General features: G+C 51.0%; 84 protein-coding genes and 1 pseudogene (1 of these 85 running past the window's edge). 40 read left to right on the top strand and 45 right to left on the bottom strand.

The features are described from left to right. The 5 genes from SE18_RS02120 to SE18_RS02100 form a co-directional block, all read right to left on the bottom strand. On the bottom strand, nt 1-775 hold the 5' portion of the coding sequence (locus SE18_RS02120) for an MFS transporter (protein ID WP_201783463.1). It extends 455 nt beyond the left edge of the window; 775 of the gene's 1230 nt are visible here — the first part of the coding sequence; its start codon is at nt 773-775; its stop codon lies beyond the left edge, outside the window. 2 nt (nt 776-777) lie between these two features. Continuing rightward, a complete protein-coding gene (locus SE18_RS02115) occupies nt 778-1602 on the bottom strand; it encodes a class I SAM-dependent methyltransferase (RefSeq protein ID WP_054532767.1) in 825 nt (274 codons plus the stop codon). A gap of 27 nt (nt 1603-1629) precedes the next feature. Beyond that, the gene (locus SE18_RS02110; protein ID WP_054532766.1) at nt 1630-2448 is read right to left on the bottom strand and encodes a Rossmann-like domain-containing protein; all 819 of its coding nucleotides are present in this window, start codon (nt 2446-2448) and stop codon (nt 1630-1632) included. Continuing rightward, the gene (locus tag SE18_RS02105) at nt 2441-3721 is read right to left on the bottom strand and encodes an ATP-grasp domain-containing protein (RefSeq protein WP_054532765.1); all 1281 of its coding nucleotides are present in this window, start codon (nt 3719-3721) and stop codon (nt 2441-2443) included. Before SE18_RS02105 ends, SE18_RS02110 begins: the two co-directional genes overlap by 8 nt. Before the next feature lie 191 nt (nt 3722-3912). Further along, nucleotides 3913-4302 (bottom strand): hypothetical protein, encoded by a 390-nt coding sequence (locus tag SE18_RS02100; protein WP_054532764.1) that lies wholly within the window; start codon nt 4300-4302, stop codon nt 3913-3915. A 207-nt stretch (nt 4303-4509) separates the two neighbouring features. On the opposite strand from SE18_RS02100, the gene SE18_RS02095 reads away from it, so the two are divergent. Then, nucleotides 4510-5064, top strand: coding sequence for a hypothetical protein (locus SE18_RS02095; protein ID WP_054532763.1), 555 nt, complete (start codon nt 4510-4512; stop codon nt 5062-5064). Between the two features lie 77 nt (nt 5065-5141). Here SE18_RS02095 and SE18_RS02090 read toward each other — a convergent pair whose 3' ends face one another. Beyond that, the gene (locus tag SE18_RS02090; protein WP_054532762.1) at nt 5142-5900 is read right to left on the bottom strand and encodes an SDR family oxidoreductase; all 759 of its coding nucleotides are present in this window, start codon (nt 5898-5900) and stop codon (nt 5142-5144) included. Nucleotides 5901-5997: 97 nt separating this feature from the next. Between SE18_RS02090 and SE18_RS02085 the strand changes: the two genes are divergently transcribed. Next, nucleotides 5998-6906 carry an AraC family transcriptional regulator gene (locus tag SE18_RS02085; RefSeq protein ID WP_054532761.1) on the top strand — a complete coding sequence of 303 codons (909 nt, stop codon included), beginning with the start codon at nt 5998-6000 and terminating at the stop codon, nt 6904-6906. Nucleotides 6907-7017: 111 nt separating this feature from the next. On the opposite strand, the gene SE18_RS02080 is transcribed toward SE18_RS02085, so the two are convergent. After that, the gene (locus tag SE18_RS02080; protein WP_054532760.1) at nt 7018-7674 is read right to left on the bottom strand and encodes an SDR family NAD(P)-dependent oxidoreductase; all 657 of its coding nucleotides are present in this window, start codon (nt 7672-7674) and stop codon (nt 7018-7020) included. Nucleotides 7675-8159: 485 nt separating this feature from the next. On the opposite strand from SE18_RS02080, the gene SE18_RS02075 reads away from it, so the two are divergent. Continuing rightward, nucleotides 8160-8732, top strand: coding sequence for a hypothetical protein (locus tag SE18_RS02075; RefSeq protein WP_054532759.1), 573 nt, complete (start codon nt 8160-8162; stop codon nt 8730-8732). Between the two features lie 63 nt (nt 8733-8795). Here SE18_RS02075 and SE18_RS02070 read toward each other — a convergent pair whose 3' ends face one another. Next, nucleotides 8796-9125, bottom strand: coding sequence for a hypothetical protein (locus SE18_RS02070; RefSeq protein ID WP_054532758.1), 330 nt, complete (start codon nt 9123-9125; stop codon nt 8796-8798). A 237-nt stretch (nt 9126-9362) separates the two neighbouring features. Between SE18_RS02070 and SE18_RS02065 the strand changes: the two genes are divergently transcribed. Both SE18_RS02065 and SE18_RS02060 read left to right on the top strand, forming a co-directional pair. Further along, nucleotides 9363-10697 carry an alpha/beta hydrolase family protein gene (locus SE18_RS02065; RefSeq protein WP_054532757.1) on the top strand — a complete coding sequence of 445 codons (1335 nt, stop codon included), beginning with the start codon at nt 9363-9365 and terminating at the stop codon, nt 10695-10697. Nucleotides 10698-10973: 276 nt separating this feature from the next. Then, the gene (locus SE18_RS02060; protein ID WP_054532756.1) at nt 10974-13271 is read left to right on the top strand and encodes a carbohydrate binding domain-containing protein; all 2298 of its coding nucleotides are present in this window, start codon (nt 10974-10976) and stop codon (nt 13269-13271) included. A gap of 258 nt (nt 13272-13529) precedes the next feature. Here the strand turns inward: SE18_RS02060 and SE18_RS02055 are convergent, their stop codons facing one another. The 4 genes and pseudogenes from SE18_RS02055 to SE18_RS02040 form a co-directional block, all read right to left on the bottom strand. Beyond that, entirely contained in the window at nt 13530-14654 is a 1125-nt protein-coding gene (locus SE18_RS02055) for a sensor histidine kinase (protein WP_083469670.1), read from the bottom strand. Beyond that, entirely contained in the window at nt 14647-15327 is a 681-nt protein-coding gene (locus SE18_RS02050) for a response regulator transcription factor (protein ID WP_054532755.1), read from the bottom strand. The genes SE18_RS02055 and SE18_RS02050 overlap by 8 nt, the downstream gene beginning before the upstream one ends. A gap of 287 nt (nt 15328-15614) precedes the next feature. After that, entirely contained in the window at nt 15615-16343 is a 729-nt protein-coding gene (locus SE18_RS02045) for a DUF6602 domain-containing protein (protein ID WP_054532754.1), read from the bottom strand. Between the two features lie 352 nt (nt 16344-16695). Continuing rightward, nucleotides 16696-16947: pseudogene (locus SE18_RS02040) on the bottom strand (response regulator); the annotation flags it as partial. Nucleotides 16948-17058: 111 nt separating this feature from the next. On the opposite strand from SE18_RS02040, the gene SE18_RS02035 reads away from it, so the two are divergent. Then, nucleotides 17059-17829: a M15 family metallopeptidase gene (locus tag SE18_RS02035; protein WP_201783462.1), complete on the top strand. Its 771-nt coding sequence runs from the start codon at nt 17059-17061 to the stop codon at nt 17827-17829. Between the two features lie 337 nt (nt 17830-18166). Here SE18_RS02035 and SE18_RS02030 read toward each other — a convergent pair whose 3' ends face one another. The 4 genes from SE18_RS02030 to SE18_RS02015 all read right to left on the bottom strand — a co-directional run bounded on the left by SE18_RS02030 (nt 18167) and on the right by SE18_RS02015 (nt 23761). Further along, nucleotides 18167-20122, bottom strand: a complete 1956-nt coding sequence (locus tag SE18_RS02030; protein ID WP_083469669.1) for a potassium transporter Kup — start codon at nt 20120-20122, stop codon at nt 18167-18169. Between the two features lie 108 nt (nt 20123-20230). After that, nucleotides 20231-21253 carry a hypothetical protein gene (locus SE18_RS02025; RefSeq protein WP_054532753.1) on the bottom strand — a complete coding sequence of 341 codons (1023 nt, stop codon included), beginning with the start codon at nt 21251-21253 and terminating at the stop codon, nt 20231-20233. Between the two features lie 111 nt (nt 21254-21364). Continuing rightward, complete coding sequence (locus SE18_RS02020) at nt 21365-22738, bottom strand: SH3 domain-containing protein (RefSeq protein WP_054532752.1); 1374 nt, start codon at nt 22736-22738, stop codon at nt 21365-21367. Between the two features lie 165 nt (nt 22739-22903). Then, a complete protein-coding gene (locus SE18_RS02015; protein ID WP_152976526.1) occupies nt 22904-23761 on the bottom strand; it encodes a hypothetical protein in 858 nt (285 codons plus the stop codon). A 380-nt stretch (nt 23762-24141) separates the two neighbouring features. Between SE18_RS02015 and SE18_RS02010 the strand changes: the two genes are divergently transcribed. Together SE18_RS02010 and SE18_RS02005 are read left to right on the top strand one after the other, a co-directional pair. Further along, nucleotides 24142-25092: a helix-turn-helix transcriptional regulator gene (locus SE18_RS02010; RefSeq protein WP_054532750.1), complete on the top strand. Its 951-nt coding sequence runs from the start codon at nt 24142-24144 to the stop codon at nt 25090-25092. Nucleotides 25093-25145: 53 nt separating this feature from the next. Next, the gene (locus tag SE18_RS02005) at nt 25146-25517 is read left to right on the top strand and encodes a VOC family protein (protein WP_054532749.1); all 372 of its coding nucleotides are present in this window, start codon (nt 25146-25148) and stop codon (nt 25515-25517) included. Nucleotides 25518-25630: 113 nt separating this feature from the next. Here SE18_RS02005 and SE18_RS02000 read toward each other — a convergent pair whose 3' ends face one another. From SE18_RS02000 to SE18_RS01975, 6 genes are all read right to left on the bottom strand, one after another. Further along, the gene (locus SE18_RS02000; protein ID WP_054532748.1) at nt 25631-27289 is read right to left on the bottom strand and encodes an HAL/PAL/TAL family ammonia-lyase; all 1659 of its coding nucleotides are present in this window, start codon (nt 27287-27289) and stop codon (nt 25631-25633) included. Between the two features lie 61 nt (nt 27290-27350). After that, entirely contained in the window at nt 27351-28847 is a 1497-nt protein-coding gene (locus SE18_RS01995; RefSeq protein WP_054532747.1) for a class I adenylate-forming enzyme family protein, read from the bottom strand. A 194-nt stretch (nt 28848-29041) separates the two neighbouring features. After that, nucleotides 29042-30385, bottom strand: a complete 1344-nt coding sequence (locus tag SE18_RS01990) for a glycosyltransferase (RefSeq protein ID WP_054532746.1) — start codon at nt 30383-30385, stop codon at nt 29042-29044. Nucleotides 30386-30473: 88 nt separating this feature from the next. Further along, nucleotides 30474-31235 carry an ABC transporter permease gene (locus SE18_RS01985; RefSeq protein ID WP_054532745.1) on the bottom strand — a complete coding sequence of 254 codons (762 nt, stop codon included), beginning with the start codon at nt 31233-31235 and terminating at the stop codon, nt 30474-30476. Between the two features lie 11 nt (nt 31236-31246). Further along, nucleotides 31247-32209, bottom strand: coding sequence for an ATP-binding cassette domain-containing protein (locus tag SE18_RS01980; RefSeq protein WP_201783461.1), 963 nt, complete (start codon nt 32207-32209; stop codon nt 31247-31249). Between the two features lie 267 nt (nt 32210-32476). Then, a complete protein-coding gene (locus tag SE18_RS01975; protein WP_054532744.1) occupies nt 32477-33241 on the bottom strand; it encodes a rhomboid family intramembrane serine protease in 765 nt (254 codons plus the stop codon). 1226 nt (nt 33242-34467) lie between these two features. On the opposite strand from SE18_RS01975, the gene SE18_RS01970 reads away from it, so the two are divergent. The 11 genes from SE18_RS01970 (at nt 34468) to SE18_RS01920 (ending at nt 63863) form a co-directional block, all read left to right on the top strand. Then, nucleotides 34468-40302: a type I polyketide synthase gene (locus SE18_RS01970; RefSeq protein WP_054532743.1), complete on the top strand. Its 5835-nt coding sequence runs from the start codon at nt 34468-34470 to the stop codon at nt 40300-40302. A gap of 16 nt (nt 40303-40318) precedes the next feature. Next, nucleotides 40319-45028: a non-ribosomal peptide synthetase gene (locus SE18_RS01965; protein ID WP_054532742.1), complete on the top strand. Its 4710-nt coding sequence runs from the start codon at nt 40319-40321 to the stop codon at nt 45026-45028. A gap of 67 nt (nt 45029-45095) precedes the next feature. Further along, nucleotides 45096-50543, top strand: a complete 5448-nt coding sequence (locus SE18_RS01960) for an SDR family NAD(P)-dependent oxidoreductase (RefSeq protein ID WP_054532741.1) — start codon at nt 45096-45098, stop codon at nt 50541-50543. Nucleotides 50544-50743: 200 nt separating this feature from the next. Beyond that, nucleotides 50744-54127: a non-ribosomal peptide synthetase gene (locus SE18_RS01955; RefSeq protein ID WP_054532740.1), complete on the top strand. Its 3384-nt coding sequence runs from the start codon at nt 50744-50746 to the stop codon at nt 54125-54127. Nucleotides 54128-54146: 19 nt separating this feature from the next. Further along, nucleotides 54147-58064, top strand: coding sequence for a type I polyketide synthase (locus SE18_RS01950; protein ID WP_083469666.1), 3918 nt, complete (start codon nt 54147-54149; stop codon nt 58062-58064). Next, entirely contained in the window at nt 58042-58812 is a 771-nt protein-coding gene (locus SE18_RS01945) for a thioesterase II family protein (RefSeq protein ID WP_054532739.1), read from the top strand. Before SE18_RS01950 ends, SE18_RS01945 begins: the two co-directional genes overlap by 23 nt. Nucleotides 58813-58880: 68 nt before the next feature. Further along, nucleotides 58881-60074, top strand: coding sequence for a glycosyltransferase (locus SE18_RS01940; protein ID WP_054532738.1), 1194 nt, complete (start codon nt 58881-58883; stop codon nt 60072-60074). Nucleotides 60075-60300: 226 nt separating this feature from the next. Continuing rightward, a complete protein-coding gene (locus SE18_RS01935) occupies nt 60301-61140 on the top strand; it encodes a TylF/MycF family methyltransferase (RefSeq protein ID WP_054532737.1) in 840 nt (279 codons plus the stop codon). Between the two features lie 321 nt (nt 61141-61461). Beyond that, nucleotides 61462-61740, top strand: a complete 279-nt coding sequence (locus SE18_RS01930) for a hypothetical protein (RefSeq protein WP_054532736.1) — start codon at nt 61462-61464, stop codon at nt 61738-61740. A gap of 193 nt (nt 61741-61933) precedes the next feature. After that, complete coding sequence (locus tag SE18_RS01925; RefSeq protein WP_054532735.1) at nt 61934-62641, top strand: RraA family protein; 708 nt, start codon at nt 61934-61936, stop codon at nt 62639-62641. A 106-nt stretch (nt 62642-62747) separates the two neighbouring features. Beyond that, nucleotides 62748-63863 carry a lamin tail domain-containing protein gene (locus tag SE18_RS01920; protein ID WP_054532734.1) on the top strand — a complete coding sequence of 372 codons (1116 nt, stop codon included), beginning with the start codon at nt 62748-62750 and terminating at the stop codon, nt 63861-63863. A gap of 101 nt (nt 63864-63964) precedes the next feature. Here the strand turns inward: SE18_RS01920 and SE18_RS01915 are convergent, their stop codons facing one another. After that, complete coding sequence (locus SE18_RS01915; RefSeq protein WP_054532733.1) at nt 63965-64474, bottom strand: DNA-deoxyinosine glycosylase; 510 nt, start codon at nt 64472-64474, stop codon at nt 63965-63967. A 230-nt stretch (nt 64475-64704) separates the two neighbouring features. On the opposite strand from SE18_RS01915, the gene rph reads away from it, so the two are divergent. Both rph and SE18_RS01905 read left to right on the top strand, forming a co-directional pair. After that, on the top strand, nt 64705-67323 hold the full coding sequence (rph, locus tag SE18_RS01910; RefSeq protein WP_054532732.1) for a rifamycin-inactivating phosphotransferase: 2619 nt from the start codon (nt 64705-64707) through the stop codon (nt 67321-67323). Nucleotides 67324-67547: 224 nt separating this feature from the next. Further along, on the top strand, nt 67548-68030 hold the full coding sequence (locus SE18_RS01905) for a GNAT family N-acetyltransferase (RefSeq protein ID WP_054532731.1): 483 nt from the start codon (nt 67548-67550) through the stop codon (nt 68028-68030). A gap of 68 nt (nt 68031-68098) precedes the next feature. Here SE18_RS01905 and SE18_RS01900 read toward each other — a convergent pair whose 3' ends face one another. Then, on the bottom strand, nt 68099-68485 hold the full coding sequence (locus SE18_RS01900) for a nuclear transport factor 2 family protein (protein ID WP_054532730.1): 387 nt from the start codon (nt 68483-68485) through the stop codon (nt 68099-68101). A gap of 132 nt (nt 68486-68617) precedes the next feature. On the opposite strand from SE18_RS01900, the gene SE18_RS01895 reads away from it, so the two are divergent. Further along, a complete protein-coding gene (locus tag SE18_RS01895) occupies nt 68618-70072 on the top strand; it encodes an MDR family MFS transporter (RefSeq protein ID WP_054532729.1) in 1455 nt (484 codons plus the stop codon). Nucleotides 70073-70152: 80 nt separating this feature from the next. Here SE18_RS01895 and SE18_RS01890 read toward each other — a convergent pair whose 3' ends face one another. Further along, nucleotides 70153-71409, bottom strand: coding sequence for a GAF domain-containing sensor histidine kinase (locus tag SE18_RS01890; RefSeq protein ID WP_054532728.1), 1257 nt, complete (start codon nt 71407-71409; stop codon nt 70153-70155). A 501-nt stretch (nt 71410-71910) separates the two neighbouring features. Here SE18_RS01890 and SE18_RS01885 point away from each other — a divergent pair. Together SE18_RS01885 and SE18_RS01880 are read left to right on the top strand one after the other, a co-directional pair. After that, the gene (locus SE18_RS01885; RefSeq protein WP_054532727.1) at nt 71911-73308 is read left to right on the top strand and encodes an MFS transporter; all 1398 of its coding nucleotides are present in this window, start codon (nt 71911-71913) and stop codon (nt 73306-73308) included. A gap of 70 nt (nt 73309-73378) precedes the next feature. After that, nucleotides 73379-74758: a cobyrinate a,c-diamide synthase gene (locus SE18_RS01880; RefSeq protein WP_054532726.1), complete on the top strand. Its 1380-nt coding sequence runs from the start codon at nt 73379-73381 to the stop codon at nt 74756-74758. A gap of 19 nt (nt 74759-74777) precedes the next feature. Here the strand turns inward: SE18_RS01880 and SE18_RS01875 are convergent, their stop codons facing one another. Further along, complete coding sequence (locus tag SE18_RS01875; RefSeq protein WP_054532725.1) at nt 74778-75893, bottom strand: hypothetical protein; 1116 nt, start codon at nt 75891-75893, stop codon at nt 74778-74780. 110 nt (nt 75894-76003) lie between these two features. Here SE18_RS01875 and SE18_RS01870 point away from each other — a divergent pair, with 110 nt between their 5' ends. Together SE18_RS01870 and SE18_RS01865 are read left to right on the top strand one after the other, a co-directional pair. Continuing rightward, nucleotides 76004-78691, top strand: a complete 2688-nt coding sequence (locus tag SE18_RS01870; RefSeq protein ID WP_054532724.1) for a sensor histidine kinase — start codon at nt 76004-76006, stop codon at nt 78689-78691. Nucleotides 78692-78696: 5 nt separating this feature from the next. Then, nucleotides 78697-79392: a response regulator gene (locus tag SE18_RS01865; protein ID WP_054532723.1), complete on the top strand. Its 696-nt coding sequence runs from the start codon at nt 78697-78699 to the stop codon at nt 79390-79392. A gap of 1 nt (nt 79393) precedes the next feature. On the opposite strand, the gene SE18_RS01860 is transcribed toward SE18_RS01865, so the two are convergent. The 13 genes from SE18_RS01860 to SE18_RS01795 all read right to left on the bottom strand — a co-directional run bounded on the left by SE18_RS01860 (nt 79394) and on the right by SE18_RS01795 (nt 92100). Then, entirely contained in the window at nt 79394-82672 is a 3279-nt protein-coding gene (locus SE18_RS01860; RefSeq protein WP_054532722.1) for a tetratricopeptide repeat protein, read from the bottom strand. After that, entirely contained in the window at nt 82659-83555 is an 897-nt protein-coding gene (locus SE18_RS01855) for a hypothetical protein (RefSeq protein WP_054532721.1), read from the bottom strand. The genes SE18_RS01860 and SE18_RS01855 overlap by 14 nt, the downstream gene beginning before the upstream one ends. Before the next feature lie 67 nt (nt 83556-83622). Beyond that, nucleotides 83623-84807 carry an NAD(P)/FAD-dependent oxidoreductase gene (locus SE18_RS01850; protein ID WP_330218460.1) on the bottom strand — a complete coding sequence of 395 codons (1185 nt, stop codon included), beginning with the start codon at nt 84805-84807 and terminating at the stop codon, nt 83623-83625. A 67-nt stretch (nt 84808-84874) separates the two neighbouring features. Further along, a complete protein-coding gene (locus SE18_RS01845; protein WP_054532719.1) occupies nt 84875-85582 on the bottom strand; it encodes a DUF881 domain-containing protein in 708 nt (235 codons plus the stop codon). Further along, nucleotides 85579-86328, bottom strand: coding sequence for a DUF881 domain-containing protein (locus SE18_RS01840; protein WP_054532718.1), 750 nt, complete (start codon nt 86326-86328; stop codon nt 85579-85581). The genes SE18_RS01845 and SE18_RS01840 overlap by 4 nt, the downstream gene beginning before the upstream one ends. Before the next feature lie 16 nt (nt 86329-86344). Continuing rightward, nucleotides 86345-86809, bottom strand: coding sequence for a YajG family lipoprotein (locus SE18_RS01835; protein ID WP_054532717.1), 465 nt, complete (start codon nt 86807-86809; stop codon nt 86345-86347). Between the two features lie 48 nt (nt 86810-86857). Beyond that, nucleotides 86858-87661 (bottom strand): isopentenyl phosphate kinase, encoded by an 804-nt coding sequence (locus SE18_RS01830; protein ID WP_054532716.1) that lies wholly within the window; start codon nt 87659-87661, stop codon nt 86858-86860. Further along, the gene (locus SE18_RS01825) at nt 87654-88046 is read right to left on the bottom strand and encodes a hypothetical protein (RefSeq protein WP_054532715.1); all 393 of its coding nucleotides are present in this window, start codon (nt 88044-88046) and stop codon (nt 87654-87656) included. The genes SE18_RS01830 and SE18_RS01825 overlap by 8 nt, the downstream gene beginning before the upstream one ends. A gap of 454 nt (nt 88047-88500) precedes the next feature. Next, on the bottom strand, nt 88501-88731 hold the full coding sequence (locus SE18_RS01815) for a DUF951 domain-containing protein (protein ID WP_054532713.1): 231 nt from the start codon (nt 88729-88731) through the stop codon (nt 88501-88503). Nucleotides 88732-88735: 4 nt separating this feature from the next. Beyond that, nucleotides 88736-89683 carry an NAD(+)/NADH kinase gene (locus tag SE18_RS01810; RefSeq protein ID WP_054532712.1) on the bottom strand — a complete coding sequence of 316 codons (948 nt, stop codon included), beginning with the start codon at nt 89681-89683 and terminating at the stop codon, nt 88736-88738. A 354-nt stretch (nt 89684-90037) separates the two neighbouring features. Further along, a complete protein-coding gene (locus SE18_RS01805; RefSeq protein WP_054532711.1) occupies nt 90038-90301 on the bottom strand; it encodes a hypothetical protein in 264 nt (87 codons plus the stop codon). A gap of 18 nt (nt 90302-90319) precedes the next feature. Beyond that, nucleotides 90320-91015: a TIGR03943 family putative permease subunit gene (locus SE18_RS01800; protein ID WP_054532710.1), complete on the bottom strand. Its 696-nt coding sequence runs from the start codon at nt 91013-91015 to the stop codon at nt 90320-90322. 8 nt (nt 91016-91023) lie between these two features. Next, nucleotides 91024-92100, bottom strand: coding sequence for a permease (locus tag SE18_RS01795; RefSeq protein WP_054532709.1), 1077 nt, complete (start codon nt 92098-92100; stop codon nt 91024-91026). A 565-nt stretch (nt 92101-92665) separates the two neighbouring features. Here SE18_RS01795 and kdpF point away from each other — a divergent pair. Genes kdpF through kdpC form a run of 5 tightly spaced genes read left to right on the top strand, consistent with a single transcriptional unit; the run spans nt 92666 to nt 97453 of the window. Then, nucleotides 92666-92755, top strand: coding sequence for a K(+)-transporting ATPase subunit F (kdpF, locus tag SE18_RS27085; protein ID WP_110518082.1), 90 nt, complete (start codon nt 92666-92668; stop codon nt 92753-92755). Continuing rightward, the gene (kdpA, locus tag SE18_RS01790) at nt 92755-94494 is read left to right on the top strand and encodes a potassium-transporting ATPase subunit KdpA (RefSeq protein WP_054532708.1); all 1740 of its coding nucleotides are present in this window, start codon (nt 92755-92757) and stop codon (nt 94492-94494) included. The genes kdpF and kdpA overlap by 1 nt, the downstream gene beginning before the upstream one ends. A 10-nt stretch (nt 94495-94504) precedes the next feature. Further along, a complete protein-coding gene (kdpB, locus tag SE18_RS01785) occupies nt 94505-96598 on the top strand; it encodes a potassium-transporting ATPase subunit KdpB (RefSeq protein ID WP_054532707.1) in 2094 nt (697 codons plus the stop codon). Between the two features lie 10 nt (nt 96599-96608). Then, complete coding sequence (locus tag SE18_RS01780) at nt 96609-96872, top strand: hypothetical protein (RefSeq protein ID WP_054532706.1); 264 nt, start codon at nt 96609-96611, stop codon at nt 96870-96872. Next, nucleotides 96872-97453 (top strand): potassium-transporting ATPase subunit KdpC, encoded by a 582-nt coding sequence (gene kdpC, locus SE18_RS01775; protein ID WP_054532705.1) that lies wholly within the window; start codon nt 96872-96874, stop codon nt 97451-97453. The genes SE18_RS01780 and kdpC overlap by 1 nt, the downstream gene beginning before the upstream one ends. Before the next feature lie 136 nt (nt 97454-97589). Here the strand turns inward: kdpC and SE18_RS01770 are convergent, their stop codons facing one another. Continuing rightward, the gene (locus SE18_RS01770; protein WP_083469660.1) at nt 97590-99827 is read right to left on the bottom strand and encodes an ATP-binding cassette domain-containing protein; all 2238 of its coding nucleotides are present in this window, start codon (nt 99825-99827) and stop codon (nt 97590-97592) included. 186 nt (nt 99828-100013) lie between these two features. Between SE18_RS01770 and SE18_RS01765 the strand changes: the two genes are divergently transcribed. The 4 genes from SE18_RS01765 to SE18_RS01750 all read left to right on the top strand — a co-directional run bounded on the left by SE18_RS01765 (nt 100014) and on the right by SE18_RS01750 (nt 102385). After that, nucleotides 100014-100745, top strand: a complete 732-nt coding sequence (locus SE18_RS01765; RefSeq protein ID WP_054532703.1) for a MerR family transcriptional regulator — start codon at nt 100014-100016, stop codon at nt 100743-100745. A gap of 74 nt (nt 100746-100819) precedes the next feature. Then, nucleotides 100820-101752: a TIGR01777 family oxidoreductase gene (locus SE18_RS01760; RefSeq protein WP_054532702.1), complete on the top strand. Its 933-nt coding sequence runs from the start codon at nt 100820-100822 to the stop codon at nt 101750-101752. Between the two features lie 99 nt (nt 101753-101851). Further along, complete coding sequence (locus SE18_RS01755; protein ID WP_054532701.1) at nt 101852-102127, top strand: hypothetical protein; 276 nt, start codon at nt 101852-101854, stop codon at nt 102125-102127. A 27-nt stretch (nt 102128-102154) separates the two neighbouring features. Beyond that, nucleotides 102155-102385, top strand: a complete 231-nt coding sequence (locus SE18_RS01750) for a hypothetical protein (protein ID WP_054532700.1) — start codon at nt 102155-102157, stop codon at nt 102383-102385. 66 nt (nt 102386-102451) lie between these two features. Here SE18_RS01750 and SE18_RS01745 read toward each other — a convergent pair whose 3' ends face one another. Next, nucleotides 102452-103879 carry a nitronate monooxygenase gene (locus SE18_RS01745; RefSeq protein WP_054532699.1) on the bottom strand — a complete coding sequence of 476 codons (1428 nt, stop codon included), beginning with the start codon at nt 103877-103879 and terminating at the stop codon, nt 102452-102454. A 183-nt stretch (nt 103880-104062) separates the two neighbouring features. Between SE18_RS01745 and SE18_RS01740 the strand changes: the two genes are divergently transcribed. Next, nucleotides 104063-104599, top strand: a complete 537-nt coding sequence (locus SE18_RS01740; RefSeq protein ID WP_152976525.1) for an inorganic diphosphatase — start codon at nt 104063-104065, stop codon at nt 104597-104599. A 251-nt stretch (nt 104600-104850) separates the two neighbouring features. Here SE18_RS01740 and SE18_RS01735 read toward each other — a convergent pair whose 3' ends face one another. After that, entirely contained in the window at nt 104851-106356 is a 1506-nt protein-coding gene (locus tag SE18_RS01735; RefSeq protein ID WP_054532697.1) for an FAD-dependent oxidoreductase, read from the bottom strand. Between the two features lie 57 nt (nt 106357-106413). Next, on the bottom strand, nt 106414-106881 hold the full coding sequence (locus SE18_RS01730; protein WP_054532696.1) for a response regulator: 468 nt from the start codon (nt 106879-106881) through the stop codon (nt 106414-106416). A gap of 322 nt (nt 106882-107203) precedes the next feature. Here SE18_RS01730 and SE18_RS01725 point away from each other — a divergent pair, with 322 nt between their 5' ends. Then, nucleotides 107204-107809 (top strand): RNA polymerase sigma factor, encoded by a 606-nt coding sequence (locus tag SE18_RS01725; RefSeq protein WP_054532695.1) that lies wholly within the window; start codon nt 107204-107206, stop codon nt 107807-107809. Between the two features lie 61 nt (nt 107810-107870). Next, nucleotides 107871-108569, top strand: a complete 699-nt coding sequence (locus SE18_RS01720; RefSeq protein WP_054532694.1) for a hypothetical protein — start codon at nt 107871-107873, stop codon at nt 108567-108569. Here SE18_RS01720 and SE18_RS01715 read toward each other — a convergent pair. Further along, nucleotides 108509-111043, bottom strand: coding sequence for a CHAT domain-containing protein (locus SE18_RS01715; protein ID WP_054532693.1), 2535 nt, complete (start codon nt 111041-111043; stop codon nt 108509-108511). The two genes, SE18_RS01720 and SE18_RS01715, sit on opposite strands and share 61 nt — an antisense overlap. A 97-nt stretch (nt 111044-111140) precedes the next feature. Between SE18_RS01715 and SE18_RS01710 the strand changes: the two genes are divergently transcribed. Continuing rightward, nucleotides 111141-113024, top strand: a complete 1884-nt coding sequence (locus SE18_RS01710; RefSeq protein WP_054532692.1) for a hypothetical protein — start codon at nt 111141-111143, stop codon at nt 113022-113024. Nucleotides 113025-113076: 52 nt separating this feature from the next. On the opposite strand, the gene SE18_RS01705 is transcribed toward SE18_RS01710, so the two are convergent. Further along, nucleotides 113077-114039 (bottom strand): TerC family protein, encoded by a 963-nt coding sequence (locus tag SE18_RS01705; RefSeq protein ID WP_054532799.1) that lies wholly within the window; start codon nt 114037-114039, stop codon nt 113077-113079. Nucleotides 114040-114330: 291 nt separating this feature from the next. On the opposite strand from SE18_RS01705, the gene SE18_RS01700 reads away from it, so the two are divergent. After that, a complete protein-coding gene (locus tag SE18_RS01700) occupies nt 114331-114933 on the top strand; it encodes a hypothetical protein (protein ID WP_054532691.1) in 603 nt (200 codons plus the stop codon). The last annotated feature ends 410 nt before the right edge of the window (nt 114934-115343 follow it).

Raw genomic sequence — 115343 nt, 5'->3', positions numbered from 1 at the left:
TTGGGTATTGCAAGCAGACCGTCATGCCAGCATTGAGCGCAAACATTACACCAACGCCATCGCTGCTGCCTGTTAGCCGTTCGACCATAATTGGCAGGCTGATATTAATTTGTACTGCCACAAACCAATAGCCCATAAGCAATGCTGTCAAGGCCAAAAAGCGTCGATCGCGAAACACGAGCGCATAGCCAGCCCCCAGCTTCTTGCTCGAATTAGCAGTGCGCACCGCTGGCAACACCAGCACCGCAATCACAAACGTCACCAAAAAGCAGGCTGCCGCACTCAAACAAACCCATTGAAAATCAAAGCGCAACAGCCATACGCCGATCAGCGGGCCAAGTGTTGTCGCCACACCACTCACAAGGTTGCTCAGCGCATAATAACGAGGCCGCGATTCATCAGTGGTCAGCATGGCAATCGAGGCCTGATAGGGCACCTCGAATAATGCCCCACCCAAGGCTGAAACCACCAAGGCAGTAAACAAACTAGGAATGGTATTGGCCCACGCTAGACTGGCAAAACCCACTGCCCGCAGCAAAACGCCGCCACACAACAGTTGGCGCGCTCCGATGCGGTCGGTCAGACTTCCCGCCACCAGTGCCAAGCCTTGTTGGGTCAATTGACGCACGGCGAGGGCCAAGCCAACGGTCACCGCCGCCCAGCCAAGCGTATTGACGAAATGCACCGCGACCAACGGCATAACCAACGTAAAGCCGCTGACCATAAAAAAGGTGAAGCCCAACAAGGCACGTAGGCCGCGTTGCCGCTCCGCCATACTTAGCTCCATGCGGTTGCTCCCTGCTCACTTGGCGCCAAAGCACGGGCCACAACTTGCAGGCGTCGTCCAAACAGGCTTTGGCCAAACGTCCAATCGCTAGTAAACGCACCAATATGCGGAGCTGGTTCGTCAAACATCACTTCGACGCCAAAGCCTGCTAGTTGCAGCAATAAACCCAGCTCTTGAGGAAAAAGCAACCGATGTTGTAGGTGCTCGTGCAGCGCTGGCTGATCAGGAAATAGCCATGTATAGTAGCGTTCGAGAAGTTGTGTACTTGGCGTTATGTCAAATCGCGTCAAGCCAACGAGTGTGCCATTTGCCAGCTTGGTTTCCTCGCGATGTTCTTGGCGCAGCCAGCGTTGGCCTGCTTCGGTCAAGAAAAAGGCAGCATTGCGCATATCCAGCACCAACACGCCACCCTCAACGAGGTGTTGGCGAAACCGCCGCAACGTGCCGAGCAATTCAGCGTTGGTCAAATTGTAAAGCAGGGTGCTGCCAACACAAATAATTGCATCAAAGGCACAATCAAGCGCAAAGGTTTGTTGGCTGGCCTGAACAAAACGCAGGCTTGGGTTACGTTGGCTGGCCCATGCGATCATCGCCGCCGACGAATCGATGCCAATTGGCTGATAGCCTTGGGTTTGCAGATAGGCGATTTCGCGCCCAAGCCCACAGCCCACATCAAGCAGCCGTGGCCCTGGCGCAAACTGCTCAAGCAGGCCATGCAAAAAGCGTCCCATCGCCTGCTCAGGGTCGGGAATTACATGATCGTAGAGCTGGGGATAATCGTGTAACAGGTTGGAAAAATTGCTTGGAAGCTCCATCCGTCCTCCAGAACGAATCACACAGGGTTATTGATAGCGATAGAGCACGCTTGGCTCGGCGCTAAATTGCGAAAAAGGAAATGGCTCAGCTGATACCGCTGTCACGCCATGATCAAGAAACTGCGGCACAATGCTGCTGCCAGTTTGGGCATAGACCACCAGCGGCACCGAGCGCGCCCGCACCCGCTCCAAAATGTGATCAAATGAGCCATTGCTCAAGGTCATGCCAGTTGCAATCACCACATCAGCGGCGTCAAGTGCTGGCTCCATCGTGTTGCTTACTGGGTCGCCCCATTGGGTTTGGCGCAGGTTGAAGTCGCAGGGCAAACACACGCCACGCTGTTCGCGAATCGCTTGCACCAACGGATTAACCACTCCAATCAGCGCAACCTGTTGGCCTGGCTCAATCTTCAGCAAGCTTACAATCGCCCGATCACGGGCTAAAGCACGATCGTGCGGGGTGCCAAGGGGCAGCTGCCATGGCGTAGCACGGGCTGCATCACGATGTGGCTCGACGCTGCCGAAGTAGGCATCAAGCGCGGCAATGCGCACAGGCAAACGCGGATCAGCCAGCAAGCTTGCCAGCGAAGCGCCCGCCAGATCTTCAGCAACCAGCGCTGGCAGATCGTCGCGTTCAACGCAGCAAGCGCCAAACGCTGACCCCGAGCGCAGCAGCAAATAGTAGTTGCGATACAGCTGGGTTGTGCCCGGAAACTTGGTACTTTGGGCAATCCACATTGCGCCGGTGGCAAATAGCTCAGTGGGATCAAGCGTATAAGCCCCACCCAGAACTGCTTTAATCAATTCGCCAACGCTTGCAGCAGCGATGGAATTTGGCTTAGCCATTGCGAGCAACCTCCAAACTTGGCTGCTCGGCAAATTCAAATTCCAGCAAAGCCGCCGCTTGGCTAGCAAATGAACGGGCTTGCAAGCCATCAGCATCAACCGCAACCACATGGCCCAAATAACAAGCATTATCGATCGGCTGATCAATTGTGCTGCCAGCAGTCGCGCTAAGCGTCCAGCGGGCAACATGCGGCGCGTTGGCAAGCGCAGTTTGGCCATGAATCGCCTGCACTGTGCCAGCCTGGTTGGGCACCAAAAATTGAATTGCCGCACTCGAAATGCTGGTTTCGCGTGGCTGCACGTTTGGTCGTTGCCCAAGCGCTAGCTCAATTGTCGCATTCAGCAGATTAATCCCACTGACCCGATCAACCAATTCGGCGATGTAATTGCCGCCAACACGCGGATTGATCTCGACAATGCGTGGGCCAGTGGGAGTCAGCTTAACTTCGGTATGACTGATGCCATGATCAAAGCCCACCGCCGTGAGCGCAGCCCGCACAAGCTCAATAGTTACGCTTTGATCCTGCTCGCTCAGCGCAGCCGGAAACATATGGCTATCTTCGATAAAATATGGCTCGCCAGTGAGGCCCTTATCAGTAATCCCAAGGATGGTGGTTTCGCCAGCAAATGTACATGCTTCAACGCTAACTTCTGGGCCATGCATATAGGCTTCGAGCAAAACCGCTCGCTCGCGGGGCTGGTCGCGGAAGTTGCGCTCAAAACCAGCAAGCGTTGTATAGCTTTCGCGTAGCTCAGCGTCGTTGTGTACCAAGCGCACATAGGCACTCGAAGCCAAATCGGTCGGCTTAATCACCAACGGATAGCCAATCGTCAGCGCCGCAGTTTGGGCTTCGCTCCACGAGTTCACCAGTTGATACGCTGGATTTGCCAATCCTGCCCGATCTAGCGCTTGGCGCAACAGGCCTTTATTGCGAATGCTACGAACGTGGCTCGGAAACGAACATGGCAAATCAAGCACAGCAGCCACTTGGCGCGCAGTGTCGATGTAATAATCGCAAATCGTCAGCACGCCATCGAAATGCAGCAAGCGATGTTGCTCACGTAGAAAATCTATCAGCGCTGCTTCGTCATTGGTTTCCGTCGTAAGCACATGTTGGGCATAAGCCAGCACTGGGTGGGTAGCTGGTGGCGTCGCGTAATGCTCCCGCCGCCGCGTCACAAAACTATAGCTATGGCCCAGTGCCGTAATGGCCGCTGGCAAAATCTGGCCCGTTCCCCCAACCCAACTCTCTAGCATCAACAGATGCCCCATCGCATGCCCCTTCAGCTATATAATAATACTCAGTATCAATAATCCTTGATAATAATACTAAGTCTCAATAATTTGTCAAGCGTGGGCGAGGTTGATTAAAGCTAGCAAGGGTTGGCTGGTACACAAAAACCGCAGCAAGGCTGCGGTTTTATGCGCTGAAGAATGCAAAACTATTGAGCACCACCCTAGGGCTATGATTTTAGCCGAAACATCGAGAGCGGAAACGACGATTCGGTTAACGATGAGCGAATAAGCTGCTCATTATAGTTAAACGTTAGCTCGTTAAGATGCCAGTTTGAGATAAACGCGCCTTCGATTGGCCCGTTTGGATTGGCTTTTACATAGCCCGACAAAAGCCGGGCAACATAGGTTGAAAGGCTATAGCGGCTACCACTACCTTGGCCACCGATAGGATGGCCTAAGTTTGTCACATCATCAGGATGGCGCTGGGCAAAGGCAATTGCAATTTGATAGGCGGTCAAAAATGGCCGCCCAAGATGATGTTCATCAGCAACGTCGGGGACAGCAGCAAGAATAGCGTGCAGTTTTGGAATAATGTCATGCGTTTCGCTAAAACTCATCATAATCTCCATCAATATAAACTACAATGGTTGTTATGCTTGCAAAAAATCCTCATTCTCAATGGATCTTGCTTCAATGACCGATTATAGCATTCAGCGTAGCAAATGCTCATGGAATCGTTTTTTCGTAGGAACAAGTGAACAATCTCGGATGTTTTACGTACTACAAGCAACTGCGTTCTCGATGGTAGATTAAGGAGGGTTTCGATGAACTATGTGTTTGTGCTTTTGCTGGCAGTTGTACTGCTTCAGGGATGTGATTCTGCACCACAATCTAGCATTCCCCAAGAGTCTGTGCTAGCCACCGCAACGATAATGCAGGCCAAGCTGCTACCGTCGGCAACGTCAGTTCAAGCTACGCTGGCGCAACCAACGCCCACTGAGGAGGAGTGGTATGAATATCGTGGTTGCGAAACATTAGATCATCCTGTCTATCCCCAGCGGCTCCTGTATCCTGACTATTCTGATCTTCTTCAGACCGAGACTCCCACTGATCTCGCTGCTATCCGGCATACGACGTTTAGCAGTTCTGCAACAGCAGCCACGATTTTGGCTTGGTATCGCGAACAAGCCCTTGCTGCTGCGTGGCAGGAAGAGCAATTTAGTGCAACAACAAGCACCTATAGCTACACGGCAAATGGAGTCTGTGGCCCTGCATTTGGGATGACGATTACCGTTACGGACGATGCTGCTGGTTCTACGGTGAGCATGACCCGCGAAATATCTGGCCCGTTTTCAGTAAAGAATTGGCCCCAAGATTAAATGGATAAGACGATCCGCGCTTGTGCACAAACGCGGATCGTCTCGGATAAGGACGGTCGTGAATTGGCGTCATCCTGCTAGTTCGCGGTTGAGAGCATAACAGCATCTGCGCCAGCAGGCAGATGCATTGGACTTGCAGCATCGGTGACTGCCTGCCAGATGGCTTCGGCCACATCGAGCGATCGGGTGCGCGGTTGCGCACGGCGGGCAGCCATGGCCTCAGTAACGCCCTGCGCAAATTCGGCGTAGGCTTCGGGAACACTAAGACCCTGCGTTCGCATAGCGGTCTGTGCATTCTGGCCAAATGCGGTTTCCGGCGAACTCCCGGGCAGTACCAACCGTACCCGCACGCCGAATGGTTCAAGCTCCAAGGCGAGCGAATCGCTGAACGCGTTGAGCGCCGCCTTGCTTGCGGTGTATACCGCGAGCATTGGAAGCGGCTTGAGCGTCGTGCTGGAAGAGACGTTTACAATAACTCCGCTCTGCTGCTGACGGAACTGCGGCAGGAAGGCCTGGGTCACGGCCATCGCGCCGAACGTGTTGGTCTCAAACGTGGCGCGGATTGTCTCGATCGGAGTACCCTCGACAATGCCGAGCAGACCAACACCAGCGTTGTTGACCAGCACATCGATTGGTCCGACGGCTTGCACTGCGGCGCGAATGCTCGCTGGATCGGTGACATCAAGCGCGAGGACGCGCAGATGCTCGGACGGTGGCAACACGTCGGCATTTGGTGTTCGCATCGTGGCAATGACCTTCCAGCCGCGTTCGAGAAAGGTACGTGCCGTTTCGAGGCCGAATCCGGTCGAGCATCCTGTGATTAAGATCGTGTTCATGGTGGCTCCTCGTTGAAAGATGATGCTGTAAGTATAGCCAGCACTACCTGGACGTGCTACACTAGAACGTCCACGTTTCATTTGTAGGAGTCCAAAAATGATTGACCCGCTGGCAGAGGTTGTCACGCTGCTTCAGCCGAGTGCCCCATTCTCAAAGCTAGTGAGTGGCGCAGGCTCGTGGATTGTGCGACGGACGGAGGTTGGCAGGCCCTTTTACTGCGCAATCCTTGCAGGGACGATTCGGCTTACCGTCGATGGCTGCGCGCCGCTGCTCCTCGAACAGGGTGATTTCGTGCTGATCCCATCAGCCTTCGACTTCACTGTGTCGAGTGTTGTAGCAGCACCACAGGAACACGCCAGCAACCACGTTGTGTTCCCCAATGGTGAAATCCGTCATGGTGTGGCAAGCGGCCCGCCTGATGTGCGCATGGTGGTGGGCTACTGTGTCTTCGATTCCCCAGATGCCCGCCTGCTTGTCTCGCTGCTCCCGCAACTTGTGCACGTTCGCCACGAGCGCCGACTCGCTATCCTTATGGAGCTTGTCCAAGAAGAAGCGCGCGAGCAGCGAGCTGCGCGTGAGGTTATTCTTGCCCGCCTGCTTGAAGTGCTGCTTATTGAAGCGTTGCGCTCGGCAGCAGGAACCGCAGCATCACCAAGCCTGCTGCGTGGGTTGGCCGATGAGCGGCTGGCGATTGCTCTACGCCGAATGCACGAGCAGCCGACTAGGGCGTGGACGGTGGCCGAGTTGGCCAACGAGGCTGCGCTTGGGCGTTCGACCTTCTTTGAGCGCTTCCGGCAGGCAGTCGGCGTAACGCCAATGGAATACCTGCTCAGCTGGCGGATAGCGCTGGCGAAAAATATCCTGCGCGACAAGAGCGTGAGTGTTGCCGACGTCGCCGAGCAGGTTGGCTACAGCTCCGCGAGCACCTTCAGTGTTGCCTTTACACGGCACGTTGGGGTGCCGCCAACCCAGTATGCGCGGGAGCAAGCGCTGCTCCAAGCATGATGATGGTGATAATTGATTGACGCCAGAACGCTAATTCTGGCGTCAATTTCAGAAGCATATCCACGCTCGGTCGCAGTATGAGTTCTAAAATCGGACATCGATACTCATGGCTCACCCTGGCAAAAAGTGGCGCTCGATCTGGTCACGCTGACTGTAAAGTTCCCAATACAGCGGCGCAATGTTTTCCGGTGCTGCCCCTGGCTGTTGTCCGATCCAAGCGCTAATTGCGATATGCGCAGCCTGAATTCCGTGCTCCGCCAGCACCGCATGCAGGCTGTAAACCCAATTGCGCAGCCCTGCGCTGGCAATCCCAATGTTTGCAAACATTGGCGATGGGCTAATCGAGGAGCCACCTGTTGTGAACAGCAACGTGCCACTGCCGCGCGCCAGCATATCGGGCAATACCTGTTCGACCGCAGTGATCGCACCATAGATGTAGAAGTCGATCTGCGGCTGAAGGTTGGCGATACTGACCTCGGTTGGCGTAGCTGAGGGAAGCGCCGCATTAGCAGGCGAGAATTCGAGGACATCCACCGGGCCGAAGCGTGCTTTAATTGCAGCAAAGGCGGCGACGAGCGATGAGCGCTCAGATACATCGGCAGTAAAACCCGCTGCCGTAATGCCCTCTTGCTCAAGCTGTGCAACAAGCTCCGTAAGTTTGGCTTGATTGCGCGCGACTAGGGCTACTTGAAACCCGTTGCGCCCAAATGTCTGTGCGATCGCGCGACCCATCCCTGGCCCGGCGCCGACAATTGCGAGTGTAGGCATAAAATGTGTTCTCCATTATTGCAGATATCGGCACACTCCTAGAGCAGCACGATGAGAAAATCGACCTAGGTTATTCGCTATGGAGGGCTGGCCTGCATGCGCTCATCCTAAAACGAGCACCTTGGCAAGCAATAACATCGCTCCCAGCAGCATGTGCACAATGCAATGGGCGATCGATAGGCAACCAGTAAGAATAAGCCATAACTGTTGCTTAGACAACAGATGTTGCCAATAGTATGATAGATGGCTGAACTGCTCGTCAACCACCAAATCTGCTGGTTTGTCGCTTAGACAACAGTTGGGGCAAAATGTTGATTAATGCCGATGGTGGGAAGATCATTGATCAATGCCAGTGGTTGCAGGAGGAATTGAAAATAATGATCTGCACGAAGTGACGATGGACCAGCGCAGACTGCCACTGTTGAATCTAGGCAATCCAAATCGCTAATGATCAATTGCTTGAACAAATAGGCTGGAGTTAGATAATGAATACCTCGCCATCACCCAAATCGCCAAATGCTATCGTCGATACGCTTAAGCGGCTGAGCGGTTTTTGCCTCATTGGCATGCTTTTTGTCTTTGCATTCCAATACGATAATAAGACGATTGCTTTAATGACAATGCCTGATATTCGTGCTACCCGCACTGTTCCGACGGCGGCCTATCGGCTTTATACGTGGGACAAAGGATTACAGCTGATTATCGTCGCAGATGGCCCCACGATGCAGGAAACCTGTGCGAGACCAATTATCGATCAGCAGAAAGTTTATCAGTGCCAGTTGCGGTTTGCAGATGGCACGCTCGTGACATCGACGATTTGGGAGGAATCGGATCGCAGTAGACAATTTGCATGGGTAGAGATGAATGGCAAGCGTTATTCGATCGCTGGTCGCGGATATGTAATGCGCATTCGAGCTGCTGGCGCGCAAACAGAGATCACACGCTTCCAACGCACGTTTCCGGTCTTTCCCCCAGGCGCCGAAGCCAGCACACTCGAGGCATGGCTGGCAACCGACCCTGAGTTTGCGTCGATCGCAGCAGCCTTTGCCAAACAGTAGTATTCCTAAACAGATCGATAGCATTAAATTTACGTAACTTTATGTCAATATCAGCTATAAAAACTAGCTTGCTGGTTCTAAAAGTGGCATGCGTAATTGTTCGGCTAGCGCAATCACGGTTTGATCAAGGTTATCAATTGTGGGATAGCCTTCTGGCGTAAATTCGATTGGAATGAAGCTGCTTTGGTGTTTGCCATCATTGGCCGTTCCAGTCAGAATAATGCCAGTTATGCGTTGGTTGCCGTTGGACAAATGTTCAACTTTATCTTGGGCATTAAGCTCACTATAGCGCCCAAGATTCCATGTGATGTCAGCAAAGCGTGAGCGTAATAGCGTTTCCAGCTGCACAACGACGCCGTTATAAACCTCAGCAATATGCGTATCCGAACTCATAATTTGCTCCTTTTAACTAGTTGATTGACTATTTCTAAGGTTAAGAATGAGCAAGAATTAGACCGAAGCATAGAAAATAATTTATTCACCATTCTGTATTACAGAATAATCTTCATCTTGGTAATTAACAAATGTTTATTTTTGGGCAATAGCTTGCAACCATTTCGATATTCGTTTGCGATGCCAAACAGCTATCCTGCATGCACATCGTTGCTTGTATGTGCAAAGGAATCCACAATGCGCTTTTTAGAATGGATAGCATGTTTAGCCTTTTTGCCAGCGTTGTTTTTGCCGTTTATGCCGCAACCCACGCGCGCACGCTGGCGCTTGAGTACAGCACTGCTGCCAGCGGTTGTAAGTTTGATCCAGATTCTGCTCGAGGGTTGGCGGATTCAACTACTGCCGTTGTATGGACTGGCAAGCTTGGTATTGCTGAATCAATTACTGGCGTCTAGTGAGCGTCGCTTGCGGATCATCAGTGGCATCAGCTTTGTGGGGCTTGTTTTGAGCATTATTGGTGCAAGCTGGTTGCTGCCAGTGCCAAGCTTGCCTACGCCGACAGGACTGTATGCAGTTGGTATTGTCGATCGTGTAGTGGTTGATTCAAGCAGACAACGCCGTCTCATGGTTTCGGTTTGGTATCCTGCGGCCTATGCTGGCGAACCTGCCTCATTAACTAAATACCCTGATCAGATTGCTGCCGGGCTAGGAGATATGACCGGAATTCCTGCATTCGTGTTTCAACATTTACGCTATATCACGCTTGCTGCCAGCGAGGGTGTGCCTATGCTATCAACCGCTGGTCCATTGCCAGTGCTGGTGTTTTCGCCGGGTATGGTTGGCTTACGCGCCCAAAATAGCTCGACATTTCAGGAACTGGCAAGTTGGGGCTATCTGGTGGTTGCCATCGATCACACTGATGCAGCAGCAGTAACCGTGTTTCCTGATGGCGAAGTGCGCTTTTCAAATTTCGCCCATTTTGGCATCGATCCAGCCCAGGAAGTGACGACCGAGCAGATCAATCAGCACGTGTTACCAGTCTGGATTGCCGATCAGCGCTTCGTTTTGGATACGCTTGAACGTTGGAATGCAAACGATAGCTTATTGGCTGGCCAGCTTGATCTCAGCCACATTGGTATCTTTGGCCATTCGTTTGGTGGCGCAACTGCCTTGGAAACCTGCGAGGTTGATGCTCGCTGCAAGGTTGTGATCAATCTTGATGGCGGGCTATATGGCAAAAGCGTTGAGCGTGCTGCAACCAAGCCCTTACTGCTGATCACGTCACAGGAAAGCAGCAATTTAGTCACTGCGGTCACAAACTGGAACCACTTAATCAGCAATGCCCAGAATCAGGCAGTTTGGCTAGAATTGCCCAACAGCTCGCATTTGTCGTTTACCTTTGCTCAGCTGTTATCGCCCTTGTTGGCGCCTGATGGCTTTGAGCCACGCCAAGGTTTAGCGCTTGTAGATAGTTATGTGCGAATGTTTCTCGATGGGCATTTGCGCAGCGCAGGCCACGAGCAATTTACTAATTTAGCACAGCGCAACGAGATGCACTGGCTTGCGAAGTAAGCTGAAAACGAGGCTCGACAGCATGGAAACTGCCGATCCGTCTGCAAAATCTGTGCGCTCAGCTGATAGTCAGAGCTTTAAGCCATCTTAATAATATTTAAACATTTTTGTGGTAGAGTATTCTACACATAGAAGCCGATACTCATACTTGCTGCTTTGCTGAAAGCGGTCTCAACGATTGATCATTGCCACCATTTTTGCCGCCCAAGCCAATCGCGTCGCCGCTTGAAGCCATGCATGCTAGTGGTGTATTGATGGTGTCGAAGGATGGTAAGGATGAGAACCCAACATTGGCGGCTGGTCGTTGGTTTGGTCGTTGTCGGATTATTGATGAGCAGCGGATTGCTGGTGGCAAGGCCAAAGGCTGTAGCAGCCTCGCGCACGAGCTTGCAGGCAACAGCGTTGGCAACAACCTATTATGTTGATGCAACGCTTGGCAATGATACAACGGGCAATGGTAGTAGTGGCCAACCTTGGCGCACGCTTGCGACCGCGATTGCGCTAGTCGCTCCAAATCAAGGCCACACGATTCACCTTAGTCCAGGCACTCACCTCGTCCCCAATAAATTGTATGTTCCAACTGGGGTAAATATTCAAGGTGCTGGCGTGGATACAACCATCTTGACTGGCGCAACGTGGACTCCCAATGGCGCGACCTATGATGAAGGTATGTTGAATTTCATCTCTGCTCCAGCAGCAAATGGCAACCAGTCGATCCACGATTTAAGCATTAATGGCAACAATCGCAGTTTACACGTGGGCATTTACATGCAAGGGCGGCATAATTTCGAACTCTACAACCTGAAGATTAGCGATGTCGATTTTGCTGCAATTAACATCAATGCTGATGGCAGCATTCGCTACAATCCAGACGATGATAGCGCAGATGCTCATATTCCGCCAACAACCTATGTCCAAAACCTGAAATTACATCACTTTTCGGTGATCAATTCAGGCAAACATATGGGTAGTTGGATGAGTGGGGCAGTACAAATTGGCGGGCTTGATGGCGCTGAGATTCACGATTTTGTGATTAATAGCCCAACTAGCGATGCCTATGGCTTGAAATTTGCCAAAGGTGGTTGGTTTAAGCATACCCACATTCATCATGGCAGCATTATTTCTGATCCGAATATTACCAGTGGCACATGGCGCGGCATGGCTGCTAGTATCGAATTATGGAATTTACTGGAAGGCAATGAAATTAATAATGTCCAAGTTAATACGTGGACATCGTTTGTTAGTTGGTACGATAATAATCAACTTCCAGCAGCAACCACGCTTGATTTTCACGATAATAACTTGAATTTAACTGAATGGTGTACCCCGGGAGTCGCTTGTAAACCGCAGAATGAATACAATTGGTATGGCAATTTGGCCATCGAAGTGGCAATGAGCAATACCAAGATTCAGCATAATTATATTAAAAATCCTGGTGAAGCTGGAATTGCTGTGTGGTCGGGTGCAGATGAAAATGTCGGACCTGAACGCAAAAATAATCAGATTTCACAAAATATTTTTGAATCAGGCACAACAACCAATCATCGGATGCTCCATGTGCAGGCATCCTATATCGATGGCGTAAAATTTTATAACAACACTGGTTATGGCTCATTTGGCATTCCAATTTATATCCAACGCCGCGATAAACCTGGTATCTATTTAAAAAATATTGAGATTCGCAATAATATCTTCCAAACCAATGAAATTGGCACATTAAACACAATTGTTGCGACTGAATGTGTTGTGGCTGCTGCATGTAGCAACCTTATTTTGAGCAATAACAGCTATGCAAGCACAAATTGGGGCTTTTTTGTCAATTATGGACCGCCAGTAACCAGCGTCAGCTTGAGCAACAATTGGCAGCAACTAGCAGGCCTCACCTTGGCAGGCGCCAAGCCCTATCCATTTTATGCTTTAGCCAGCAGCAGCAGTTTTGCGGTCGATAAAGGCATTAATGTTGGTCTCGCCTACACTGGCAGCGCTCCCGACCTTGGGGCCTATGAATTTAGTCCAATTGTGATTACCCCAACTGCAACGCCGACCCGCACGCCGACGGTAACGCCAACGCGTACCCCAACTGCAACGCCGACCCGCACGCCGACGGCAAGCCCAAGCCCAACCCCTGGCCCAACTAATCTGTTGCGCAACCCGGGGATGGAGCAAGGCAGCACTTTCTGGGGATGCTGTACGTTGACGGTTGTCAATAGCCCTGTTTATCAAGGGGCAAATGCGCTGAAATTCAGCCAACGGGTTGCAGCATGGAACGGCCCTGCCCAAGAACTGAACCTTGCTAGTTTCCAAGCAGGTGTGACCTATCAAACCAAAGCTTGGGTGCGCAGCGCAAGTGGCACACCGCAAGCCCGAATTATGCTGCAAATTGAAACCACAACAGGCAATCAATGGCTTCAACTCTCGCCAAATACCACCCTATCGAATAGCGCATGGACCCAATTGAGCGGCCAAATAACCCCAACCTGGACTGGTACATTGCAACGGGTGACGTGGTATATCGAAACCGCAGCTGGTACCGATGACTTGTATCTTGATGCAACTGAATTGATTAAGCCATAAGCTTCAATTCATTGTGCATAGCTATGCTTTCTCTGATAAAGTAATTAATTCTGTTGAGCAGAATAATCTTTATTATATGTTTACGGTTAAAAACGCGCTTCACTGTTGAAGCGCGTTTTTTTGATCAGATGGCGTTCCACCTGGCGTTCCACCTCGAAATAGCGAACATTCCATTATATGTCCCCGAATCACCATATCATAGACTTTGTGAGGAATATTCATTGTATCTTCTGTTTTGCAGAATAATCCGCATTATATTTATATCGAACAATTTGAGGTTGGTTGCGCATCTATTGGGGCGGGTGGCACTACAGCATGATCCACATGCAGCGGAAGTTGCACGCATACACACAGCCCACCAGCCTCACGTGGTGTCAGCTTAAGCAGGCCATCGTGAGCATGAACAATACTTTTAACAATCGCTAAGCCAAGCCCAACGCCAGCATGACTCGTCTGGATGCGCTCGCTCCCACGGCGAAACGGCTCGACAAGTGTAGCAACCACACTCGGGCTAAGCTGCTCGCCGCTATTCTCGACCTTCAGCAGCACCATGTTGTGCTCGACGCTGGTTGTGACCGAAATCCAGCCCCGTTCTGGCAGATTATGCACAATTGCGTTATGTACAAGGTTCATCGTCACTTGCAGCAACAGCGCCGCAGAGCCGATGGTCGGCGCTAGCTCACCACATGTTTCAATGCTCAGGCCTCGTTGTTCTGCCAGTGGCAACAGGGTTTCAGTCGCTTCATCAGCAATCAGCGAGAGATCGACCGCTTCAGGCGTAAACGAGCGTTGATCGGCGCGACTGAGCATAAGCAAGGCTTCAGTTAAGGTGATTGCCCGCGCATTGACCGTATACAGCCGTTCGATCAGCTCGGTGGTGATGCGGTTTGGGTCGCTACGGGCTACATCAAGCAAGGTTTGGGTAATCGCCAAGGGCGTGCGTAATTCATGCGAGGCATTGGCTGCAAAGCGGCGCTGTTCGCCAACATGGGCTTCGAGCCGCACCAACATTGCATCAAAGCTATCAGCAAGTTCGCGAAACTCATCATTGCTGCCTTCTAAGCCAATGCGATGGGTCAGCGAACCGCTGGCAACCTTGCGGGTGGCATCGGTAATTCGCGCTAGTGGAGCCAGCATGCGACCAGCCAAAAACCAGCCGCCAACCAAGCCAAAGAGCCATAAGAACGATAAAACCGCAGAGGCACGCGGAACTGGCTCCCGCAACATGTTGGGAACATAGCGCCCAAGCACAGTAATCGCCGCATCAGGCACATAATAAAAGACTCCGATTGCCGCCACCATCAAAATTCCGGCAAAGATTAACAGGCCAGCATAGCTGATGGTCAGCTTGAGCCGAACGCTCAATCCATCTGGCCTAGCCACGTTCAGCTCCTTCATTTATGTCAATTCGATAACCAACCCCTGGCACAGTAGCGATCAGCCATGGCTCGCCCAGCCGTTTGCGCAAGCCAGAGACAGTAATCCGCACGGCGTTGGTAAACGGGTCTGCATGTGCATCCCAAGCCCGTTCCAACAACTCTTCTGCGCTTACAATTCCGCCCTCGGTTGCCACCAGCACCTCAAGCACCGCAAATTGTTTGCGGGTCAGCGCAATATAGCGGCCATCGCGATAGACCTCGCGGCGAAAAACATCAAGCCGCAAACCAGCCAGCTCGCGCACTGGTGGCCGATTGTGAGCACGCCGCCGATTAAGCGCGCGCAGCCGCAGCACCAATTCTTGCAATGCAAATGGCTTAGTTAGGTAATCATCAGCACCAAGTTCAAATCCAGAAGCCTTGTCATCAAGCCTATCGGCAGCAGTCAACATGAGAATTGGCATGCCACTGCCAGAGCCAACAATAAATTTGGCTATTTCATCGCCAGAAGGGCCAGGAATATCGCGATCAAGCACCACAATATCGTAGGGATTGAGATCTAATAACTCCTGTGCAATGTTGCCATCGCCTGCAATATCGGCGGCAATTGCTGCCAAACGCAAGCCATCACGTATCGCCTCGGCCAAATACGGTTCATCTTCAACAATTAAAACCCGCATGGGCAAATGCTCCTGTTCATTAATAGCGCACAGTATAGCAGCCCAACCATATCAGTAACATATCGAAAATTAGATACGTTCTGGCAACCCCAACCTTGCTACCCTAGTGCCATGATGTATCACAAACCAACCCAAAATCCAAGCCGTCGGATTATCTGGTTGCTGGTGATTCACGATCGCGGCGCTAGCAGCCTTTCCTCGCGAATGAGTGAACAATTTTCAACTATAAAACCCTGCTATTTCTAGCAGGGCTTGAGCGAAACAATAAACTAAGTTAGTCACTCTGCTTATTTATCTTCTACTAGCCATTGAGCATAAGCACGAATATCAATCATTGGTACTGTTGCTACATTTTGTAATCTAGCGATTAGTTCCAAGAGAAACGCTGTTGCTGATTTCTCACCTGTATTGAATGTATAACACCCAGCATCATCGCACGTAAAAAAACCATGAGCAGCTATACAACCAAAATCTAGGCGCTCATTATGGTCAATTGGTTTAAGTGCTTCACTAAGAGATTTACCAAGAGGTGGAGACCAATCACTATCAAAAGTTAGTATTCCTCCAAGAATAGGCAAAGGTTTCTTTGGCTCATACGTACCACCTGCATGTGGTATTGGTAGGCTTGTTCTGTGTAAAGTGCGAACGCTTGCTAACTTATCTTTAGCATATGCTACTAGAGAAGCATTGATTGTTTGCTTTGCCTCAAATACTCCATAAACACTCTCTGCAGGAATAATAAGTTGGCCTTGAAAATCAAATATGAGTGGCGTATATTGGCGATCAAATATTACAATATCTATCTGATTACTGAATTTTCCATTGCTATCAACAATATGACCTTTCTCAACTCTATATCTCTTTGGAAGGTATTTTTGGAATAGTTCTATCCATATTCCTTCGCTAGCATCCCCTTTTGTTGAGGGATGGACAAATGACTCGCGCGCTATAGCGAGTTTACGTTCAATATCCTGATGTAAATTGGATAGTAATTTGGATAGAGACCAATCGTTCATTTTACTATTTCACTCCAACTCGTGACAAAATATCGTACAGATAGTTATCTACCATATTTTACCTCTACCATATTGTATAGAACCCTAAGGTTTGTGTGCCAAAGTAGTACAGCCATTATTTTACTTGGCATACAAAAATGAGTCAATGTTATTCCGATTGGTTCTGTTGCCATCAATTGAAAAAAGTATTGCACAGTACGCTACTGATGCAAAATGCTTTATTTATAATTACTGCTATCGCTAATGTGCTATTAGCGTTCTCAAAAGCCTGGTAATCATTGATTGCAAGTGTATTATGAATTGGTTACTCGGGCTTAGTGAAACGAGGTGAGAACATCATTCTGTTGCAAATAAGCCGATCGGCAGCAGTCAACATGAGAATTGGCATGCCACTGCCAGAGCCAACAATAAATTTGGCTATCTCATCGCCAGAAGGGCCAGGAATATCGCGGTCAAGCACCACAATATCGTAGCTGTTGAGATCTAATAACTCCAGTGCAGTGTTGCCATCACCGGCAATATCGGCGGCAATTGCTGCCAAACGCAAGCCATCACGTATCGCCTCGGCCAAATACGGTTCATCTTCAACAATTAAAACCCGCATGGGCAAATGCTCCTGTTCATTAATAGCGCACAGTATAGCAGCCCGACCATATCGGCAACATATTCAAATTTCGATACATTCTGGCAACCCCAACCTTGGTACCCTAGTGCAATGATGTATCACAAACCAACCCAAAATCCAAGTCGTCGGATTATCTGGTTGCTAATAGCTGGATTGCTCAGCGTCGCAGCGTTTGGCGCATTCCGCAGCTTGCAACTTCGGATGCCAGGGTTCGACCAAACCGCGATTCTTGACGGCCCACCAACCGAGACCGCCCTGACCTTGCTTCCATCGCCGCAGCCAGCTGCTGCAACCGCAGTGCCAGCAACCGCCACGCCGCAGCTTGAAGCAACCAGCGAACCAACGCCACCCAGCGAAATACCCGCGCCGCCCAACGATCCGCCGCAGTTTGCCCAAGATGGCGAGATTGGGATTGCTGATGGCGTGGTTCCTGAGGGCACAACTGTGTTCGATAGCGATCTGCCAGCAATCGCCAACCTTGACCCAGCCCTGTTGCATGCGTTGCGCCAAGCGGCCAACGACGCTGCCGAAAATGATGTTGTGTTCTATGTAACCAGTGGCTGGCGATCGCCAGCCTATCAGAATCAACTGTTGCAGGAGGCAATCATTAATTATGGTTCTGAAGCTGAAGCTGCACGTTGGGTTGCTAGCCCAGCAACCTCAACCCACGTTGCTGGCTTAGCGGTCGATATTGGCCCCTACAAAGCCCTCGATTGGCTGATTCAGCATGGGGATAATTTCGGATTATGTCAAATCTATGGTAACGAAGTTTGGCACTACGAATATCGTCCAGAAGCAATTGAATCGGGCTGCCCAGAAATGTATCTCGACCCAACCCACGATCCGCGAATGCAACCATAAACTGAACCAACCAGCAGTTTGGAGGAGAAACCGTGGAAATTCTCAAGGTAAACTAGAGCAGAAGCCAAACGCTCCAAAATCTTATGCCAAGTTTATTTTTCTATGGGTTTCTTTGTTTAATCATAGTGATCGGTGTGAATTAATATGCCCAATACACTTGATACTAGCCTCAAATTGTTTTATGGCCTGACTGCGCTACTGGATGGGCTGCCACATTTTCAATTTCAATTTGGCAGGGTCGGCAGTTCTGGCTTTACCTTACTGAATACAGCTAGATTAAATGCAACAGGCTTGTGGCAAAGATTCCACAAGCCTGCATTTTCAAGCAATCGAAGCTTTAAACTTCGACCCGCGTGCCAATCTCAATAGTTGCGGTTGGTGGCAAGCTGAAAAAATCGGCAGCACTGGTTGAGTTTTGCAGCATAACTGCATACAGCCGTTCGCGCCAAAGCGCCATGCCAGGCAGCTGCTTGGTTGCAATCACCTTCGTGCGATTGACGAAATAGGTGGTTTGCTCGGGGTCGAATGGAAGCCCAGGGATAACAGCCTTGGCCAAGGCGTTCGGTACATCAGGATCTTCCATAAAGCCAAAGAAAATCGTCAAGGTCTGAAAGCCATGGCTGGCCTCGCCAAGCAAAAAGCGTTCGTGCTCTTCAACGTGAGGCACTTGGCGATATTCAACGGTCACCAGCAAAATATGTTGATGCAACACCCCATTGTGGCGCATGTTGGCCAATAACGCCTCAGGTGCACCATCACGCCGCGCACTGAGGAAAATTGCAGTTCCAGGCACCCGCACTGGCGGATCGTGAGTAATCCGGTTGGTCAATTCAGAAAGCAATTGATCGCTGCTGGCGCGTGCGGCCACCAGATGCTGACCGCGCTTCCAGGTAGTCATGATCGTAAACAAGACCACTGCAACCACCAAGGGGAACCAGCCACCATGCGGGATTTTGACTGCATTAGCAATCAAGAAGGCCATATCAATCACCAAAAAGAAACCAGTCAGCGAGCCAGCCTTCAACCCACTCCAACCCCAGTGTTCGCGGGCCACCACATAGAAAATAATCGAGGTAATTGCCATCGTCGAGGTGACAGCAATTCCATAGGCAGCAGCCAAATTCGATGAAGTTTGGAAGGCAATCACGACCAGAATACAAGCAACCATCAGCAACCAGTTAACCACTGGAATGTAGATTTGGCCATATTCAGTGCGCGAGGTGTGCAACGTGCGGGTACGTGGCAAAAACCCCAGTTGGCTGGCCTGCATCGTAATCGAAAACGCACCTGAGATCAGGGCCTGCGAGGCAATCACGGTTGCCAGCGTCGCCAGAATAACCAGCGGGTACAATGCCCATGAGGGAGCCATGCGAAAAAACGAATGCTCGACCGCTTCTGGCTCGCGAATGAGCAACGCCGCTTGGCCCATATAGTTAAGCAACAAGGCCGGCAGCACCACCACATACCAAGCAACTCGAATTGGTCGCCGCCCGAAGTGGCCCATGTCGGCATACAGCGCTTCACCGCCTGTCACCACCAAGAACACGCTGCCCAGCACCAGAAAGCCCTTCCAGCCGTTATTCTGAAAAAACTCCCAGCCATACAGCGGGTTGATCGCCCGAATGACGCCTGGCTCGTGAATAATATTGACGACCCCAAGCACAGCAAGCACCGTAAACCATAGCAAGGTAATTGGCCCAAAGAGTTTACCAACCAAGGCTGTGCCAAAGCGCTGAATCAAAAACAACCCAATCAAGATCAGAATAGTCAGCGGAATAATATAGGGTTCAAAGAAGTCTGTCGCAACATTTAAGCCCTCAATCGAACTAAGCACTGAGATCGCTGGGGTAATAATGCCATCGCCATAGAGCAGTGCCGCGCCAAAAACCCCCAACAACACGACCCATTTTTTACCGCTTGTGCCAATCTGTTTAATCGGCGTTGCCAACGCAGTCAGGGCCAAAATGCCACCCTCGCCGCGGTTATCGGCCTTGACGATAAAGATCAAATACTTAATCGTGACGACCGTGACCAAGGCCCAGAAAATCAGCGAGACAACCCCAAGAATATTGGCTGGAGTCAGCGCAAGGCCGTGACTCGCATGGAAACTTTCGCGCATTGCATAGAGTGGTGAGGTACCAATATCGCCGTAGACAATACCCAGCGCTGACAAGGAAAGCAGCGCAAGATAACGCCCGGTCGGCGCTGGACGGTGATGCGAGCCATGCTCATGATTGTGATCGTCATGCTGGTTGGCTGCCTGATCAAGTGGTTGCTTTGCCTCATGTGCCATAGATGGTTAACCGCCTTTAAACTGCGACATTCGTTCAGTCGCATAGCATAGCATATGCCACTAGCAAAAAGCAGGTGTTGCTAGCTGCAAGCCACCTGCTGCACATCGTTATTGCACAATTGCATTGCGAGCCATTTGCTGCAAAATAGCTTCATTTGCTGCATAGCCAGATTCTGGCACGAAGCTAACAATCACCCCCAAACTACCACCAGGGCCTGGTTTAACCGTCACAAAAGCCTGAATTTTTGCCTCTTGGCTCCGCACAACTCGCACAAATTTCACAGTTCCCTCAGAAGCATTGATAACATATTCGCGTTGGGTATTGGGTGCAGCCAAGAGATTAATCGTTTCCTCGATTGCCGCTTGAATCCCAGCAGCATCTTCGCTTTTGCCAATAACCTTGCGCGCCAAGATCCCTTGCTCACCATCGGTTGCGGTCGAGAAAAAGACCGCTAGGTCGTCACCAATCACATATTCAGTCCAAGCCTGTGGATGCGACACGCTCATATTGGTGTTGCTATTGCGGGTCAAAATCACACTACTTGGGTCAATGGGTGCGGTTGGCAAATCAATTGGGCCAGCAGGCACAGCCGTTGCATCAGCAACAACTGGTGGTGGTGCGCTTGGCTCAGTCACGCTTGTGGCCACAACCCAGCCGTTAGTGCCAAGATCGGCGGCGGGTAAATCGGTGTTGGCGCGCTCAGCAAGCCGAACGTTCCACCAAACGACGCCATTAACCTCGCGCGATTCGATATATTGCAGGCTATCGTTGGGGTTGATATTGCCTTTCGAGCCTGAGCGTTCATCTGGCTCAAAGCGTAAAGGCGTTGTTGCCAACGAGCGCCCAAGCGGCAAATTGGGGGTTGCGGTTGGAATCGCCGCTTGGGTCGCTTGGAGCGCCCGTTGGGTTGCACGGGCAAACATTGTGGGCGCAACCGCTGTAGCCGTTGCATTATTGGCAGCATTTTGCTCATCAAGGCTCTGATTCAGCAGCCAAACCCCATAGCCTAAGCCACCAGCAATTCCAAGCACTAATAAGGTTTGCAGCAAAACACCGAGTGGGCCTTGTTGACGCGGCCCCTTAGCCGAAAAGTTCGCATCCCAATCATTGGGGTCAATTTTACTTGGCACTGGTCGCCTCCCATGTGAACACTTGCACGCGCAACAGTATACGTTAAAAGTGCAAATTTGGGATAACAACCTGCGCCTACATGGCGAAACTCGGAGCTAACGTAGTGAAGTTTATTCCTTGCTAAAAGGTTCTTCGCGCAAATCAAGCGTAACTGTATCAAGCAATAGGCCGCGATAAATAATCCGTTCAACTGGCACATCGTTGGGCACAAGAAACACAATGCCACCAGTTACATGATCGTTTGGGGCAACCGTTACTGCCTCTAGTGGGCTTGACCAATAACTAAATGTTTCACTTGCATAGGCATAGGTGCGATTGCCTTTCATCACCATCGACACATCTAAGGGATTTACCATTACATCACGGTCGGTTGTGTTAGCAACCATTATCCCAAACGCAATATAGCGATAACCTTTGGGTGCATAGCTATAGCCAATTTGCGAAACATAGCGGAAATCATAGCCACAAACCCGAACCTCATCACTATCAGCACACCATGTACCTTGTGGTGGGGCAATGAGAAATTGCCATGTTGCATGGGTTTCTTGCGGCACCATGGCACTAATTGCAGGCTCAATGGTCAGTAATGAGCCACTGACCCAACCTTCATGCTGCTCGGTTTTAACCCGATACCACTGACTATCAGCCACGGTGAGTTGGCTTAGCAGGGTTAAAGGTGTATTTGCTGCGAGGGTTTCGATAATGTCAGCATCGGTCGTTGGAGCATTACGAAAATTCCCAGTTTTCGTCATTGTCCCGACCAATGGCACTGCGGTTGGGCTTGGTTTCGGTTTGGGAGTGACAGTTGGCGCGCTCCGTGACCCTGGTCTGGTGGTTGGTTTATATGAAGCAACAGAATAGTTTGATGAAGCCGATCGACTAGACGATTGCCCTGAGAGCGATAAGCCAAACCCAATACAGGCAAAAACGAGAACAACACTCAGAATCAACGAGAGGCATGAGATTGATTTTTTAGCTGGTCTTATGGCTGGTGCTTGCTGATAAATAACGGTTGGTTTCATCTGAACTGGATAATAACTGACTGGAACGACGGTTGCTGCTTGCTGGAGCGGATAGCCTAGCCCATGTGTTGGTGCTTGACCAAATGGCGGCAGCTTATGCGTCACCGTATTCGTCGCCAACAATGGTGACGCAACGGATTCCTGTAATTGCGAACGTCGCTGGAGTGCCTGTGGATGGGCAATCCCACCAAGCGCAACCATCAACTGGAGATAGCGCTCAATCACTGCGTATTCATTCCCAAATTCCTGAATCAAATAATAAATTTCGGCTAGCAGCTGATAATACATCCAGACATCAGCTTTTCGTGATTGCAATGAACTTGCTTCAATAATTGGGATAAGATCGAGCAGCATTTTTTCAGCTAAATGAAAGTCTTTGGTCTGCAACAATCCACGAATCGTATCACTATACTGACTATAATGTTTGCCTTGATACATGCCCATATAGGGTGTCGGATTCATCAGCCACCTCCAAGAAACAAGCTATATCACAACTATAGGTTGAGATATTGGTATTTCAAGCATACTTTTGTCCCTTGAGTGTCTAGCCTTCTCACTATTGTACAGGCATATAATTCACCCCAACAGCAACGTACTGTTGGGGATGTACCATCCTCACGTGGTTTATCAATCGATCGCTTGGCGGGCAAAGTGGTCGAGCATCTGCCTGAGGGTTGGGGTTAGGGCAACTGGTAGACGGTAGAACACATGCTCCTTACGGCCACCAATCGTATTGAGCGTCACATTCATCGTCGCATCTGCATGAAAGAAAAAACTTATACTTGCCTGCTCCATTCGTAAATTGTGCCGCCGTGATCGCGATAGGATCAAGGTGACTAAGGATTGGCCTGCCCGAAAAAGCCGATCATAGCCTGCATCTCGCAATATTCCGACAAAGCAATGCCCAATCGGGGCCATCGGCCAATCGAAGTTGGTGTAAAACACAGCCATGCGATCCCAGCTTACGATAAACTCGCCCTCAATCCCTTGCCCAACTTCATAGTAGCGCGCAAGTTTGCCGACTGAAAGCCACGGAAATTCCTGTTCTAGGGCGCTCGGTGCCGCCAAATCGATCAGCCAGCGCCGGAGCATTACAGCAAGATCAGCACTCTGGGTCACCGGAAATTGAAAGAGTGGGCAGTCATCCCAGAGAAAATGTGCGTCTGGCTGTTGATTGTGGCCATAAAATTTGATGCGACAACTCCGCGTGGGATTTTGTGCGACCAAATCATACGCTCGCTTACTGAAGGGTTGGAGATCATGTGTGAGGATTGCGCTTAGGGCGTGATCATGCTCAATAAGCTTAGCTTCAAGATCACCGAGGGCACGAATCTCCCGATCAATAAATTCGCCATGGGTATATAATTCAGCGCGATCAGCGCCATGCAACCATGCAGCAATTGGGCGATACATAGTATTATCGTGCGCTGTCCAACCTTCGGCAACAAGCATGTTGGCGTTCTGGAATCCGATCCAATAGGGCATTACATCCCTTGGATAAACGCTAATCGTGCATACGCGCTTTGCAATTTGGATAGTACATGACCAGTGCACACCCTTGCCTTGGATCGAGACGCTCACAGCGGGATCGGCTTCAGCAAATCGTGTTGTTAACTCAGCATAGACATATCGCGTAAGAAGCTCGTAATCATTAACACCAGCCATTGCCCTACCTCCCGATCAATTCAACATCTGTGGTGTTAGTATACACCGAGCTTAGGTTTGGTTTTTGTTGGTTTAGTTTAACAGTAACAGGGAAATTCTGCGAAACAGACATATTTGTATCAATATAAACTCAAGATGACAGTGCTGAATTCCTCGCGTAGAATGAATTGACCTGTAGAATTGATCGTTGGAGCATTGCCATGAACCGAACCGACCGTTTGCTCGCGATTGTGCTGGAGTTGCAGGCGCATGGGCGACGGCGCGCCGAGGATTTAGCCAAAACCTTCGAGATAAGTAAGCGCACTATCTACCGTGATATTCAAGCGCTCTGCGAAGCTGGCGTACCAGTGGTGGCCGCAGCAGGCCAAGGCTATTCGCTGATTGAAGGCTATTTTTTGCCACCCCTGCGCTTTAGCCCCGATGAGGCCATGATGTTGCTCTTGGGTGCCGACCTGATGGCAGCAAGCTTTGATGCTGAGTATCGCCAAGCGGCCCATGCAGCAGCACGTAAAATCGCTGGCGCACTGCCAGAGCAACAAGGCGCCGAGGTTAAATCGCTCCGCGCCACAATTCGCTTTGTGCCAAGTGGCGCGGCCAACCAGCACGAAACCAGCCTCTTGCCGCAACTCCGGCGCGCAATTGTAGCCAAACAACAAATCCGCATGATCTATCAAGCCCGCCATGGAGCTGCTGCACTTGAGCGCGAAGTTAATCCGTATGGCTTAATTCATACGGGCAAAAGTTGGTACATTATTGGGTTTTGTATGTTACGTCAAGCTATTCGAGCCTTTCGGATTGAGCGCATAGCCGAGCTACGGATTTTGAGCAGCAGCTTTGAACGCCCCAGCAACTTCAGCCTCGACGAGGATCAACGCAATGATCGAAGCTTACGCATCAGGGTGTTGTTTGACCATGAAAGTGCAGCCTGGGTGCGCGAAGAGCCGTCGTTCTATGCGGTGGCTCACGAGCCATGTGACGCTGGATTGCTGGTGACCCTGCTTGCCCGCAACGAACACGATGTTAGCCAATGGCTGCTCAGTTGGGGCGCCCATGTAAAGGTCTTAGAGCCAGATTCGCTGCGCCAACTGCTTGCCGCCGAAGTTGAACGAATGGTGGAAAATTACCAAAATACCAAAATGCTACTGACATAGGGTTGTCACTCAGCCGGGTTATGCTCAGCGCATATCGATTTTCAGGAGGACATATGCACAACGCAATTACTTGGTTTGAGATTCCAGCCACCGATTTTTCACGCGCCGTTGGCTTTTACAGCACGATCCTCGTGCAAGATATTCGCGAAGATGAGTTTATGGGCATTCCGCATGGCTTTTTTGCTACCGATCAGCGCGGCGTGGGTGGAGCCATTGTCGCGCCGCACGATGCAACACCCGCCAGTGGTGGCACCCTGATTTACCTCAACGCTGGCCAAGAACTTGAGCAAATCGTCGCGCGGATTGCCCCAGCAGGCGGCACGGTTGTGCTCGATAAAACTCCAATCGGCCCGCAAGGCTGGATGGCAATTTTTATCGATACCGAAGGCAATCGGATTGGCTTGCACCAACCAGCTGCCAACTAAAATAGCTACGCCACGCAGGCGCGATGATTAACTCATCGCGCCTGCAAATTGTCGCATGCTCCAAGCCAAAACCTCTCGCCAGCGAACGAGCGGTAAGCAACGCCCATCAGATTCTAGGCAAATAAAATAATCGAACGCAAACTATCAAGGGTCTGTTGAATCGCCTGCGGAATAATCCCATCATTGATAATATCGCTAACAATGGCACTAATATGTTGGTCGAGCGCTTGTTCATCGTCGTTCCAAATGTAGGGGCGTTCATGCGATGCAGGTCGGCCAACCACTTCGCGCATGGCAGTGTAGAGTTTGGCCGTCATGGGCGAAAGCGTTTCAAGCGCGTTATAGTGGCCAGCAATTTTATAGGTGCGTAAATCAACAGCTTGGACCCCAAAGATCAAGGCAATGGCAATATATTGTTGCAAAGTTTCAATTGTTTGGCGCGCCAAATTGGCCGAGCCAAAGCCTTGACTATTGATATTTTGATTAAATTGCTCAGCGTGAGTTGGAAAGCGATCAGCCAACGAGTTGCCCAAAAAGCCCAGCACAGGCATAATCGAGTTGCCCGAAATTTGCAAACCCTTGAGGCCCATATTGACTTTGCGGCTGGAATTGCCAACCAACGAGGCTGGCAAGCCATTATTGAATTGTGGCGAAACCAACAAGGCAATTTGCACATCAAGGTGTTTGGCCATCAGCCCCATGTAATAGCGCAATTGATCCATGCCAACGCCAATATACTGGCCGAGGAAATTGCCGCCGTGATAGCTGGCCTGATCTTCGGTGTTAATTAAAGGATTATCGTTGGCCGAGTTAATTTCAACTCGCAGATGATGGGTAATATAGGCCATACCATCGATAATTGGCCCCAAAAATTGTGGCAAACAGCGCAACGAATAGCGATCTTGAATCAAATCGCCCTCGCGATATTCGTGCCGTCCATCAAGCTCATCGCGCGATAACACCGAGCCATCGAGAATTTGCAACATATGGTTGGCGGCCCAAACTTGGCCAGTATGCGCTTTGTGGGCATGAATAAATGGGTGGAACGATTGATTGGTGCCTTGCAAGCCTTGAATCATCAGGCCATGAATATTTAAGGCCAAACCCAACAAGTTACGCGCATCATGCAACACATTGGATGCAATCCCAGTCATCACCGAGGTGCCATTCATCATTGCCAAGCCTTCTTTGGGCAACAATTGCATGCGCGGCAAATTTAGGCGTTCCAAGGCCGAGATACAATCCATCTCCTCGCCATCAAAATCAACCCGAAATGCTGCATCAGTACCCAGCAAAGCCCCAGTAATGCTTATCAATGGCACCAGATCGCCACTCGCCCCAATCGAGCCAAATTCGCGCACATGCGGCGTAACATTGGCATTTAAAAAGATCATCATGCGTTGAATAATTTCCAACCGAATGCCCGAAACCCCGCGCATATGCGAATTGGCCCGCAGCAACATTGCAGCCCGTACATCGGCCAAGGGCAATAATTTACCAGCGCCAGTTTTGTGATACCAAATGGCATTATTCTGCAAATCGGCGGCTTCTTCTGGCGAAATAACCACATCGGCCATGCCACCAAAGCCAGTTGTCACGCCATAGACTGGCTTGCTTGCTTTGACCGCATCGTTAATATAGGCACACGAGGCAGCAATTCGGTTGACAATATCAGGATGATCGCTAAGCCCAACTGAGGCATGATGGCGAGCTACCCGAACAACATCTTCAATGGTTAGGCCTGCTCCTGTTAGGGTTACTTGATTGCGCATAGGGTTCTCCGACGATGAATTGGTTGATAGTCGCTCTAACATTGTCCTAAGCCTTTCGAAGTTAGGCTCCTGCCTCGTTGCGTAAGAGCCGCTTTAACACTTTGCCGGTCGGGTTTTTAGGAATCGAATCAACAACCTTGATTGCGGTTGGCACTTTGAAACTCGCCATCTGTTTGCGACAAAAGGCGATAATCTCTTGAATCGTGCGTTGTTGCTGTGGTTTGAACACCACTTGGGCCTCGACCCGTTCGCCAGTGATCGCATCAGCGACCCCATACACCGCAACTTCCGCAATTTCTGGGAGTTGGAAAATGACATTTTCAACTTCAGCGGGATAAACTTTTAGCCCAGCAACATTGATCATATCTTTCAAGCGATCAACGATAAAGAGATAGCCATGCTGGTCTTTTTTGCCAAGATCGCCAGTATGAAACCAGCCATTGCGAATCGCTTGCTCGGTTGCAGCTGGATTATTCCAATAGCCGAGCATAACGTTTGGGCCACGGATAATAATTTCGCCAACCTGCTCGGGCAGCACTTCAACATCTGTTTCAAGATCGACGATTTTTATCTCAACATGCTCAATTGGCGTGCCAACCGAGCCTAATTGATAGCGCGAACTATGATTGTAGGCAGCAAATGGCGAGGTTTCGGTTAAGCCATAGCCTTCATAAATTGGCAGCTTATATTTTGCCTGCCAACGCTGAGCAATCTCGACTGGCAAAATGGCTGCGCCAGAGAAGAAATAACGCACTGGTTGCAATTGCTCAGGCTCGGTTTTATTCAGCAAGAGCAGGTAAATAGTTGGGACGCCAAAAAACATCGTCACCTGATCTGCTTGAATTGAACGAATAACCAGATCAAGGTTGAAACTACGGTGCAATACAATCGTTGCGCCAGCATTCAGCGCACTATTAAAAATTGCATTTTGGCCAAAACAGTGAAACAGCGGCACACATAATAATAATCGATCGCTGGATCGCATATCACAATAGCGATTTTTTGCCTGCATATTCGAAATAATATTATGATGCGAAAGCGTTACGCCTTTAGGAAATCCTGTCGTTCCTGATGAATACACAATTGCTGCTGGATCATGGGCTTGCATGGTACGGGCTTGATATTGATTTGAGGATTGTTGCATCATTTCAGCGAGACTATTAGCCAAATCATTATTACCAGTAAGCAACACATGCTTGAGGCTTGGGCATTCGTCGGTTGGAATCAGCTTGGCTAATTCAGGGGTTGTAATAAGCGCTGTGGCTTGGCTATCGTTAACAATAAATTGAATCTCTGCGCTCTGGAGTTGCACATTCAGCGAAACGGCAATCGCCCCAAGTTTAATAATCCCAAGGTAGCCAAACATAAACTCGGGAATATTGGGCAAGAATAACCCTACTCGGTCGCCAACCAGAACTCCAAGCTCGCTCAAGCCATTGGCAACTTGGTTGGCCAACTGGTCAAGTTCTTGGTAGCTATAATGGCGTTGTTCAAAGATCAGGGCGATTTGATTGGGAGTTTGGCGTTGGGCTTTTTCAAGATGTTGGGCAATATTCATCTGCTGGATGCTTCCCTTATAGCGTAATGGTTGGGCGGAGCCAACCTTCAAATCGAGGTGCAAGGCACAGCATAGGAGGCTCTTGATTGTGCTGGCAGCATGCCACAGCCGATCAGAACCTCGCTAACGCTGAACTCAAATGACAGTGAATATCTTGCGACGGCTGGGGAATCCAACCGTGCTGCTGGCACTGGTTACGAGGCAACCGTGCGGCTATTGGGTAATTTGCTTTGAATCAGTTCAAGCGCAGGCATCGCAGCTTCGAGCGCCCGAAATTCCGTGCCCATTTCAGTGACCCGTTGCTTGAAACTGGGGTTTTGAATGACATCGCTGAGCATTGTGGCGAGGCTTTCGGCCGACACTTTCGCCATCGTGCCCATCAAGCCCAGCCCATGGTAGACAACCCGCGCAGCATAGCCCGGTTGATCGCGGTTGCCAGGAAAAACCAGCATCGGCAAGTTGAAATACAAGCATTCCTTGACTGTGCCAACCCCGCCGTGGGTAATCATCACGCTGGCGCGCGGCAAAATTTGCTCCACAGAAGCCCATTGCAGTAGCTGAACATTGGCTGGCACGTTCTGAAATTCTTGGGCTTGAAATTTTGAACCAAGCGCCATAACCAACTGCCACTCAGGATGCTCGCGCAATGTATCGATGACGGTTTGAAAAAAGCGCCGACTAGACTTGTAGATATGGCTTTGGCTGCCTAAGGTGCAGAAAATCAGCGGCTTGCTTGGGTCAATCTGCGACCAATCAAAGGCTGCTTCTTGGCGATCAAGATCGATCGATGCTTCGCAGTAGAAAATACCTTGCTCAAGGCTTGGCCGTGGAAAATCAAACGTTTGGGGACAAAGCACAATTTCTGGAATCTCCAGCTGTGGCCGTAGCCGTGGAAACAAAGCAGCAGGCACAATCAGATCAGCTGGAAAGCCAAAATGGGTTGCAACCTTGGTCAGCGCTTTTTGAAAATTAAAGCCCACCAAGAGATTGGTTATTTTGACTGCAATGCCACTAAATTTCCAGGCCATGCTGGCCTTCGAAGGCGAGGCTGGGGTTGCATCGGGAATAATGTTGGTCACAACTGGCGGATAATTGGCTGCTTGAGGCAAATTGATATTAATGCTCAAACTCAGCACCGCAAGGCCCATATGCTGAACCATCAAGCTCAGCGGAGCCATAAAGCCGTCGATAAGACAGAGATCAGCGCCAACTTCAAGCAAACTGGCTTTGATCGAATTTTGCGGTTCAAGCACGGTTTGGCATAAGGCCCGATAAAATGGCGTATGCGAAACCTCTTTCAAGAAGCTTCTGCCCTTGGTTGTGGCAATCCGTTCAATTTGTTGGGGCCGAAAGCCGAGCGGAAATTCTTCTGGCAATAAGGCCAAATAGTCAAAGCCTTGGCTGCGAACATAGGCCTCAAAATCGGCCAGTGCCAAATAATACACCCGATGGCCTTGGGCTTTTAAGCGTTTGCCAAGCTTAAAACTAGGAATAAGATGGCCTTCTTCGGGAAACATACTGATCACAATTGTCGCCATTCAAACATGCTCCATGGTAGCGATTAATCAATCTGACAGAGCCGTCGAGCTGGATTGGCTACGCTTATTCGCGTTTTCGGCTACTGCGCTAAGCAACCCCTTGGCGGAAAGAACGCACAGCCCAAAAAACGCCCAAAAACGCTAAGACACCCATCACAAGATAGCCTTGCCACACCGCCGGATTGCTAAACTGGCCAATGAATAAGGCCCGTGAGGCATCAACCGCGTAGGCAAATGGATTAACACCAGCCACATTTTGAATCCAGTTTGGGGCTAAAGTAAGCGGCAAGGTAATGCCCGAGAGCAATAAAATCGGCAAGATCAAAAAGTTGAGCACCGAAGCCACCGCATTTTCATCCTGCAAAATCAGTGCAACAGCATAGGAGCACGACGAAACCAGCAACCCAAGCAGCACCACAATCAGCATTGAAAGTGCTACCCCAGCTGGATCAGCGCGCAGACCCATCAGCCATGCCACGCCAACCAGCACCGTAGCTTGGAGCAGCAACATCACCACATCGCGCAGCAAACGCCCAAGCACCAAGGCCAAGCGGCTTAGCGGCGTAACCCGCATGCGTTCCAGCACACCTGCGCGCAGCTCAGCAATAAAGCCAAACACCACGAACAACGAGCCAGTAATCCCCAACATCACCAGCAAACCAGGCGTAAAGACGCCAATTGAGCCGCCCTCGGGAAAGCCCTCTGTATTGGCGATTGGCTCTAGCAACGGGGCAAAGAGCAGCAATTGCACGATTGGCTGAAAAAGGCCGACAATAACCATCACTGGGTTGCGCATGGTCATGGTGAGATAATGATTAAACAGCAACCATGTATCACGAAGCGATTGCATTAAATATCCTCTTAGTTGGCAGACTCGCGTAATGAACGACCAGTTTGCTTCAGAAACACATCATCAAGCGAAGGGCGCGAAAGCTCGACGGTTTGCACATGCACATTGGCATCATCAATCAGCCGAAGAATCTTCGGCAGTGCCTCTGCGCCCCGATCAACAACCAAGCGAACTGCTTGCTCATCGTATTCTAGCGAATGGATATAGCTCTGTTCTTGTAACAGCGCTTGAACCTGCTGGCCTGTTTCTGGCTGAAATTGCAAGCCAAGCGTAATCGTATCGCCAACAATTTGGCGTTTGAGGTCATCGGGCGTACCCTCAACCACAATTCGCCCATCATCGATAATTGCCAAACGCTGACACAGCGCATCGGCTTCATCGAGATAATGGGTGGTCATAAAAACAGTTGTGCCTTCAGCATTCAGCCGCCGCACCTCCGTCCACAACCAAGCCCGACTTTGCGGGTCAAGTGCGGCGGTTGGTTCGTCGAGCAATAACAGTTTTGGCTTATGCACCATGCCCAGCGCCAAATCGAGGCGGCGGCGTTGGCCACCGGAGTAACTGCTGCTTGGGCGATCGGCAATTTGCTCAAGATCGAGCGCTGCAAGCAACTCTTTGGCCCGTGCAACCGCATCGGGCAAGCTCAGGCCATAAAAACGGCCTTGCAGGATCAAATTTTCTCGCGCAGTCGATGCACCTTCAGCGCCCCCAGCTTGGCTCACATAGCCAATTTTTTCGCGCACTTGACGCGAATTGGTGAAAAGATCAATGCCGGCAATGGTTGCTTGGCCGCTACTCGGCTTGAGCAGTGTAGTTAGCATGCGCATGGTTGTGGTTTTGCCAGCCCCATTCGGCCCGAGAAATCCAAAAATCTCGCCTGCTTGCACACTCATCGTTACGCCTTTGACGGCTTCGACTAAACGTCCTCGCACGCGAAAACTTTTGGCCAATTCCTTGGTTTCAAGAATAATCATCAAGCTGCTCCGTTGAGGTTCAGGTGGGATAGCCATGTTTCAGGATTGGAAGCCTCGACCGCATGCTGGATACGTTGCCTGAGCAACCAAACAACGACGAGGAATTGGCGGCGAACCGTCGGGAAAATCAAGCCAACTGGTTCGCCCAACGATGTGGATCAGAGTTGCAATTGCGCCAAGGCTAGAATGTTGCAATGAGTGGCGCAGTCGGATGCGCTGGCGGAATTCCAGCATTTGAGCACGCAAGAGCGCTGCAAACCAACGCGATTATTCAGGTTTATTGGCGTTAATTCGCCGCACGATCTGCATAATCAGCGTGCTGACAATGCCTGCGCCCAACGATGCCAAACCAGCATTTCGAGTTTGACCACTTGAGCGTAAAAGCCGCACCAGCATTTGAGCGCTCAGCACACCCAAGCCAGTTGCCGCCAGCACATCGTTTTGCGAGCGCATACTCAGCCGATCGCGATCGGTGGCGAGGGAGGCCAAAAAGACCCCAAGCAGACAGTAGGAAGAGCCGGACATGTTGATCAGCACTGCATCGTTGTCTGCTTGAGGCGCAGTCACCAGCAATGGCACAAAAATGCCCAGTCGTACTGCCGAAAACGCTAAGCTGAATGATTGAAAGCGGGTGGTGGCCGTGCCCAAAATCCCCATTGTGGCACTCTCGCGCAAGGCTTGGGCAAAACTGGGGTGAACCAAGCTATAGGTCAGAATTCGCCAAACTTGGCCGCCAGTAACCTGCGATTTCTGGAACGCACCCCAAGCAACAGCTGCCTGCGGATTGGCGGCATTATCGCCAGATTTAACTGCGTTGAGCAAAGCACTCAGGCCACTCAAGCCATATAAAACCGCAACTTTAGCCAAACTATCGGTTACGGGAACCAACAACGTGCCAACGCTCAGTAAATCGGAATCGGTGCTCGCCGTTGGCGAACTAGATTCGAGGGTTGCATGGTCAATTAAGGTCGTGATCTGTTTGGTGGCCTGCAAACCCAGCCCGATGCTGCGTAATCGATCAAAAATAGTCATGCTGTCGTTGTTACTCCTCAATTGATTGGCTAGCTAAACCAACTAACCCCATCAATCTACTTGCTTGCCCAGTGACCCCTAGCCATGGTCAGCATGTGTTTGGTATCACAACCCACGCTGAGAAAATACTAGTGTTCTGTGACGCAGCTTGGTCTGATAACAATGGTATTCGGCAGCTGATAGCCCTAAAATAGTGCGCTGGATGATTAAACTATACGCTGTTCGCTTAATTAATTGAACTTGAGTCAATTAAACTATACGCTGTTCGCTTAATTAGTTGATTTTCAATCAATTAAACTATACGCTGTTCGCTTAATTAATTTAGAGCGCTTAGAGAATGTGCTTTTGATCAGTTTTGCAATTAATTCTCACAAATAACGCCAAAATTAATGAGTCTTAGGGCTGATGGATGTTGACGCTTATAGGCCAACAAAATAAGCATAAAATTAACGAATCTTAGCACACAGCGGGGATAATAACCTAAGAAAATAAATTATGCAAGAGCCAAGAATCGGCTGCATATTTCGATCACTAACAAATAGCAAGCATGTCTAGATATATTTAATTCGCCTTGACAACGCTCTTATGCTTTAACTATAATAGCCGCGTTATAAGCCATTTGAACTAAAATTATTGATCGAGCGCGATTTTTGGTTAATGTCTTAACCGCACGTTAACTCGATTTAACAAATAAAATAGTTCAATTTTGCTGCTTCATAACAAGCTCACGGATAAAATCAAACCCTGCTGTTTTCCTTTTACAATGTAAATGTATATAGATGAATGCTATTTAGCAATCTTGCCTAAATTATGATGGTATTTTATTTGGGTAGTTTGTACAATAGAACCCAGCTGAATAGCTTTACACTATTAGATTTATAGCCAACATTACTACTTAATGTGCCATATTCTATCAATTTTAAGCAATTTCATTCATATTTTGAATATTTTCATAATTATAGCAATGTAAATACTCAATTTAATAATTATGAATTTATATTCACGATATTTCATGATTTTAATATATTCAATTATTTATGAGCAAAATTTAATTGATATCAAAATTCATGTTCGATAAATAGATAAATTCAATCGTTACGCGCTAATGGTTGACGGTTAACAGTTCAATACCTATAACGATTTCGATATGATGTACCTTCCAGTATCTAAATGCTCACACCGTAGCATTAGACCTTGCTGTACAACACGACATACAAAGGAATCCTATGAACAACCTACCAGCTGGAACTGATAACATCAAGCCTGAAGCAATCGAGCCAACCAGAGAAATTCTAACCGCCTGGTTGATTGATCATTTCTGTACCTATTTAAATGTTACTCCCGCTGAGATTGATGTGCGCCTACCATTTGCGCACTATCAAATCGATTCGCTCCAAGCGCTTAATTTAATCAGCAAGCTTGAAGAATTGCTTGGACGCTCACTTTCACCAACAATGCTCTGGGATTATCCAAGCATCGAGACGCTTGTGCCAGCGTTGCTTGGATCTGAACAAGCGGCTCCTATAAACCAAGCAGATTCAGGCCAAAGCGCGCAAGCAATCGCCATTATTGGCATGAGTTGCCGCTTCCCAGGCGCCAACAATTTGGCTGATTATTGGGATTTACTAATCAACGGGCGCGATGCAATTACTGAAATTCCTGCTGAACGTTGGAATTTAGCGGCAGTGTATAACCCCGATCGCAGCGTTCCAGGCACCATGTATACCCGTTGGGGTGGCTTTGTTGATCAGCCTGAGTATTTCGATCCAGCCTTTTTTGGTATCTCACCGCGCGAGGCCATCCACCTTGATCCTCAACAACGGATGCTGCTCGAATGTACCTGGGAAGCGTTCGAGGATGCTGGCCAATCGCCGCAAGCCCTTACTGGCAGCCGCACTGGGGTTTTTATTGCCTCAGTCAGCGAAGATTATGGCCGCATTATATTTAGCCATCCTGAGATCATCGATGCCTATACAGGGCCAGGCACGTCGCACAGCATTTTGGCCAATCGGCTCTCGTATGTGCTGAATTTGCAAGGCCCAAGCGTTAGTATCAATACCGCATGCTCTGGTTCGTTGGTGGCGATTCATATGGCTTGTCAGGCGTTACAGGCTGGCGAAGCCGATTTGGTAGTTGCTGGCGGGGTTAATGCCAGTTTTCTGCCTGATGGCAACTTGTTTTTCTCCAAGGCTGGGGCGTTATCGCCTGATGGCCGTTGTAAAACCTTCGATGCTCGCGCCAATGGAATTGTGCGCAGCGATGGCGCAGGGATTATTATTCTCAAGCCATTGCACAAAGCCCTTGCCGATGGCAACCCAGTCTATGCAGTCATTCGCGGCAGCGCGGTGAACAGCGATGGCCGCACCAACGGCATTATGGCTCCCAATCGCCAATCGCAAGAGGTCGTGCTGCAAGAGGCCTATCGCCGCGCTGGGGTTAATCCGGCAAGCGTGCAATATATCGAAGCCCATGGCACGGGCACAAGCCTCGGCGATGTGATCGAAGCTCAAGCGCTTGGCTCGGTCTTAGCAGTTGGGCGCGCCGAACAGCAACCGTGTGTGATTGGCTCGGTCAAAACCAATATTGGCCACACCGAATCGGCAGCAGGCATTGCTGGGGTGATCAAGGTGGCACTGGCAATGAAGCATCGCATCTTGCCAGCAAGCTTACACTTTGAAACCCCCAATCCGATGATTCCGTTTGACGAACTGCGCTTACAGGTGCAGACTGAATTGGGGCCATGGCCAAGCTCAGCCGGCCCTTTATTGGCTGGGGTGAGTGGCTTTGGGTTTGGCGGCACCAACGCCCATGTGGTGCTCGAATCGGCTCCAGCTGTTGAAGCACCAGTAGCAAACAGCACTGAAGCATGGCCCTTGCTCCTGCCGTTATCAGCCCAAAGCGAGCCAGCCTTACGCCAACTTGCCGCCCGTTATGCAGCCCAGATTGCCGCTACCAGCGCGAGTGAAGTTAGCGCTATTTGCTACAGTGCCAGCGTTGGCCGTAGCCAGCTCGATTATCGGCTGGCGGCGAGCGCTACCAGCCCAAACTTACTGATTGAGCAGCTCAACGATTTTGCCGAAGGCCGAACTGCCAGCGGCGTGATCACACAAGACCGCTCACAGAGCCAAGCGCATAAATTAGTGTGGGTATTTTCTGGCCAAGGCTCACATTGGCTGGGCATGGGCCGTGGGCTGCTTGAACAGCAACCAGTCTTTCGCCAAACGCTCGAAGCCTGCGACCGCTGTTTCAGCAATTATGCAGATTGGTCGTTGCTTGAAACGCTGCTTGATGATCGCATCGGCGAGCAGATTAACCAGACTGATCGGGCGCAACCGCTTATTTTTGCCTTGCAAGTGAGCCTCGCGGCCCTTTGGCGCGCTTGGGGCATCACGCCAGCGGCCATTGTTGGCCATAGTTTGGGCGAAATTGCCGCCGCCCATGTCAGTGGGGTACTGACTCTCGATGAAGCGGTGCAGGTGGTCTATCATCGTAGCCGCTTGATGAAACAGGTTGCTGGCAAGGGCAAAACTGCCGCAGTTGAACTGACCTTTGAACAAGCACGTTTGCTCTTGGCTGGCCGTGAGCAACAGGTTGCAATTGCTGGGATCAATAGCCCAACCTCGTGTATTTTGGCTGGTGATCCAGCCATTTTGGAGCAATTAGTTGCTTCGCTGCAACACAACGACGTTTTTGCTCGCTTGGTTCGTGGGGTCGACATTGCCTTCCATAGCCCGCATATGGAGCCACTCGTGCCCCAATTGAATGCGGCGCTGGCCCAACTTAAGCCCCAAGCCCCAACGATTCCCTTGGTTTCAACTGTAACTGGCGATTTTGTTGAGCAAACGCTCTACAGCGATGGCTATTGGGGCCGCAATCTGCGCGAACCATTTTTGTTTGCCAACGCCATGAAAAGCTTGCTCGACAAGGGCTACGATACATTTTTGGAAATCAGCCCACACCCAGTTTTAGGCGAATCGATGCTGCGTAGCATCCAACACGTTAAGCAGCCAGCCCAGGTATTTAGCTCATTACGCCGCGAGCAAGCAGAATTGGGCGTGTTGTTTGAGACCCTTGGCCGCTTGTATGTTGCTGGCTACGCGCCCGATTGGCAGCAAATCTATCCCAATTCACGCCAGCGAAGCGCCTTGCCGCACTATCCTTGGCAACGTGAGCGCTATTGGTTTGATCAGCTGTTGCCAGCAGCTACCAGTCAAGCGACTGCCCGTGGTGGATTCGTGCCAGCGCTTTTATCGGGCAAGGTTCAGGTAGCACCAAGCAACCACCACCCATTGCTTGGCATTTCAATCGCTTCAGCCTTGAATAACCAACAATTCTGGCAAACCAGTGTAGCTACCAACTACCCAGCTTATTTGGCTGATCATGTGGTGCAAGCACAAGTTTTGTTGCCTGGCGCAGCGTATGTTGAGATGATTGTTGCGGCCTTGCGCAGCCGTGGCCAACAAACCGTCACGCTCAATAACCTCGTTTTCAAGCAACCGTTGATCATTCCTGAGCAAGGCCAGCGCACAATTCAGCTGATTTGTACTGCTGAAGACAACCATAGTTTCAGCTTCCAGATTTTGAGCCAAGCAGCCGATCAAGCGAGCCAATGGGAGTTACATGCCACTGCGACGGCGCTTGATACCAACGCGGTTGCCAGCCATTCAACCTCTATTGCGCTTGATGAATTGCAAGCGCGCTGCCCCGAAACGCTTGCTGTGAGCGAGCATTATGCACGCATGCAGCAGGTTCAATTGGCATACGGGCCAGCTTTCCAATCATTAACCAATATTTGGCGCGGCCAGCATGAAGCCTTGGCCAAGCTCCAACTTGCCAGCGTGATTGGGCAACTCGAAACCTATGATCAGCTCCATCCAGCTTTGCTCGATGCGACCTTCCAATTAGTCGCGGTCATCCTCAATCAACACACCAACGATCAGACCTACCTGCCAATCGCGATTGAACGACTGAATGTGCTGGATCGAATTCCAGCAGAGGCCTGGTGTCACGCGGTTTTGCGGTCTGCGCCCGCCGATGAAACCATGATGTATGAAGCTGATTTGATTATTGCTGATGCTCAAGGCCGCGTGGTCGTCGAAATTACTGGCTTAAGGCTCTTTCAAGTGGCCGCCCACACCACTGCCAAAGCGCCACAAGGCTTGTATGATTATAATTGGCAAGCAAGCACTGCTCAAACTGCCGAGTTACCAGCAGAGCGCTGGCTGATATTGGCCAATGCTAACGATCAGCTTGCCCAGCAATTGAGCAACAACCTCACAGCCCATAGTCAACAGGTCGATTGCCTTGAACAACTAAGCGATGCAAGCGATCTGCGCGCGTGGCTCACAACCAAATTGCAGGCAAAATATCAACACATCGTCTGTTTATGGCCGCTCGCCGCAAACAACGATCAAGCGCCAGCAGCTGCTGCAATTCATCAAAGCAGTGCAATGTTAAGCTTGCTGCAAACCATGAGCGACCCACATTGCGCCAACCCTCGTTTGTGGTGTGTTACGCGCGGTGGCCAAGCAATCAGCAATGAGGTTGTGAATCTGGCTCAAGCTCCACTGTGGGGTATGGTGCGCAGCGCCGCCTTGGAACACCCCGAACTCAGCCCAACCTTAGTCGACCTTGATCCAAACCAACAAGCTAACGAAGCCTCACAACTAGCGGGCATCTTGCTTCAACGCTCGAATGAGCATCAACAAGCGCTGCGCAATCAACAAGCGCTAGTTGCCCGCTTGCAAAAACGCCCAGCCCCAGCCAAATTAAGCACAATCAGCTTAACCAGCGATGCAGCCTATCTGATCACTGGTGGCAGCGGTGGTTTGGGCTTGGAAATCGCCCATTGGATGCTTGCAAAGGGTGCGCGCAATTTGGTGATTCTTGGTCGCCGCCCATTGCAGCCAGCTAATGCTTCTCAGCAAGGCTTGTCGGATCAACGCTCGCAACTGCTCAATGCGCTGCACGATTTAGAGCAGGCTGGCGCCAACGTCCACTATGCAGCGATTAACGTCGCTGATCAGGCAGCATTAGCTGAATTTGTGCAGCACTATCGGGCTGAAACAGGCTTAGCAATTCGCGGAATTGTCCATGCAGCAGGCGTTCTTGATGATCAAATGCTCTATCGCATGGAACCAAGCGCGCTAACGAGTGTGTTTGCGCCCAAGGTTGCTGGCGCATGGGCGTTGCACGAGGTCTTCAGCGCTGAGCCGCTTGATTTTATGATCTTCTGTTCGTCGCTAGCTGCCAGTTTTGGCTCGGTTGGTCAGGCTCACTATGCTGCGGCCAATAGTTTTATGGATAGTCTCGCAGCCTATCGCCGTAGCCAAGGCCTCGCTGGACTGAGCATTAATTGGGGGCCATGGGCCAGAGTTGGGATGGCCGCACGGCTCAATCCACAAATGTTCGAAGCCCATGGAGTGCAGTTGCTTGAGCCAAGCCAAGCCTTAATTGCTATGGAGCAACTGCTCAGCGATCAGGCAATTCAGACGACCATCGCCGAGATCGATTGGGCGACGTGGCTCAAAACCAATCCCGTTGGGGCAGCCTTGCCCTTCTTTGCGGCGCTTATGCCCCAAACTGGCCTTGAGCAAGCGGCAAGCCCAACCAACCACGAGCATGAATTTCGCCGCTTGGTTCAACAAACCGAGCCAAGCGACCGCCAAGCCTTGATCACCCAACAACTCAAACAATTAATTGCCAAAGTGATGCAACTTGAGCCAGCAAAATTGGCGAGTCAACTGCCGTTGCACACGCTTGGCCTCGATTCGATTATGGCAATTGAACTCAAGACCAGCATCAGCAAGCAACTTGGCGTTACTTTGTCGGTTGCCTACCTGATTCAAGGCCCCAGCATTGATGAAATTGGGGCAAACATCAATCAACAACTAGCCCTAGAGCTATCATCGGAGCTGTTTGCTTCGCCTGAAAGCCGCGATGATGCGCTTCAGGCGCTGCTTGACCAAGTCCAGCAAAGCGATCACGACCAAATCGCCCAAATACTTGCTGAATTAGAACAACTTTCCACTGATGAGGCTCAATCTCGTCTGGTTGGCTGAGGTATGGAGATTTTACATGACTGATTTTGCTGCCAAAATCGCTGCATTACCGCCAGAAAAACAAGCGCTCTTGATTCGTCGGCTGCAACAAGCTGCGAAACAGCCACCAGCCTTGGTTACCCAACCACGAACAAGCGCTCTGTTGCCCTTATCGTTTGCCCAAGAGCGTCAATGGGTGCTCTATCAGTGGGACCCAACCAGCCCGTTGTATAACATTACCTATGGGGTACGCTATGTTGGCAAGCTGGATATTGATGCAGTTCAAACAGGCTTTAACACGATTGCCCAGCGCCATGAAGTCTTGCGCACCACGTTTAAACTCGTCGATAACGTGCCGTATCAACAAATTCATGCCGAGCTGAACCCCGGGTTTAACGTGGTTGATCTGCGTGATCTGAGCGATGATGCGCTGGAAACCGCAATGCAAAGCCAGCTTCAGGCCGAAACCCAACAACCGTTTGACCTGCAAACTGGGCCATTATTGCGGATTCTTGTGCTGCAGATTCGTGATAACGAATATATTAAATTGATCAATGTCCATCATAGTGTCTTTGATGGCTGGTCTGCGGGCGTGATGATCGCCGAATTGAATAGCTTGTTGAATGCTGCCTACGCTGGTCAACCAAGCAGCTTGCCAGCCCTGCCAATTCAATATGCCGATTATGCGGTGTGGCAGCGCAATTGGCTGCAAGGCAGCGTGTTGGAGCAACAGCTTCACTATTGGAAAACCCAACTTGCTGGCGAATTGCCAATTCTCAAATTGCCCACTGATCGGCCTTATCCAGCAGTCGAATCATCGCGTGGCGCCCATTATCGGGTGCAACTCAGCCCTGATTTGGTGCAACGCTTGGTAGCATGGAGCCGCAGCGAAGGCTATACGCTCAACATTATTTTGCTGGCGGTTTGGAAAACCCTGCTGTTTCGCTATACCAACCAAAGCGATTTATTAGTGGGCATGCCGATTGCCAATCGTCACTACAACGATTTGCAAGCCTTGATTGGCTACTTCGTCAATACCTTAGTTATTCGCACCCAAGCCACTGGCGACATGAGTTTTCGCAGCTTTTTGGATCAAGTGCGGGCAGCCAATTTGGCAGCGCAAGATCATCAAGATCTGCCGTTTGAGCAACTCGTCGAGGCCTTGCAACCTGAGCGCAATCTGGCGCATACGCCAATTTTCCAAAGCTTGTTTGTGTTTCAGCGCGATACAGTTAATACCTTCCAAACCCCAGAACTTGCAGTTGAGCCATTGCCAATTGAAACTGGAACCGCCAAATTTGCCCTGAGCCTTGAGGCAATTTCACTTGATCAGCAAATTAACTTGAGTTTTGAATATAAAACCGACCTTTTCGAGCCTGCAACGATTGAACGCTTGGCCCAACATTACCAAATCTTGCTTGAAGCAGCGTTAACTACGCCTGAGCTGGAACTTTCACGCTTGCCATTGTTGAGCAAAACCGAGCTTCAGCAATTGCTGCCGCAAGCAAAGCCGAGCTTGCAACCAAACTTATTGCCCCTGCACGAGCGGTTTGAGCAACAAGCCCAAGCCAATCCGCAGGCAATTGCAGTGCGCTTTGAGCAAAGCCAACTGAGCTATGCAGAGCTGAACAGCCGCGCCAATCAACTCGCCCATCAACTCAAAACGCTCAATGTTGGGCCAGATAGTTTGGTTGGGTTGTGTGTTGAGCCATCGCTCGATACGATCATTGGAATTTTGGCGATTCTCAAGGCTGGCGGCGCCTATCTGCCGATTGATCCATCGTATCCGCAAGAGCGAATTGTTTGGCTCTTGGCCGATGCCAACGTTGGGCTGGTTATGACCCAAACGCGCTGGAGCAACAAACTGCCACAAGCTGGCTTGCAATTAATTATGCTCGACGCAGCTGATGCGGAGCTTAGCACCCAGCCAACAACTAACCTGCCAGCCAGCGCCCAACTCGATAACTTGGCCTATGTGATTTATACCTCTGGCTCGACTGGCACGCCCAAAGGCGCGCTGATTACCCATCGCAATGTTGCGCGTTTATTCAGTTCAACAGAGCACTGGTTTGGCTTCAATCAACACGATGTTTGGAGTTTGTTCCATTCATTCGCCTTTGATTTTTCGGTATGGGAAATTTGGGGCGCGTTGCTGTATGGTGGGCGGCTCGTGGTCGTGCCATTTATGACGACCCGCAATCCAGCAGCGTTCTATCAATTGCTCTGCGATGAGGGCGTAACAGTTTTGAACCAAACGCCGTCGGCCTTCCGCCAATTAATTATCAGCGACGCAGAGCATGCGTTACCCTCACGACTAGATTTGCGTTATGTCATCTTTGGTGGCGAAGCGCTGAATGTTGGCGCATTGCAACCGTGGTTTGAGCGCCATGGCGATGTGCGACCTCAATTGGTCAATATGTATGGCATCACTGAAACCACCGTCCATGTGACCTACCGCCCGCTCACGCTGCACGACGCGCAAAACCCGCAAACCAGCCCAATTGGCGCGCCTATTCCCGACTTGGATTTGTATGTGCTTGACGACCACTATCAGCCAGTGCCTTTCGGGATTGCAGGCGAATTGTATGTTGGCGGGGCTGGCTTAGCGCGCGGCTACTGGAATCGGCCAGAACTCACCAACGAGCGCTTTATCCAACACCCGTTTGCCGCCACAGGTCGGCTGTATAAAACTGGCGATTTGGTGCGCCGTTTGGCCAATAACGAGATCGAATACCTTGGGCGGCGCGATAATCAGGTCAAAATTCGCGGCTTCCGCATTGAGTTAGGCGAAATTCAAGCAATGCTGATGGCACATCCGGCGATTACCGATGCAATCGTGACGGTCAATACGATCGCTGCTGATGATCAGCGCTTGGTCGCCTACTTGGTGACGTTGCCCAATCAAGCACCACGATTTAGCCAACTGCGCAGCTTTCTCAAGCAACGGCTGCCCGAGTATATGGTGCCAAGCTCATTTATTATGCTTGATGCAATTCCGCTGACAGCCAATGGCAAAATTGATTATCGCGCGTTGCCAAGCCAACAGCAAGCCAAACCTGTCGAGCGCAGCCTGCCGCTCGCCACCCCAACTAGTGTGACCGAGCAATCGCTGCTGGCGATTTGGACAAGTTTGTTGGGCGTTGCTCAAATTGGCATTCAGGATAATTTCTTCGATTTAGGTGGCCACTCGTTGCTGGCAACCCAAGTGATTTCGCGCATTCGTGAGGTCTTTAATGTCAGCCTGAATCTGCGTGATTTCTTCCTCAGCCCAACGATCAAAGGCTTGGCTAGCATTATCGAGCAAGCAAACCAAACTCCATCCCAAAGCAGCATTATCGCTATTCACAAAGCTGATCCGCAGGCGCGTTTGCCGCTCTCCTATGCCCAACAACGGATCTGGTTCTTGGCCCAAATGGACCCAAATAGCAGCTTCTACACGGTGCCAGTTGTGCTCGAAATCAATGGCAGATTGAACCTTGAGGCATTGGAACGCACGCTGAATGAACTTGTTGAGCGTCATCATAGCTTGCGCACCCGCTTTGTGAGCCACGAAGGCCAAACAATTCAGCAAGTTCAGCCAGCCCAACCCTTAGAACTCGCCATTGACGATCTCAGTGGGCTGGCAGGCGAAGCCCAAGCAACAGCACTTGAGCAACGCTTGCAACAAGAAGTTAATCAACCATTTCAGCTTGATCGTGACCAATTGATGCGTGGGCGGTTGCTTAAGCTCGCCGAACAGCAGCATGTGTTGGCATTAAGCATTCATCATATTGCCTTTGATGATTGGTCGCAGGGCATTTTATTTAGCGAAATGACCCAACTTTACCAAGCATTTGCCAACAATCAAGCCGCGCCATTGCCAGAATTAGCCTTGCAATACCCCGATTTTGCTGCTTGGCAACGTTATTGGTTGCAAGGCGAAGTACTACAAGCCCAACTAGATTTCTGGAAGCAACAATTGCATGGCAAATTGCCGTTGCTTGAAATGCCGCTGGATTATCCACGGCCAAGTATCCAAACCTTCAACGGTGCTCACGAAACGCTGAGCATCGAGCCAGAACTCTATCGCCAACTCAATCAATTGGCGCGGGATAACGAAGCAACCATGTTTATGCTGCTGATGACCGCATGGGTTGTGCTGCTCAATCGCTATACCAACCAAAGCGATATTGTGGTTGGCACGCCGGTTGCCAATCGTAATCGCCAAGAGCTTGAGAACATTATTGGGTTCTTTGCCAATACCTTGGCAATTCGCACCGATTTGAGCGACGAGCCAAGCCTGCAAACGGTTCTCCAGCGCATTCGCGAAACCGCGCTCAATGCCTACAGCCACCAAGATCTGCCGTTCGATTTGTTGGTGAGCGAGATTTTGCCTGAACGTCAAACCAATCGTTCGCCGATTTTTCAAGCTATGTTGGTGTTGCAAAACGCTTCACGCACCAGCCTCGATTTGCCTGAAGTGCAGATTGTGCCGCGCAGCGTCGAAACTAAATCGGCCAAATTTGAATTGAGTTTGGTGCTCTATGACCATGGCTCAAGCATCGATGCCTGGCTCGAATATAACACTGACCTGTTTAAAGCCGCGACGATTAAGCGCATGACTGAGCAATTTTTACAATTGCTGGCAAATATGGTCGCAAATCCACAGCAGAAGATCAGCGAAGTCTCATTGTTGAGCACGGCGGAAAAAGAACGCTTGCTCGGCGGCTGGGTCCAAGCGAACGACGACGACTACGATTTGTTCTAAATCGATCTATCTCCAAGGGCTGGATTTGATGCTAGCCCTTGGATAGGCTGCAAAGGGTGAAATCGACATGGATTTTCAGAGTATCCAGCGCCGTTTTACAACGAGCGTTGAACAGCAAGCGAGCCACGTAGCGCTCATCGATGACGAGCAGGTGCTGAGCTATGGCGAGCTTGCGACGCGCGCCCACCAGCTGGCCAATGGTTTAGTTGCCAAGCAGATTGGCGCTGGCAGTACGGTGGCAATTTTGCTCACCAAGCCAATTGATGTTTGCTGCACGCTGCTAGCAACATTGCTGGTGGGCGCGCGCTATAGCTTGCTCAGCCCTAATTTGGCAGGCTTTCGCCTACGCAGCAGCATTGCCCGCCAACACTTGGTGGTCGGCACAGCTGATACGCTGGCGTTGGTCGCCGATCAGGCTCCAAGCAGCGAATTTGAACAGCTGTTGCACAACGATTTGGTTGCAATTGAGCCAGCTGTAGCAACCGCCGAAAGCATTATTGCCCTGAGCTATGCCTCGCATCCTAGTGGTTTGCTGCAAGCAGGCCAGCTTACTCAAGCCAATTTGCTGAGTTTTATCGATTTCAACCTGAGCAAAGCCAAAGTAAACTTTCAACAGAGCATGTGGCTTGGCACAGAATTTACCGATTTTGCGGCGTTTATCAGCTTGGCAACGTTGGCAAGTGGCGGCACACTGCGCTTTAGCACGCTTGAAGCGCTGCATCAGCAGGACAATGCAGAGCAACCACAGACATTAGGCTTGAGCCTCGCAACCCTGGACCAGCTTCAACAAGCCAACCTTGGTTTGCCCAAAGTTCGGCATATTCTTAGCAGCGGCGAAGGTTTGCTTGCTGGCGAGGCGCTGAAGCACCAGCTCAAACAGCAACAAACTGCCTGGCACAACTACTATGGTTTTCCGGCCATGCAATTGCTGACGGTGGTTGGCGAGCACAGCCAAGCAGGCCAAATTCATAGCGGCAAGCCCGTGCCCCATACCCAAGCCTTTATCCTCGACCAGCATAAGCAACTCGCGCCTATTGGCTTAACTGGTGAATTGTATGTTGCTGGCGCAGGTGTTTTTGCTGGCTTTGATCTAGCACACTTGAATGCAGAGCGCTTTATTGCTAGCCCATTTGCTGCCGATACCCAGCTGTATCAAACTCGCTACCTCGCACGCTGGCACGATGATGGCCGAATTAATATCATTGGCAGCCTTGATTCAACGCTTGACATGGCTGGTGCGCCATTATTGCTGCAAGAACTAGAAAGCCTGCTCGAAATGCATCCGGCAATTCTGGCAAGCTGTGTGGTACGCCGCACTACGCTTAATCAGGCTGAAGCATTAACAGGCTTTGTGGTTGCCAACCACAGCATTGATCCTGCCGAAGTGCTCGGCTACCTTGAAACTCAGCTTGGTTGCCAATTGCCAACGCTCGGCTTGCTTCAACTCGATCGGCTGCCGCGTATGGCCGACGGTCAGCCTGATCGCCAGCAATTAGCCCAAACCAGCGTGCTTGATTCGCGCCAATTGGCCGATTTAGAAGTCCAACTGCACCAGGCAGCCAATGGCGCAGAAGTCGCGCTGGTGGCCAAGTCAATCGTGCCAGTAGCAACCCCGCTGCATCTTGACGACATCTTGCCAGTGCTTGAAATTGGCCGTGGAAGCCCAACGCAGCGCAACATCAGCGCGCAGCCTGCCGAACCATTGGTAGTGAGCGACAAACCAGCTTTGGCCGTTGGTCAACCATTGATCAAGGCCGATCAAGCGCCGTTTAACTTGGCCGAAGCCTTGGTTCAGGCCGCCAAGCTGTATCCTGAGCATGGCATCAGCTACATCGAAGCCGATGGCACGGTTTTGGTTCAATCGTATGCGGCGTTATTGGCCGCTGCTGAGGCGATTTTGGCTGGCTTGCGGGCGGCAGGCTTGCAAAAAGGCCAGCATGTCATATTGCAATGCACTCATAATGAGCCGTTTGTGACGACATTTTGGGCCTGTATGCTTGGCGGTTTTGTTGCAGTGCCGCTGGCAGTGCCCACTAGCAGCGATCCGCAAAATCCAGCGGTGAGCAAACTTTATAATACTTGGCAAAGCTTGGAACAACCGTTGATTGTCTGCGAACAAATCAGTTTAAGCCACATGCAGCGCATGTTCAATGGCTTGGGCGTTGCCAACGCTGCAATTCAAATCGCAGAACAGTTGCGCCAGCACCAGCCTGATCAGCAGCACCAACAACTTTCGCCGCAGGATGCAGCCTTGGTGCTGTTTACCTCGGGCAGCACTGGCGTGCCCAAAGGCGTTGAACTGAGCCATCACAATATTATCAGCCGCTCCAAGGCCAGCGCCCAACACAATCATTTTGATCACAACGATGTTTCATTAAATTGGATGCCGCTTGATCATGTTGGTGGCATCGTGATGTTCCACATTCATGATCTTTGCTTGGGCTGTCGCCAAATTCAGGCCAAAACCGACTATATTTTGGAAGACCCCGTGCGTTGGCTTGATCTGCTTGAGCAGGAGCGAGCAACGATTACCTGGGCACCCAACTTTGCCTATGCCCTCATCAACGATCAGCACGAGCGAGTTAATAGTCGACAGCGCGATTTATCGGCCTTGCGCTTTATTTTGAATGGTGGCGAGGGCATCAACAAGCAAACTGCGCTCAATTTCCTTGGCTTGCTGCAAGCTCATGGCCTGCCAGCCTCCGCGATGCATCCTGCTTATGGTATGTCGGAAACTTCATCGGGCATTAGTTCATCGGATCAATTGGTGTTTGGCGCGAACAGCGGTTTTCATGAACTCGATCAAGCTTCGTTGCAGAGCGTTATTCAACCAGCAACCGCCGACAGCATTGGGGTCGCGTTCGTCGAGGTTGGCGCACCATTGCCTGGGGTGAGCTTGCGCATCGTCAACGCCGAGGATCACATCCTTGGCGAAGATATGATTGGCCGCTTGCAAATTAAAGGCCCGACAATTACCGCTGGCTACTACCGCAACCCCGAACTCAACCAAGAAGTTTTTACCAGCGATGGCTGGTTTACGACTGGCGATTTGGCCTTTTTGCACCAAGGCCGTTTGACAATTGCTGGCCGCGAAAAAGATGTAATCATCATCAATGGGATTAATTATCACAACCACGAAATCGAAGCCTTGGTTGAAACAATCGCTGGCGTTGAGGTTTCGTATAGCGCAGCCTGTAGCGTGGCCAGCAAACATGCAGGTGGCACTGAATCGCTGGTCATTTTCTACAATTCGAAATCAACTGATTTTACCGAGCAGCTTGAGCAAATTCAGCACATTCGCGAAGTTGTCGTCCAGAAAATTGGCATCAATCCTAGCGCGGTGCTGCCAGTTGCCAAAGCCGATATTCCCAAAACGGCAATTGGCAAAATTCAGCGTTCGCAATTGAGCCAACGCTACCTCGCTGGCGACTTTCGCGCGCTCAGCAAGCGGATCGATCTGGCCTTGGCCAACGAGCAAACGCTGCCACGCTGGTTTTATAGCAAACAATGGCAACCAACCAGCCAGCGCAGAAATCTAGCCTTGCTCAAGCCAAGTTATGCCATTTTCAGCGATGATACCGCGCTTGCTCGCGCCGTGATCGCTGTGCTCGAACAGCACCAACGGGCGTGGGTTCTGGTCAGTGCTGGCGCAACATTCAGCCAGCACGAGCGCCATTACACGATTAATCTCAGTGATCGCGAGCACTACCAACAGCTGGTCACGGCGCTCAGCGCAGCCAATATTCACGATTATATTCACCTGTATAGCTCTGATTTACCAAGCCAGATCACTCAAGCAAGCGAACTGGCGGCAGCTCAATCTCGGGGAGCATATAGCATTCTGTACTTGACCCAAGCGCTTGCCACGCAAAAGCTCACCAACGCGCACTTAACCGTGGTTTCGCAGCAAAGTCATGCAATTAATCCAAGCGATCAGGTGGTGTATGCAGCAGCACCAATCCATGGCTTGCTCAAAACAATTCCCTTAGAGCTTGATTGGCTCAGTTGCCAGCATCTTGATCTTGATGCTGCGCCAGCAGCAACCAATAGCCAGCAAATTTGCCATGAATTGGCTCAGCCCAAACATGCAGCCGAGGTCGCCTATCGGGCAGGCCAACGCTTAGTGCCAGCACTGGTTCAGGCCGAAATCGAACAAGCGGCGCCGATTGAATCGCCGCTGATCAAGGGTGGCCTGTATCTGATTACTGGTGGACTTGGCGGCATTGGCAGCCAATTTGCCCGCTGGTTGCTGCAAAATTACAACGCGCGGCTGGTGATTACTGGCTCGACTGAGTTGCCATTGGCAGATGATTGGGCTAGTCATTTGAATGTCGATAGTAGCCTAGCCAAACGGCTCCGCGCCTACAAAGATCTGAGCGATCTCAGCAACGATGTGCTATATCAAGCGCTTGATCTGACTGATCCTGCGCAGATCACAGATCTGATTAACACTGCCGAAGCGCGCTGGAATCAGCCATTGGCTGGGGTATTTCACTTTGCTGGGGCTGGCAATTTGGCCTATCACTGGACGGTGATGGAGCGCCACTGGATCGCCAACGAAAGCCTTGCGACCTTTGAAATGATGTTTGCACCCAAAGTCTATGCCACTTGGGCCTTGCAACAAGCCTTACTCAAGCGACCTGAGCTGCCAATTATCGCGATGTCGTCGATTAATAGCTTCTTTGGCGGCGCAACATTTAGCGCCTACTCGGCGGCCAATAGCTTCCTCGATAGCTTTATGCTGCATCAACGCCAAACCTCGCATCCAAAGGCGCTTTGTTTGAACTGGACGCAATGGGACAACATTGGCATGAGCCTCAACAATCCTCAGCAGATTCGTGGCCTTTCTGCAGAGCGCGGCTATAGCCTGATTGGCGTGCGCCAAGGCTTGCAATCGCTGCTCGCAGGCATCAGCCAGCAGCAATATTCGCTGTTGATGATTGGCTTAAACGGCGATAGCCCAGCTTTGCGACCGTATATCGCAACCAATCAACCAGTGCAACAACAGCTTAATCTCTATACGACCAATCAGCATGGCCCGCTCAGCCACGAGCGCTATCGCCAACTAGCGCAGAGCTATTTTGGCGCAGCCAACCTCGAATGGTACCAAGTTGACGCCTTGCCCCGCACCAGCAGTGGCGCGATTGATTATGCTGCGCTCAGTCAAATTGGCACTGCAAACCAGCATGCCGTCGTTGATCAACCAACTACGAGCATTGAAAGCCAGTTGGTCAGCATTTGGCAGGAGATTCTCGACAAGCCCAAAATTGGGATTCACGACAACTTTTTTGCCTTGGGCGGGCATTCGCTGCTAGCAACCCAGCTTGTCTCACGCTTGCGCGATAGCTTTCAGCTCGAAGTTCGGCTCTATCAGCTCTTCGCCGCGCCAACCATTGCCGAGCTAGCAACAACAATTGAAAACTTGCAACTTGAACAAATCGACGCAGCAGATATGGAAGCGCTGTTGACCGAGCTTGAAGGCCTATCGGAAGCGGAGATTCAAGCTGGGTTGTAAGGCTGTTGTGTCGGCTCCATCGTCTCCCGCCTTGAGGCGGGACGGAAGGGTAGTAATCACGCATGATTACTAAAACCTACCCTTGTAAGAGGGTGGCGACCCCGGTCAATGCTAATGGCCAAGGATTGGTAAAACTAATCCTTGAAAGCTGATGGTGAGGGGATTGATAGTCGTTTTTATATGCGCCATGAGGTTTGATTGTGAATGATTATTCTGAGCGTTTAGCGGCCCTTTCGCCTGCCAAACGCGCCCTATTGTTGCAAAAAGTTCAAGCAAAGGGCACGAAACCAGCCCAGCAAATTCAGCCACGGCCCGATCAAAACAGCTATCCATTGTCGTTTGCCCAACAACGGCTCTGGTTGATTGAGCAACTTCAGCCCAATGCAGCGCTGTATAACGTTTCAATTCCCATGCAAATTCGCGGAAGCTATAGCAATTTAACCAGTATCCTAAGCCAAACCCTCACCGCGATTGTCCAGCGCCATGAGCCATTGCGCGCCAGCTTCAGTATGGTCGATGGCCTGCCACAGCAAGCAATTATGGCGGTCGAACATATCGATATAGCGCTCAGCGATTTCAGTCAATTAAATGCTAGTGAACGCGAAGCAGCCCTCCACCAAGCGATCCAAACTGAAACCGAGCAGCCATTTGATTTGCGCCATGATCAGCTATTTCGGGCCAAATTGCTGCGGATTAGCGATGCTGAGCACATTTTATTGCTGACCATGCATCATATTGCCTTCGATGCATGGTCGGCCAAAATCTTTATCCAAGAGTTTGAAGCGATTTTTACCGCCTTGGAAAACCAGCAGCCGCTGCCACAGCTCGCGCCATTGGCCTTGCAGTATGCAGATTTTGCCGCGTGGCAACGAGAATGGCTACAAGGCGCGACGCTCGACCAGCAACTTAGCTATTGGAAAACCCAGCTTGCTGGCGAATTGCCGGTGCTTGCCTTGCCAACCGATCGGCCACGGCCTGCAATCCAAACCTTCAAAGGTGGGCGGCACACCTTTTGGATCAGCGGCGAGCTGACTAATCAACTCAATCAACTCAGTCAGCAGCAGCAAGCAACCTTATTTATGCTACTGCTCAGCGCTTGGGTTTGTTTGTTGCAGCGCTACAGCGGCCAAAATGATATTATCGTTGGTTCGCCAATTGCCAATCGCAATCGCCGCGAACTTGAAGATCTGATCGGTTTCTTCGTCAATACCTTGGTTATGCGCGTCAAAACTACTAATGACCCAAGTTTCCTCGAATTGCTGGCACAGGTACGCGAAGTGGCGCTTGGAGCCTATGCGCATCAAGATTTGCCGTTTGAAATGTTGGTCGATGCCTTGCAACCAAGCCGCGATCTCAGTCGTTCGGCGTTGTTCCAAGTGTTGTTTGTGCTGCAAAATGTTGCCATCGGTGGCAGTCATTCAGGCTTAGATATTTTGGAAGATGTAGCGAGTCCTTCAAAATTCGACCTCACGCTGTCGCTGGTGGAATTTGATAATGGCCTGCGCGCCACGATTGAATATAATGTTGACCTGTTTGATGCCAGCACGATTGAGCGCATGGGCCAGCATTATGTCACTTTGCTGAGCAGCATCACGCAGCAACCCCAAGCCAAGCTCTCGCAATTGGCAATGCTCACGCCCGCCGAGCAAACCCAGATCATCAAGGATTGGAATACCAGCAGCCAAGCCTATCCCAATCAGCAGCTGTTCCCGCAACTTTTTGAAGCCCAAGTCGCCAAAACGCCAACCGCAATCGCCCTGATTGGCGAGGATCAAGCGCTCAGCTATCAGGAACTCAATCAACGAGCCAATCAATTGGCCTATCGCTTGCAAGCCCAAGGCATTGGCCCAGAGAGTTTAGTTGGCATCTATTGCGATCGCTCGCTTGCGATGGTTATAGCCTTGTTGGCAATCCTCAAAGCAGGCGCAGCCTATCTGCCGCTTGATCCGGCCTACCCAAGCGAGCGCTTAGAATGGATGCTCAACGATTCCAAGCTAGAACTGGTTTTGAGCCAACGCCATTTGCTCGAAAAAGTGCAAGCGCTCAAACACAATGAGTTGACCATCCTCGACCTTGCTACGATATGTGATGGCAGCGAGCCAACGGATAATTGCTCAAGCATGGTTCAGCCATCCAATTTGGCCTATCTGATCTACACCTCAGGTTCGACTGGCAAGCCCAAAGCGGTCATGGTCAACCATCAGGGCCTAAGTAACCTTGTAACAGCTCAGATTGCTGGCTTTGGGGTAACTGCGCAAAGCAGGGTGCTGCAATTTGCCTCATTGAGTTTCGATGCAGCAATTTCGGAAATTGGTATGGCCTTGTTAGCTGGCGCAAGTTTGGTGCTGATGCCAGCAGGCGGTTTGGCCGCAGGCACCGACGTCCTCGGCTTTATTCGCCAGCACAACGTGAGCGTTGCAACCTTGCCACCATCATTATTAACGGTGTTGCCAGCAGATCAAACGCCAAGCTTAACTACGCTGATTACTGCTGGCGAGGCTTCAAGCAACGAGCTTGTCCAACGCTGGGCAGTTGATCGCCGCCTGATCAATGCCTATGGACCAACCGAAACCACCGTTTGTGCCAGTTTGACTCAACTTGAGCCAAGCCTCACAACCACGCCGCCCATTGGTCGCCCACTGGCCAATCTCCAAATCTATTTGCTCGATCAGCACCAGAATATTGTGCCTGTTGGGGTGATTGGCGAAATCTATATTGGCGGGGTTGGCGTAGCCCGTGGCTATCGCAACCGCCCTGAGCTGACTGCTGAGCGCTTTGTGCCCGACCAATTTAGTTCAATCCCAGGCCAGCGTTTGTATCGGACTGGCGATCTTGGGCGCTATCGAACTGATGGCCAAATTGAATTTATTGGCCGGATCGATCAGCAGATTAAATTACGCGGCCATCGCATTGAGCTTGGCGAAATTAGCAGTATTGTGAATGCCCATCCAGCAGTTGAGCAAAGCGTGGTGCTGCTTCACGATCAAGCAAGCAGTACGGCGCGGCTAATTGCCTATGTTGTGGCTAATGCGACTGCCGCCGATTCAACCAACGAACTGCAACATGCAGTCGGAACCAACCAGCCTCCAGCGCCATACGATCTCGCTGCCGATTTACAGGCCTATGCCAAACAACAATTACCAGCCTTTGCCGTGCCAGCAGCCTTCGTTGTGGTTGAAGCCATGCCGCTTACCCCCAACGGCAAGATCGATTATCGCAGCCTTGCCCAACAAGCGCCAAGCCACAATCAAGCCAGCGGCCAAACGCTTGAGCCACAAAATAACCTTGAACAAACCATCACCAGCCTTTGGCAAGAGATTTTGCAACAAGCGCCAATCAGCACCCAAGCCAATTTCTTCGATCTTGGTGGGAACTCGCTGGCAATGGTGCAAGTGCATAGTCGGCTACAAGAGCTTTTGGGCCGCGAACTTGTGCTGTTGGATTTATTCAAGTACCCAACGATTCAGACCCTCGCCGCCTACCTGAGCAGCGAGCAATCGACCCAAGCCTCAACCTTTGTTGATCACGCTAATCGTGCCCAACAACAGCGCCAAGCGTTGCAACGCCAACGTCGCCGCCGTTAACAAAGATAGGATAACGACGATGAGTCATGATGAAACCTTTGCCAACGATGGCAGCCTTGATATTGCCGTGGTGGGCTTAGCTGGGCGCTGGGCCAAAGCGCCCGATGTTGATAGTTTTTGGCAACAGCTTTGTGCTGGCGCCGAAGGCATTACGTTTTTTGCTGCTACTGAATTGCTGGCCGCAGGCGTAACGCCTGAGCAATTGGCCCATCCCCGGTATGTGAAAGCTGGTTCGGTGCTCGAAGGCATTGAGCTTTTCGATGCGAGCTTTTTCGGCTATTCGCCACGCGATGCAGAATTGCTCGATCCACAGCAACGGATTTTCCTGGAATGTGCGTGGCAAGCAGTCGAGCATGCTGGCTACAACGCCTCCACCTACCCAGGCTTGATCGGTGTGTTTGCTGGCTCAAGCTTAAATACCTACTTGCTGCGCAACCTCGTTAGCCAACAAGGGCGGGGCACAATTCCCGATCTGGCTCAATTAATTATGGGCAATGATAAAGACTTTTTGCCCACCAGAGTCAGTTATAAGCTTAATTTGCGCGGGCCCAGCTTTAGCGTCCAAAGTGCATGTTCAACCTCATTGGTTGCAACCCATTTGGCTTGCCAAAGCCTTTTGAGCTACCAATGCGATATGGCGCTTGCGGGCGGGGTTTCGATTAGCGTGCCGCAACAGCAAGGTTATCAATCCCAAGAAGGCGGCATTCTCTCGCCTGATGGTCACTGTCGGCCCTTCGATGCCCAAGCCCAAGGCACACTCAATGCCAATGGAGCAGGCGTTGTTGTGCTCAAACGACTTGACGATGCCCTCGCCGATGGTGACACGATTTATGCCTTGATCAAAGGCTCAGCGGTCAACAACGATGGAGCAATGAAAATCGGCTACACCGCGCCTAGCATCGACGGTCAAGCAGCGGTCATTCGCGCCGCCCAACAAGTTGCCGATGTCGATCCAGCCACAATTTCCTATATCGAAGCCCATGGCACTGCCACCGCCCTTGGCGACCCGATTGAAGTTGCATCGCTCACCAAGGCCTTTCGCCAGCAAACTGAAAAAACTCAGTTCTGTATGCTTGGCTCGGTTAAATCGAATTACGGCCATCTCGATACAGCAGCAGGTGTTACTGGCCTGATCAAAACCGTGCTGGCGCTCCACCATAATAAAATTCCTGCGAGCCTGCATTATCAAACCCCAAATCCTCAACTTGCGCTTGAAACCTCGCCATTTTATGTCAATACAAAACTCAGCGATTGGCCAGCAGATCAGCCAGTGCGCCGCGCGGGCGTGAGTTCATTTGGGATTGGCGGCACAAACGCGCACGTGGTGCTGGAGCAAGCACCAACGCTTGAACCAAGCGCACAAACCGATGCTTTGCAAATGCTTGTGATTTCTGGGCGCAATCGTGCGACCCTCAACGCGGCGACCAAAAATCTAGCCCAGCACCTTGAAGCCAATCCACAGCTCAACTTGGCCGATGTTGCCTATACGTTGCAGGTAGGTCGCCAAGCCTTCAATCATCGACGGGTTGTGGTTTGTCAATCGATTGCCGAGGCCAGCCAAATTTTGCGCCAGCGCGATAAACGCATGGTCAGCGGCCAAGTTAGCGCCACAACCCCAGCAGTCGTGTTTATGTTCCCTGGTGGTGGCGTGCAATACCCAAGCATGGGCCAAGAACTCTATCAAACCCAGCCAATCTTTCGCCAAGCAGTTGAGCGCTGTTTAAGCCTGCTCAACCCCACAACCAGTGCAAATCTGCGTCAATTCGTGTATCTGCCGAACTCCAACATCGATGAAGAACACCTTGCCAGCATGCACTCCAGCTTGTTGGCAATTTTCATCACCGAATATGCCTTAGCCCAATTGTGGCTGGCATGGGGCATTCAACCAGTCGCCTTAATCGGCCATAGTTTGGGCGAATACACGGCAGCCCATGTGGCTGGCTCAATCTCGCTGGAAGCAGCGCTCAGTTTGGTCGAGTTGCGTGGCCGATTAATGGATCGGCTTGAAGACGGGGCGATGATTAATCTTAGCTTGTCAGAAGCTGAGGTCCTGCCGTTGCTTGGCGACCAATGTTCGCTGGCTGCGCTCAATAGCCCTGAGCATTCGGTTGTCGCCGGGCCAATTGCCGCGATTGAGGCACTTGAGCAGCAGCTAGCAACCAGCGAGATCAAATATCGTCGCGTGCCAATTCGCGTAGCGGCCCATTCGAGCATGCTCAAGCCAATCGAGGCAGAATTTGCCGCCTTTGCCCAAACGATCAGCATGCAACCTGCCACAATTCCCTATATTTCGAATGTAACAGGCGATTGGATGACCGAAGAACAATGGTCGAATCCAAGCTATTGGGTTGAGCATTTACGCTCAACCGTCCGATTTAGCGCTGGAATGAGCCTGCTTTTGCAAAACCCTGCTCACGTGTTTCTCGAAGTTGGGCCAGGCCAAACCTTAACGACCTTAACCCGTGCCCAAGCCAGCTTTAGTGCCGAGCGGGTTGTGGTGCAATCGATGCGCCACCCGCAAGATCAGCAAACTGATAGCCAATGTTTGTTGAATGCGCTGGGCCGTTTGTGGATCGCTGGCGTTGCGATCGATTGGCAGCAACGGGTTGTGGGTAAACCGCGCCGCATCGCCCTGCCAACCTATCCATTTGAACGCAAACGCTATTGGGTTGAGCAATTTATCAACACCGCTGAAGCCGCGAATGGGCCTGAAACTGCCCAAGCAGCCAACAACCAAGAGCTGGCAGAGCAAAGCGATCCAGCCAATAGCTACGAACGGCCTCAGCTTACAAGCGAATATGTTGCCCCAAACAGCAGCCTCGAACAGACCATTTGCGCATTGTGGGGCGCAGTTTTGGGTGTGCCAATGATTGGAATCCACGATAATTTCTTTGAGTTAGGCGGCGATTCACTGTTGGCTTTGCAAATCGCCACCCACCTAACAGAAAAAGTCCAGACCAATCTAGGGGTACGCAGCTTATTTGAAGCGCCAACCATTGCCGAATTGGCCCAATTGATCGAAGCCCAAACTGCGCCGCACGCCAAGCAGCAATCATCATTGGTGCGTTTGCAGTCGCAAGGCCAAGCAGCCCCGTTCTTCTGCATTCACCCAATGAGCGGCATGGCCAACGTCTATGCAGGCTTGGCCCAATTACTTGGCACCCAACGCCCATTTTATGGCATTCAAGCCTTTGGCTTGGAGCACCCAGAAACGCCACTGAACGATGTCAAAGTGATGGCGCAACGCTATCTTAGCGATATCCGCCAGGTTCAGCCGCAAGGGCCATATCTGCTTGGCGGCTGGTCGATGGGTGGCTCGATTGCTTTTGAAATGGCGAGCTACTTGGTGGCCCAAGGCGAAACTGTTGGCTTGTTGGCATTAATCGACACTCCCGCCACCTTGACTGGCACATCGCCTGAACAACTGACCGATCTGGAGTTGTTGATTGCGATGCTTGGCGTCGATGCCAGCATTTTGGGCATTGCCGATCCCAAGGCCGAGCCAGATACGGCCATGTGGAATCAGATTTTGGAGATTATCAAGCAGCATCTTGGCTTGCCCGAGAGTTACACACTGGTGCGCTTGCGCCACCTTGTAGCAACCTTTCGCACCCATTCGCAAGCAGTCTGGAATTATCAACCAGCGACCTATCCTAATGAGGTATTGATTTTACGGGCTGCCGATTTGGCTGGCCAACACGACGATCAACTCCAAGCCGCCTATCACATGGCCGATTTGGGTTGGGGGAAGTTTGTGAGTGGTGAGATTCACATCCAGACCATCCCAGGCACGCACAACACCTTGCTGAGCGAGCCAGCCCTGCCAATCTTGGCACGCCACTTGGCAGCCGCCTTGAAGAACGTCGCTGCTGATTCATCCTTGAAACTTGCATCATCACACCATGAAGGATCGCATGAAATCACACTTATGGATTGAATGGTTGCGTAAGCAACCAAACGCTGCGCTGCGGCTCTTTTGCTTTCACTACGCAGGGGGCACAGCGCAACGCGCTCATCAATGGGCCAAACAGCTAGACCAAGCTGTCGAGCTATGTGCAATTGAGTTACCAGGCCGAGGCAAACGCTTCATGGAGCCTGCTTATACCAATTTGGAGCAATTGCTTAACGATTTAATTCCGGTGATTAAACCCTTGCTTGAGGAAAAGCCGTTCGTGTTTTTTGGCCATAGCATGGGCGCGTTGGTCAGCTATGAACTCAGTCGGCGCTTGCACCATGAGCATCAACTGCGGCCCCAAATGCTGTTCGTTTCGGGCCATACAGCGCCACATATCCCGCGCCAAAGCGTAATTCACCAGTTGCCACACCAGCAATTTTGGGATCGGCTGCTGCAACTCAATGGCACGCCCAAAGATATTTTGCAGCATCCAGAGTTAGTCGAATTACTAACACCGATTTTGCGCGCCGATTTTGCGGTCTGCGAAACCTTCGGCTACAGCAATGCGATTGTGCTAGATTGCCCAATGGTGGTCTATGGTGGCCTCGACGACCCAAGTGTTGCCGCTGCTGAGCTTGAATTGTGGCGCAGCCATACCAGCAATGCATGCGAGATTAAGCTTATGCCTGGCGATCATTTCTATCTGCACAACCCATCGCAACACGAGCTAACCAAGCATGTCAACCAACACATCCAAGCATTGGTCAGGTCGGTCACATCGCTAGCCTAGCAGGTTAGCCAAGAACACTGTTCACAGCGGCTAGTCCGCCTCACAGCCCGAAAGGATTAGATTGTTCAATGCGTGCCTTATTTGTCCTGAATCCTGGCATTGGCCACTTGAATCCCATGTTGCCAGTTGCCCAAGTGTTGCAAGAAGCTGGGCATGATGTGGCCTTTGCAGTATCGGCAAAAATGCTGCCAAGCATCGTTGCCAAGGGGTTTAATGGTTTTCCTGCTGGCTTAGCGTGGCTTTCCTCAGAAATGGCCCAAACCTTTCCCGAGATTTTCGAACTGCCGTTTGCCGAGCAAGGGCAGGCAATTTTGGGCAGTATTTTCGCCGATGCTGCCGCGCATGCGATGGTTGCGGATCTGCTTAACCTCTGTAAAACGTGGCAACCAGATCTGATTGTGCGCAACGATTTTGAGTTTGGCAGTTGTATTGCCGCCGAAATTCTGGACATTCCCCAAGCGACGATCAGCATTAGCTATTTTCTCTCGGCGAATGCGCTCGAGTCGTTAATTGGCGAGGAATTAGCCTATTTGCGCAGCACCTATGGCCTAGCACCCTACCCAACCATGGATATGCTCTATCCAAGCTTATATCTAGCCTTCGCGCCACCCTCGTTTCAGCCCAAGGAAATTCCGACTATGGAATCGTTGCGGCCATTGCGTTTTACGCGGTTTAGCGATGGCGAATTGCCAGCCTGGGTCGCGCAATTGCCCGATCGGCCAACCGTCTATGCCTCAATGAGTTCAGTCTTTGATACGCCAACGATCTTTCCAATGATTCTTGAGGCGTTGCGCGACGAGCCAATTAATTTGATTTTGACGGTTGGCACCAAACAAGATCCAGCCCACTTTGGGCCGCAGCCCGATAATGTGTATATTGAGCAATACATTCCTCAAGCCTTGCTCTTCCCGCATTGCGATCTGTTCATCACCCACTGCCCATTTGCCACGATTATGTCAGCACTGAGCCATGGCATGCCGTTGTTGATGATTCCGGTGGCGGGCGAAGAGCCAGCAGGCGCAATGCGAGCGGCAGAGCTTGGTTTAGGCAAGGTCTTGCGCCTGCCCAACCAACCCAAAGAATTTTTCGACCAATGGGTTGCTGAGTTTTCGGTTGAATCGATTCGGGCCAGCGTCCGCGAGCTATTGCAAAGTCCCCGCTATCGCAACAACGCCCAACGCTTTCAAGCAGAAATTCGCGAGCTACCAGGCCCAGAGCGGGTAATTGAGCTATTAACCAATTTGGCGCAATTAAAAGCGTAAGTTTTTGCTGCGAACCACGGCAACGCTGGTTCATCGGTGGATGCCTGTTCACCACTCCATGCCCTTGAGGGGGTACAGGGGGATTAAAGCCCCCTGTGTCTCCCGCCTTGAGGCGGGACGGAAGGGTGGTGAAATGATTGTTAAGTATAGGGAAGAAACGAAGGATAAGGGGTATTAATCATCACGAATCCAATCAAGAATTTTTTGCAAGGGAGATTATCAACCAATGGCGAACGAAACAGCCCAGCTTTATCTTGATCTACTGAAGCGCTGTATTATGGGCTTGGTCTATGAAGATCAGCCGTTACGCAATATTGTGTATGAGCCATTTAGCATGGCCGCACCCTACACCGGCCCCTACAGCACCTTTGATCGCGAGAAACGGTTGAATGGTCACGAATGGCCGAGCCAAGCCCATACGATGCTCAGCATGCATCGGCTGAATAATATTCAAACTGTAGTTACCGACATTCTCGAAAAGCAAATTCCTGGCGATTTGATTGAAACTGGCGTATGGCGCGGCGGAGCTACGATCTTTATGCGCGGCATTCTCAAAGCCTACAATTGTAGCGATCGCACAGTTTGGGTTGCCGATTCATTCCAAGGCTTTCCCAAAAACGAAGCTGAAGGGCTGCTTGGCGAAACCGAATCGCCTGGCTTGCCTCAAGAGCAACATGGCCCGCCGCCCAAGCCCATCCAAGATATTCTCGACTTACTGTGGAAGGGCACATCCTACGACGACGTGCGCAAACATTTCGAGCAATATGGCTTGCTTGATGATCAAGTTAAGTTTCTCAAGGGTTGGTTTTGCCATACCCTGCATCAAGCGCCAATCGATAATTTGGCCCTTTTACGCTTAGACGGCGATTTATACGATTCAACCTACGATGCTTTAGAGGCCTTGTACCCCAAAGTTTCCCAAGGTGGCTATGTGATTGTTGATGATTATGCGACCTTCGAAGAGTGCTACAACGCTGTCCATGATTATCTCGAATCAATTGGCGAAACCGTCACCATGCAGCCCATTGACGAAGATTCGGTCTTTTGGCAAAAGGGCCAAGGATGAAGGATGAAATCTAACCGCGAAGCGCGCGAAGATCACGAAGGCTGAGATTTAGAAACCCAACAATGAAGGTTGGGGATCGGGGGTTAGGGAACAGGGATTAGGCTTGAGAAACCGTGAAGCGCGCGAAGAACGCGAAGAGCGCAAAGGGAGAAGAATGGGGAAATAGCAGCAACAGCAACAATCCACAACATACATATTAGGGGGTGCAGGGGGATGAAAACCCCCTGCGTCTCCCTCCAGCGGAGGGACGGAAGGGAGGAGAAACAACTATGCGCGATTAAAAACGCGCGATCAATTAACTCGTAGTGTGAAGGAGTACAAATGAGTACACGTTTTTTAGGTATTCCAGCAATAGTTTGGTCGATGTTGGCACTGATTATTGCAGCAATCTTCGTGTATGTTTGGCCAAGCGATAAAGTGCCAGGCGATACCACTAGCATTCGCTATTTGATTTTGCGCTGGGGTCATACCCTTGTTTGGGTGTTAATTGCAGGCTTTATTCTTTTGCGCAGCGTTGGCGCCTCGACCATTGCCAACCTGCTAGGAGCCTTGGCAGGCATCACCTATCTGGCCTTTGTCGCAATGATCGTAATGAACTAATTGCCCAAGCAGCATTAACAGCGCTTCTTCTCGTAGGCGCGATGCGTCGATCATCGCGCCTGCCCCAAGTAACTCCACCATAAATTCCCAAGTATAAGCAGGATTGTCCTTCTGGTAGGCCCATAATGTCACTTGTCGCCGCTTGTATCATACAAGCATCAATGTTGATTAGACCTCGATCCAGGAGGATGCAATGGATCAGATTGCTTATCCCAACCAATTCGCAGCACTTTCGACCCCGCTCATTGCCGATGCCTGTCTACGCCTCAACCTACCGCTGCGCGCGGCGCCAACACAAATCCAAGCCTTGCTGCCAAATAGCCATTGTGTTGGGCGAGCGCTGCCTGTTCGGCATTATGGCAGTGTTGATATTTTCCTCGCTGTGCTTGAAACCGCCCAAGCTGGCGATATTTTGGTCATTGATAATGCAGGCCGAACTGATGAGGCCTGTATTGGTGATCTAATTGTGCTTGAAGCGCAAGCAGCTGGCGTAGCAGCGATTGTTGTTTGGGGCTTGCATCGCGATACCAAGGATCTAATGCGCATTGGCTTGCCAGTTTTTAGCGCTGGGCGTTGCGCTGCTGGGCCACAGCGGCTTGACCCATGGCAATCAGCAGCGCTCAGCAACGCGCAGATTGGCACGTGCACCATAACCAAGGATGATTATGTGTTTGCTGATGCAGATGGCGTGTTGTTTGTTGCTGCGACCCATGCCGCTGAGGTTTTGGCAACCGCCCAACAGATCGCAGAGCGTGAACGCCAACAAGCAAACGTCATCCAAGCAGGCCAATCATTACGCGAACAAGTTCAGTTTCAGGCCTATATGGCGCAACGGGCGCTTGATCCAAACCTAAACTTTCGCCAGCATTTGCGCCAAATCGGCGGAGCAATCGAGGAATAATGCGCCTACTAGCCCAATTGTGCGCGCGCAGGATGGTATGCAACCTGCTTTTCAGAACGCGGGATGCAGCCAGCGAGGAGCATTAGCCGCGATAAGGAAGGATTCTATGCGCAAACCGACGTTCTATCGATTGATCCTGCTCGGCGCAATTAGCACCATTATGCTTGGAGCCATGCTGATTCAGCGCACAACTGCCCGCGCTACAAGCAATCAGCCTACCTTAGCTAATCAGCCAAGGCTGAGTACAAGCTTGGTCATTAGCGAATTTCGCACCCGTGGCTTAAATGGGGCCGCCGATGAGTTTGTTGAACTGTATAATCTTTCTTCTGAGCCAGTCAGCATTGGCGGCTGGAAACTCAATGGTTCTAGTAGCAGTGGCACAGTGTCAACCAGGGCGACAATTCCCGCCAATACGGTGCTGCTTGCTGGCTGTCGCTACCTTGTGGTCAATTCATCGGGCTATAGCGGGTCTACTAGCGGCAACCTTAGCTATACAACCGGCGTTGCTGATGATGGCGGAGTTGCCCTGCTCGACCCAAATAACGTTCTCATCGATATGGTAGGAATGAGCACTGGCTCAGCCTACAAAGAGGGCACGCCCCTCGCCCCAACCACAAATAATCTCAATCAGAGCTACGAACGCAAGCCAGGTGGCAGCGCTGGCAATGGGATTGATACTGATAACAATCAGGCTGATTTTAGCTATGCAACAGGCAGCAATCCCCAAAATACGAATGCTGCTTGTACTGTTTTCAGCACACCCACTAGCACGCCAATCGTGACTGCAACGGCAACCGTTACCCCAACCGCTACGCTGACGCCAACGCTGACTGCGACTGCGACCGTGACTGTAATCCCAACGTTGACTGCGACCACGACTAGCACGCCAACGCTGACCGCAATCCCAACCATCACACCGACCCTGACCCCAACGGCGACCAGCACCGCAACTGTTACGCTCACACCAAGCCAAACAGCAACCGCAACGGCGACCAATACGCCAACTGTTACGCTCACACCAAGCCAAACAGCAACCGTGGCCGCAACGGCGACCAATACGCCAACTGTTACGCTCACACCAAGCCAAACAGCAACCGCAACGGCGACCAGCACCGCAACTGTTACGCTCACACCAAGCCAAACAGCAACCGTGGCCGCAAGTGCAACACTACCGACTCCCCAATTCAAGCTATGGCTACCATTGGTGGTGCGCGAAAAGTAAACCGCGACCGCAAATCCACAATTAGGATTCAGATAGCATTGAGGCACGCTGGAATTTCAGCGTGCTTCGGTCCTATTTGGAAATCGGGATCTTGCCAACTTCTAACCTTGCTGCTTATCCTGCACAATCACGGCCCATGCTTGGACTTTCGCACTAAAGGCTTGGGTGTTAGCAGGGCTAGTCGATGGCAGCGCATGCACTGTTAATCGCGATTGCAAGCCAGTACTCAGCGTCGGCCACACCAGCCGCTCAAACAATTGCTGGGCTTTAATCCCATTTAAGCCAATTGTGTGAATCGTTGGATAGCTGCTTAACAATGTTGCAAAATCATTGGCGATCGGCTGAGTAATTGCCGTATCAAGGCTGCCATCACGCTCAGCAGCATGCAATACATCCCAAAGCGCAATCCCATGACACGCTAAAAAGTCAATTCGTTCTGTGCTGGTTGCACCAGGCTCAGCCGCAAATAATGCCTGCATAATCCGCCAAAATTGATTGCGTGGATGCATATAGTAGAACTGAGCGGCCAATGATCGGTCGCCAGGCAGCGTACCAAGAATCAAGCGCTGGCTGGTTGGGTGCACAATCGCTGGAAGCGCATACTTTGTCATCGTCAAGCTCTCCAAAACAATGATGTCAATAAAAAATAAGCCTTGTGCTCGAAATTAAACAAAGAAGCGACCATTTTGGTCGCTTGGTTTTAATGCTTTGCTCAGCTTGAGTATAGCATGGCTGTCTAGACCACAAAACGGCCCAGCGCCGATTCTTTTTCGCTCGCCACTCAGCTACAATCCTCAGCATTCGGCTAACCAAGCGCGATCCAACACAAAGGGAGCAATTGATGAATGCGTATGTGTTCGAATTTACTCAAATTAACTCAACCAATAGCCCGCTGGTTGGTGGCAAAGCCGCTAATTTGGCTAAGCTTGCCAAGATTCCAACAATCCATGTGCCAACTGGCTTTTGTCTTTCGACCGCCGCTTTTCAGCGCATGCTCGAACTAACTCCAACAATCAGCGAATTGCTTGATCAAGCAGCCCTGTTGAGTGTTGTTGATCGAACAGCAATTGCCGAATTAAGTGCAGCCCTTCGGCATACAATTCAATCAAGCCCGCTGCCCGCTGAGATTCATGCAGCAATCAGCCAGCTGCTGGCGCAGTTTGGGCCAACCAAAGCCTATGCGATTCGCTCAAGTGCAACCGCCGAGGATTCGCCAAGCGCCTCGTTTGCAGGCCAGCACGATAGCTATTTGAATATCGTTGGCGAAGCAGCAATTATTCAACAAATTAAGGCATGCTGGGCCTCGCTGTTCAGCGAACGGGCTATGATCTATCGACTGCAACAGGGCTTTGAGCAGCGTAGCGTTAGCTTGGCAGTGATTGTGCAGGCCATGGTTTTTGCCAGTGTTTCAGGCATTATGTTTACCGCCGATCCGATCACTGCCAATCGCAAGCTGTTGGCAATTGAAGCCAGTTTTGGTTTGGGCGAGGCCTTGGTTGCTGGTCGGGTCAATCCAGATAGCTATCAACTGCGCAATGGCGAGGTCGTGAGCGCAACTATCGCCACTAAACAACATGCCATTTATCCAACCAAAGCTGGCGGCACTGAAGAACAGCCAATTATGCCCGCACAACAGCAGCAACCAGCCCTCAGCCAGCCCCAATTATTGCAGCTTGAAGCCATCGGCAGAACCATCGAGCAGCATTTTGGTCAGCCTCAAGATATTGAATGGTGCTTGGTCGATGAGCAGTTTTATATTGTTCAGAGCCGCCCAATCACCACGTTTTACCCAATTCCCGCAGCCAATGATGCCAAAAATCACATCTATATTTCGGTTGGCCATCAACAAATGATGACCGATGCAATGAAACCATTGGGTTTGGCGATTTGGCAATTAACTGCTGGCCGCCCAATGGTGCATGCTGGCGGACGCTTATTTGTCGATATAATTGACGATCTGGCTGTGCCAGCCCGCCGCGCAATTATGCTCGATGTTTTGGGTAAATCCGATCCGTTGATTCGCTCCGCATTGACCACCTTGATCGAGCGCGGCGATATTATTCCAGTAGCTCCCGCGCAGCCAGCAGCCTCAACCCTCGATAAATTCAAGCCTACAAGTGCTGATTCGCTCGAATTTCAGCCAATGATTGAGCATGATCCTGCGCTGGTCACAGCATTAATCGCCCAAAGCGAGCATGACCTGGCCAATTTAAAACACACGATTGTTACAAAATCTGGCGCTGAACTCTGCGATTACATTCTGCACGACATTCAGCAACTCAAGCAAAGTCTTGCCAATCCACAAAGCTTTGGCGTGATTATGAGCGCGATCAATGGATCGAATTGGCTCAACGAACGCATGGACGAGTGGTTGGGCGAAAAGAACGCTGCCGATAGCATTTCGCAAGCGGTTGATCACAATATCACCTCGACAATGGGCTTAGAACTGTTAGACGTGGCCGATGTAATTCGCCGGTATCCAGCAGTCTGCGATTATTTAGCTCAAACCAACGAGCCGAATTTTTTGGATCAGTTGGAGCAATTTGAGGGTGGCAGCCTAGCGCGCCAAGCAATCGAGGCCTATCTGGCTAAGTATGGCATGCGCTGTGCTGGCGAGATTGACATTACGCGCACCCGTTGGAGCGAAAATCCAGCAACCTTGCTGCCATTAATTGTGCATAATATTAAAAGCTTTGCCCCTGGAGCCAGCCACCAAAAATTCGCCCATGGCCGCCAAGTAGCCTTCAACAAAGAGCAAGAACTGTTGGAGCGTTTGCAGCAATTGCCTGATGGTGCAGCCAAAGCCGCCACCACCAAACGCGTGATTGATCTCATTCGCAGTTTTATTGGCTATCGCGAGTATCCCAAATATCACATTGTGAGCCGTTATTTTGTTTATAAACAGGCCTTATTGCAGGCCGCCGAAGTGTTGGTGCAAGCCAAGGTGCTGCGCGATAAAACCGATATAGCCTATCTCACCTTTGCTGAATTGCACGAAGTTTTGCGTACCCAGCAGCTTGCTGATCAGCTGATTGAGCAGCGAAAAGCTGAGCATGCCCAGTTTCAAAAACTCACCCCGCCGCGCGTGCTGACCTCTGATGGCGAGTTGCTGAATGGCAGCTATCAACGCAGCGACGTACCAGCTGGAGCGCTGATGGGTTTGGCTGTTTCGGCGGGCGTGGTTGAAGGTCGAGCACGCGTGATGTTGCAGATGGAAACAGCAACCCTTGAAGCAGGCGATATTTTGGTCACCCGCTTTACCGACCCAAGCTGGACGCCATTGTTTGTGGCAATTCAAGGCCTGGTAACCGAGGTTGGCGGGCTGATGACCCATGGCGCGGTGATTGCCCGCGAATATGGCTTGCCAGCAGTAGTTGGCGTTGCTGACGCAACCAAGCGCATCCGCGATGGCCAACGAATTCGGCTCAATGGCAACACAGGCACGATCGAAATGCTCTAGCTGAATGTCAATTAGGCTGCGCATGCTTTTATAACCAAGCATGCGCAGCATTTAATTGTTGTTTTAAGCAATAGAATCTTTGTTTGTTTCGCAGATTATAATGTCAATTTTACAACTCATTTGTTCGCAATGTTCGGTCTCGCGATGGAGGGTTGAAGCGCCCAGCCATGGTATGATCAACAGAGCCGTAGACCACATTCTACGGCTCTCTTTATGGAGGTTCTATGGAGGTCACGATTCGGCGCTATACCGCTGCGGATCGCACAGCGGTAGGCGAGCTTTCGATTCGGGCTTGGGCACCAGTGTTTGCTTCGCTGGCAGCAGCAATGGATGCGGCGGTATTCGGCCATTTTTATCCCGACTGGCCAAACGACCAACGCAAGGCGGTTGCTGCTGTGTGTGGCGCTGAAAGTAATCAGGTTTGGGTTGCGTTGCTTGATCAGCAGCTTGCTGGCTTTGTAGCCACAACCCTGCATCAAGCAACCAGCATGGGCGAAATTGTGATGCTCGCAGTTGACCCAAGTTATCAGCAACGAGGAGTTGGTGCGGCGCTAACCAAGTTTGCGCTTGAGCAGTTTCGCAATGCTGGCATGCGGGTGGCAATGGTTGAAACTGGGGGCGACCCTGGCCATGAGCCTGCGCGCCAAACCTACGCCAAACAAGGCTTTCAACTCATGCCAGTTGCCCGCTACTTTCAAGCCTTGTAAGCTTCTCTATAACAGGAGTTAACCATGCAGCACTATTTTCATGGCGCACTGCAACGCTGGCGCTAAAGCTAGAACATTGTATTATCGTTGGCCGAATCAGCAGGAATCGGTTGCAGCACATCCCAATGTTCAACAATCTTGCCAGCTTCATCAAGGCGAAAAATATCGATTCCGGCCCAATCGCGATCGCCGGGCCATGTTTGGTAGCAATGCAACACCACATACGATCCTTCGGCAATTACCCGTTTGAAGCTCACGTGTTTGCCAGGATACTCTGCTGCCATGCGCTCAAAATAGGCAATGAACGCCGCTTTGCCATCGGCGACTGCTGGATTATGTTGAATATACTGCTCACCAACGTAGCGTTCAATCGCTGCTGCTGGCTGACACTGGTTAAACATTAAATCATAAAATGCTTGAACATTATGTTTGTTTTGTTCTAGTTGATCATTCATGCTATCGCTCCTGTTACGCCGATCAGGCTGATTGTAGCAAGCATGTCAACTGAAGCGCGAATCGTTGCGCTGGATAAACCCCAATTGTAACCAGCCGCTCATGGGTTGGTTTGGAATAGTTAAAGGAATGTTATGCGCGTAGAGACTACCCCGAACTCACATGCCTCGACCAACGCTACCAGCGAGAAAGGCATTATTTTAACCTTGTTAATCGCTACTTTTGTGGTGATTCTCAATGAAACCATTATGGGTGTGGCCCTACCACGCTTACAAGCCGAATTCCAAGTTGAGGCCAGTACCGTGCAATGGCTGACCACAGCCTATCTTTTGGTTATGGCGGTGTTGATTCCAACCACGGGCTTTTTGATTCAGCGCTTTAGCACCAGAACGCTCTTTCTGACGGCGATGGGTTTATTTAGCTTTGGGACTATAACCGCCGCCTCAGCCCAAGGCTTTGAAGTACTCTTAGTTGGGCGAATTTTTCAGGCATCGGGCACAGCGCTTATGTTGCCCTTGCTGATGACGGTGATTTTGGTACTTGTGCCGATGGAACGGCGGGGAGCGATGATGAGCACCGCCAGCATGGTGATTTCGGTCGCGCCAGCAATCGGCCCAGCTATCTCGGGCCTGATTATGCAAGCCCTGTCCTGGCGCTTTATGTTTATTTTCGTTGTTCCGATTGCGCTTGGAGTGTTGATCTATGGCTATCTGCGTTTGGTGAATGTTGGCAAGCTTCAGCCAGCCAGTCTTGATATTCCGTCAATCGTGATTGCCGCTATCGGTTTTGGCGGGCTGGTTTATGGGTTTAGCCGCGCAGGCGAGCCAGGCAGCAGCCTCAGCGATCCGCTGGTGTTGAGCTTGATTGGAATAGGCGTGCTTGGCATCGCGCTTTTTGCTTGGCGCCAAACCCGCTTGGCTAGCCCATTGCTTGATCTGCGGGTCTTTCGTTTTCCAATGTTTACCTTGAGCGTCGTGATGATGATGGTTGTGATGGTCACGCTCTTTGCCTCGGCGATTTTGTTGCCTTTCTATTTCCAAGAAATTCGCCATTTCAATACCTTGCAAACTGGGCTATTTTTGCTGCCTGGCGGCGCCTTGATGGGCTTTAGCGGGCTATTCGTCGGGCGGATTTTCGATCGCTCTGGGCCGCGTGTGCTGGTTATTGGCGGCATGCTGCTAGTCGTGCTTGCGCTTTGGCAATGGACATCGCTCAATCCAAACACATCGGTCATTTGGCTCTTGAGTTTGCATGTTATCTTCAGCTTGGGGCTTGCCTGCTTATTCACCCCAGTGCTCACGACGGGGCTTAATCAATTGCCCCAAGCCTTGCACTCGCATGGCACCGCCATCTCCAACACGCTTCAACAAGTTGCAGGCGCGATTGGCACAGCCTTATTGATCACCATTATGAGTGCAGGTCAGGCCCGCCATTTACAAACGATCTCGCCTGATCCTTTGGCAGCGTTGAACACGGGCATCCAGCAGGCCTTTGCGGTCGCGGCAGGCTTGGCCGTAGTTGGCTTGCTCTTGGCGCTGTTTCTGCGCCGCACTGGCGAAACAACTGGTGAAACAAGCTTTATTCACTAATCTATGCTTGTCACGCATCCCTTACTTGATTTGGAGTAAGGGATGCGTGGCAAGTACATAATTACGATAACAGTTAAATCTTACGCACGCCACGGCTGATAATCGACCAAGGCAGGCTCAGAGCGAACCACTGGCAACACCACCCAAAAGCAACTGCCCTCGCCAACTGTACTTTCCACCCCAACTTGACCACCCAAGGCCACCACCAACGAACGCACAATCGCCAAGCCCAAGCCCCAACCATGGGCAACGCTGCTCGCTCGCGCATGACGCTCCCAAATTCGCTCAATATCAATTGGATCAATGCCCGGCCCAGTATCCTCAATTTCAATCCGCAGGGTTTGCTGATTGATGGCTCGCGCCCGAACCGTAATTGTGCCAGTTTCGGTGTAGCGCACAGCATTGCTGATCAAATTGTGCAATACCTGCCAAACCCGATCGCGATCGCTAATCAGGGTGGGCAAATCTGGCTCAATTTCAATTATCAAGGAGCAGCGTGGGCTGAGTGTACTTTTGGCAACCGCAGCAATCTCTTCAATTAATGAGCCAAGCTCAATGGTATGGCGCACAAATGAGAGCGATCCGGTCATTAACGTTGTTGCATCAACCAAATCGCGTACCAGCCGCTGAATGTGCAACACCGAGCCATACGCTTGGGGCAACAAACTGCCCAATGTGGGATCAGGAATGAGTGAAGGCTCGCTTTGTAATAATTCCAGCGTGCCTTGCAAAAAATGCAGCGGATTACGAATATCATGAGCCACAATCTGATTCAATTCAGCCACGCTCATATTCGCCAATGCAATCGGCGGTTCATCGGTGGCTGGAGCACGCAACTCAGGCATCCAGCGTGCAATTTGGTGGGCCAATAATTTGAGCGCTGCCACATGAACTGGCGTAAAGCGATGGGCCTGCGGATCAAAGGTACACAACGTTGGGGTCAGGGCTGCGGTCGAGGCTGGAATCGGCACCCCCAAATAGGCCCGAATTGGGGTTTCAAGCCGCGAAAGCAATGGTTGTACCCGCTGATCACTTGCTGCATCGCCGACAACCAGCGGCTGAGCCGTCACATCAATATACTGACAAAAGGTATCTTCACGCGCCAAAATGCTGCCAGCTGCCAAATTGCCCGTCGAGGCTGGGTAAATTGCCCGAATATATTGATGGGTTCGATTTAGGTCGCCGATTAGCGCGGTTTTGGTGCCAGCGACCTCACATGCAACTGCCAGATAGGTCTGGATTGCCCGATCAACATCATCAAATTGCATTGTACTCAGCATTGCTAAACGCTCTAATACCTCCTGTTCAGCAGCGCGATCAGGATCATGCTGATTCATAGCGAACTCACTTTCTAGCACCATTGCTCAAACCACAATCAAACAGCAACGCTGATGATGTGTGAATAATCCAAGCTCATCAATACGATTAATTTAGCTTCATCGTCGATCAATAATGCTGGTTTTAATTGGTATCGTTGCCTATCGCTCGCTAGTATACAATGCAATTGAGGCCCAAAACGAGCGAGGTTAAATGTCGGTAGCGTTTCCATTAATCTAAGCAGGTAGCGTTCCAGTCATGTTGCTTGTGTGTCGAGCGCAACAGTTGACAGTTGCTAGGGGTTTTACGATCAAACTGCATTGAATTCAATATCAAATGTGCACAAACGAACCGCTGGAATAGTGAGGATGGATTGATTGAAGCTTAACCAGCGCTTTAGCAAAGCATCATCCTCGGGCTGTACCCTTCGATGTATCCGAAAAATGCCACAATCGGCTATACTTAGGCCCACACCCACGGACACCAATTCATTCCTCTTGCATGGCACAAGGAGACCACCAGTGGCCGATTTAGTTCCTAGCACAGCTTCAGCCCATCCAGTTAATGATCGACGGGAGATCGCAGGTTGGCGGCTTTACGACTGGGCAAACTCAGGTTTCACCACAACAGTGATTGCTGCCCTTTTTGGGCCATTTTTAGGGGCCTTGGCCAAAGAAGCAGTTGGTGATAATGGCACAGTGCTCAATTTGGGCATCTATACCGTTACCGCCGAATCGCTCTACCCCGATGCAGTTTCGTTATCGGTGTTGCTCCAATTTCTCTTTTTGCCATTGCTCGGCGCATTGGCCGACTACACCAATATCAAAAAACAATTATTGATGTTCTTTTGTTTGTTGGGCGCTGCGGCCACAACGATCTTGTTTATTGCGACGCCCGCAACCTATCTTTTCGCAGCACTAGCGTTTGTGGTTGCCAACCTCAGTTTTGGGGCTTCAATCGTCTTCTACAATGCCTTTCTTAACGAAATTACCACCGAGGACATGCGCGATAAGGTTTCGAGCCAAGGCTTTGCCTTTGGCTATATTGGCGGCGGGGTGCTGTTGGCCATCAACCTTGCGTTGGTAACATTTGCTGAGAAAATTGGCCTGACAACCGCTATGGCGGTGCGCATATCCTTAGCGTCTGCTGGTTTGTGGTGGGGTATTTTTGGCTACTTTGGCATCAAGCGGCTCAAAAATCGCGCTGCCAGCCGCAAAGTTCCAGCAGGCCAGCATTATCTGACCGTCAGTATGCGCGAACTCTGGACGACCTTTCGCGAACTTAAGCGCTTGCCCCAAACCTTGCGCTTCTTAATCGCCTATTTGCTCTACAACGATGGCATTCAAACGGTCATCGGTATGTCAGCGGTGTTTCTGTCCAACGAACTCTTCCTCGCCAAAGGCCTACCCGAGGATGATTCGCAATCGTTCTTGCTTGGCTTGGTGCTGATGATTCAGTTTGTAGCTTTTGGCGGTGCGTTGGGCTTTGAACGGATTTCGCGCAAAGTTGGCACCAAAAAGGCAATTCTCATCTCGCTGTTTATTTGGACAGGCGTGATTGTGTATGCATATGCCTTGCTTGATAGTGTGCTGCAAGCTTGGTTTATGGGTGCAGCCATCGCCTTGGTGCTTGGTGGCTCGCAATCACTCTCGCGCGCTTTGTTCTCGCGCATGATTCCGCATGGTCGCGAGGCTGGCTTCTATGGCATTTACGAAATCTCCGAGCGGGGCACTTCGTGGATTGGGCCGTTTATTTTTGCGCGGGTGGTAGCTGAAACCGGCTCCTATCGCCAAGCAATTCTCTCGTTAATTGTCTTATTTGTTGGTGGGATTGTGATTCTCCTTTTGACCAACACCACCAAAGCGATTCACGATGCTGGCAACCAATTGCCTGAGGAAGCAGCAGCAACTCATAGCTAAACCCATTCGATTGATTGGTTCAACCAAGCATCAACGTTGATGCTTGGTTTTTTGTGGATAGGAGCAGCGTGTGACTGCGCGTGTGATTATTGCTGCCGCCCATAGTGGCAGCGGCAAAACCTTGTTAACTGCTGGCTTGATTGGGGCGCTGCGCCAGCGTGGCTTAAGCATTGAGCCCTTCAAATGCGGCCCCGATTATATTGATCCAGGCCATCATAGCCTTGTTGCTCAACGCCAATGCCGCAATTTAGATGCGTGGCTATTTAGCGCTGAGCAATTACAACGCCACTTTTGCCAGATCGCAGCCAACGCCGATCTCGCAGTTATCGAAGGCGTGATGGGCCTGTTCGACGGCTATGGCGCGTTGGATGATACAGGCAGCACCGCCCACATTGCGCGGTTATTGCAAGCACCTGTGGTTTTAGTGGTTGATGCTGGTGGCATGGCGCGCAGTGCAGCGGCCTTAGTCGCTGGCTTTCAGCATTTTGATCCTCAGGTGCAGATCGGCGCGGTGTTGTTGAACAAAGTTGGCAGCGCGCGCCACGCCGATTTATGCGCCAGCGCGATTGAGCAACACACTGGGATTCCATGCTTGGGCTATTTGCCGCGCCAAGCCCAATTCAAACTGCCTGAACGCCATCTTGGCCTTGTCACTGCTGATTCTGCTAAGCAGACTATTTTGGCAACGCTTGAATCGGTGGCGACAACATTAAACAGCACCTGCCAGCTTGATCGCTTGCTTGCATTGGCGCAAACTGCGCCAGCAATCGACCTTGAGCCATTAGAACGCACTACGATCGAATATCCACAGCGGCCAGTGATTGCGGTGGCGTATGATCCGGCGTTTAGCTTTATCTACCCTGAGATGCACGAATGTTTGCAGGCAGCAGGCGCTGAAGTGGCGTTGTTTAGCCCGATTACCGATCAGCAGCTGCCTGCTGGCTGTGCAGGGATCATTTTGAGCGGCGGGTATCCTGAGCTGTATGCTGCCGAGTTGAGCGTAAATCAGACGATGCTTAATGCATTACGTCAAGCTCATGCAAGCAACATTCCAATCTATGCAGAGTGTGGTGGGTTAATGTATTTGACCGAAGCGATTGTTGACCACGCAGGCGCTGCTTGGCCGATGGTTGGCCTCTTGCCCGGCGCAAGCACTATGCAACAACGAGTTAGTTTGGGCTATCGCACGGTTCATACCTGCCACGATAACCTTTTATTCAGCGCAAATAGCCACGTGCGCGGCCACGAATTTCATTATTCGCGCTGGGAAAATCCCGATCCAAGCAAGGCTGCTTATCGCGTGATTGCGCCTAATGGCACAACTCAGCACCACGAGGGCTATCAGGCAGGCAATTTGCTGGCAAGTTATATTCATCTGCATTGGCTGGCCAACCCAAGCATGGCGCAACGCTTTGTCGCAACCTGCCATGCTTGGGCCAAAGCAACGTAGGAGGTGAGGGAACAACAATTTAGATCTGATAGGTTAGATCTTTGATCTGATTGAGTGCGGCAGTTTGCAAGCGCCCAGCCAGCTGCTTATTGCGAATATGACAAGCCATGCCAACGATATGCATGGCTTGCATAATTTGGTCGGCAAGTTGCAAGCGATAGGGCTGTGGTGGCGGGCGATCAACTAAGCCATCAAGCTCGTCGAGCAAATTATCGGTTTCAAAATAAGGCAACGGTGGCGGGCGATCAAGCATATCTTCAGCCAGCCAGCCAGTCAGCGTGCCAGCATAGGCAGCAAGCTGGTTGGCTTGATCGTGAATGAATGGGCGCAAGGTATCAAGCCGATAAACTCCGCGCTCGCTAGCGCTATAGCGCTCGGCAACCGCCATTTGCAGCAAGCTGCGTTGCAAATTCATTGCAAGCTCGCGTACATCGCATGGTGGAATAGGAATCGGCGGTACGGCCAAGCCATTCTCAACCAAATCAACCCACCAATTTGGGCGGGGAATCGGCCACCACCACGGGCAAATATCATCGCCTGGGTATAATCCAGCCATGCTTTGGGCATCAATTAAGCGTTGAGTTTGGCTTTGCAATTCAGCCAAGGCCAACTGTTGGCTTAGTTCGGCAAATTCAAGCTGATCAGCATAGAATGCCAGCGTATAGCCATCGAGGCTGCGCAGCAGATCCAAGATCAATCCGCCAGCCTCAGGAATTGGCTCATGGCTTGGAATTTGCCCAGCATAGAGCCGAAAACGCCGCTTGGGCCACCACCATGGCCGCGCAGGCAGGCTCTCGTCAGGATTTGGTCGATAGCTCACAAGGTCACTTGTACCCCGACCAACCAAAGCTTGCAGATTGGTTGTAAAATCTTTGAGGCCAACGGCATAGACTTCGGTGCTAAATGCCTGATCTGCCAGCTTGGCGCTCATCGTGAGCAAGGTGAGTGCACGCAGACAACGAATGCTGATTTTGGCACTTGGTGGCAGCGCCATTTGCTCAAGCATGGTTGGGCTAGCACTTGAGGCCGCCGCTGCGTGGTTTTGATTGCCCAACAGGCTACTTGCGGCGACTGCTGCCAAGCCACTGCTAGCGAGAAACCTGCGGCGTGAATGTGGTTTATTTAGTCCATCCATCACAGAACTCCTTTGGTTTGCTCGGTGATCGAGCGTTTGATGGATGCAGCTTAGCTCAAACCAACGCTTAAAACTTGACATTTTCTACCAACAAAGAAGGCTTTTTTCGGATGGAACATCAACGCCCAAACCCTGATCATCTGCTTGAACGAATTCAACATACGAGCCAACAAGCGCAACGTGGGCGATTAAAGGTCTTTTTTGGGGCGGCAGCTGGGGTTGGCAAAACCTACGCCATGCTCCAAGCTGCCCAACAACGCCACGCTGAAGGGGTTGAAGTGCTGGTTGGCTATATCGAAACCCATGGCCGCGCCGAAACCGATGCGCTCTTGGTTGGCTTGCCCCAACTACCAGCCTTACAAGTTGAATATCGCGGCACAACCCTGCGCGAGTTTGATCTTGATGCGGCCTTGGAGCGCAAACCAAGCTTAATTCTGGTCGATGAATTGGCTCATAGCAACCCGCCCAATTCGCGCCATGCCAAACGCTGGCAGGATATTGACGAGCTGTTGCATGCGGGCATCGATGTCTATACCACGGTCAATGTGCAGCATCTGGCCAGCCTCAACGATCTGGTGGCCCAAGTTACTGGCGTGATTGTGCGCGAAACGGTACCCGATGCGGTGCTTGAATCCGCCGATGAAGTGGAGTTAATCGATCTGCCGCCTGATGAATTGCTTGGGCGCTTGAATGAAGGCAAGATTTACATCGCCAGCCAAGCAGCCCAAGCGGCGCGTAATTTTTTTCGCAAAGGTAATTTGATCGCGCTGCGCGAACTGGCACTGCGGCGTACAGCTGATCGGGTTGATGCTCAAATGCAGCGCTATCGCTCAGATCACGCGATTCCTACCACGTGGCCAACCCGTGAACGCTTGCTGGTTGGGGTTGGGCCAAGTCCGCTTTCCGAGCGCTTGGTGCGCGCAACTCGCCGCATGGCCACCGATCTACGCGCCGAGTGGATTGTGGCCTATGTTGAAACGCCCAAACAGCTGCGGCTCAGCGAAGCCGATCGTGACCGCGTAACCGCAACCTTGCGCTTGGCCGAAAGTTTGGGCGCCCAAATCGTGACCCTTGGCGGCATCAACCCGGGCGATGAAATAGTGCGCTATGCCCGTCAACGCAATGTTTCAAAAATTGTCGTTGGCAAGCCAGCTAAGCCGCGTTGGCGCGAATTGCTGTTTGGCTCAATCGTCGATCAATTGATTCGTCAAAGTGGCGAAATTGATGTCTATGTGATTAGCGGCGAACACGACGACACTCATAACACCCAAACCAAGCCAAGCCAGCAACCAAAACCAGCAACCATAAATTATGTCAAATCAATCGGCATTATTGGCCTGTGTACGATCGTGGCCCAAGCTATTTTTCCACATCTCGAACTATCAAATTTGATCATGCTCTATTTGCTGGGCGTGACGTGGGTGGCGGCGCGCTACGGACGCGGGCCAGCGATCTGCGCCTCGCTTTTGAGCGTAGCAGCGTTTGATTTTTTCTTCGTTCAACCCTATCTGACCTTTGCCGTCTCCGATGTGCAATATCTTTTGACCTTTCTGGTGATGTTGGTCGTCGCCTTAACCATCAGCACGCTGACGGTGCAGATTCAGGCGCAGGCCGAAACTGCCCGCCAACGCGAGCGCCGTACCGCCGCGCTGTATGCCATGACCCGTGAATTTGCCAGTATTCGCGGCTTGGATAATTTGCTCCAAACCGCCGTGCAGCATATTAGCAGCGTCTTTGAAGGTCAAGCAGCCATTTTGCTACCCAATGCCAAGGGCCAAGTCCGCGCAGTTGTCGGCCACCAAGCAGCGTTCATCAACGATCAACGCGAATTAATTACCGCTCAATGGGTCTATGATCATCAGCAAAAAGCTGGCATGCACAGCGATACCTTGCCCAGCGCTCAAGCCATGTATCTGCCCTTGGTTGCCACACGTGGGATTGTCGGTGTATTAGCCTTGCAACCAGAACAACCCCGCCGTTTGCTCGACCCAAGCCATGGCCATTTGCTCGAAACCTTTGCTAACCAAACCACCGTCGCAATCGAACGCGCTCACCTTGCCGAGGAAGCCCAAGCTGCCAGCGTGCAAATTGAAACCGAGCGCATGCGCAACTCGCTGCTTAGCTCAGTTTCCCACGATCTGCGCACGCCGTTGGCAGCAATTAGCGGCGCAGCTAGCACCTTGCTGGATCAGAATAATCAGTTTGATCAGCAAGTACAGCACGAATTGATTCAGATGATTGCTGACGAGGGCGAACGGCTCAATCGTTTATTAAGCAATTTGCTCGATATGACCCGTTTAGAAGCAGGCGCGGTGCAGGTGCATAAAGAATGGCAAGCGCTCGAAGAAGTGATCGGCACCGCTCTCGCTCGCCTAAGCCCGCAGATCGACCAACGCCCAATAAGTATCGACGTACCAAAACAAGCCTTTGTGGCGTTCGATAGTGTTTTAATCGAGCAAGTGCTGGTCAATCTGCTCGAAAATAGCCTCAAATATACGCCGAGCAGTAGCCCAATCGAAATTCGCGCCATCCAACAAGTGGCGATGATCGAGGTTCAGATTGCCGACCATGGGCCGGGGATTCCAGCAAGTGCGCTGGAAACAATCTTCGAAAAGTTTTTCCGCTTGCAAACCAATCGTTCAGCCAGTAGCGGGGTTGGGCTGGGCCTAACGATTTGTCGCGGCATTATCGAAGCCCATGGTGGTACAATTTGGGCTGAAAATCGCCCAACAGGCGGCACAATCTTCGCCTTTACCCTGCCAATCGACGGCCAACCGCCGCAAATCCACGAGGAATAAGCTATATGTCAAATGCCATCAGTGTTTTAGTAATTGAAGATGAAGCGCCAATTCGGCGTTTTCTGCGGGCCTCGCTGCCAAGCCATGGCTATGCGCTGATCGAGGCTGAAAATGGCGAGGATGGCTTATTACAGGCGGCCATGCAACGCCCAGCAATCATCATTTTAGATTTGGGCCTGCCCGACATGGATGGCTTACAGGTGACCAAGCGCTTGCGCGAATGGACGAATACGCCGATTATTGTGCTCTCAGCGCGCGGGCGCGAGGACGATAAAATTGCCGCCCTCGATGCAGGAGCCGACGATTACCTGACCAAGCCCTTTGGCATGGGCGAATTGCTGGCACGCTTGCGGGTTGCCTTGCGTCATCTGCACCACCAAACTGGCGAAAAAAGCGATCCAAGCTTTCAGGTTGGTAGCTTGCGCGTCGATTTGGTGCGGCGCCAAGTGTTTGTGGCTGAAGAAGAAGTGCATCTCACGCCCAACGAATATAAATTATTAACCACGTTGGTGCAACATGCAGGCAAAGTGCTGACCCATCGCCAGCTTTTGCGCGAGGTTTGGGGGCCAGCCTACACCGAAGAAAACCACTATTTACGGGTGTATATGGGCCAATTGCGGCATAAACTTGAAGCTGATGCTGCTCGCCCACGCTATCTATTAACCGAGCCTGGGGTTGGCTATCGCTTGGCAATTGAGTAATTTAGCGTTGCAGCGAATTCAACAGCTCGCGAATGCGTTGTTGGGCTTGGGGTTCGCTGGTGCTGGCCAAGGCTTCGGTTAATTTCTGAATCGCTGCCGGAATTTGGCCAACCTCGATATAAGCCGTGCCTTGGGCCTCAAGCAATACCGCCCGCTCTTCGGGATTGGCATTGTGCTGGGTGATCGCTTGATCAATTAATTCAATCGCTGTGGCCTCAAACTGGGCAATCCGCGCCAATTCTGCTTCGCTACAGCTATTTTTTTTACAGCGCGCAAGCTCGGTTAAGGCCCAGTTGTGGTAGGCCAAGGCCTGCGTTCGCGCATCGTATCCGCGGTTATTAACAATCGCCGTATATTGCTGGTCTGCTTGCTCCCAATCGCTGTTTTGGCTAGCCAGCACTGCTTCTTCTATAACCATAGGCCGCTCAAACAGCAATGATGTTTGCGCCACTTCGCGCAAGCGATCATCAGCCGCAGCCGCACCATTGCCCTGAATGGCATAGGCATACGAACGAGCATGATAAAACTCGCGCCACACCGTTTCGCGCACAATCAGCATTGCCCCAAGCAACAAACCAAAACCAACAATCGTTACCCCTGTGCGCCAGCGCCGATCCTTGCCGCGCCGCACCCCAAGCTGATAAATGCCCTCGCTAAAGACATAAACTCCAGCGATAAACAACGAAACGCTGAAAATTGGCACCCGCACAATCGCGCCATCGGTGATGATAAATAGCACCATCACGATAAAGCCAATCATCGCTGCCAAACTTGGCAAACGCTCATCCAAGGCAAATTCATTATCTAGGCGTAAAGGGCGAATTACCGTCCAGAAGATGGTTGGGCCAATCAGCAAAATCCCGCTAAAGCCAACCAATTGAAGAATTGCATAGAAGGTTGCTGGCAAAAATTCTGCCAGATTCGGAATCCAGCCATTAACGCTGGCAATGATCAGGCTCAACAACAGCGTGCCAAGCCCAATCACCCCGCCCCAAGCGCTACGCAACAAGCTAATATTGGCGCTTAGATAGCTCATTTGCGCCCCAGCTTCCCGCGCACGTTTCTCAATCAAATAGATAACGCTGTTGTACCAGCCCGTAATGCCATCAACCCGCAGCAACGGCTGCATGGTCGAGCGCACAAAACTTCGCGAAAACACCATCAACGGGCGTTTCCAAACCCGCCGATCAGCGGTAATAATTTCGGTCACGTCAGCCCACTTAATCCGATGCGATTCATGACCAGACGAATCGTAATGAATCAACTCATCGGGCGTGAGGGTGTGCACGGTTGGCTGATTATTGCGCAACTGAGTCATTGGCATATACCAGAGCACAATCAAGCCCAACACGCTATAGCCAACGCCCGTCGCCACCAGCATAATCAACGGCGAGATAATCAGCCGATACCAAGGAAAAATATACACATCAGCAGCAGGCAAGACCAAATTATTGCTTGCTTGGACAATCGTTTGATTGCCAACCGTCGGCGCAACAATCGCCGCAAAAACCAAAATCAAGGGAATCAGCAAAGTTTGACCAACTTGCAAATAGGGCAGCAGAAAGCGTGGAAAGCGCGCCACAAAGCGTTGGGTTGGCTCATCGCGCAAGATTGTGCTAATTTCGGTGGGGTAGGTTAATTCCGAGCGACGCCAAGTACGTAGCTCGTATAAAATACGTTCGCGACTTAGCACCGAGCCAATACCCCGCGCCCGCACTAGCCCTGCCTGATAGGTTTTGAGGGCAGCTTCAGTTTGGCCAGATTCCTGCAAGGCGCGGCCAAGCGTCGTCAGCACCCGAGCTTCCCAACGCCCATCATCAACCGCCCGAAACACGGTCAAGGCCTGATTGAGCATATCGATTGCCTGAGCAAAATCGCGTTTGGCGATTAATGCCCGTGCCAACGTCACTTGCACTCGCGCTTTGCGATATGGCTCTTCGCAACCAGGCCGTTCGAGGCTCTGCTTGGCCAATTCAATGGCCTCATCGACGCTACCAAACAGCACATCAATATCGATTAAGCGCATCTCGCAGCGAATCAGATTCATTTGATCGTTTTGTTGGCGAAAGATTCGATAGGCGGCCATGGTTTGTTCGCGCGAGGCCCGAAAAATCCGCGCCAGCAGCCAATTTTGGTAGCGTAGCAAAATCAACGGTTTGGGCACTGCTGCCCCCAAACGGCGCAAAATGCTGACCAAAAGAAACATCGGAATAATTGCAATCGATTGAAAAACCTTGGCAAAAGCGCGCGCAATCGGATATTTCTGAATCTGCGGTTGATGCCAACCACCAGCGCTGACCGCAATTTCATTGTAGGCATCAGCAATCCCAAGGTGGGCCTCAGCCTGCTGGGCTAGCTCAATTTTTGGCGTTGCCAAGGCCTTTTGATACGATAAAATCGAGGCCGACCACTGCCCAGCCTCAACCTGCACATCGCCCAAGCTATTAGCCAGCAACACATACAACTCAGGGTCAAGATCATCGCGCTTTAACAAAATTTCAAAACATTCAATCGCCTCGTCGAGCCGCACCATGGCAAAATTCATCTTGCCACGATAATAGAGCAGCCAATCGCGCACCAAGGGCACGAGAATATTGCTTTGCTCCTCGGCAGCCAGCAAAATAGCCTCAGCTTCGGCCATACGATGGGCATTAAAGGCCGCATCGAACAAATTGCGAAAGCGCAAGAGTGCACGTTCAACCTTGGTCATTGCTTGGGTCAGCACATCGGGATCAGTGCTGGCTGGTTGGGTTAGCTCATCAGCAAGTTTTGCTTGGCTCACACTGCTGGTCGAGGCCAGCAGCAAATCATAGGATACAATTTCGCGCAGCCATGTCGCCCGATTTTCAACCATCGTCGAACCCATACGCCGCTCGAAATAGGTATACAAACGCTCATGGATGCGGCGCAATTCATCGGGACGCAAGCGCCAATCGCCAAGCAAATAGTTGCGCACATCGTCGATAAAGGCATAGCGGCCCTCGCCAATTTGGCGCACAAAACTATATTCAGCTACTTGTTGCAAAATATTGGCATTATTGCCATCATCGCGTTCACGCAACACCGCCAAAATTTCTGCATCAAACCAGCGTGGAATCGCACAGCGGCGCATCACTTCTGCTTGTCCGGGCTTCATACTGGCCAGAATTTGGGTGATCGAGAGTTGCAGCGCATTGCTGACCGTCGGCATAATCGGCGTGCCACAGCGCGGACAAAACAGGCTGGTTGGCCGCAAAAGCTGTTCGCAACTGGGGCATTGATGGGGTTCAGAGCCAGTCATCATCGCCTCCGCTCGCTTGCGATCGCAGAATGTTATCGGCCAACATCGCGAGCAATTGAGGTTGGCCAGTGCTGCCTTGAAACAAAGCTTTGATCACATTCGGATCATCATTGAGGCCACGGCGCTGCACCAAATATTCCTTCACATGCGGCTCGGATAATAAATCTAAGCCAGTTCGGGCAATCAAATGATCCCATTGATTATCGAGTTTAGGCACTGAGCGGCCAGCGATCACCACAACCACATTGGTAATCAAGCCATCGCGAATTTGCGGCAGCAAATGGCCCATCAGCCACGCTTCCGCTTCAACAGTGACTTTATCGTAGGTATCGAAGAAAAAACAGAGTGGGCCTTGGCTGGTCAAGCTTGCCAAACATGCAAAAAAAGCCCCGCTCAAACGATCTTGCAAGGCTTGGCGCACCACAGCATTATCTGCATTAATCACAAACGAATTATCTTTGATCACATTGCCAGCAATAACTTCGCCAACATTGACATTCGAGCCGGAGAAAGTGTTACTTTGGCCAAGCAAATTATTAATTGCATTGGTATTAGCAGCTCCAGTTTCAATCCGCACGGTTGGCTGGGTTACCTCGTTAATTGCTTGGGTAAACAGATTGAAGGCTGCAATCCCGAAGCCATCGCGCGCCCGCCGCAACAGGGCCAAAAAATCAAAGACGATACTATCGGCAAAATCAATTTCAGTATTCGGAATGCCCCGCCGTTGGCATTCAACCCGCATAAATTCGACAGTCCACGATTTGCCCAAGCCCCCGCTGGCCTCGATCAGCATAATTCGTTTAGGAGTTTGGCCTTGGAGCATTTTAATAAAGCCAGCAGTTTGTTTTTCGCGGTTTACAAAAAGTTTGTCGATGCTCTGCATAGGCGTTGCTCACCACTCCAGCAAGCCTGCGCCGCTTGCTACGCACGACGCAGGCTTGAAAACAGCCCTAGATCACATTGCGTTCGGCGTGCAATTCGCCAGCAGCAAAGCGTTCGATCCGCAGCTCGTCAATTGCAATTGAGTGAGCGCGGCCATCAAGAATTTCTTCGGCAATCAGCAAGCCCGTTGCAGGCGCATGCATCACGCCATGGCCGCTAAATCCGGCGGCATTCAGCCAGTTGGGGCAATTGGGCATGCGCCCAAGAATTGGCAGGTGGTCGGGCGTAATTTCATACGAGCCAGCCCACGATTGACGCTCAGAGAGGCCAGCGCGCTCCAAAATTGGAAAGCGATTGAGCATTGCTTCCAAGACCGTATCCAGCCAATCCCAATCGACGGTGGTATCGTGCGATGATGGCTCGTTATGATTGCTCAACCCCATCAAAACCGTATCTTGCTCTTTGCGAATGTAGGCACCTGTGCCAACATCAATCGTCAAAGGAATATCTTTGGGCAAGGCAGGAAATGGATCGGAAACGTAGATACAGCGGCGATAGGGCTTGATTGGAATCTCAAAGCCAGCGGTTTTGCCAACTTCGCCAGCATACGGGCCAGCAGCATTGACCACATAGTTGCAGCGAATGGTGCCTTGCGGAGTTTGCACCGCCACGACCTGATCATCGGCAAATTCAAAGCCAAGCGCTGGTGCGTCGCGAAGCACCTTCACGCCCAAGGCGCGGGCCTTGTTCAAGTAGCCCATGGCAATTCCATGCGGATCGACAAAGCCATCTTCAGCGCAATAGGTTGCGCCAACAAGATCGCTAATGTTTAATTCGGGAATGTAGCCAGCCGCCTGTTCTGGTGTAAGCACCTCGACGGGCACATTGAGGCTGAGTTGCAACTCGATCACTGCTTGATAGGCTTGCCATGCTGCCTGATCATTAAACAAAAAGAGATAGCCATGTTGATGCAATTCGGCATGGCCGCCAATTTCTTCGGTAAAATGTTTGTAGCGTTCGATACTATATTGGGAAAGTAAGATATTGGTGCGTGATGAGAACTGATGGCGAACCCCAGCCGCAGAACGAGCAGTTGAGCCAGTAACCTCAACCGCCTCTTTTTCTAACACCACTACCTCGGTACAGCCCCGCGCAGCAAGATGGTAGGCAACGGAAGCCCCAATGATGCCTGCCCCAATAATGACGACCTGTGCTTGGTGAACCATTCCGAACGATCTCCTTTGATGTGCAATGATGTTTGCACTATTGTACCAAAGGATGTGCGGCTATGGCAGCCTATTTTGGCCCAAAATGGCCCAACTATTGACCGTCTTTGGGTGCTGGTTGGGCATAGCGAAATTCAGGCAGGTTACTGACGCGCGGCATCGTAATCACGTTGGTTTGCTCGATCATAATATCAACGCCGTCGATCTCATTCCAAATCCGAATCAGGCCACCAACCCGATTTAATGCGCCCATCAAGGTTTCTTTATCGCCAATCGCTTGAATCGTGTAGGGTGCGTGCTGAATTTCGCCATCAATATACAATTCGGCGTTATCATCTTCTTCGATCCGAGTGCGGGCAATAATTCGCCGTCCGTTGATGGCAATTGCTTCAGCGCTTGCATTGCGCACTTCGTTGGTCAAGGCAATCACATCGGCAGCGCGCAAGGGATAATTAATTGTAATCGTGACCCCAGCGCCTTGGACTTGCACCGCGCCAGTATGCAATTTATAGCGATTTAAATCGCCAGCCAATTGATCGAGCGTGCTTGTGCCATTCGATTGAGTGCGGCGATACTCGTCGTTTTGTTGGCGCAAGCCATTGATTTCGCGCTCGGTCGCTGCATTGCGGTCGATCAGGCTAATCATCAATTCGGCGCGTTGCTCAGGCGAAAGCTTCACCACATCGTTGGCAATATTTTCATAGGTACGGAGTTGGGTTACAACGGCAAAACCAATCAACATACACATCAAGGTCAGCAGGCTTTGGCGCAAGATGCCGCGCCGAATTCGCAACGACTTCATGGCGCAACCTCCATATGGCGGTTGGCCAAGGGGCCAGTGTAGGCAGGCACTTGGACTTGGGCTTTTTGTTTAACATCCACCCCAATCCCATATTCGCGCTGGCGGCTCCACAAATCGGTGAGCAATGAAGAATTGCTGGCTGCATTGGCCAAGCTGGTGGGGTCGCCAATGGCCCGAATCGTAAATGGCGGAGCCATCAACTCTTGATTGATCAGAATTGTTGAGCCAACACAGTAAATTGAAGTTTGATCAGTGATCCGTTGATCGTTGATTGCAATTGCTTCTGCGCCATTGCTCCAGAGCACGCCAACCAAGGTGACGAGCTGTTGCTGATGAATGATATAGCGATTCACGTCAGCAACCTCATCGGGCAACGAGTTGGCGTTACTATCGTTGAGCGTGACGACAACCCCAGGCCCGCGCATGGCAACTAGGGCCGCTAGTTGTTGTTGCTGATCGATTTGGGTGCGAATTTCCTCGAAGTTACTTTGGCTAGAGGTCGACTGCTTTTGCAAATCTGCTTGTTCATCGCGTAAGCGGCTAAGCTCAGCATTTAATTCTTGCTGATGCTCGCGCAGCGTGCTGATGCGATCGACGCTGAGGCTGGCTGAGCTATTGCGCGAACTACTACTACTTGAGAGTGCCACTTGGGGCTTGACCGACATGAGCATGCCGACAAACAACCCGCCGAAAAGCAAAGCGAACAGCGACAAAATGGCACGGTTTTGGGGTAATAGTTGACGCATAGGTGCTCCCGCAGGGCTATGGCTCAACGCGGATGGTAAATTCGCGCGTGTTATTGCTGGTAAGGGTTTCTTGGCTAAGTGGTTCAGCGCGCACAATTAGGCTATACACATCGGCATTGGCTGGTATCGCTCCCTCAGGCTCGATCCGCACGACGATAATTTGGCCAGGCGCCAACTCATTGACGCTTCTACTACCACTTAGCATAAGTATATCATCACTCGTGCGGCGCAACCGCGCATTAACTTTAACATTATAGGCGGTTAGCAGGCCACGATTTTCCAAAGCGACCAAAACCGCGTATTTATCGCTAATTGGCAAGCGCGAACCTTGCAAGGCAGGGTCGAAATCGACGCTTACCACCGCAACATCATAATCATCACTGGTGATCGATTCTGGTGGAGCTGGCTTGGGTTCGACCGCGATTTGGCCACAGCCAACCAATAAAAACAGACACCATGTGAATAATTTAAGCCGTTGCATAAAAACCTCCAAGGGCATAGCAAATCATAGCGATCAGCACACAGGGCATTAATCGAGCTTGATGATTGTGCCAGGGCCGTTTAATTGTCCTGATAACGCAGCGTGCAACTGTTGAGGACCACAAATCCAAATTTCGAGCTGTGGTGCATGTTGGACTAATTGCCACATTGCTTCAACTTTATTGCGCATGCCTCCGGTGACATCAACGCCATGCGAGCCACCGAGCAGAGCAATAATGCTAGCGTAGTTTGTCCGATTAATCAAAGCAATCGGTCGAGCAGCGGCGTTTTGGCGGGGGTCGGCATCGTAGACGGCCTGTTCGCCAAGTAAAATGATTCGGCTTGGTTGGAGCGTGCCCACCAAGGCACTAAAAATCCGTTCGGTTGACGCAATCGTGCAGCCTTGAACACTATCGAGCAAAACATCACCATAGACCACTGGAATCGTTCCCGCAGCCAGCAAGCTGGCGATCTGCTGCGTACCAAGCGCTTGAATTTCGCCAGCCTTAGCAAGGCCCGAGGCCATTGGCTGGATGCCAATCGCCGGCAATTCAGCATCGAGACATGCACCGACTACCGCGCGATTGAGCCGCGCCATCGCATCGGCCACCCGGGCCACGCCCCACCAGCTTTGGTCGTCGATAATGCCTTGCGCCGTGTGATAGCGTTCAGCCCAATAATGGCCAAACGAGCCACCACCATGGCCAAGCAAAATCGGCTGGGTAGGATGGGCCTGGCGCCAAGTTGCTAGATCAGTCACAACCTGCTTGAGCGTTTGGTCGACCAAGCGCTCGGCGCTGGTTTTATCGGTCAACATCGAGCCGCCAAGTTTGATAAAGATTGGCTTATTCATCGCGAATGATCAGACGCTCCACAACATGGCGACGCAAGGTTCCCTGCTCATCAAACTCTTGCCACTCGCGCTGGCGCAAAAACACCCGCTGCGCAGCAGCAGGCCGAGTTGCCAAGGCCGTGGTTTGTACGTCAGGCTTTTGACGCTTGCTCAACAAATTCGAGCCAAGATCGACCGCTAAGGCTGCTAAACCAAGCGCCACCGACTTCGCCACTGGGCTGCGCAAAATTGGCGATTGCCGCAGGCGCGAGGTTAAGCTGGTTGGAGCCTTAGTTGCAAGGCTGGTTGTTGCGGTTGGTTGCGTCAAATCGGCCCCACACCCAACGCAATGAGTTTGATCGAGGTTATTGCCAGTTTGGCACTGCCAACAAGGTCGTTCAAGCATACGCCACCTCCTTCACAGGTGGTACTATTGTACTAGAAATCTGGCAATCCAATGTTGGGGCTGGATGAGTATTTAAAGAGGCAGAAAATACTACGATTTGGCATAGGAATAAGCTGATTTAAAGATAGGAGCGCGATGCTTGATCTCGACTCATATGCAGGTTTACGCACCTATTTTCAATCGATGTAGGCAATTGATCCTCAAGACTTGCGCTGGAATGCAGCGCTTACAAGCCTAGAAACGTGGCATGAACTTCGTCAAGCTAGCCATATCAATCAAGCTGCACTAATCGCACTGATTCAGACAATCAATAGCTATAAACACCAAAGTAGCGGCTGGTTTGTCCTCGCCTTGTTGATTAATAACTGGATCAATGACAAGCTATCGATGCACCAACACTTTTTGAGTGGAATCCACGCAAATAGCATCGCACATAAATAAACGCCCCATAAATTTATGAGGCATTTTCGCTGTTTGGACTAGGCTTGGGTTGGCCTTCAGGATCAAAATGGGCTTTGGTACGTTGCTCGACGGTGGCACGCGGCAGCATTACTTTATGCTCGCAAGTCATGCAGCGCAAGCCAATATCGGCTCCCAAGCGCGTGACCCGCCAGCGATACCCGCCACATGGATGGGGCTTGCGCAGTTGCACAATGTCGTCAAGCACTAAATCTAAACGGGCCACAAACTCACCTCGCTTGCTGAGCAAATGCAGTCAAGGCCGCAGCAAGATCAACGGTTATCACGCCTTCGGCAATGACATTAACCTGCCAGTCTTCGCCAGCCCGCGCCATCCATTCGCGCTCGCCATCAAGCGCAATCGCACCACTGCGCAACTCAATCCGTTGCTCAGCATGCAAATAGCTGTGCTCAGCGATCGGCACTGGCGTAATCATCCCTGGCGCAATTGGTACGTTGATGCTGCGCCCACTACCAAGCAGCACATGCACCGCTTGCGCTTCAGCAGGTGCAATGCCAGCATGGCCGCCAATCGCCGAAAGCCCAACCGTGCCTGGGGTTAATCGCGTGGTAATTAATTGCTGTACTTTGCTAATTTCCCACACCGCCCGCCCGCCAAGGCTATCGGCAACGCTGGCCACATCAACTAAGGCGATATCAAGCAATTCGTGGTTGCGATAAATTTCAAGCAAGGCATGGCGATTGATTGCCTCAGGCGCAAAACATGCCACGCTGCCAGCAGCCAAGCCAGCCAAAGTTGGCTCGATTGTTTGCGGAAAGGCATTGTTGGTTCCGGTCGAAAGCGCCAAAATCGGCATCGAACGCGCACCTTTGATCGCAGCTCGAGCTGTGCCATCGCCACCAAGCGTGATCAAACAATCAATGCCTTGCTGTTCGGCTAAGCGCGCGGCCAAGGTTGTATCATCGGCGTGATCATACCATTGGCCCTCGAACGGCAGCAAGCCAAATGGCAATTGTTGGCGTTCAGCAGCGTTGCGCACAATCCCAGCATGGTCGGGCAAATACCAGACTTCAGCAACTGGCGTAGCCGCCAAGCCTTGAAGCACCCGCCGCACAATGCTGGTTTTTTCGTTGTTCGAGACGCTCGACGCATGGCTGACCACTCGTCGAATGTCTTTACTTGAGGCTGGATTGGCAATAATCGCAACACTGGTCATAACTACCGATCTCCAAAAATTGATCCACGAAGGGCACGAAGGGCCGAAACCGCGAATTTCACGAAAAATCTTCCGCTAGCCCAGAGCCAATAGCCTCACATCCTCTGCGCCTCTGCGTTAAACTCACTCCACAAGGAGCCGCAACCGCGAAGAACGCGAAGGTTTCATTTTTCGCCACGAATTCCACGAATTGCACGAAAAAAAATCTTCCGCTAGGCCATAGCCCAAAGCCTATAGCCATTCTCTGTGCTCTGCGTTAAACAACCAATCCTGATGGCCAATCCCCTGTTCCTATGCTCTATGTTCTATACTCTATGTTCTGCTCCCCGACCCCCAACAACCGATCCCCGAACCCTACTTTTGCAGTTTGCGCAACAAGGCTGGGATATTAGGGTAAAACCCAACCCCAAGCAATGGTGGAGCAACTGGGCTGCCGTCTGCATTCCAATAGCGTTGGCGCAAATCGCTGCCATTTGGCAGGCGCAGGCTGTAGGGAACGCCCAACACTTTGCCTTCGCCAACCCGCAAACCGCGTGGTTGCGAAAATTCCTTGAAAATTGCGCCCAACAACAGGCTAATCCCTGAAAAGATGATCGTTCGGCGAAGCCATGGTTTCATCGTAAACTCCTCAGCAATTTATGGATACAAATAGGGTGAACTTGGCATCTCAATTGATACTAAGGTTCCAGCAATTTGGGGCACGATCGAGCCATTAATTTCAGCTGGCACGAATGTTCCTTCAACCCGCACCCATTGATCGTTGGCAAAATCTGCGCCGTTGCTGGCCTTCACCCGCAACGATAAAGCGGTACCATCAGCGGTGCAGCAGGTGACAACATAGCGCCCAACTAACACTTCATCGGCGGGCAAATCGGGTGTGCGATAAACAAAGCCCTCGAAGGCTGCTTGCTTATCGCGCAACACCGCAAGATCGCTCTGGCGCACAGCGGTCGTCCATTCAAGCAACGTCCAGCTTTTGCTATCATCAGATAAATTGGTTTTCCAGCGGGCAAGCAAATTATCGCTCGAATTGGCATTTAAGGCCTTGCCAGAGACCAAATTTGCGCCCAGCGGACGGGCAGGAACTAATAAGGCAAACGCTACCGGAATCGTCAACAAGGCCAACATCCGTTTGGGAATTGCTGGGGCCTTGGTCAGTGCCATGCCCAGTGCTGCCAGTAGCAAGACAATTGCCGTCGCTACCAACAAGCTAGTATAGCGCGGATGAATATATAAATTCAAGCGGTTGGTTTGCCATTTGAAAATAATCATGGCTCCCAAGCCAAACATTACTGCAATCGAGAGCCAACGCTCAAGCACTTGACGTTGCATTCTGCACCTCACACCAAAACAACATAGCTGATCAAGCCAGCGATAATTGCGAATAACGCTGCCAGCACGACCATCGCCACCACCGCTGAGCGCCGGAAGGTTGAGGTCAGCATCAACGTGCTTTTAATATCGATCATCGGGCCGAAGACCAAGAAGGCCATAACTGCGCCAGGATGGAACAAGCCAAGGAACGAAAGGGCCAAGAAAGCATCGACAGTTGAACAAACTGAAAGCAGCACTGCTACCAACATCAGCACGACAATCCCGACCAAGGGTGCAAAAAAGCCGATGCTACTATCGTTCAAGGTTAATAATGCTGATTGGGGGATGAAGGTTTGCATCGTGGCCGCCAGCAACGAGCCAATCACCAAATATTGCGCCATCTCGAAAAACTCAGTGCTGCCATGGGCAATTAAGCCCGCCAAACGGCCTTTTGGTTGGTCGTGGGTGTGGTCGCACGCGCCATGATCGTGGTCGCAATGGCTGTGGTCGTGATCATCGTCGGCAGTCAGCGAAAGCGGGGTCAAAATGGCCTCGCGCTTAATTCCTGCGCCAATAATCAAGCCAATCGTCAAAGCAATCACGATCGTAAAACCAACCCGCGCCAAGGCCCAGCGTACATCGCCAAAAGCAATTGAGGTTGAGATTAACACAATAGGATTGACAACCGGAGCAGCCAAGGCAAAGGCAATCCCCATTGGCGCAGGTGCGCCTTTGCGCAACAAGCGCCGACTGGTGGGAATCGCGCCACACTCACAGACCGGAAACAACAAACCTAAGAGCGAGCCAAACATTGAAGCACCAAAGGCATTTTGGGGCACAAAACTGGCCAAATGCTGGGGCTTCACAAACTCGCCAATTAAAACCGAGACAATTACGCCTGCACTTAAAAAGGGCAAGGCTTCGATAAAAATCCCTTGGAAGGTCGTAACCAAGCCTTGCAGTTTATTGGTTAATGGGGCTAAATTGCTGGGCACAAGCCAACCGCTGGCTAGCCACAGCCCAAGAATGCCAATTAACGGTGCGAAAAACAGAAGCCATTTGCGTTGGGTTTTGGATTGTACATTGACGCTGACAACAGCCATGAGGATACCTCGTTGGTTCAACTGCTGCCATGATACCCGAAAATCTCAGTGCTGAAAACAGCAAGCCGAATGGTGATCCACGAAGAGCACGAAGAGACACGAAGGATGGGAACCGCAAAGGGCACGAAGATTTTTAGCCACCGATTGGCGCAGCTAAAGTTTTTTGGCCACGAATTCCACGAAGCATGTTCCGATAGCCCAAAGCCTATCGTCAGACTTTATGCTCTATGTTCTATGCTCTTTGTTCTTTTTGCCTTCTGACTTTTGCCATTCATCCTTCATAATTTGGTTATGTTCTATGCTCTTTGTTCTATGTTCCTTCTGACTTCTGCCTTTTGCTTTCATCCTTCATCCTTCATCCCTCATCCTTCTATCTTGATACTTTCTTGATCTGGTGTTGATCAATCTTGATGCCTGCTTGAGGTCTTTTCTGGTTGAATAGTTCTAGGTTAAGTACGTTTGATTGAGGTTCAACCATGGATGTTTGGTTTTTGGGATTAATTGGCATATTCGTGCTCTTGACATGGGCAATTGTGCGGCTGTGTGCCGCCTTGGGGAGCAAGCAATGAGCACTTTGTATTTAATTGCCGCCCTCGTGACGCTTGGCTTAGTAATCTATCTCTTTTGGGCGTTGATGCAGCCCGAGGTGTTTTAATGATCAGCAACATCATCATTCAAATTGGCAGCTTTTTGCTGGTACTTCTGGCCTGTGTCATCCCACTAGGCCGCTATATGGCCAAAGTCTACGGCGAAACGCCGCCCATGCAACGGGTTTTTGGCCCAATCGAGCGCTTGATCTATCGGCTCTTGGGCATCGACGCAAAAACCGAAATGAACTGGAAACACTATGCAGTAGCCTTGCTCGGATTCAATGGCTTGGGATTGTTACTGCTCTATGGCTTGCAACGCATACAGGCTTGGCTGCCGCTCAATCCGCAACAACTGCCAGCAATTAGCGCCGATTCGGCCTTCAATACTGCTGCCAGTTTTGTGAGCAATACCAACTGGCAGGGCTATGCTGGCGAAACGACAATGAGTTATTTGACCCAGATGCTTGGCTTGACGGTGCAGAATTTTGTTTCAGCTGCCACGGGCATGGCCGTGTTGATTGGCCTGATTCGCGGAATTACCCGCCGTTCGAGCAGCACGATTGGCAATTTCTGGGTCGATTTGACTCGTTCAACGCTCTATATTTTATTGCCATTAGCGCTGGTGCTCTCGCTGGTTTTGGTGTCGCAGGGTGTGGTGCAAAGCTTCAATCCTTCGCAAACGGTCGAATTGCTTCAGCCAATCGTCAATGCCGATGGCCAAACAATCAGCCAACAAACAATTGCGCTTGGCCCAGCTGCTTCGCAAATAGCGATCAAACAATTGGGAACCAATGGCGGCGGCTTTTTCAATGTTAATTCGGCGCATCCCTTGGAGAATCCCACGCCACTTAGCAACTTGTTCGAACTATTAAGCATTGTCGTGATTCCGGCGGCACTCTGTTACACCTTCGGCATTATGGTTGGTGATAAACGCCAAGGTTGGGCAATTCTTGCCACGATGACAATCATTTTGCTTGGGTTTACGGCACTAGCTGTCGGCGCAGAACAAGCTGGCAATCCGCTCTATCAAAAGCTCGGTGTTGACGACCAAGCTTCGACACTCCAAGCGGGCGGCAATATGGAAGGGAAAGAAACCCGCTTTGGGATCGTCAATTCGGCCTTGTGGGCAACCGTCACCACCGCCGCCTCCAATGGCTCGGTCAATTCGATGCACGATTCGTACACGCCACTTGGTGGTTTAGCCCCAATGGTTTTGATGCAGCTTGGCGAGGTGATTTTTGGCGGGGTTGGTTCTGGCTTATATGGCATGCTGATTTTTGCAATTATCACGGTGTTTGTGGCTGGTTTGATGGTTGGCCGCACACCTGAATATTTGGGCAAGAAAATCGAAGCCTTTGAGATGAAAATGGCTGCGCTGATTATCTTAATTCCGTGTGTCACGACCTTGTTGATCACCGCGATTGCTGTGAGCAGCGATGCTGGCAAAGCCACGGTGTTCAATAGCGGCGCCCATGGATTTAGCGAAGTGCTGTATGCAGCAACTTCTGCCGCCAACAACAATGGCAGCGCCTTCGCAGGCCTTGGAGCCAACACGCCGTTCTACAACACTTGGCTTGGCATCGCCATGCTGGTCTCACGCTTCTGGCTGATTATTCCAACCTTGGCGATTGCAGGTGGGTTGGCCAATAAAAAGCTGATTCCGCAAAGCGCTGGCACCTTGCCAACCCACACGCCCTTGTTTGTTGGCTTGTTGATTGGGGTGGTGTTGATTGTTGGGGCGCTGACTTTTATTCCCGCCCTAGCGCTTGGCCCGATCGTTGAACATTTATTGATGAGTTTATAAGGCAAGAACGATGAATCATACACTTCCTAAAAACCGCTCGTTGTTTGATCGCGCGATTGTTGGGCCAGCGCTCAAAGCAGCAGTGCTCAAATTCGATCCGCGCTTGCAAGTGCGCAATCCAGTGATGTTTGTGGTCTTTGTTGGGGCGATTTTCACGACTGGTTTATGGCTGCACGCATTAATTGCTGGCGGCGAAACTTCGCCTAATTTTAGCTTGGCGATTGCTGGCTGGCTCTGGTTGACCTTGCTGTTTGCCAATTTTGCCGAGGCCATGGCCGAAGGTCGCGGCAAAGCCCAAGCAGATACATTACGTCAATCCCGCCGCGATGTGCAAGCAGTTAAATTAAGTTCTGCGCAACGTACCAGCAAGCAAACAACTGTCGCTGCGAGCGCCTTGCGCAAAGGCGATTACATTTTGGTTAGCGCTGGCGAAACAATTGCAGGCGATGGCGATGTGATCGAAGGTGTGGCGGCGGTCGACGAAAGCGCAATCACTGGCGAAAGCGCTCCGGTGATTCGCGAAAGTGGCGGCGATCGCTCAGCAGTAACCGGCGGTACGCGGGTGCTCTCCGATTGGCTAGTTGTACAAATTAGCGCTAATCCAGGCGAAACCTTTCTCGACCGCATGATTGCCATGGTAGAAGGTGCAAAACGCCAAAAAACGCCTAACGAAATTGCGCTCAACATTTTGCTGACTGCATTGACCATCATCTTTTTGATGGCAACCGCAACCCTGTTGCCCTTCTCGATCTATAGCGTCTCAGCGGTAAAGGCGCTTGATCCAAGCAGCCAAGCCTTACCAATTACGGTCACGGCCTTGGTCGCCTTGTTGGTCTGTTTGATTCCGACCACGATTGGCGGTTTGCTCTCAGCGATTGGCATCGCAGGCATGGATCGCATGATTCAAGCCAATGTCATCGCCATGTCTGGGCGGGCAGTCGAAGCAGCGGGCGATGTTGATGTCTTGCTGTTGGATAAAACTGGCACGATTACCTTGGGCAATCGCCAAGCTACCAACTTTTTGCCAGCAGCAGGCGTGGATATTCGCGAGTTGGCCGATGCAGCTCAACTTGCTTCGCTAGCCGACGAAACGCCTGAAGGCCGTTCGATTGTGCTGCTTGCCAACGAGCACTACCAGATTGGCGAGCGCCAAGCCGCTGGGCTAGATGCTGAATTTGTGGCCTTCACTGCCCAAACCCGTATGAGCGGCATCAACATCGGAGGCCGCCAGATTCGCAAAGGCGCGGTCGATGCCATCGAGCGTTATTTGCGCGAACAACAATCGGTTTTGCCAAGCGATGTGCGCGCCAATGTTGAGACAATTGCTCGTGCTGGTGGTACGCCGTTGGTCGTTGCCGATGGCAAACGAGCCTTGGGCGTTATCCAGCTCAAAGATATTGTTAAAGGTGGCATGAAAGAACGCTTCGGCGAACTGCGCCGCATGGGCATCAAAACCGTCATGATCACTGGCGATAATCCTTTGACTGCCGCCGCAATCGCCGCCGAAGCAGGGGTTGACGACTTTTTGGCCGAGGCCACACCAGAAGCCAAACTGAGCCTGATTCGCGAATATCAAGCTGGCGGGCGCTTGGTGGCTATGACTGGCGATGGAACCAACGACGCGCCAGCCTTGGCGCAAGCAGATGTGGCCATGGCCATGAATACTGGCACCAACGCCGCCAAAGAAGCTGGCAATATGGTCGATCTCGATTCCAACCCGACCAAATTGATCGAAGTTGTTGAGATTGGCAAGCAATTGTTGATGACTCGTGGCGCATTGACCACCTTTTCGATTGCCAATGATATTGCCAAATATTTTGCGATTATTCCGGCGGCGTTTGCTAGCACCTACCCAGTGTTGAACAAACTCAACATTATGGGCTTGGCTTCGCCAGAAAGTGCCATTATCTCGGCGGTGATTTTCAATGCCTTGATTATTGTGTTTCTGATTCCGCTGGCCTTGCGCGGGGTACGCTATCGGGCGGTCGCCGCAGCTCAAGCCTTACGCAGCAACTTGCTGATCTATGGGCTTGGCGGCTTGATTGTGCCCTTCATCGGAATCAAACTGATCGATCTGTTGTTAGTGGGCTTGGGCCTTGTCTAGGAGCGAATGTATGCAACGCCATCGACCATCACACATTTGGCTTGATGTGATTTGTGCTGGCATCATTTTGAGCATTGGCGAAATTCAAATCCAAGCATTGAGCGAAATTCTAACCATCACATTATCAATCGTTGTCTTGATCGTGGGTTATGCAGCAATCAGCAGCTGGGCGTGGCGACATTCGGCCACGCCAGCCCACGGCCATTTGCAATATGTTCGACGCGATCAGCAAGCAATTAATTATCGTTGGATTAGCGACGAGGAAGACCAATAATGCGCACGTTTCTTCGGCCAGCTTTGGCCGCAATCATCATCTTTAGTGTTTTGACCGGAATTATCTATCCAGCGTTGGTGACAGTAATTGCCCAAGTGGCGTTTCCGAGCCAAGCCAATGGCAGCCTGATTGAGCAAGCAGGCGTCCAACGTGGCTCAGCCTTAATCGGCCAACAATTTGACCAAGCTGGTTATTTTTGGGGCCGCCTTTCAGCAACTGGCCCAGTGCCCTACAACGCAGCTGCTTCCAGCGGCTCGAACTACGGCCCGCTCAATCCAAGCTTAGCTGAAGCGGTTCAAGCCCGCATCGATGCACTCAAGGCCGCCGATCCCAGCAACCAATTGCCAATTCCGGTCGATTTGGTTACGGCCTCGGCCAGCGGGCTAGACCCTGAAATCTCGCCTGCTGCGGCGCTCTATCAAGTGCAACGGGTCGCTACGGCACGAGGCCTAACGCTCAGCCAAGTGCAACAATTGGTGGTGCAGCACACCAGCCAACCAACACTTGGAATTTTGGGCGAGCCAAGGGTCAATGTGTTGCACTTGAACATGGCGCTGGATCAACTTAAGCCGCTTAATTAACGCCGCTTCGTTTTGGATATGTGGTTTACTATCGTGGTAGATCGAATAGATCTGTCCCTCCTCAAGGCGGGAAACGCAGGGGTTTTCAGCCCCTGCGACCCTACTATTCGCTTGATTGGCATCCAACTCAATCCAATTAGATAAACTGGGCGGTGATGCTGCGAGCGCAATCTTTCAAGGCCAACGGTGGACCCTCAAAAATAATTTCGCCCCCAGCACTGCCGCCATCAGGCCCAATATCGATAATCCAATCAGCTTGGCGAATAATATCCAAGTGATGTTCGATCAAAATCACCGTATTCTTGGCATCAACTAAGCTATCGATAATCCGCATCAGCAGGCCAATATCCGAGCGATGCAAGCCGGTCGTTGGCTCATCCATCACATAGACGCTGCCCTTTTTATGCAATTCGGTTGCCAATTTAAGCCGCTGGCCTTCGCCACCAGAGATTGTGCTGAGCGGTTGGCCAAGCTTCAAATAGCTCAAACCAACATCGTTCATGGCTTGGATCACTGGCTTGATTTTCTTTTCATTGAAGAAATCAAGTGCTTCCTCGGCGGTCATATCCAGCACATCGCTGATCGATTTGCCCCGCAATTGATAGTCGAGCACTTCTGCTTTGAAACGCTTGCCTTCGCAAATTTCGCAGGTCGACGAAATGCCTTCCATAAAGGCCAAATCGGTATACACCAAACCCAAGCCATTACAATTATCGCAGCTGCCAGTTGAGTTGAAACTGAATAACGAGGCGCTCACGCCATTGGCTTTAGCAAAAGTCTGACGAATATCGTCCATAATGCCAGTGTAGGTCGCTGGAGCAGAACGGCTATTAGCAGTAACCTTGGATTGATCGATCACAATCGCATTCGGATGTTGGCTCAAAAAGACCTCGTTAATTAAGGTGCTTTTGCCAGAACCAGCCACGCCCGTCACAACCGTCAACACACCAGTTGGAATATTAACATTGACATTTCTTAGGTTATGTAAATTAGCATTCACAATTGGCAAATAGCCAGTTGGCGTGCGCGAATGCTGTTTGGTTGGCACATCCTGTTGCAAATAGCTACCAGTCAAAGTGTTCGAACGCTTGAGATCAGCAAAACTGCCTTCAAACACGACTTCGCCGCCATGCACACCCGCCCGTGGCCCAATATCAACAATATGGTCGGCAATCGCAATCACATCGGGATCATGCTCGACAACCAGCACGGTATTGCCTTTATCGCGCAGTTGTTGCAACAACCGATTGAGCCGCGCCACATCGCGCGCATGCAAGCCCACGCTTGGCTCGTCGAGAATGTAGAGCATTTCAGTCAAGCTATTGCCAAGATGGCGAATCATCTTGACCCGCTGCGATTCGCCACCAGAAAGCGTGGCGGTTTCACGGCTCAAACTCAAATAACCCAAGCCAATATCAACCAACTGCTGAATACGCTCCAAGAGCTTTGCCGCTACTCGATCACCAATCGGATCAGTAAAATCGGCCAAGAAACTCATCAAATCGCTGGCCTCTAAATCGGAAAGTTCGGCAATATTGCGCCCAGCAATCCGACAATTCAGCGCAGCTTGGGTCAAACGCTGGCCATGGCACAGCGGGCAGGTTTGCGAGGTTGTGAATTGCTCAAAGATTGCTCGGTTGCGATCAGACATCGCGGCAGCATCTTTTTTAACATACATCCGATCAAAGCGTTCGATCAGGCCTTCGTATTTTGAGCTAAATTCACCCCAAGAAACCTTAACATCAGCGCCATACAAAAAGGCTTGCAACTCTTGTTCGCTATAATCGCGAATTGGTTTATCATTATCAAACAAGCCGGAAAGCGGATACATCTTCCACATCATCTTGCCAACCTTGAACTCTGGATGCAGAATTGCGCCCTCATTCAGCGATTTGCTGCGGTCGAGCAATTTATCCATATCAAGCTGCACTGTCTTGCCAATGCCCTCGCATTCTGGGCACATGCCTTGGGGCGTGTTGAACGAAAAGGCATAGCCAGGCCCAACATACGGCTTGCCAACCCGCGAGAAGAGCAAACGCAACAGCACCGCAATATCGGTGTAAGTGCCAACTGTTGAGCGCGAACCGCCGCCTACCCGCTTTTGGTCGATAATAATTGGCGAGTTGAGATGTTCGATTCGTTCAACATCGGGCTGGCCGTAATGCGGCAAAAAGCCCTGCACAAAAAAGGTAAAGGTTTCATTCAGTTGGCGTTGGGCCTCGGCGGCAATCGTATCAAACACCAACGACGACTTCCCCGAACCAGAGACTCCGGTAAATACTGTCACCCGCTGTTTAGGAATATTCAAGGAAATATTTTTGAGGTTGTTTTCGCGTGCTCCATACACCTCAATAAACGCTCGATCCTGCATCATCAGACTCCTTGATAACTACAAATCTCTGGCCGCTATGTGAATCGTTAGCAGCAATCAACTTGCTATCCAAACGATCTAGAGTTATTCTAGAACATAGATGCAAGTCTCGTGAGTTTTAGGCTTCTTTGGGCACTTTCCACGCTCAAATCTCTCATTAAAGTCTCAAGTGCTATATAAAGGTTTAACATGAATGTTGAACGCTATTTTCGCACCGTTGATTTGGCCAGAACCATTAATATCAGTGTTCAGCAAGTGCGCAATTATGAAGCTGAAGGTTTTTTACCAGCTGTCGAGCGTGGCCCAAATGGCTATCGCCGCTATACGCAGCAACATATCGATGCCCTTAACACTGCGCAATCTATGATCAATGGCTATGGCTGGCGCGCTGCCCAAAATATTATGGCGGCACTCCACCAAGCTGACCATCAAACAGCCTTTAATCTAATCAATCAACATCATGCCAAGCTCGATACAATTCGCCAGCAACTTGATCAGACTTTAAGCTTGCTCAAAGCGGTAGCCGACCAGTTGCCGCCAAGCCAGCGCCAGCAGCAACAGCTTTTGGTTGGCGAGGCTGCTAAAGCGGTTGGCGTGCCAGTTTCGGCCATCCGTTTTTGGGAGCAACAAGGCCTCTTGCAGCCAATTCGCCAGCAATCCAACAACTATCGCTATTATGATGAGCGTCAGTTGCGCCGTTTACGCATTATTGCGTTATTACGTCAAGCAAACGCTGATTTTGACTCGATTCGCACCACCTTAGCAACCCTTGACCAGCAACAACCACAACGCGCAGTTGCAGCCATCGAACAGCGCCGCGCAGCCTTGGCCCAGCAAAGTTGGCACTGTTTGCAAGCAAACACCAGCCTAGTGAGCTATATCAAGACGTACCTTCCACTAGCGCCACTACCAATTATTTAGTTATTCCTTCCCATTATCAGGCTGAATATAGCACAAATGTTTCATTATTGAGTAAGCCTTGCGAGGTATTGACAATGCGGATTGTAATTGTTGGCGGCAGCGGCCAGATCGGGCGTTTATTAACCAGCTATTGGCGCAATCAAGGCCATAGCATTCAGATTATGGGGCGTTCAACAAGCAAGCTGGCAACAATTAGTTGGGACGCAGTTCAGCTTGGGCCGTGGGTTGAGCAACTGGAAGCTAGCGATGTTTTGATTAATCTGACGGGCAAGAGCGTTAATTGCCGCTATACAGCCGCCAATCGTCGTGAGCTTTGGCATTCGCGAATCGAGACGACACGCTTGCTTGGGCAAGCAATCCAGCAACTTTCAAAGCCACCTCGGCTCTGGCTACAAGCGAGCGGTTCAGCCATTTATGCCCATAGCAGCGAGCCACAAACTGAAGCGCAGCATACAATTGGCGGCAATGAAAGGCATGCCTCAGCACGCTGGCAGTTTAATGTTGATCTCGTTAAGGCGTGGGAGAACGAGGCGATTGCCGCCAAAACTCCGCAGACTCGCAAAATTATGCTGCGCACCAGCATGATGATGAGCGATGATCGTGGCGGAGTATTCGAGATGCTTTGTCGCTTGGCTCGCTGTGGCCTAGGCGGAACAATCGGCAATGGCCAACAGTATGTCGCATGGATTCATAGCCGCGATCTGGTGCATGCCATAGCGTGGCTCATCGAACAACCAGAGCTAGAAGGGCCGATTAATCTCAGCGCACCCCAGCCACTGCCAAATCAGCAGTTTATGCGCCACTTACGCCAAGCCTTGGGCATACGCTTTGGCGTGTCTATCCCTAGCCCGCTGATGCAAATCGGCGCATGGATGTTGCGCACGGAAGCAGAATTAGTGCTCAAAAGTCGCAATGTTATGCCCCAACGCTTGCTTGAGCATGGGTTTTGTTTTGAGTATCCAAGCTGGCCTGAAGCATTAGCAAACCTCGTAAAATCTCCAATTTAGCCAATTTTGCCGAAATTGATTGCAGCATGCAAAAAAAAGCCTGTTTCTGCATCTATATAGAGTAGCAACAGAATTCGATGGTTTAGCGGAGGAAACGCAATGACTCCAGAGCAAGAAGCACGCTTCAATCAATTATTGGCTGAAATTATCGATCCCCATGCTTCATTAGCGGCAGCAATTCGCGAATTAGAACAGCTTATGGGCATGCTGCAAGCGCAACATGCGATCTCTGCTGAGCAAGTGCGCCAAGCCAAAGCCTTGATCAAGATTATGCAATTAACCCTCAGCCAACAAATTCCCGCCAACCAACGCTTGATTCAGGCCTTAGCTGCGACCCAAAAGCTTGCCAGACCAGTGCTGACCCATAGTGCTTAATCGCATTGAGTAAAAAAGGAGTAGCCCATGAATGTATACGAATTACTTGATGATTTATGTTTGAAAATCGATGCCATCAGCATGAGCATTAGCGTCCAAGATCACTTGTCGAATGAGTTAGATACCCAAGTCTGTGCCTGTGCCTATGTACTCTTTGCTACCTTAACCAATCAAATTGAAGCAGACAAGCTGATGACTGATGTGTTAGAAGCTATGGCTCAGCGCATTACCTTGGCAGACCTCACATTGGCCGCTTAACGATCAAGCAGCAGTAATCGTCCATGATTGCTGCTGCTTTTCATTGATCAAATCAGCCAATTTTAGCTATTGTTGTGGCACTGCTGCTAACAAATATTCCAACACATCGGCGGCGCTAAAGCCTTGCGGATGAATTTCGAGCAAAGCGGCGACCGTTTTAATATCATCACCCAACGTCACCAAAGGTTGCTCGGTATACTCTTTGCGTTGCTGCGGCATACCAATGTTGGCAAACAAAGCATTGCACAAACATTTGCGCCCAGTTGTATCGTTAATATCGCCGCCTTTTTTGACATATTGATCGATTGGCTCAGCTGGGCAACGAAAGCCCATCGTGCCATCTTCGCGGGGGTAGGCCACCCGCAAATAGCCCAAATCGCAGATCCGCGGACGTTCTTTGTAGGTCGGCTCCAAGGCAAGGGTTGTATTTAGCTCAGCAACTTTGAAAGGAAAGCCAGTTGGTGAAGCCAAGGCATCAGTAAAGATCGTGAGGCTATCGTTGGCAATGTCAGTTAGCAGCGATTGGCGAATTTCCGGGCTAAAGCCTGAATCATTCGAGAGCGCAAACGCAGTGCCAACTTGAATCCCAACCGCGCCACTAGCCAACGCTTCAGCCAAGCGCTCAGGCGAGCCATACGAACCAGCCATCCAGAAGGGCAAGCCTAAATCCTGCAACTTAACCAAATCGACCACATCGCGCTGACCATAGACTGGCTCACCACGGTCATTAAAGACTGGTTGGCCGCGTGGCGGCGCATTATGGCCCCCAGCGGTTGGGCCTTCAACAATAAAGCCATTGACCTTGCCCGTGGCTTTTTTGGCCAAGGCAATTGCCAAGGTATTCGAGGCAATAATTGCCAAAAATTCTGGGCGCTTGAGCGTCGCAGGCGGATTATCAAAAATCTGCTTAGGATCGAAATGCACGGCTAATTTGTCGTCTGCCCCAGCTTGCTCAACGTAAATATTCAGGCTAGCAGCCTCGCCAACTGAAAACTGATCAAGCACGCCTGGAATTTCGCGCGGAATGCCCGCGCCCATCAGCACATAATCAACATTGGCCAGCATTGCGCCATACAAGGCCGATAAATTGGGCATTTGCACTTTTTCCAGCAAGTTGATCCCAACCACGCCCGCGTGACCTTCCTTGGCCAACCACACTTCAACAAACGAAGCCACAACATTCAAAATCTGCCATTCAGCAGATGGCGCGGCGGTATACATTGGCACAGCCCGATACGGCTGATCGGCAGGCTTGCCACCCTCGATAAAATAGCGTTCGAGAATGCGCTCGACATAGCCAGCAATCGGAAAATGCGCCAGCGCTCGGCGCATCGCTCCATCATGATCGCCCTCTTGCAAACGCCGAGCAAGCACTACATTGATCCCAGTTCCAGAAACTACACCAAGTTGACCTGCGCTTGCAACGGCCTTGGCCAGCCGCCAATCAGATACGGCGACACCCATGCCGCCTTGAATTACAATGGGAAAACGCATGAGGCTGCTCCATGTTTAGTAAGCTATTGCGTGATTGTATGCTATCCTAATAGCCACAACGTAGTGAATTATAGCCCCTTGTGGCAGATTTCTCTACAATGCAGTGCGTCAAATGCATTGCAAGCGGCCTAAAACGTGGTATAGTTGCGCCGTTTTGATAACCAATGTATGGAGGATTTCCCTGTGAATATTTGGCATGATGTGCCATTTGGCGATGATGCGCCAGAAATTATTAACGTCGTGATTGAAATTCCCCGTGGCTCACGCAATAAGTATGAAATTGATAAAGATACCGGTTTGGTCAAGCTTGATCGGGTGCTTTCGTCAGCAGTTTATTATCCAGGCGATTATGGCTTAATTCCTCAAACCTATTGTGACGATGGCGACCCCTTAGACGTGATTTTGCTGATCAACTTCCCAACCTTCCCTGGCTGCTTGATCGAAGCACGCCCAGTTGGAGTGTTTGGCATGATCGACGGCGGCGAAAACGACGATAAAATTCTTGCCGTTCCAGCCAACGACCCTTACTTTGCCAATATCAAAGATTTGGGCGATGTGCCGCCACACTTCATCAAAGAAGTAACCCAATTCTTTGCCTCATACAAAGCCTTAGAAAACAAAACTGTTGAAGTTGGCGAATGGCAAGGTGCTGAAGCCGCCAAGCAACGCATCCAAGATTCAATTCAACTCTACAACGACAATTTCCGCAAGCCCGAGTAGGGTTCAGGGGTCAGGATTCAGGGGCTAGGGTTCAGAGTTAAGGTTTAAGTATGCAGGGTTTATTTGCCCTGCATACTGTGTTTAAAACCGAAACCGCGAAGATCGCGAAGTTCACAAAGCGCCAATAGAAACCCAAAAACAATCCACAACCCAAATATTTGGGGGTACAGGGTGAAAACCCTCTGCGTCTCCCTCCAGCGGAGGGACGGAAGGGAGGAGAATCAAAAATTATCATCAATCCATAGTTTCGATTAACGAGCAGCACGGCGAATTTTTTGATACACCTGAATCGCACTTTGGGTTACTGCCGCAGTGCTTTGGCCAGGAAATGTACTATCACCCACCAGCCATAAACCATTAATCTTCGCAGCTTGCGGCCCTAAACTCAACAAGCCCGAAATTGAGCGCCACTGCGGCAAACCACCAACCATGCCCCGCTTGCGTTGGGTATAGCGCGCAAACGAAACTGGCGTGCCAATTTGTTGATAGCGAAGATGCTGGCGAATTGTGGGCAGCGCCAGTTCAACTGTATCCAACATGCGCTCAGCCATGGCCGCTTTTTCAGCCCGATAACGAGCAGGATCGGTTTGACGCCAATGCCACCAACGACTGACATTGGTATGGGTTGAAACGGTCATGGCACGTTGACCCTGCGGCGCCCGCGAACGATCGGCGGCAGGGTGTAACGAAATAAACACGCTATTCGCTTCGCCCAGCGCTTGAGCATAATCAGCAATAATTTGGTGGTGCTCGGCCAAGCCCTGGGGAATTGCCGCCTCGTCAATGCCCAAATAGAGCGTTGTAGCCCCCCAGCCTTGTGGAACCGCTTCAATCCTGTGACGCAGCAGCCAACTTGGTGCTTGATCAAGCAAATCAGCCAGATCCCACATGGTTGTATTGGCAATCACATGGCGCGCGCGCAAACGCTCGCCTTGCTCCGTCTGCACGCCCACAATCTGCCCACGATCAGTCTGAATTTGGCTCACTTTTTGGCGATAACGGATTTCGCCGCCAGCCTTGAGCAGGCTTTGTTCTAGCGTTTTGGCCAAATTCCAAGCGCCGCCTTCAACGTAGTAGGTTCCAATTCGGGCCAAATCAAGCGCAACCGCACCATACAGCCAAGCACATTCTGCATTAGTACTTTGGGCGCTGATCAATAATTGACCATCAATAAAGGCGCGCATGCGCCGATCATCAACCTTATATTGATCTAAGACGTGTTTGACTGTGCGTGGTAGGGCTGGCAGCAAATGCAGCATTTCAGGCCGAATTGTGCTCGCCAAGCGACCCAAATCTGCCAGCGATTCAGGCGGTATTGGCGGCATACGCCCAGCAAAACGCCAAGCGACCTCGGCCAACTGTTCTTGCTCGCGCCAAAATTGCTCTGCTTCCCATGCTTGGCTTGGGCAAAGCCGCTGGCGCTCTTCCCGCCAGCGCTCATCGCCCCAACGCGTTACCCGCAGATCAGGCAACCACACCTCCATAGCTGGGTTGAGGGGCTGAATTGGCCAGCTTAAGCCCAATTTTTGGCCAAGCCAATGATGCGCACCGCCAAGCCGAAAACCAGCAAAAACGGTTGCGCCAACATCAAAAATATATTGATCGCCATTGGGGCGTTTGCGTTGATAGGAAGAAGCACAGCCACCAGGCTCAATATGCGCCTCAAGCACGAGCACGCGGTAGCCGTCGTTGGCTAAGAGGGCGGCAGCAGACAAGCCTGCAATGCCTGCGCCAATTACAATCAGATCATAATCCATCGCCAATTCCCCAACTAGATCGTACAGGCTATGCTACGTGAGGAATCAGCCAGTGGTTTAATATAAATCCCAAATCGTTTCACCGCGCAAAATCCGCACAATATAATCGGGAAATGTCTTAACTGAGACCGGTTTCGCCACAAACCCATCGAAGCCAGCCAAGCGCATCTTTTCAACATCTTCGCGGCTGCTATAGGCCGACATGGCAACAATTTTGGTGCGCTTGAAATCGGGCAAGACGTGTAACTTTTGCAGCACCATATAACCATTCTCTCGCGGGATCCGAATATCCAACAAAATGAGGTCGAGCATTCCTAAGGAGGGGTTTTGTTGAACTTGGGGCGAACTCAACCAATTAAAAAAGGCATCGCCAGAGGCGCGAGCATTACAATAGGCCACTTGAACCCGCTCGCGCAGCAGCAACAAGGCCAAATTCATACTATCAACGTTATCTTCAATCACCATAACTTTGGCCTGGGTTGCAGCGACGCTGGTTGGTTTTGGCCGAAGAGCAGCACCTACCATGTGAGAACCTCCGAATGGATTGGCTATCGATCGCATGGCATCAGCGAGACAAATAATAATTATGGGTGATGCCAATATCCCCCCAAAGTAGCATATTTAATACCACTAGCTCATCCCTTAGGGTTAAATTTGCCTGAAACTCAGCAATAAATCAAGAGCCTAGGATAAAATGGGGACTTTTAGGCTAGGTCGCTCGTTCGAGATTGGGTATGAAATTGGAGCACTGGTAAAGTGAGCTACGCTTGGTTCGCAACGTAACCAATGGTTGATGCGTAGCAAGACAGCCCTCGTAACCCCAACCAAGGTCTATTAGGAGGATTGGATGCACGATACTATGACTAGCACTGCCCTCTATACGGCGTGCTTTGAACAAGATTCGCTCGCTCAACACGAGGCATATACGACGCTTTGGCATATGCTCTATCGTGTGGCCTACGCCATGCTGCATGCCTACCCAGATGGTGATGCAATTACCACCGATTGCACCCAAAAAGCCTTGATTAAAATTCATCGCAATCTTGGGCAATGCCAAAATCCAGCCACCTTCCGCGAATGGTGTATGCAAATTGTGCGCCGCACCGTGCTTGACGAACTACGTCGGCCTGAACATCGCCGCCGCGCCAGCATGCCTGATGCTGAACATGGGCCATGGGCAGCCCCAATTGAAACCTTGCAACTCGATGATCTGCGCGGTATCCTAACTGAAGTGATCGATGCCGGGCCGCTCAGCGCCCGTTCGCGCCGCGTGGTGGTTGGACGCTATTTCAGCGAGCAAAATGATGATCTGCTGGCGCAAACCGAAAGTGAATTAGCCCAAAAACCTGTTTTAGCCTCGCACATTCAGGTAACTCGGGCCAAAAATTTGGCAGCCTTGCGCCGCGATCCTGCATTAATCGCTCGCTTACGCGAATTTGTCGAAGAAGGATAGGTCGCGGCGCTTGCATGCGTCTCCATGCTGAAGCCGCTGATTAGTTGTAGTAGGAATTGCTATGAATCAAGCAAACTGGAGCCAGAATGCCATGCAGCATTTGGTACAAACCCTGGTCGCACCAGTTGATCAGCATGCATGCGACACATGCTGCGATCAACTGGCCATCTATGCTGAGCGCAACCAGCAGATCGCCCAACAACACTTACCACCCAGCATTCAACAACACTTAGATGCATGCGTCAGTTGCGCAGAATATTTCGCGGCGCTCGATCGCTCGTTTAGCGCTGTGGACAATGATTTGCCAGTGCCAACACCAGATTTAGGCTTTTTGCAACAAGCGCCAAGTTGGTACGAGCGGGTTGCTGCTGCTCTAGCCTTGGTAGGCAAAAACATTCAAATCAGCCTCAATCAAAGCTTGCTCGATGGCTTTGCAGCGTTGCAACCAGCCCAACCAGCCTTGCGCGGCGCAACTAATCAGCCATTGCAATTGACCTTCACGCCAAGTATTCAGCCATTGCGCGAGATCAATTTGGCAATTTATCCTGCAGAAGCAAATGTTTGCCGCGTGCGGGTGCAAGTGCAACTCCACGACCGCGAATGGCCCGATTTGGCTCAAATTGGCGTACATTTAATCGCTGCCTCAGGCCGCCAAAGCAGCGAAACCGATGTTTGGGGCGAAGCAGTCTTTAGCGATGTTCAAGCAGCTGATGTTGCTGGCTTAACTTTAGAAATCGAGTTGCCAACTCCAATCAACTGATAGCCCGCCCAATAATGAGGATCGGCAAACGGGTAATCTCCCTGCTGGCTTGGCGCAAGTGGGAGGCTTACCTGTGCTTGGGGCATGCTGCGAAGCTGTTGAATCGCCTGCTGAAGTGCTTCTGCTGGCTCGTATCCCGCTTGCAAGGCCTGATAAAACAGCTGCATCAAAACAGCACTTGCCACATCGTCAACTGGCCAGAGCGTAACTAAAACTGCCCGTGCCCCGACCGCCAAAAACGCCCGCACCAAGCCAAACGGCTCATCGCCACGCACAATTTCGCTTACGCCACTTTGACAAGCACTCAACACCACCAAATCAGCATCCAGCTGCCAGTTGGTCAGGATGTCCAAGGCCGAAACTATCTGATTTGGGCCAAATTGTAGCCAAGAAGCTAACGGTTGGTCAAGCACAAACACTCCATGACAGGCAATATGCACAATGCGATATGTTCCAAGCTGCTGATCGATATTTGGCGCTGGCAGCGGATAATGCTGGCCACCAAGCGCCGCTACTGCTGCTGCTGCTTCTGCATAGGTATGCACCAAAGCTGGTTCGACGCCGCCCGCATAGCTCAAAGCCACACATGGCGCGCTCGCTTGGCTTGGTTGGCGTTGGCTTAATTGGAGATAACTGGCAGCGCTGGGAATCGTGGTTGTTGGTAGATCAAGCTCAAGCTCGCCCAGCAAAAGTGCATGCCACGGCACATGATGCAAAGCGCCATGCGGCACAACTAGCACCTGCTGCGCTTGGTGCAATAATGCTTGGGCTGGCAATAACAAGCGTTGAGCCAAGCGTTGCAAAATTGCTGGGCGCAAAAAGCGTCGCCCATCACATTGAAACGGCGAAGTTGCCAAGAGAATATTTGGGTCAAGCTGGCAATTGAAGGCTTGAACATCTTCGGTCGTAATGGCAAACAGCCAAGTTGCTGCTGGTTGAATTAACAAACTGCGCAAGGCCTTGGCCGTCGCTGGCAATGCCGCCAAGAGGCTGGCCTCCGGCCCAACCGCGCCAAGCGTCATATAATCGAGCATCAGGCTGCCCTGTGCCAAGCCCTGTTGCACATCGCTAAGGCTGGGAATCGTGCCAAATGCTTGATTGGTTTGGCCATTGCGGGCAAGCAAATCGTTGAGCGCCCGCGCTCGTGCTTTTTCGGCCATCAAAAAGGCTTGTTCAAGCTTATCTTGGGCTAGATAGGCCGCAATCGCACCTTCGTAGACTTGTTGCCAACGCCCCATGAGGCTAATTTGGAGGCTTTCGGCCAAAATGGGCGCCCGCATCGCCTCAATCAAATCAATCGCTTGCAGATAATGTTGCTCAGCTTGATGCTGATCGTTGCGCGCTGCTGCAACTTGGCCTAAGCGAAACCAGACCAAGGCCGCAATTTCTTGGCGCTCAACGCTTTCAACCAAATCAAGTGCTTGGCGATAGGCGCTTTCTGCCTGTTCAAACATGCCCTCGACATGCCACGCTAAGCCATAATTCAAATAGGCATCGATATGATAGACGCGGCTGCTCATCTGAGCTAAGGCTTGCTCAAAATGCTGGCGCGCTGCCGCATAGTGGCCTTGCAACAAAGCTAATTCGCCAAGATTATTGGCAATTCGGCCAAGGAAATCGGTGGCATTTTCTGCTTGCAAAATGGCTTCTGCCTGCTCAAAATGGCTCAGCGATTGCCCCCAATTGCCACGATCACGGGCCAACAAACCCAAATTGATCAAGACCAACGCTTGAGGATAGAGCAGATTTTGAGCTTGCAAGGTCGCTAAACTGCTATTTAAGCAGCGCTCAGCAGCCCGATATTCTTGCAAATGGTAACGCAAACTCCCTTCGTTCAGCAGCACATAGGCTTGGCGCACCGGATCAGCCTGGGCTTCCCAAAGCGCAAAACTAGCCTGATAATTGGCCAACGCCCGATCATAATTGCCACTATACCGCGCAAAAGTTGCATCGGAGTTCAGTGCCCGCCCACGAATCATCGGTTCGAGGTCTGGTTGCGCCAATAATTGGCTCAGCAACGTACATGCTTCTGCATATTGATCACGCAGGCCAGCGGCGAGGCCCCGATAATACTCCAACAGCTGGTGATCGGCCTTGGTTGGCGCTAAATCGGTAGGAATTTGCTTGACCAAATCGGCTAATTCATGCGGCGCTTGGCGAATCAGCAATTCGGCAAAGGTTCGCAGATCAGCAAACAAACGGATAGCGAGCGCAGAGTTGTGGGCAGCATGAGCCAATTCAGCAGCAATTAATTGCTGATAAGCAGCCCGCAATGTTGCTGGCTCAGATGAGAGTTGTTCGCGGCGCTCAGCAGGAATCTGCCAATCTTCGGCGGTTGCTTGCAACCAACCAGCGGCTTGAAGTTGGGCGACGCTTGGTGCAGATGGAGCAATCAGCGGCCAAAGCTCAGGATCAAACGGTTCAAATACTAATAAGAGTGCGCGATGCGCAAACTCAGCATCGAGGGCAGTCATAGCAACCTCCTACAGAAAGAATTTAGCCGCATGTCCGTCTTTATCTATGTAACAGGTGTAACGCTCTTTTCACGCATTAAATAAAGGAGTTGAGTGTATGTTTTGGTGCAAATTTAGCTTAGTCCTCATCAGTAGTTTATGTTTGACCCTGCTGATGACCCCAAATCAACCAAATGCTGCGAATGCGAGCAGCCCTTTTGAAAGTATTCACTTAATTGTTTCACTCGAATGGCAGCCGGGTCAACAAGATCTTTTACGCCCAACTGAGGGCAGCACATGTAAAGATCTCACCTACACAGCCATGCAAGATGTGCTCGAAACCGCGCTGCAAGAAACCAGCCAAACCTTGTATCAAGCGACCCAAGGCCAAGTTTGGGTTGAACACTATTCGGTCTATACCAATGGCGAGCATTGGAACGATGCTGATATTCGGATTTTGGTCAGCAACGAATATCGGCCAACGGCTTTTTTGGGCGGCTTTGAACATAGCCTACGCACCATCAACACCCAAGCAGGCAAGGTTCATTTTGTGCCCGCCGCAATTATGCTTGGCCGCTTGTGGAACGGCATCAATGCCCGTTGTGGCCTCTGGTCAGATGTTGCTGGTAGCCAAACAATCAGTCATGAGCTTGGCCACCATATTTTGGGCCTGCACGATGGCTATGCCCCAGATTTGAACACTGCCAATTATACCTATTGTAGTTCAACCAGTAACGACCTTAGTGCTGAGATGCCACGCAATCGGACAAACCATAATTCGCTGATGTCGTATCACTATAGCGCCAGCAACTTGCGTGGCATCTCGCGCACTGCCTATCATTGCGATCAAACGCCACAAGATTTAATGTATGGGCTAAATGATTGGAAAACGGTGGAAATGCTCTATGGCTTAGTGCCAAGCAGCACACCCAGCATTATGCAGCCCCAAGGCACGGCAATTGTCAATTTCATGCCCAATAGCGCCAAAGGCAGCAGCAGCGTCGTTGAATACAATGGAGCCAACGATAATCAAGCCCTCGGATTTAGCATCAAAGGCGATTTAGCCAGCCCGCAGCGGATTATTGATCAGGGCACGCTGCAAGCCAACAAGCAAGAAGCCTGGTTGGGCATTGATACCTCGGCCCAAGATCGTGGCTTGATTTTGGCTCGTGATTGGCACAATAAAACAGTCTATTCAATCTACCCAAACCAAAATATCTTAGCCGCTAAAAATGACTTTAACTTGGTGAATCAACGCTGGGTTGCTAATTTACAAATCAAGCCAATGCTCAATACCAACAGCACCTTGCCGCAAATTAATGCCGTTGAGGTCAAAGGCCAGGAATGTGGCGTTCATGGTAAAAAGGTAAACTTAGCATTTTGCCCTGCTGGTGGCAAGTGCCGCACAATTGCAGGCCTCGATATTAGCAGCACTGGCAGTTTTGGCACGACATTCCAATTACGAACTGATGAAATTGCTGGCTTAGCCAGCTATCACAACTATATTTATGCCTATAGCAGCGATTTCAACACGCCAATTGCTACCTGGTATCAAATTGTAGGTGGATTTGGCCCAGCAACCGCTGAAATTCATGCCCCAATTGCTGATGGCGGAATTGGCCTTGATCTCCAAACCCACGTTGCTGATGATATTACTGGCACAACCATAGCCGTCTATCAACCAGCGCCATTATGCACCAACCTGAACAATCTCCAAAATTACACAATCAAACAATGGCCAATGTTGATTCAGCCATATTTGATTCGCGATAAACGTTTATTAGCTTGGTCTGGCAACCAACCACCGCTGTACGCGCAATTGAGCTATGATCCAAGCGCATTTAGCAGCAATGGCCCAACTGTTTTGGTTTACAACCCAGCCAACCCAACCGCTGGCTGGAGCGTAGTACCAATCGTCGCCACTAGCCCAGAATTAGGCTTATTGACTGTCGATTTACGCACCTACTACAACCAAGGCTTGGTCTACGCTTTAGCCGAATAACGCAAAAAGGCCGTGGGTTTCGATCAAACCCACGGCCTTGCTCAACCAACGGTTAGCTTTTAACTGCTTCCAAGCGCTTAGCGCGAATCAACGAAGCGCCAATTGCGACCACGATAATCGTGGCAACCACACCCAAGGCAATTCCCGAAGGAATTTTGAATGCGGTTTCGACCAAGAGCATCTTGACCCCCACAAAGCTGAGCACAAACGCCAAACCAAGCTTGAGATAATGGAACTTGTGCACCATGCCAGCCAACACAAAGTAGAGCGAACGCAAACCCAAAATCGCAAATACATTGGCGGTATAGACCAAAAACGGCTCTTGGGTCACTGCAAAGATCGCCGGAATCGAATCGACAGCAAAGATCAAGTCGGTCGCTTCAATCATCAACAGCACCAAGAACAGTGGCGTTGCCATCAACACGCCAGCTTTGCGCACAAAGAATTTATCTTCGTGGTATTCATCGGTTACTGGCATAAAACGGCGAAAGCTGCGCACCAAAATATTGTTTTTTGGATCAAGGGTTTGCTCCTGATGGAAAGCCATCTTGATCCCCGTCACAATCAGAAACGCGCCGAAAATGTAGATAATCCAGTGGAATTCACGAATCAAGGCCGCGCCAGCGCCAATCATGGCCCCACGCATAACCAAGGCCCCAAGCACCCCCCAGAACAACACGCGATGTTGATATTTAGCTGGCACAGCAAAACTGCCGAAGATCAACACAAACACAAAAATGTTGTCGATACTGAGTGATTTTTCAATCAGATAGCCGGTCATAAAGGCGAGGGCTGCTTCGCCGTTGGTATAGCTACTTGTAGGAACGAGCTGCTGCCAAAAGATGTAAATCCCGAGGTTGAAAAGCGCTGCTAAGCCAATCCAGGCTACGCTCCACAAGGTCGCTTCTTTGATTGAAACCTCATGGGCTGAGCGATGAAACACGCCTAAATCGAGAGCCAGCATGGCCAAAACGAAAACGTTAAAACCAATCCACATCCAAACCATCGTATCCATTGTTGCACTGCCTCCTGCAAGGCCGTGGTTGGTCGACACAAAAAAACCAACACGGCAATCAAAGCCAATGTTGGTCTGACCAAAACACGCAGTGCGTATTGTTTGCAACCGAGAATTGCTTCTGGATTGACGATTGCAAACCCTGTTGATGCAGGTGGCTACTCCCCAACGGAACGTATGGATATATAGTATCAATACTTTTGCATTTGTCAAGGGGGATTGTGATCTTAGTTGAGCATTTTGCTTAGCAATCTTCGGCCATAAGGTTTGATTGATTTATGAGGAGAAACAATGGGTACTATAGTTTATTTTGACGTTGCGCCGCCTGAAGCACTAAGCATGTTGATTCTCCAACAGCTCGATTCGTTCATGGATTGGCTTGAAAAGCTGTGTTTAGAATATCCCAATGAGTTTTCTGAGGATATTTCGAGATTTGCCAAGCAGGTTGAGCACGATGGAGTAGCAGCACTGCACGCGACAACTAGCGAACAAGCAGCCCTAGTAGATAATTTTGTGATGGAATTTTTTGGTAATTTTACTGAAAGTCATTCCATTACGACACCAGCTAATAGTAATCGAGTTTCTATTCGCCACTATTGGGCTAGTAAGCCTTGGCTAGCAGTACATTGCTCACCAGCATTTGAAAAATTGTGGATGTTTATGCTCGAAGGACGTGGAATTGAGCGCGATTCAGTGCAATTGCCATTTACGCAGGCGCTTGATACAGTGTGTCGAATCGGCTATTGGACAGTGCAAGAATGCGTTACAATGCTGCATGAACTGCAACCGCTAACGATTCCAGAAGCGGAACCAACGTTTTGTGTGCTAATTGTGCGTGATGCGCTGCAAACAGTCGTTGATCAACAAGCTTCGATGCTGATCCTTGTCAACTAAGCTTAAACACAAACCCGCCACTGAGTTTTTTGCTCAGTGGCGGGTTCATTGGAATGGTACGCATCCCCCTACGTTCCCACAGCGGGTGCTGCAGTAGCCTCGGTGTGTGTCGCGTTCACGGCCTGGTTCGGGATGGAGCAGCGTGGGGCACAACCACCTCGACACGTACCAAATTGTTCGCCCTCGCTCCAATCACCCATAGCTGACGACTTCTTCATTCGCATAGCGCACATCAATGCCAGTCTTGCCTGCCATGCAACCATCCTCTGGCCACACCGCGTCCTGCCGACGCGCGGCAACCGATGATCGCTTGGCTTTCTGCGGGTGTCTGCTCTACCGTTCACACGGCCTCCACAGCACCCCAGTTGTCCGCCTCGTCTCGACGGTGCCTCTCATACATTCCTGTACAC

Source organism: Herpetosiphon geysericola, assembly GCF_001306135.1.
Classification (GTDB): Bacteria; Chloroflexota; Chloroflexia; order Chloroflexales; family Herpetosiphonaceae; genus Herpetosiphon; species Herpetosiphon geysericola.
The sequence above is the reverse complement of the archived record's forward strand: the minus strand, read 5'-3'. Positions and strand labels throughout refer to the sequence as shown.

Excerpts from the sequence above, each read along its gene's own strand:
- SE18_RS02115 (WP_054532767.1), bottom strand. The coding sequence starts at position 1,602 with ATGGAGCTTCCAAGCAATTTTTCCAACCTGTTACACGATTATCCCCAG.
- SE18_RS02110 (WP_054532766.1), bottom strand. The coding sequence starts at position 2,448 with ATGGCTAAGCCAAATTCCATCGCTGCTGCAAGCGTTGGCGAATTGATT.
- SE18_RS02105 (WP_054532765.1), bottom strand. The coding sequence starts at position 3,721 with ATGGGGCATCTGTTGATGCTAGAGAGTTGGGTTGGGGGAACGGGCCAG.
- SE18_RS02100 (WP_054532764.1), bottom strand. The coding sequence starts at position 4,302 with ATGAGTTTTAGCGAAACGCATGACATTATTCCAAAACTGCACGCTATT.
- SE18_RS02095 (WP_054532763.1), top strand. The coding sequence starts at position 4,510 with ATGAACTATGTGTTTGTGCTTTTGCTGGCAGTTGTACTGCTTCAGGGA.
- SE18_RS02090 (WP_054532762.1), bottom strand. The coding sequence starts at position 5,900 with ATGAACACGATCTTAATCACAGGATGCTCGACCGGATTCGGCCTCGAA.
- SE18_RS02085 (WP_054532761.1), top strand. The coding sequence starts at position 5,998 with ATGATTGACCCGCTGGCAGAGGTTGTCACGCTGCTTCAGCCGAGTGCC.
- SE18_RS02080 (WP_054532760.1), bottom strand. The coding sequence starts at position 7,674 with ATGCCTACACTCGCAATTGTCGGCGCCGGGCCAGGGATGGGTCGCGCG.
- SE18_RS02075 (WP_054532759.1), top strand. The coding sequence starts at position 8,160 with ATGAATACCTCGCCATCACCCAAATCGCCAAATGCTATCGTCGATACG.
- SE18_RS02070 (WP_054532758.1), bottom strand. The coding sequence starts at position 9,125 with ATGAGTTCGGATACGCATATTGCTGAGGTTTATAACGGCGTCGTTGTG.
- SE18_RS02065 (WP_054532757.1), top strand. The coding sequence starts at position 9,363 with ATGCGCTTTTTAGAATGGATAGCATGTTTAGCCTTTTTGCCAGCGTTG.
- SE18_RS02060 (WP_054532756.1), top strand. The coding sequence starts at position 10,974 with ATGAGAACCCAACATTGGCGGCTGGTCGTTGGTTTGGTCGTTGTCGGA.
- SE18_RS02050 (WP_054532755.1), bottom strand. The coding sequence starts at position 15,327 with ATGCGGGTTTTAATTGTTGAAGATGAACCGTATTTGGCCGAGGCGATA.
- SE18_RS02045 (WP_054532754.1), bottom strand. The coding sequence starts at position 16,343 with ATGAACGATTGGTCTCTATCCAAATTACTATCCAATTTACATCAGGAT.
- SE18_RS02035 (WP_201783462.1), top strand. The coding sequence starts at position 17,059 with ATGATGTATCACAAACCAACCCAAAATCCAAGTCGTCGGATTATCTGG.
- SE18_RS02030 (WP_083469669.1), bottom strand. The coding sequence starts at position 20,122 with ATGGCACATGAGGCAAAGCAACCACTTGATCAGGCAGCCAACCAGCAT.
- SE18_RS02020 (WP_054532752.1), bottom strand. The coding sequence starts at position 22,738 with ATGAATCCGACACCCTATATGGGCATGTATCAAGGCAAACATTATAGT.
- SE18_RS02015 (WP_152976526.1), bottom strand. The coding sequence starts at position 23,761 with ATGCCCTATTGGATCGGATTCCAGAACGCCAACATGCTTGTTGCCGAA.
- SE18_RS02010 (WP_054532750.1), top strand. The coding sequence starts at position 24,142 with ATGAACCGAACCGACCGTTTGCTCGCGATTGTGCTGGAGTTGCAGGCG.
- SE18_RS02005 (WP_054532749.1), top strand. The coding sequence starts at position 25,146 with ATGCACAACGCAATTACTTGGTTTGAGATTCCAGCCACCGATTTTTCA.
- SE18_RS02000 (WP_054532748.1), bottom strand. The coding sequence starts at position 27,289 with ATGCGCAATCAAGTAACCCTAACAGGAGCAGGCCTAACCATTGAAGAT.
- SE18_RS01995 (WP_054532747.1), bottom strand. The coding sequence starts at position 28,847 with ATGAATATTGCCCAACATCTTGAAAAAGCCCAACGCCAAACTCCCAAT.
- SE18_RS01990 (WP_054532746.1), bottom strand. The coding sequence starts at position 30,385 with ATGGCGACAATTGTGATCAGTATGTTTCCCGAAGAAGGCCATCTTATT.
- SE18_RS01985 (WP_054532745.1), bottom strand. The coding sequence starts at position 31,235 with ATGCAATCGCTTCGTGATACATGGTTGCTGTTTAATCATTATCTCACC.
- SE18_RS01980 (WP_201783461.1), bottom strand. The coding sequence starts at position 32,209 with ATGATTATTCTTGAAACCAAGGAATTGGCCAAAAGTTTTCGCGTGCGA.
- SE18_RS01975 (WP_054532744.1), bottom strand. The coding sequence starts at position 33,241 with ATGACTATTTTTGATCGATTACGCAGCATCGGGCTGGGTTTGCAGGCC.
- SE18_RS01970 (WP_054532743.1), top strand. The coding sequence starts at position 34,468 with ATGAACAACCTACCAGCTGGAACTGATAACATCAAGCCTGAAGCAATC.
- SE18_RS01965 (WP_054532742.1), top strand. The coding sequence starts at position 40,319 with ATGACTGATTTTGCTGCCAAAATCGCTGCATTACCGCCAGAAAAACAA.
- SE18_RS01960 (WP_054532741.1), top strand. The coding sequence starts at position 45,096 with ATGGATTTTCAGAGTATCCAGCGCCGTTTTACAACGAGCGTTGAACAG.
- SE18_RS01950 (WP_083469666.1), top strand. The coding sequence starts at position 54,147 with ATGAGTCATGATGAAACCTTTGCCAACGATGGCAGCCTTGATATTGCC.
- SE18_RS01945 (WP_054532739.1), top strand. The coding sequence starts at position 58,042 with ATGAAATCACACTTATGGATTGAATGGTTGCGTAAGCAACCAAACGCT.
- SE18_RS01940 (WP_054532738.1), top strand. The coding sequence starts at position 58,881 with ATGCGTGCCTTATTTGTCCTGAATCCTGGCATTGGCCACTTGAATCCC.
- SE18_RS01935 (WP_054532737.1), top strand. The coding sequence starts at position 60,301 with ATGGCGAACGAAACAGCCCAGCTTTATCTTGATCTACTGAAGCGCTGT.
- SE18_RS01930 (WP_054532736.1), top strand. The coding sequence starts at position 61,462 with ATGAGTACACGTTTTTTAGGTATTCCAGCAATAGTTTGGTCGATGTTG.
- SE18_RS01925 (WP_054532735.1), top strand. The coding sequence starts at position 61,934 with ATGGATCAGATTGCTTATCCCAACCAATTCGCAGCACTTTCGACCCCG.
- SE18_RS01920 (WP_054532734.1), top strand. The coding sequence starts at position 62,748 with ATGCGCAAACCGACGTTCTATCGATTGATCCTGCTCGGCGCAATTAGC.
- SE18_RS01915 (WP_054532733.1), bottom strand. The coding sequence starts at position 64,474 with ATGACAAAGTATGCGCTTCCAGCGATTGTGCACCCAACCAGCCAGCGC.
- rph (WP_054532732.1), top strand. The coding sequence starts at position 64,705 with ATGAATGCGTATGTGTTCGAATTTACTCAAATTAACTCAACCAATAGC.
- SE18_RS01905 (WP_054532731.1), top strand. The coding sequence starts at position 67,548 with ATGGAGGTCACGATTCGGCGCTATACCGCTGCGGATCGCACAGCGGTA.
- SE18_RS01900 (WP_054532730.1), bottom strand. The coding sequence starts at position 68,485 with ATGAATGATCAACTAGAACAAAACAAACATAATGTTCAAGCATTTTAT.
- SE18_RS01895 (WP_054532729.1), top strand. The coding sequence starts at position 68,618 with ATGCGCGTAGAGACTACCCCGAACTCACATGCCTCGACCAACGCTACC.
- SE18_RS01890 (WP_054532728.1), bottom strand. The coding sequence starts at position 71,409 with ATGAATCAGCATGATCCTGATCGCGCTGCTGAACAGGAGGTATTAGAG.
- SE18_RS01875 (WP_054532725.1), bottom strand. The coding sequence starts at position 75,893 with ATGGATGGACTAAATAAACCACATTCACGCCGCAGGTTTCTCGCTAGC.
- SE18_RS01870 (WP_054532724.1), top strand. The coding sequence starts at position 76,004 with ATGGAACATCAACGCCCAAACCCTGATCATCTGCTTGAACGAATTCAA.
- SE18_RS01865 (WP_054532723.1), top strand. The coding sequence starts at position 78,697 with ATGTCAAATGCCATCAGTGTTTTAGTAATTGAAGATGAAGCGCCAATT.
- SE18_RS01860 (WP_054532722.1), bottom strand. The coding sequence starts at position 82,672 with ATGACTGGCTCTGAACCCCATCAATGCCCCAGTTGCGAACAGCTTTTG.
- SE18_RS01855 (WP_054532721.1), bottom strand. The coding sequence starts at position 83,555 with ATGCAGAGCATCGACAAACTTTTTGTAAACCGCGAAAAACAAACTGCT.
- SE18_RS01845 (WP_054532719.1), bottom strand. The coding sequence starts at position 85,582 with ATGAAGTCGTTGCGAATTCGGCGCGGCATCTTGCGCCAAAGCCTGCTG.
- SE18_RS01840 (WP_054532718.1), bottom strand. The coding sequence starts at position 86,328 with ATGCGTCAACTATTACCCCAAAACCGTGCCATTTTGTCGCTGTTCGCT.
- SE18_RS01835 (WP_054532717.1), bottom strand. The coding sequence starts at position 86,809 with ATGCAACGGCTTAAATTATTCACATGGTGTCTGTTTTTATTGGTTGGC.
- SE18_RS01830 (WP_054532716.1), bottom strand. The coding sequence starts at position 87,661 with ATGAATAAGCCAATCTTTATCAAACTTGGCGGCTCGATGTTGACCGAT.
- SE18_RS01825 (WP_054532715.1), bottom strand. The coding sequence starts at position 88,046 with ATGCTTGAACGACCTTGTTGGCAGTGCCAAACTGGCAATAACCTCGAT.
- SE18_RS01810 (WP_054532712.1), bottom strand. The coding sequence starts at position 89,683 with ATGACCAGTGTTGCGATTATTGCCAATCCAGCCTCAAGTAAAGACATT.
- SE18_RS01805 (WP_054532711.1), bottom strand. The coding sequence starts at position 90,301 with ATGAAACCATGGCTTCGCCGAACGATCATCTTTTCAGGGATTAGCCTG.
- SE18_RS01800 (WP_054532710.1), bottom strand. The coding sequence starts at position 91,015 with ATGCAACGTCAAGTGCTTGAGCGTTGGCTCTCGATTGCAGTAATGTTT.
- SE18_RS01795 (WP_054532709.1), bottom strand. The coding sequence starts at position 92,100 with ATGGCTGTTGTCAGCGTCAATGTACAATCCAAAACCCAACGCAAATGG.
- kdpF (WP_110518082.1), top strand. The coding sequence starts at position 92,666 with ATGAGCACTTTGTATTTAATTGCCGCCCTCGTGACGCTTGGCTTAGTA.
- kdpA (WP_054532708.1), top strand. The coding sequence starts at position 92,755 with ATGATCAGCAACATCATCATTCAAATTGGCAGCTTTTTGCTGGTACTT.
- kdpB (WP_054532707.1), top strand. The coding sequence starts at position 94,505 with ATGAATCATACACTTCCTAAAAACCGCTCGTTGTTTGATCGCGCGATT.
- SE18_RS01780 (WP_054532706.1), top strand. The coding sequence starts at position 96,609 with ATGCAACGCCATCGACCATCACACATTTGGCTTGATGTGATTTGTGCT.
- kdpC (WP_054532705.1), top strand. The coding sequence starts at position 96,872 with ATGCGCACGTTTCTTCGGCCAGCTTTGGCCGCAATCATCATCTTTAGT.
- SE18_RS01770 (WP_083469660.1), bottom strand. The coding sequence starts at position 99,827 with ATGATGCAGGATCGAGCGTTTATTGAGGTGTATGGAGCACGCGAAAAC.
- SE18_RS01765 (WP_054532703.1), top strand. The coding sequence starts at position 100,014 with ATGAATGTTGAACGCTATTTTCGCACCGTTGATTTGGCCAGAACCATT.
- SE18_RS01760 (WP_054532702.1), top strand. The coding sequence starts at position 100,820 with ATGCGGATTGTAATTGTTGGCGGCAGCGGCCAGATCGGGCGTTTATTA.
- SE18_RS01755 (WP_054532701.1), top strand. The coding sequence starts at position 101,852 with ATGACTCCAGAGCAAGAAGCACGCTTCAATCAATTATTGGCTGAAATT.
- SE18_RS01750 (WP_054532700.1), top strand. The coding sequence starts at position 102,155 with ATGAATGTATACGAATTACTTGATGATTTATGTTTGAAAATCGATGCC.
- SE18_RS01745 (WP_054532699.1), bottom strand. The coding sequence starts at position 103,879 with ATGCGTTTTCCCATTGTAATTCAAGGCGGCATGGGTGTCGCCGTATCT.
- SE18_RS01735 (WP_054532697.1), bottom strand. The coding sequence starts at position 106,356 with ATGGATTATGATCTGATTGTAATTGGCGCAGGCATTGCAGGCTTGTCT.
- SE18_RS01730 (WP_054532696.1), bottom strand. The coding sequence starts at position 106,881 with ATGGTAGGTGCTGCTCTTCGGCCAAAACCAACCAGCGTCGCTGCAACC.
- SE18_RS01725 (WP_054532695.1), top strand. The coding sequence starts at position 107,204 with ATGCACGATACTATGACTAGCACTGCCCTCTATACGGCGTGCTTTGAA.
- SE18_RS01720 (WP_054532694.1), top strand. The coding sequence starts at position 107,871 with ATGAATCAAGCAAACTGGAGCCAGAATGCCATGCAGCATTTGGTACAA.
- SE18_RS01715 (WP_054532693.1), bottom strand. The coding sequence starts at position 111,043 with ATGACTGCCCTCGATGCTGAGTTTGCGCATCGCGCACTCTTATTAGTA.
- SE18_RS01710 (WP_054532692.1), top strand. The coding sequence starts at position 111,141 with ATGTTTTGGTGCAAATTTAGCTTAGTCCTCATCAGTAGTTTATGTTTG.
- SE18_RS01705 (WP_054532799.1), bottom strand. The coding sequence starts at position 114,039 with ATGGATACGATGGTTTGGATGTGGATTGGTTTTAACGTTTTCGTTTTG.
- SE18_RS01700 (WP_054532691.1), top strand. The coding sequence starts at position 114,331 with ATGGGTACTATAGTTTATTTTGACGTTGCGCCGCCTGAAGCACTAAGC.